Genomic DNA, 115,343 nt, shown 5'->3' with positions numbered 1-115,343 from the left:
GGCGAGCGTGGTGCACCTGTTCGCCGACCATGGCGTGCAACCGGCGCGACTGGCGATGGTCGGTTACGGCGAATTCCGCCCGCGCGAAAGCAACGATCAAGCCGCCGGCCGCAATCGCAACCGGCGGGTGATGGTCATCATCCTGGCCGATTCGGCGTCCGCCGCCGACCTGCCGGGCGTTGGCAACACCACTGCCAGCACCCGCACCGACACCGCGACACCGGCAGGCGGCGCACCCGTTGCCACCGGCGCGGTGCCTGCTGTCATCGAAGGAGTTCATTGATGCGTATCTGGGCCATTGCCAACCAGAAAGGTGGCGTCGGCAAGACCACCACCACGCTGTCGCTCGGCCGCGGCCTGGCCGCGCGCGGCCACAAGGTGCTACTGATCGACCTGGACCCGCACTCCTCGCTCACCCGCGCCTTCGGTGTACCGCTTGAGCCGGTGCCGCAGGGGGTGCAGGAGCTGTTCGCCACGCCACCGCATGAGATCGCCAGCCTGTCGCGGGCCAGCGATATCCCGGGCCTGGATTACCTGTGCGCGCAGGCGTCATTGGCCACCCTGGAGCGACGCAGCGCCAATCAGCCCGGCCTCGGCCTCGCCCTGCAGCAGGCGTTTGCGCGTCATGGCGACCGCCACGATTACATCCTGCTGGACTGCGCGCCCACGCTCGGCTTGCTGATGATCAATGCGCTGGCCGCTGCCGACCGCCTGATCATTCCCACCCAGGCCGAACCGCTGGCGTTGCATGGCCTCGAGGGTATGGTCCGCACCGGTGAAATGGTGGAACGTTCGCGCAAGCGCGCCCTGCCGATCTCGGTATTGCCCACCCTGTTCGACCGCCGCACCCGTGCCGGCAACGAAACCCTCAAACAGATGCAGGACCGGCACGGTGCCCGCGTCTGGGAGGACGCCATTCCGGTGGACACCCGCATCAGCCATGCCGCAGGACTCACCCAGCCAATGCAGGGTGATGACTATCCCGGTCGCGGTCACGCCGCCTATCGCCGCGCACTGGAGTGGATCCTTGGCGAGGATGGCCGCGCGCTGGAGCAGGAGGCCGCATGAGCACCGCTGGCGCCTTGGACGACTACCTCGACGAACTGTTGGCCGAAGCCATTCCCGCACCAGCGCAGGCCCCGGTCAGCGACGGCCCGTCAATCTCGCTGCCCGTACCCACCGCGCTCGTCGGCGTACCCGGCGACAGTGCTGAACTGGAGGCTGCTTTCGAGGAGGCGCTGGCGGCAATGCAGGCCAAAGCCGGAAGCTCAGTGGAACCCAGCTGGGATAACGTCCCGCCCGAGGTTCCGCAGACAACGGTTGATACCACGACAGAGCACACCCCCGAGCCCACCTGGGATGACTTGCCCGACGAAGTCATCTACGAAACCGGGCCGGCAGAGAGCGCCAAACTGGCGCACGTCGACAGCCCTGCGCTGCAGAGCGCCTTCGATGTGGCGGCGGGCGTGACGCCACCCGCACCCGCCCCGATGCCCTCCACCGCACGCGCGCCCATCGCCCGTGCGCAGCCCGCCCCTGCACGACCCAGCAGCTGGCAGGAACTGCAGGCCCAGGCCCATGCTGCCGCCGGCCCGCAACAGCGCCGAGCCAGCGAACGCGCCTCGCGCTGGCTGCGCCTGCGCTGCGGCCAACAGACCTATGCGCTGGAATTGCTGAAGGTGCAGGAAGTGGTGCTGCCGGTACCACTGCTGGCGCTGCGCGGCACCGATGCATCCATGCTCGGCATCATGAACCTGCGTGGCCAGGTGGTGCCGGTAATGGACCTGTGCCTGCATCTGGAGATGGCAGCCACAGCGGAAGACCCGCAGACCCGCATCGTGGTGCTTGAAGAAAACGGCGAAGTGCTGGGCCTGCGGGTATCGGCCGTCGAGGACGTCGCCAGCCTCACCGATTCCCAGATCGAGCCACCCGACACCGCCCGCATCTGCCAGATATCCAACGAACTGTTCCGCGGCATCGCCCGCGTCGGCAGCCAACCGATGATCCTGCTGGATGCGACGCGCCTGCTGCAGTGAGTTGGGGTGAGGATTGCAGAGCGAGGCAGGCGCACCACTCGCTGGCACCTCGCTTGGGCTCCAGGCCCCCTGCCTTGCGCATGGCACAGCGGAGGATCGAGGAGGAGCGGCTTGGACTCTGCCTCCAACCGCCGGCAAGGCGTCCTGGCCCAGCCCTCAGCCCATTGCTTCGCGATGGGACAGGCAAGCGCCAAACCGTGCGTCCGTTGGCACTCTGTCCCGCATTTCCCTATGTGCCCTAAAGATCCCCGGCGCAACGCCGCTAAACCTCCCAGTAACGTTTGTCCGGAGCGACGATGAGCACTGTGGCGCTGTTGCAGGATCTCGGTATCGAGACCACCAGCGAGTTGAAACAGCAATTGGCCCCGCACCTTGGCCAAGGCGGTGAACTGCGCGTGGACGCAAGCGAGGTTTCGCGGATACACACCGCGGCCATGCAGGTGCTCTGCGCCTTCGTGCTGGCCCGCCAACAGGCCGGCCATACCACCGTCTTCGACAACGCGACCGCAACCTTCCTTGACGCCGCGCGCTTGCTCGGCGTGCTCCGGACCCTGGGTCTGGAAGCAACCCCTGACACAACGAGATCTGTGGAGAACGCTGCATGAGCGCACGAATCCTGGTGGTAGACGACTCGGCGTCAATGCGCCAGATGGTGTCTTTCGCCCTCACCTCGGCCGGCTTTTCGGTTGAAGAAGCCGAAGACGGCGCCGTCGCCCTGGGCCGTGCCAAGGGCCAGCGCTTCAATGCGGTGGTGACCGACGTGAACATGCCCAACATGGACGGCATTTCGCTGATTCGCGAGCTGCGCCAGCTGCCGGACTACAAGTTCACGCCGATGCTGATGCTCACCACCGAATCGGCCGCCGACAAGAAGTCCGAAGGCAAGGCTGCCGGTGCCACCGGCTGGCTGGTCAAGCCGTTCAATCCCGAACAGCTGGTCGCTACCGTCCAGAAAGTCCTGGGCTGATCAGCCCTGCCTGCCTTACCAACGGATACCGCGCCAATGAGCATGGACCTGCAACGCTTCCACGCCACCTTCTTTGAAGAAAGCCGCGAAGGGCTGGATGCGATGGAAGCCGGCCTGCTCGCCCTGGAAGATGGCGCGCAGGATCCGGAGATCATCAACTCCGTCTTCCGCGCCGCGCACTCGATCAAGGGTGGCGCCGGCACGTTCGGCTTCGATGCGATCGCCGGCCTGACCCATGTGCTTGAAACGCTGCTGGACGAGCTGCGTTCCGGCAAGCGCGCCCTGGCCGGCAACGCCGTCGATGCGATGCTCGCCTCGGTGGACGTGCTGCGCGCGCTGCTGCGTGAGGCCGAGCACGGCCAGGCAGCGGATCCGGCGGCGGTCAAGGCCGTGACCGACCGCCTGCAGGCGGTGTTGTCCGGGCAAGCACCATCCCCTGCCAAGGTTGCTGCCGCCGTCAAGGAAGATGACACGCCGGACGCATGGCAGATCGGTTTCGCGCCCGCGCCGTCACTGTTCATGAGTGGCAATGACCCGCTGCGCATCATCCGCGAACTGGAAACGCTGGGTTCACTGCATGTCGAACCTCGCATGCAACGCCTGCCCGCCTTCGCGCAGCTCGATCCGCTGGAAGCCTATCTCGCCTGGGATCTTGGCCTGGTCGGCAAGGTGCCGCGCAGCCGCATCGAAGACACCTTTGCCTGGGTGGTGGACGATTGCGAGCTGGACATCCGTCCTGCCGCACCGCCGAGCCTGGCAATCGAAGCAGCGCAGCCCGAGCCGGTATCAGTGACGGCCACTGCCGGCGACGCCTCCAAGCCCGCAGCAGGCGGCGCCCCTGCGCACGAAGCCGAGTCCTCCATCCGCGTCAGCGTTGACAAGGTCGATGCCCTGATCAACCTGGTGGGCGAGCTGGTCATCACCCAAGCCATGCTCAAGCAGGTTTCCGGTGGCCTGGATCCGGCACATGCCGAGCAGCTGCTCGCCGGCCTCGATCTGCTGGAGCGCAATACCCGCGACCTGCAGGAAGCCGTCATCGGCGTGCGCATGTTGCCGGTGGATGCGGTGTTCCGCCGTTTCCCGCGTCTGGTCCGCGACCTTTCCAGTCGCCTCGGCAAACAGGTGCGCCTGCGCACCATCGGTGAAGGCACCGAGCTCGACAAGGGCCTGATCGAAAAGATCGCCGACCCACTCGTACATCTGGTCCGCAACTCGATCGATCACGGCCTGGAAATGCCGGACGTGCGGCGCGAGGCCGGCAAGGAAGAAACCGGCACCATCACCCTGGCAGCCTCACATCAGGGCGGTCATATCGTGATCGAGGTCAGCGACGACGGCCGCGGCCTGAACCGCGACAAGATCCTGGCCAAAGCCCTCGAACGTGGCCTCAACGTTCCTGACAATCCCACTGATTCACAGGTGTGGGACCTGATTTTCCAACCGGGCTTCTCCACTGCCGACGCGGTCACCGATCTGTCCGGCCGTGGTGTCGGCATGGACGTGGTCCGTCGCAACATCCAGGCACTCGGCGGCGAAGTCCAGCTGGAAAGCCGCACCGGCGCCGGCACCCGCGTGCTGATCCGCCTGCCCCTGACGCTGGCCATCCTCGACGGCATGACCGTTTCGGTCGCTGGCGAGACCTTGATCCTGCCGCTGGCGTACGTGCTCGAAGCACTGCAGCCACAGGCCGAAGATATCCGCACCATGGGCGGCGAAGGCCGCGTGCTGCGCGTGCGCGGCGAGTACCTGCCGATTCTTGCCCTGGGCCAGCACTACGGATACCGAGACAGCAGCCACGCCGATCCGCTGGTGGTGGTGGTCGAGAGCGATGGCCAGAAGATCGCGCTGGAAGTGGACGAACTGCTCGGCCAGCAGCAGGTGGTAGTCAAGAACATCGAGAACAACTATCGCCGCATCGGTGGTGTCTCCGGCGCCACCATCCTTGGCGACGGCCGCGTCGCGTTGATCGTCGACATCGGCGGTCTGGTACGTTCGCTACGTATGCCCCAGGCGGCTTGAGGCCGCCAAGCACCAGCTCCTCACGGAAATCTCCCGCGAAGCGGAAGTCCACCGCTCCCTTCCTCCGGTCTGCCGGGTGAAGGGAGGCGGTTTGCGGGCCGCCTCCTCCCAGGTGACGGGACAGCATGCGCGATATACGGCAGCGACGCGTCGGCTCGGCGCAGCGACAGGGTCTCGTCCACATGACCTCGTCCACGGCCCTGTGCTGAGAGCGAAACCGATCCATGGAAAGCCCACCGCCATCCGCTCGCGGGCGGACGTGCCCGACATGCGGTGGATCGTTCTGGGCTGAGCACGCGGCGTGCAGTTGGAGCAACACCGATCCAGCCCCGCCGCAGGCAAGGGAAACCGACCGCGGAAGCGTTGGTATTCCGTGCCACCGCGCACGCGTCGAATCGCCGCCTGAACGCCGTTCAGCAGCGCTCCTCTCAGTCGCTCAAGAACCCTCACTGGTCGCCGATACCTCAGCACGTCGTGGTTTCCGCACCACAAAGGCGCCCCCGCCGCCTTGCTCAATCAACCGATATTTCCGCAGGTGCACCGGGCCTGTGCGTAGCGCGAAATGCCAATGGAGGCGCCTGCAATGAAATGGTTCCAGAACCTGTCGATCACGCGGAAGCTGTTGGTGGCTTTCTGTTCCACCGGCCTGCTCACCCTGCTGCTGGGCCTGTTCTCGGTGTGGCGCCTGGGTGTGGCTGAGCGCCAGATCGAAGAGGTCAGCAGCAACTGGATGCCCTCAGTGCAGCATCTGGGCGAAATGCGCGCCCAGCTGGGTGAATTTCGTACTTTCGAACAGGCCCAGTTGAGTTACCAGGGCAACGCGACGCAGCTGGCCGACTATGACAAGCGCATGGCGGAAACCCGCGCCCTGATCGAAGCCGAAGAAAAAGCGTATGACAGCATCGAAACCGCAAGCACCAAGGAAGAGCAGCAGCTGTACGACAAGGTAAAGACGCTTCGCGCTGCCTACTTCGGTGCGCATGAGCGCATCTCCGCCGCCATCGCGCTGGACGATTTCGACACCGCGCGCACCATTTCCAGTGATGAATCGCGCATGTTGCGCCGCGATCTGTTCAACCAGCTCAAGCAGCTCTCGCAGTACAACCAGACGCAGTTGAGCAAGCAGACCGCTGAATCCAAACAGGCCCATACCCGCTCGTTGCTTACGGTGTTTGGTGTCCTGGCGCTGGCACTGGTGCTGGCAGCCCTGCTGGCATGGGTGATCATCCGCGCGATCATGGTGCCGCTGGAAGAAGCCGTCCGCGTGGCCGATGATGTTTCCGTCGGCAAGCTGGATCGCCGCATCGATGCCTCGCGCCGCGACGAAGTAGGCAAGCTGCTGTCGTCGATGCAGCGCATGCAGACGCAGTTGCAGGCGGTAATCGCCGCACAGGGCGAAATGGCCCGCCAGCACGACGCAGGCACCATCAGCTACCGCATGGACGAAAGTGCATTCCCCGGCGAGTACGGGCAGATGATCCACTCCACCAATGATCTGGTGGCATCGCAGGTAAACACCATCCTGCACATGCTGGACGTCCTGAAGCGCTACTCGATTGGCGACATGAGCATGGACATCGACCGCCTGCCCGGCGAGAGCGCGGTGATGACCGAGGCCGTGGACGGCATCAAGGCCAGCCTGTCCTCGATCAATACCGAAATCACGCGCCTGGCTGGCGCCGCTGCGGCGGGTGACTTCACCCAGCGGGGTGATCTGAACCGCTACCAGTACGATTTCCGCAACATGGTGAGCGGCTTGAATCACCTGATGGAAACCGCAGACGGCAACCTGGCCAAGGTGTCGCAGGTGCTGCAGGCGCTTGCACAGGGTGACCTCACGGTGCGCATGGACGGCCAGTTCAACGGCGTGTTCGCACAGATGCGCGATGACGCCAATGCCACCGTTGATCAGCTGGCCAGCATTGTCGGTCGCATCCAGAATGCGGCGTCCAGCATCAACCTGGCAGCCACCGAGATCGCTACCGGCAACAACGACCTGTCGCGCCGCACCGAGCAGCAGGCCGCCAATCTGGAAGAGACCGCCGCCTCGATGGAGGAGCTGACCTCCACCGTGCGCCAGAATGCCGAACACGCCCGCCAGGCCAACCAGCTCGCCATCGGCGCGCATGGCGTCGCCAGCCAGGGTGGCAACGTGGTGCAGCAGGTTGTCACCACCATGAGTGGCATCGAAGCCTCGTCCAAGAAGATTGCCGAGATCATCTCGGTCATTGACGGCATCGCCTTCCAGACCAACATCCTGGCGCTGAATGCTGCGGTGGAAGCAGCCCGTGCCGGTGAGCAGGGTCGCGGTTTCGCCGTGGTTGCCTCGGAAGTGCGCACGCTGGCGCAGCGCTCGGCCGGTGCCGCCAAGGAGATCAAGGGGCTGATTGAAGACTCCGTCGGCAAGGTCGGCGAAGGCTCGGCACTGGTGCATCAGGCAGGCACCACCATGGGCGAGATCGTCGCCTCGGTGCAGCGCGTCACCGACATCATGGCCGAGATCTCGGCCGCCTCGCAGGAGCAGTCGGCTGGTATCGAGCAGGTCAATCAGACCGTGGTGCAGATGGATGAAACCACCCAGCAGAACGCTGCGCTGGTGGAAGAAGCCACCGCTGCTGCCCGCGCGATGGAAGAACAGGCACTGCTGCTCAACGAAGCGGTCGCCGCGTTCCGCGTGACCACGACCTCACGCCCTGCCGCCGTGGCCGCCAACGCCAGGCCTGCAGCGGTTGTCGCCGCGCCGTCATCGGGCTATCGCCCGGCACGCATGGCCGCCGCGCCACGTCGCATGGAACCGATGGTCGCCAATGGCGAGGATTGGCAGGAGTTCTGATCGGCACGCTTGCTAAGCGGCTCAACGGCCTCGTCTGACAAAGACGAGGCCGTTTTCATTTCAGTCGGTGGACGGCAGCGACCAGCACCTGCCGCGGAGCAGCGTCAGTAAAAGTGATGCGACACACAGGCTCTTACGGCAGCCGATCACGTTGTCCGCCTGCTCCGATTGAATGCGTCAGCTACATGATCTTCATGTGATTGTTTGTGCTGAATTCTTCAGAATGTCCGCAGTAATTGCCCTACAGCCCGCAAAGCTGGGCGCCGATACCGGCTCTGACCACACCGCTTCAACGCGGTGATGTGCACGCCTCTCGGCGGCGCTTTCTAGAAGGACACGATCGCCCGCCACTCACAATTCAGTCGATCCGGAGAGCAAGAGATGGAGTTCTTTCGCAACCTCACGATCACCCGAAAGCTCGCAATCGCTTTCACCCTGACCACCGTCGCCACCCTGGCCATGGGTGGCTTCGCCGTCATGCGGCTCAAGCAGGCCAGCGTGCAGCTGGACGCGGTCAGCACGCGCTACATGCCCGCCGTGCAATACCTGGATCTCATTCGCGCCGACCTCGCTGAAATCCGCATCGCGGAGCTTTCGCAGCTCTCGCACCTGCAGGAGCCCGAGTTCGTTGCCGAGTACAACCAGCGCATCGCCGAACAACGCCAGAAGCTGGCCGAGCACAGCCGGAAGTACGAAGCGCTTCCGGCCAGCGACGCGCAGAAGGCCCTGTACGCGAAGATGCAGCAGACAGCGCAAGCCTACTTCGATGCCCACACGCTGATGTCCAAGGCCATCGCCAGCGGCGAGTTTGATGCGGCGCAGGCCATCTCCAACGATCAGTCGCGCATTGCGCGCCGCGACTTGTTCCAGAACGTGGAAGAACTCAGCGGCTATGTCGTCAACGCGTTGGATCGCGAGACCGCCGAAGCCAGCGCGACGCAGGCGAACAGCGTCAACGCGATCCTCGCTTTCATGCTGCTGCTGGGCGTGTCGTCGGCAGTCATGGGCGTGATCATCGTCCGTTCGATCGTGGGCCCGCTGCGTAGTGCGCTGCGCGCCGCCGATGACGTGGCCAGCGGCCGCCTGGACGGCGCCATCGACAGTACCCGCAAGGATGAAGTCGGCCAGCTGCTGGCCTCCATGCAGCGCATGCAGGACCAGCTCAAGGCGGTCATCGCCGCACAGGTGGAACTGGCGCGCGAACACGATGAAGGGCAGATCAGCTTCCGGATTGATGAAGCCCGTTTCCCCGGCGAATACGGGCGCATGGTACGCGAGGTCAATGCGGTCGTAGCCCAGCACATCGGCGTGAAGATGCGCGTGGTGGAAGTGATGCGCCACTACGCCCGCGGTGATCTGTCGGTGGACATGGACCGCCTGCCCGGCGAAAAAGCCGCCATCACCAACGCCATGGACAGCACCAAGGCCAGCCTGTCGGCGATCAACAACGAGATCAAGCGCCTGTCCGGTGCCGCTGCCGTCGGTGACTTCAGCCAGCGCGGCGATGCCGGCAACTTCGAGCACGATTTCCGCGACATGGTCGGTGGCCTCAACTCGCTGATGGAAACCACCGAAAGCAATCTCGGCCATCTGTCGCGGTTGCTGCAGGCCATCGCCCAGGGCGACCTGACCCAGCGCATGGAGGGTGACTTCCATGGCGTTTTCGCCCGCATGCGGGATGATGGCAACGCCAGCATGGACCAGCTGGCCGCCATCGTTTCACGCATCCAGGCCTCCAGCGGCAGCATCAGCCTGTCGGCCAGCGAGATCGCCACCGGCAACAGCGACCTTTCCCGTCGCACCGAACAACAGGCCGCCAATCTCGAGGAGACCGCCGCGTCGATGGAGGAACTCACCTCCACCGTGCGCCAGAATGCCGAGCACGCTCGCCAGGCCGACCAGCTCGCGCGCGGGGCGGCCGAAGTGGCCGCCAAGGGCGGCGACGTGGTCAGCCAGGTCGTCACCACCATGACCTCCATCGAGCAGTCCTCGCAACGCATCGCCGACATCATCAGCGTCATCGACGGCATCGCGTTCCAGACCAATATCCTCGCCCTCAACGCAGCCGTGGAAGCGGCACGCGCCGGCGACCAGGGACGGGGCTTTGCAGTGGTCGCCACGGAAGTGCGCACGCTGGCGCAGCGCTCGGCATCTGCGGCCAAGGAGATCAAATCGCTGATCGACGACTCGGTGGAAAAGGTGACCGAGGGCTCGCAGCAGGTACGCCGTGCCGGTACCACCATGGATGACATCGTCGCCTCGGTGCAGCGCGTGACCACGATCATGGCCGACATTTCCGCCGCCTCGCAGGAACAGACCGCCGGCATCGAACAGGTCAACCAGACCGTCATGCAGATGGACGAAAGCACCCAGCAGAACGCCGCGCTGGTGGAAGAAGCCACTGCCGCCGCGCGCTCCATGGAAGACCAGGCGCAGCAGCTCACGGATGCCGTTGCGCAGTTCCGCCTGTCGGATTCACTGAGCACCTCGCTGGCCCGCGCGGCGGCCAGTGTCCCCAGGCCCGCGCAACGTCCGCGCCCGGCCCTGCGCGCCATTCCCAGCGCGCCGCCGCGTGCACCGGTGGCAACCAGCAGCGACTGGCAGGAGTTCTAGAGGTCATTGCCGGCGGCAGGCGGGAAACTCTCCGGCCTGCCTGCTGCCGGCTTCTTGCTTCGGACATGCCCGCTCCGGGCGAACCGGAGCGGCAGCGCCGTGGGCATGGCCAACGTCTCCCATCGGTAGAGGCAATCACCGCCATTACTGCCCCCGATCCTCGATGATCGCGGACACTGGCATCCACCAAACCTTGCCGGCCGCAGACGCAGAGCCGGGGTCGTAATAGCGTGGCTAAAGATGTAAAAAGGGCGGCCGCTATCACAGTTTCCAGCGGACTCCTTTTCAGCCACTGGTCTTTCGGCCCATCGCAAGCGTGCCCATGTCCGTAAACGAACCATTCGAGCCGAGTCCCTCCAACGCCGCTGGCAAGCTATATGCCGACGACCGCTTCATGGTGCGGAACCGACATCAGATCCGGCATCTGCTGCAGTCCATGATCGACCAGCGCTCCATGATCAATGCGCATCCTGACGGACGCGACCAGTCCTTCCCCAGCGCCGTGCTGGAAGTGGACGAGCACGGCCTGCTGCTCGATGCCAGCCCGCTGCCGTCGCTCAACCGGACCGTTGAAAGCGCTGCCACCCTGCTGTGCTTCGGGCTGGTGGACAAGGTCACCGTCCGCTTCCAGCTGCAACAGCCACGGCGCGTGGAGCGCGACGGCCACATCGCCTTCCAGGTGCCGCTGCCGGAGGAGGTTTACCACCTGCAGCGCCGCGAGTTCTATCGCCTGGAAACGCCGGTCGGCGACTCGCCTTACTGCCTGCTGCCCGACCCCGATGGCGGCCAGCCCAGCCGTTGGCGGGTCCTGGACATCAGCGCCGGCGGACTCGCGCTGATGCTGCCCGCCCCGCAGAACCTGCTCAGCCTGCAAAGCCGTTACCACGGCTGCGAGCTTCAGATTCCCGAATCCCCGCCGATCATCACTACCATGGTGGCCTGCAACCTGCGCCAGCAGAAGCAAGCCAACGGCGTTGAAATGACCCGGGTCGGGTTGCGTTTTGATGGGCTGCCGCGTGGCGCCGACACGCTGATCCAGCGCTACATCTTCCGCATCGACCGCCTGCGCAAGGCACGTGCGAATGGCGACTGAAACACGCAGACGTGAGTGAACGAATGCGGCTGATACGTGTTGGCAGCAGCCCCAATTGAGCTGCGACACAGGCAATCATCCGCTTTCCACCCTGCACCCCTGCCCCGGCACTAAAGTCCCTGCCCCTGCCGCCGATACCGGTGCATCAGCCACCGGCCCACGCCAGGATCAGGAACCGCCATGAACGACACGCGCATCACTTCCGCCGAAGGCACCGGCGGCGAGTACCTCAGCTTTACGCTCGGCAACGAGCACTACGGCGTGGACATCCTCAAAGTGCAGGAAATCCGCGGCTACGACGCGGTTACCCGCGTCCCCGACGCGCCGGACTACATCAAGGGCGTGATCAACCTGCGCGGCACCATCGTGCCGGTGATCGACCTGCGCCTGAAGCTGCGCCTGGACGAAGCCCGCTACGACGCGTTCACCGTGATGATCGTGCTCAACGTCGAAGACCGCGTGGTTGGCATCGTCGTGGACAGCGTCTCGGATGTGATCCCGCTCAACGCCGACCAGATCCGCCCGACGCCCGAATTCGGCGCCGCCGTGGATACCCGTTTCATCTCCGGCATCGGCACCCAGGACGATCGCATGCTGATCCTGCTGGACATCGAAACCTTGCTCGACATCGCAGATCTGGGGCAATCCGCTGCCGTTGAAGAAGTTGCCGCCTGAGATTAGGTGACTTCAATCACATTTTTGTAGTTGTGACTTAAATCACTGGCACGGACTGCCGATAGCCAAGGTATGCCCGCCTCCCCGCGGGCCCTACATGCCCTCTCGGAGACTACAGATGTACAAGCACCTGCTTCCGCTGTTCTCGGCAGCCATCCTGGCTACCGCTGCTTTCAACGCTGGCGCCGATACGGCGGAAATGATCCCGCCGGAGAATGCCGCGCGCTTCGCCGGCAAGGACGGCATGGTCTGCGGCAAGGTCGAAAAAGCCCGTTACGCCGAAGGCTCCGAGGGGCAGCCGACCTTCCTGCACATGGGTGGCATGTTCCCGCGCCATACCTTCTCGGCCCGCATCGCCGGCGCCAACCGCAGCAAGTTCGCCTTCCCGCTGGAGTCACTGGAAGGCAAGACCGTCTGCGTCATCGGCAAGATCGAGCGTGATTCCTCGCGTGCCGAAATTGAAGTCAGCTCGCCGGCCGGCCTGAAGCTGGCAAACATCAAGTAATCCAGCCCGCCGTCGCGCCGGCGCTGCCGGCGTGACGCGCTGCGCCGCGCCCGCCACCCCGGGTTGCCGCCACCGGAGATCTAGCAAGATGCAGTGGATCAATTCGCTCAAACTGAAGCCGAAGCTGATGCTTACCTTCGGCGTCGTACTGTTTGTGATGCTGTTGCAGGGCGTCGTCGCCTATCGCGGGCTGTACTCACTCAACGATGTCACCACCGACCTTGCCAGCAATCGCATGCCCAGCCTGCGTGCTACCGGCGAGCTCAGTGGCATGGTCAGCGAGTATCGCAACACGTCCTACCAGAGCCTGGTACGCGCCAGTGACGACGTCAAAGCCGATGCCAAGACACGCTCGGCAGAGCTGCGCCAACATATCGCCGAGACCATTGCCAGCTACCCCAAGTTGATCGACAACCCCGAACAGAAAAAACTGTTCGAGACCTTTGTCCGTGACTGGGAAGCAACCCTGGCCTCCTACGATGCGGTCACCGAGATGCTGGAGCTGGATCTGCCGGATGACGCCATCGACACCTTCGTCGGCGAAACTCGCAACCTGCATCGCAAGGCCTACTCTGCACTGCAGGCACTGGCGGCCAACGACAATGCCCGTGCCCAGGCTTCGGCCAAGCAGGCGGCCGATACCTACTCGGCGTCGGCGGTACTGACCGTGATCGCCGTACTGGTAGGCGTCAGCGCCGGGCTGCTGCTTGTATGGCTGTTTGCGCGTTCGCTGGTCAACTCCATGCGTGGCGCCGTCAACGTGGCCAACGAGGTTGCCGGCGGCAAGCTCGACGGCCAGATCGATGTCACCCGCGCCGATGAAGTGGGCGACCTGCTCCGCGCCATGCAACGCATGCAGCGCGACCTGCGCGAGCGCATCGAGACCGAGCAGATCGTGGCCAGCGAGAACCTGCGCATCCGTACCGCGCTGGACTATTCATCCACCGGCGTCTACCTGACCAACTCGCAGCTTGAGATCGTCTACGCCAACCGCGCCCTGCTCGATACGCTCACCAGCTACCAGGACGACATCGCCGCCGGGCTCACTCACTACGACAGCAGCAAGCCGCTGGTCGGGCAGCCCGTCACCGCGCTGGAACATGGTGGCGAAGTGGATGTGAAAATCCTGGAAGTGCTGGACAAGACCGGTGTCGCCAAGCGTGAGATGCGTTACGGCGATGCAGAATTCGCGCAGACCATCTCGGTCATCCGCGACGATCAGGGCGTTGCCGTGGGTCATGTCGTGGAATGGCGTGATCGCACCACCGAGGCACAGGTGGAGAAGGAAGTGGCACGCGTCATCGACGCTGCAGCCGCCGGCGACCTGAGCGGCCGCATCGGCACCGACGACAAGGACGGCTTCTTCCTGCAGCTGGCCGCACAGCTCAACACCCTGCTCGACGCCAACGCCAGCAGCCTGGAACAGATCTCGGCGCTGCTGTCGGCACTGTCGCGCGGCGATCTCACCGTGCGCATGCATGGCGACTACCAGGGCGTTTTCGCCACCATGCGTGACGATGCCAACGCCACGGCGGATCAACTGACCGACATCGTCGGCCGCATCAAGCACTCCTCGACGGCGATCAACTCCGCTGCCACCGAGATCGCCAGCGGCAACAATGACCTGTCCCGTCGTACCGAGCAGCAGGCCGCCAACCTGGAAGAGACTGCCGCTTCGATGGAGGAGCTGACCTCCACCGTGCGCCAGAACGCCGAATCGGCACGCCAGGCCAATCAGCTGGCCATCGGCGCCGCTTCGGTAGCCTCGCAGGGCGGCGACGTCGTGCAGCAGGTCGTGTCCACCATGACCGGCATCGAGCACTCGTCCAAGAAGATCGCCGAGATCATTTCGGTGATCGATGGCATCGCGTTCCAGACCAACATCCTGGCACTGAACGCGGCAGTGGAAGCAGCCCGAGCCGGTGAACAGGGTCGCGGCTTTGCCGTGGTTGCCTCCGAGGTACGTACCCTGGCGCAGCGCTCGGCCGGTGCCGCCAAGGAGATCAAGGGCCTGATCGACGATTCGGTCAGCAAGGTCGCGGACGGTTCGGCGCTGGTGAAGAAGGCCGGCAGCACCATGGGCGAGATCGTCGCCTCCGTGCAGCGCGTCACCGACATCATGGCGGAGATCTCGGCCGCGTCGCAGGAACAGTCCGCCGGCATCGAACAGGTCAACCAGACCGTCGTGCAGATGGATGAAACCACCCAGCAGAACGCTGCATTGGTGGAAGAAGCCACCGCAGCGGCCCGTGCCATGGAAGAACAGGCCGGACAACTGGCGCATGCGGTCTCGGTGTTCCAGCTCGATGACACGGCATTCGAGGCTGCACCTGTCGCGTCATCCGTCGCAGCGTTGCGGACACCCGCGCCGCGCAAGGCGATGGAGCCACCTGCACCGGCGCCGCGCCGACGCAACCCTGGCAGGGTTGCGGTCGCCGAGCTGCCGGACGCGGATTGGCAGGAGTTCTGATTCACCCACAACCCCGGCTCCGGCCGGGGTTGTGCTTTCTACGGCCTCAACTTGGCTCCCGCACGGCCGATATAGCCGTAACCCTCCTCGTCCAGCGCTTCGACAGCGCAGCCCCCATGAACCTCTATCGTCTCTGGTCGAACTACATCAGCAACATCTCCGTCAGGCGCAAGCTCAACCTGCTTACCGCCCTGATCGCCATTGGCGTGATCGCCCTGTCGGTGATCGCCGCACGCATGCAGTACGTGGATCTGTACGAAACCCGCAAGGCCGCATTGCAGGAGCAGGTGGAACTGAGCTACGGCGTGCTGGACCGCTACGCCAGGCGCGTGGATGCCGGCGAGATTTCCCTCGAGGTCGCCCAGCAACATGCAATCGACAGCCTGCGGGGCATGCGATCAACCAACGATGTCAACTACTTCAACATCTACAACACAAACTATGTGGTGTTGATGCACCCGTTCCGCACCGACCTGGTCGGCAAGAACATGAAGGATTTCCGTGGTGACGATGGTGTGCGCCTGTACTACGACCAGGTAGAAGCTGCCCGCAAGGGCGGCGGCTACGTGGCCTATACCTGGGCCAAGCCCGGCCACGATGCGCCGGTCGGGAAAGTGGCCTATGCGGGCATGTACAAGCCTTGGAACTGGGTTATCTCCAGTGGCGTCTACATGGACGACGTGCAGGCGCAGGCCCTCAGGTTCACCGCCATCATGGCCGCCGCTGGCGGCGTTCTGGTGCTGCTGGTGTTCGGCCTGAGCTGGATCATCGGCAATCGCATCGTGCTGCCGCTGCGCAATGCCACCGCGGTGGCAAACGCCATTGCCCAGGGGCGCATGAACAACACCATCGACACCCCCAGTCGTGATGAAACCGGCCAGCTGCTGGCCAGCATGCAGCGCATGCAGGAACAGCTGCGCGCGGTGATCGCCGCACAGAACGAAATGGCGCGCCAGCATGACGCCGGCATCATCAGTTACCAGATCGACGCCTCTGCCTTCCCAGGTGACTACAGCGTGATGGTGGCCGAGACCAACACACTGGTCCGCAACCACATCGACGTCAAAATGCAGGTCATCGAGATCGCCAAGCGCTACGCCATTGGCGACCTGACCCCGGACATGCCGGTACTGCCTGGCGAGAAGCGCGTCATCACCGACACGATGGCTGCGATCAAACAGAACCTGGCGGCCATCAATGGTGAAATCAAGCGACTGGGCGCTGCGGCGGCTGCCGGTGACTTCAGCGAACGCGGCGATGAAGCACGCTTCGAGCATGATTTCCTGGAAATGGTACGCGCACTGAACACGATGATGCGCACCAGTGATGAGAACCTCGGGCAGATCTCCAGCTTGTTGCGCGCCCTGGCCGACGGCGACCTGACGGTCACCATGCGAGGCGAGTTCCAGGGTGTTTTCGCAACCATGCGTGACGCCGCCAACAGCACCATCACCCAGCTGTCGAGCATCGTCTCGCGCATCCAGCAATCGGCAGACAGCATCACCCTTGCCGCCGGCGAGATCGCCACCGGCAACAGCGATCTGTCGCGTCGCACGGAAATGCAGGCCGCCAACCTGGAAGAAACCGCCGCATCGATGGAAGAGCTGACCTCCACCGTGCGCCAGAACGCCGACTCCGCGCGCCAGGCCAACCAGCTCGCCATCGGCGCGGCCAGCGTGGCATCACGCGGCGGCACGGTGGTGGATGAAGTGGTCACCACCATGACCCAGATCGAGCAATCCTCGCGCCGCATCGCCGACATCATCTCGGTGATCGATGGCATCGCCTTCCAGACCAACATCCTGGCGCTGAACGCTGCCGTCGAGGCCGCGCGTGCGGGTGAGCAGGGCCGCGGTTTTGCCGTGGTTGCCTCGGAAGTACGCACCCTGGCGCAGCGCTCGGCCGGTGCCGCCAAGGAGATCAAGGGCCTGATCGAAGACTCGGTCGGCAAGGTCGCCGAGGGCTCGCAGCTGGTGCAGCAGGCCGGCACCACCATGGGCGAGATCGTGGCATCCGTGCAGCGCGTCACCGACATCATGGCCGAAATCTCCGCCGCCTCGCAGGAACAAAGCGCGGGCATCGAGCAGGTCAACCAGACCGTCATGCAGATGGATGAAACCACCCAGCAGAATGCCGCGCTGGTGGAGGAAGCCACCGCAGCCGCACGCTCGCTGGAAGAACAGGCCAATCAGCTTGACCAGGCCGTGGCCGTGTTCCGTCTGGAGCAGGGTCATGCAGGGGGCGGCGTCAGCATGCCCGCTCCCTTTGCGCTGGCCAGCTGAGCGGAGCACAGACCACCATGTCCAGCATCAGCCACGGCGAGCGTGACTTCGAGTTCAATGACCGCGACTTCAAACGCGTCTGCGAACTGATCCATGCTCGCGCCGGCATCGCCCTGGTGCCTGCCAAGCGCGACATGGTGTATGGCCGGCTGTCACGGCGGCTGCGCACCTTGGGACTGCGCAGCTTCAAGGATTACCTCGACCAGCTGGAGCAGCACGGCGGCGAGGAATGGCAGGCGTTCACCAACGCCCTGACCACCAACCTCACCTCGTTCTTCCGCGAGCCGCACCATTTCGACAAGCTGCATGAGGAGCTGCTGCTGCGCGCGCACAAGGCACCGCTGAAGTTGTGGTCCTGTGCCGCCTCCACCGGGGAAGAGCCCTACTCGCTGGCGATCACCGCCTGCGAGACGTTCGGCACGATGACACCGCCGGTACGCATTCTCGCCACCGACGTGGATACCCAGGTGCTGGCCACGGCCAGCCAGGGCGTCTATTCCACGGAGCGCATCAACGGTCTCGACCTTGAGCTGAAGCGCCGCTATTTCCAGCGCGGCACCGGCCCCAACGAAGGCAAATGCCGCGTGGTACCGGCGTTGCGATCACTCATCGAGTTCCGCCCGCTCAATCTGCTGGCAAACCGCTACGAGGTCAGCGGTCCGTTCGACGCCCTGTTCTGCCGCAACGTGATGATCTATTTTGACAAGCCCACCCAGCGCGGCATCCTGTCGCGGCTGGTCGAGCACATGGGCGATGACGGCCTGCTTTACACGGGCCACTCTGAAAACTACCTGCACGCTGCTGACCTGATCCAGCCCTGCGGCCGCACCTTGTACCGTCGCACCCGCCGGAGCGGCGCATGAAACCCACGCACAAATACCCCGATGATGTGATGCGCTATCACGACAGTCGTTTCCAGACGACTGCCGCCAAGCTGCTGCCCACGCAGTACCTGGTGGTGGATGACGACACCGCGTTGACCACGACCCTGGGCTCCTGCGTGGCAGCCTGCATCCGCGACCCGATCCTCGGCATTGGCGGCATGAATCACTTCCTTCTGCCGGAAGGCAACATCGGTGACGGCGCGCCCGCGCGCTACGGCAGCTACGCCATGGAGCTGCTGATCAATGACCTGCTCAAGCGCGGCGCCCACCGCAAGCGCCTGGAAGCCAAGGTGTTTGGCGGCGCCAACGTGCTCAAGGGATTTACCAGCAATCCGGTGGGCACCCGCAATGCCGAGTTCGTCCGCCACTACCTGCAGGCCGAACACATTCCGGTGATCGCAGAAGACCTGTGCGGCATCCATCCGCGCAAGGTCTGGTTCTTTCCGATCACCGGCCGCGTGGTGGTGCAACGTCTGCCGCACGCACACGATGCCGAAGTGGTGGCGGCCGAATCGGCGGTCCGCGCCAAACTGTCGCGTACCCCGGTCAGCGGTGGCGTGGAACTGTTCGAATGATGCTGCAGCCCCCTTGCCGTGTCCTGGTGGTCGACGATTCCGCGTTGGTGCGCCAGGTGCTTTCAGAGATCCTCGCCGCCGATCCCGGCATCGAAGTCGTCGGTACCGCGGCCGATCCGTTCCTGGCACGCGAGAAGATCAAACGCCTCAATCCTGACGTGCTTACGTTGGACGTGGAAATGCCGCGCATGGACGGCCTGGCATTCCTCGAGAACCTGATGCGCCTGCACCCGTTGCCGGTGGTGATGGTCTCTTCGCTCACCGAGCGCGGTGCCGACACCACCCTGCAGGCTCTGGCATTGGGCGCGGTGGATTTCGTGGCCAAGCCCAAGCTCGATGTCGCCCGTGGACTCGAGGTCTACGCCGAAGAGCTCCGGGCCAAGGTCAAGATGGCCGCACGTTCTCGCGTGCGAGCCTCCGCCTCACCGCTGCGGCGCCCCGCCCTGTCATCGAACACCCCGGCAAGCATCGGCTTCCGGACCACTGATCGGCTGATCGCCATCGGCGCTTCCGCCGGTGGTACCGAAGCCCTGCGGGTGGTGCTGGAAATGATGCCCGCCGATTCGCCGGCCATCGTGTTGACCCAGCACCTGCCGGCCAGCTTCAGCACCGCCTTTGCCGAGCGCCTGGACAAGCATTCGCCAATGTCCGTACGCGAGGCCACCGATGGCGAAGCCATACTTCCCGGACACGCCTACCTGCCATCCGGCGGCCGTCATCTGCGCATCATCCGCGATGGCGCACGTTGGCGCTGCCGCGTGGATGACACCGCACCGGTCAATCTGCATAAGCCGGCAGTCGATGTACTGTTCCGTTCCGTTGCCCAGAGCGCTGGCGCCAATGCCATCGGCGCCATCCTCACCGGCATGGGCGAGGACGGCGCACGTGGACTGCTCGACATGAAGCAGGCCGGTGCGACCACGCTCGCCCAGGACGAGGCCAGCAGCGTCGTCTGGGGCATGCCGGGCAGTGCCGTTCGCCTCGGCGCAGTCGACGAAGTACTACCTCTGGAAAGAATTGCAGAGCGCCTACTTGCGCTGGCGCGGGCCTGAGTGCCACCCCGCAGGCCATGCTCAGCGCACGCTCGATCCCAATGGATTGCGCCAAAACATCGAAGTTTCCGATCTCGCCAGCCAGCTCCTCACTTCGTTGATCACGCAGCTTCCTGGCACGAGTCCGAACAAGGCAAGTCATCGCGAAGATCGTATCCATTGGCGATGCTTCCAATGTACCGCTGGCCCTATTGCTGTTTCCGCATCGCAATCACCTTGATGCGGAAGCTTTGTCAGCCTCGACTTTGATGGCCTGTGACAGATCAACCACGACTTCGCCGACCACGACCATTCATGCAACGCTTCCAGCAGCTCCTCGAAATGCATCCACCTGGCTGATCAGCAATGCCAGTTCCTGTTCAACCCGCTCGATTGCAGCGATGATCCGCGCATGATCCATATGCTCGGCATCGCATAGTCTTTCCACCTCCATGCACGCGACCACAACGCCTTTTGCCTGTAGAACCTGCGCGCCGCCCTTTACGCGATGAACAAGCCGTGCCAATGCAGGTGGATCGACGCAGGTCCGTTGCACGCCCAACTGGGAAAGGTCATCCACGTAGTCTTGGCGCGCCTCCTCCAACAGCATCCTGCGTATGCTGAGATCGCCGCCATCAAGCTCGCGTAGAACAGATGCGATGCTGCCATCACCCTCGACGAGCGGTGCCGCGCCGTATCCCCTGGACATGCCTGCCAACGACATCAGCAATCGCGACAGCGCCTTCAAACCGACAGGTTTGAACAGGCAGTCGTCCATGCCGGCGTTCCTGCATTTCATCTTCTCTTCTGGCTGTGCGTTCGCGGTGAAGCCGATGATCGCGCACGGCATCATCGCACTGTCATCCTCCGCCTGACGAATGGCTCGGGCCATCTCGTAGCCGCTCATCACCGGCATGTTGCAGTCGGTGATGATCACATCAATCGCATTCTGCCTCCACAGCTGCAGTCCTTCTTCGCCATTCTCCGCGCTGTACACGGTCTGCCCAAAGAGCCTCAGCTGCTCGGTGAGCAGCACACGGTTTGCTTGTTGATCGTCCACCACCAGGATCCGCATGGCGGGATGCTCCTGCGCCACTTCCTCCTGATGAACCGAAGACGGCTCCCCCACGTCAGGAAGAACGTTGAAGGGGATCTCCAGCGTGACCCGGGTACCTTCTCCTTTCACGCTGCTAACCACGATGTTTCCGCCCATCAACTCACACAGCGACTTGCATATCGGCAAACCAAGCCCTGTTCCGCCACGTGAGATGCGACCATGATCTGCTTGCGCAAACGGCTCGAACAATCCTTGCAGATCGTCCTCAAGAATTCCGATGCCCGAGTCCTCGACAACAAGGCGTATCCGCATCCGACCATCGGAAAGCGGCCTGCCTTCAACATGGACCTTCACCCCGCCAGCGTCCGTGAACTTGATGGCGTTCCCCACGAGGTTTGACAACACCTGCTTCAAGCGCATTGGATCGACCAGAACATCATGGTCAGCGACCCCATCCATCTGCAGACTCAGCGTCAGCGACTTCTGCCGCGCCAATCCATCGAATACACGTACGACTGACTCGATGATGTCACGCAGATTTGCCCGTCGTGGACTCAAGCTTGAATGGCCCGACTCAATGCGCACGACATCCAGAATGTCACCGATCAGCTCGAGAAGGCCCCGTGCCGAGTCATAAGCGACCTCTATGGAAGACTTGTCGAATCGTCCCTTTGCAGCATGCATCATCGCCAGCTCAAGCATGCCGATCACTGCGCTCATCGGCGTACGAATCTCATGACTCATGGTCGCAAGGAAGGTTGTCTTCGCTCGACTGCTCTGATCCGCAGCATCCACCGCCGTTCGCAGATCCTCCATCAACTGGCGGCGATCGCTCACGTCGATCCAGCCGCAGATCACCCCCTTCATCTGCCTGTGCGCGTCGTAGTAGGGGTGAATCCAGTGGTAAACGCTGAGTATCCGCCCAGGAAGGTGCAGTGTCCGGTCGACTTCCAACGGCTTTCCGTTCCTGATCACCCACAGGTAATCGTTGTGAAACTGCAACGCCTCCTGGCGATCCAGCTTCACACCTTCCAGCGCGGTCTTCCCGATCACCGATTCGCGGCTGGCACCGAAGGCCACCAGGTAGTTACTGTTGCAGGTAACCATCCGTGCCTCGCAGTCCCTCACATAGATGGGGTGCGGCGTGCCATTGATCAACGACTCCATGAAATTCAGCTGCTCGCCCAACGCCTCCTCCGCCTGTTGTCGGCGTTTGTACTGCGTACGGATATGCAGGTTCCACGCGAGCGACACAAGGATGAGTAGAAAGGCAATACCGGCAACTTTGTAGATCAAACTGCGATAGTCAACCCACGCACTTTTGGCGACATCTGATTTCGGCCGCCATCGGTTCTGGAATATGTCGATTTCGTCAGGAGGTATCTGCAGCAGTGCCTTCTGCAGAATCGACGCCAGCTCGACATCACCCTTGCGGGAAGCAAACGCAAGTCCCGTTGGCGTGTCCTCCACGACATTGGCCACTTTCAATACACCCTCATGAAGCGTTGAGGTGTAGTACTGCGCGATAGGGAGGAGTGCCATCGTCGCGTCAGCTTCGCCATGGGCCACCATATCAAGGGACTCTGCCATGCCCTCCGATTCGATGAAGCGATACGCCCACGCAGGCTGCAATAGTTCGCGCAAGGCGTGCTTGGCGGGCAGCGCGATTCGCTTTCCACGCAGGGACAGCACGTCTTTGGGCTCACCCGGCTTGTCACGGGTAATGATGGCAAATGCCGTATGCACGAACGGACGCGAGAAGCCGAACTGATCCTCACGCATTGTCGTCGGGATCAGCAGCGTCAGATCCGCATCATGCTGATCCAATGCATCCAGCTGTCCTCCGACATGATCGGCTTTGGTCGGTTTGAACTCCAGACCAGTACGTACAGAAACTGCCCTCAGCACATCCGCACTGATACCGCTGAACCGTCCATCCGCATCGAAGTACGATAACGGCGCAGTATCGTTACTCACCGCAAAGCGAACCACAGGATTCTGATCAATCCAGCGTTGCTCCTGATCAGTGAGCACGACACGGTCGCTTGAAGCGACGCTCCCGCCCCCCGACCAGCGCTTCAGAATCTCGCCGGAATGATAGCCCCGCACCGAGGTCAGCGCCGAGTTCAGGATGGACTTCAACCTTTCCGCATCGGCGTGTACCGCAAACGCAAAGCCACCCGTTGGAACGTCGAGCACCTGGTAGATGCGCACATAGTTGAAATAGTTGAGATTGATCAGGTAGTTGCTGGATACGGCATCCCCCAGGTACAGGTCCGCCCTGCCGAATGCCAACGCCGACAGGGCTTGCTCACGCGATGCATACGTGTCGATCACCGCACCGGGAAAAAGCGCGTTCAGCGGCGCCTGCGGCAGATAATCTTCTGTCATCGCCACCCGCAACCCGGTCAATCGCTGCGGCATCATCCGGGTCTCGGTCTTGCGGACGTACAGAGCTGGCTCATCGCGAAGATAGCTTCGGGTCAGCTCGACGTTGTGACTACCAAGTTCATAGGTATTGGAACTTCCCACGACATCCACGCGCCCTTCCTCGAGCGCATCCAATGCGGCGGCACGGGAAGGGAACCTCACTATGCGCACATCCATGTTCAACATTCTGCTGACCGCACCCAACACGTCGGCGGTGACGCCTTCGTAGTGGGAGTCCCCGCTCAGTATCTCCACAGGCGAGAAGCTGGGTGGCGCGGCAGCCAGCCCACGATAAAGCTCGGCGCGATCGATCAATGCACTGGCATCGTGATTGGCAGCACGAATGCGGAACTCCAGGTCCAGCGCCTGCTGCTCAGCGGCCTTCCAGCCTGCGGAAGCACGCTCACGCGCAGCTTGCTGTGATGCCCGCGCCGAACCGCCGCGGAATGCACTTCACGAGACAGTCAAACCAGTCTGCCATGCAGGCTCGCGCCCGAACGAATCCTCGCCAGTTACCTTGCCCACCACCCAGTTGAGCTGAGGCAATGATGAAGACTTCATCACATCGGCCTGCAGATCGGCCGAAGAAGCCTGCGCCTGAGCCTGGCGCATCACGGGATGATTGACCGCCTCGGCCAGCAACCATTTCAACTCAGGCAGGCGAATGTCCCAGTACCGTGAGGTCGGCAGGGTTGGCAGCGGCCTGTCGCCAACCATGCGTCGCAGATTGATCTCGATATCACGCGCACGTGTGTCCGCGGTGCTGCGCGAGGCCTCTGCCTGCAACAGGCGCGCTCGCGCCTGGGTCAACTCACTGATGCGGCCGGTATCCACAGCGACGATACCCTCGAGCATCTTCACCAGATCGCTCATGCGATCCACATACTGTTGGCTGATATCGACAATGATGCGCTGCTTACCCAATTCAACCAGATTCGATGTGACATCGAATGCCGAAGATTCCAACTCCGCCTCGAAGCCCCAGTCGGCCGCACTGGCCAACTGCGAGCGTGCGTCAATCGTCTTCCGAATACGACCCCAGTCGAAGATCGGTGTCCTGACGTCCAGACTCAACGATGGCTCACCGCTGCTGCCGCGACTGTTCGAACCGAACTCCACCATCTGACTGCGCGCTCCTATATCAACCTGCGGATAGCGCTGCCCTCGAGCTTCAGCCACATCCGCTTCGGATGCCGAGCGCTCAGCCAAGGCCCGTGCTACGGAGGGGCTGCGCCCCGCAGCCGCTTCAACGACGCGCAGGAAGATGTCACGCAACTGACGATCGGTGGGCATTGATTGCCCCGAGGGTCCGATGATCTCCGCCGGAAGCGAGCGATCAATGGCCGCCCCTGACAAACCGGACATCTGCCTGATATGCGGAGCGGATGCATTGGTTGTCGCCCCCTGCGTGATCGGCAGCGGACGCACATCCGACACAATCTCCTTCACATCGCCCAGCTTCTCGAATTCAAGCACCGGAACAGCAGGCCGAGGCAACGGCAAGGGAGCGAGGCTATCGCGCACCGACTGGATCATCTGCGCGGATGAGGACTCTCGCGCCTGAATGAGCCGTTTGGCGAGTACCTCAGCGTCATCACGGGAAACCGCTTTCGGAACCACATTGGCAGATGCGAGCGGACTCACCCGCTCGAATTTGAGGATCTCGTCTTCGGCATGAGCGTCAACGCCAAGCGACACCAAGCATGCCAAGGCCAACACAGATGCAGATGGAAACGATCTGCGCGACGAAGCACCGAAACAGCGCATCTGATTTGAAATAGAAACTGACATATACGACCTCTGGACGCCCCTCGACACGGAACTGAAGGGGGATTTCATTTCGCGGCGCACGATTCACTGCACGGTTCGTCGTTCTGAAGCTGCAGAAATCAACCGTTCCCGATGCGCACCGCCGGGACAAGGAAAAGGTCGACCCACCGCCTCGATGTGCGTGCTTCCATCCACAACATGGACATCCGCGCGCACAGGCCTCCCCCGACTTGAGCCAGGGCAGACCAAGGAAATTCGCAAAAAAAAACAGGCGTGGGGAATACGCGTGACGAGTCATCTCCCCGCATCTTCAAGCAGAGGCGAAGACTAGGATCGCTGTTCCGAAAAGTACATGAGACATGTCCTAGACCGTCACGTAGGCAGCCTCCCATCGAAGCCCAGCCCATCCGAAGACCACTCCAACACTTCGCGCGGACAACTCCGAATCAGCCCACGCGTTTTTGAGACAGGTCTTATTCCCTGATCTGGACGCCGGCCCCAATATTCCTGTCTCTCAACATGATGGCTTCCGCATGCCTATCGCCATCCAAATCCGACTTTATGAAAGCGGTCCTCGCAGGAACCTGTCATGACCCCCGCCACTACCGAAAGCAGCGCAGACGAAACTGCGATGATCGCCGATGACAGCACCAGCATCGACGACACGCTGTTGCAAAGCGTGTCCTGGATATGCGATCACTACGACACGCATCGCAGTACCGACGCGCTGCTCGCCGGACTTCCACATGCCGGGCTGCTTACCCCAACGCTCGCGCTCTCCGCACTGCAGAATGCAGGGATGACCGGCGGACTGGTGAAGCGCAGCCTCCGCAACCTGCCTGCACAAGTAATGCCCATGATCCTGCTGCGGAATGGTCGTGGTGGCTGCATTCTTGTTGCCCGCACCGAAGTGCGTGACAGTGAGAACAAGCGTCAGTTGCGCTACTCTGTCATTCTTCCAGAGGTCTCGAAGGAAGCCGTTGATCTTTCACAGGACGAGATGGATGCACAGTACGCCGGCTACGCCATTCTGGTGAAGCCACGTGCCCAGACGGACAATCGTGCTGGCGAGATGCTCCCCGCACCCACCGGTCACTGGCTGCTCAGCACGCTCTGGCGCTACCGTCGTTACTACCGCAGCGCCGCCATCGCATCGGTTGTGGCCAACGTGCTTGCGCTTGCCAGCATCTTCTTCACCATGAACGTCTACGACCGCGTCGTACCCAACCAGGCGTTTGTCACCTTGTGGTCTCTGGGAATCGGCGTGATCGTGGCGATGGTGTTTGAGGCCATCATCCGCTTTGTACGCGCCCATCTACTGGACGTCGCCGGCAAGAAAGCTGACCTGGTGCTTGGCGCCATGCTGTTCCGGCAGGCGCTTTCCGTACAGATGGAGCACAAGCCCGCCTCATCCGGCAGCTTCGCCAACCAGCTGCGTGAGTTTGAATCGGTTCGCGACTTTGCGTCCTCCGCGACGTTGGCTGCGCTTGCCGATCTTCCGTTCGTGCTGCTGTTCGTCGCGGTCATCTTCTTCATCGGTGGTCCGCTCGGCTGGGTACCGCTACTGGTCCTGCCATTGATCCTGATCATCTCCATTTCCATCCAATGGCCTTTGGCCCGTGTCATGCAGGAGAACCTGCGTGAGTCTTCGTTGAAGCAGGGCGTCCTGGTGGAGTCCATCGAAGGCCTGGAGACATTGAAAGCCACCGGCGGCCAGGCACACATGCAACGCCGCTGGGAACACTTCAGTGCACTGCAGTCAGCCACCTCGATGAAATCAAAGCGACTGTCCAGTGCCGCCACAGGCACCGTCACCCTGCTCCAGCAGCTGCAGACCGTGGCACTGGTGATCACCGGGGTGTATCTCATCAGTGACGGCACCATGACGATGGGCGCGTTGATAGGCACGGTCATGCTGGCAGGTCGTGCCACTGCACCACTGGGGCAGGTCATCGGCCTGGCCGTACGCTTCCAGCAAGCCAAGGCCGCATTGAGCTCCTTGAATCGACTGATGGAACTGCCGGTGGATCGTGACGTGGAGCGCGACTACCTCCCCAATCCGACGCTTACCGGCCAGCTGACGTTGAAGGGGGTGGGCTTTGCCTATCCGGCCCCCCCCATGCAGCCCAACCCACCGGTGTTGACGGGCATCAACCTGACCATCAACCCCGGCGAACGCGTTGCGATTCTCGGCCGCATCGGCAGTGGAAAATCCACCCTGCTGCGTGTCATGTCGCGCCTATACGCGCCGGTTGACGGGCAGATGTTCAGCGACGGCCTGGATGTCAACCAGGTTGACCCTGCGGACTGGCGCAGAACCGTCGGTTTCGTCTCGCAGGATGCACGCTTGTTCTACGGCACGCTGCGCGAGAACGTGATGCTCGGCAAGCCGGAAGCAACCGCCGAGGAGTTCCTGCGGGTACTGCGACTGACCGGCCTGGATCATATTGCCGGTGCGCACCCCCGCGGCATCAATCTGCCGATAGGTGAAATGGGCGACGGTGTCTCCGGCGGACAGCGCCAGCTGATTTCCCTGGCGCGTACGCTGTTGAGCCGTCCAAAGCTGCTGCTGATGGACGAACCCACCAGCGCGATGGATTCCCAGACCGAAGCCATCTTCCTTGGGCACCTGAAGCGCGCAATGGATGGGCAGACACTGGTCGTGGTCACCCATCGCCCTTCGGTACTCAGCCTGGTGGATCGAATCATCGTGGTTGATGGCGGAAAGATCGTTGCCGATGGCCCCAAGGAGTCCGTTCTCGCGGCGCTTGCGGGCGGCAATGGCGCGCAAGAAAGCGCGAACGAAGAAAGCAGAAGGCCCGCTCGGCCCCCGGGCATGCGCCTGCAACGCACGAGCGTGACCGCCAAGGAGGCACGGTAATGTTCGGTTGGTTCAGGCGAAACCACGATGCCAGCGCCATCAACGCGAGCGATGCTGCGTTCATGAACGATGTACAGGAATCCCTGCTCGCACAAACCACTCCCGGTTCGCGCCTGGTGTTGTACATGATCGCGGCAGTGCTCTGCGCCGGGTTGATCTGGGCATCGATCGCGCGCGTCGAGGAGATCACGCAGGGCGAAGCCAAGATCATCTCCAAGAGCCGCGAGCAGGTCATCCAGAGCCTGGAGGGGGGAATTCTCGCCGAAATGAATGTTCGGGAAGGCGATGTGGTCGACGCAGGCCAGGTGTTGCTGAAGATCGACCCAACCCGCGCCAATGCCAGCTATCGCGAAGCGCTCAGCAAGGTCATTTCCCTCAAGGCCGCCATCTCCCGCCTGCGCGCTGAAGCCTATGGTGAGCCACTGCAATTTGACGAGCAGGTAAGCAGCGCTCCAGAAGAAGTAGAGAGCGAGACCCGGGCCTACAATGCCCGGCGGCGCGCCCTGATGGAAAGCGTTGCTGCGCTGGAACGCAGTTATGCCTTGTCCATGCGCGAGATCAACCTGGCCGAGCCGCTCGCCGCCAAGGGCCTGCTTTCCGATGTTGAACTGCTGCGCATGCGGCGCCAGGCCAACGACATCAAGTCGCAGGTGGTCGAACGGCAGAACCGCTACAGGGCCGATGCGAACTCAGAGCTGGCCAAGCTGGAGATGGAACTTTCCCAGACCAATGAAAACCTGGTCGGTCGTGCCGACGTGGTCGAGCGCACGACGATCAACGCGCCCGTCCGCGGTACGGTGAAGAACGTACGGGTCAATACCATCGGCGGGGTCATCCAGCCCGGTGAGCACATTCTGGAAATCGTGCCACTGGAAGACCAACTGCTGGTGGAAGGAAAGATCCGTCCGAAGGACGTCGCCTTTCTGCGTCCCGGCCTACCGGCAACGGTCAAGGTCACCGCCTATGACTACGCCATCTATGGTGGGTTGACCGGCAAGGTCGAACACATCAGTCCGGACACGCTGAAGGACGACCAGAAAGCCGCATCCGGCCGCCCGGATGACACCTACTATCGCGTGCTTGTGTTGACTGAGAGGAGTGCACTGCAGGCGGGAGGCAAGGAGCTGCCGATCATTCCAGGCATGGTTGCCTCGGTGGAAATCCGCACCGGTGAGAAGACCGTACTGGAGTACCTGCTCAAGCCGATATTCAAGGCCCGCGAAGCGTTTCGGGAGCGTTGATTGGTTCTGCCCCCCCACGGCACACCGGTTGCCGTTCGCGGAACAAAAAAGAACCCCGGCTTTGACCGGGGTTCTTCCTTCAGAACTTATCGCTCAGATCAGACTCAGGCATTGACCGAATCGGCCACGTCCTTGTAGTCGGCAATCTGGTCGAAGTTCATGTAGCGGTAGATCTCGCTGCCAGCGGCATCGAGCACGCCAACGTCGGCCATGTACTCTTCCTTGGTCGGGATGCGACCCAGACGCGAACAGATCGCGGCCAGTTCGGCCGAACCCAGGTACACGTTGGTGTTGCGGCCCAGACGGTTGGGGAAGTTACGGGTCGAGGTCGACATCGCGGTGGAGCCTTCGCGGATCTGCGCCTGGTTGCCCATGCACAGCGAGCAGCCCGGCATTTCCATGCGTGCGCCAGCAGCGCCGAAGGTGCCGTACACGCCTTCCTTGGTCAGCTCGGAGGCATCCATCTTGGTCGGCGGGGCCACCCACAGACGGGTCGGGATGTCGCGCTTGCCTTCCAGCAGCTTCGCAGCGGCACGGAAGTGACCGATGTTGGTCATGCACGAACCGATGAACACTTCGTCGATCTTGGCGCCGGCAACTTCAGACAGCGTCTTCACGTCGTCCGGGTCGTTCGGGCAGGCCACGATCGGCTCATGAATGTCGGCCAGGTCGATCTCGATGACGGCGGCGTATTCGGCGTCGGCATCGCCCTGCAGCAGTTCCGGGTTGGCCAGCCATGCTTCCATCTTCTCGATGCGGCGGGCCAGCGAACGGGCGTCCTGGTAGCCCTCTGCGATCATCCACTTCAGCAGCGTGATGTTGCTGGTGAGGTACTCGATGATCGGCTCCTTGTTCAGGTGCACCGAGCAACCGGCGGCCGAACGCTCGGCCGAGGCATCGGACAGTTCGAACGCCTGCTCGACCTTCAGGTCCGGCAGACCTTCGATTTCGAGGATGCGGCCGGAGAAGATGTTCTTCTTGCCCGCCTTGGCCACGGTCAGCAGACCGGACTTGATCGCGTACAGCGGAATCGCGTTGACCAGATCACGCAGGGTCACGCCCGGCTGCATCTTGCCCTTGAAGCGCACCAGCACCGACTCCGGCATGTCCAGCGGCATGACGCCGGTGGCAGCGGCGAAGGCGACCAGGCCCGAACCGGCCGGGAACGAAATGCCCACCGGGAAACGGGTGTGCGAGTCACCACCGGTGCCGACGGTGTCCGGCAGCAGCATGCGGTTGAGCCAGCTGTGGATCACGCCATCGCCCGGACGCAGCGACACGCCGCCACGGGTGGAGATGAACTCCGGCAGGGTGTGGTGGGTCTTCACGTCCACCGGCTTCGGGTAGGCAGCGGTGTGGCAGAACGACTGCATCACCAGGTCGGCCGAGAAGCCCAGGCAGGCCAGGTCCTTCAGCTCGTCACGGGTCATCGGGCCGGTGGTGTCCTGCGAACCCACCGAGGTCATCTTCGGTTCGCAGTAGGTGCCCGGGCGCATGCCCTTGCCTTCCGGCAAGCCACAGGCGCGGCCGACCATCTTCTGGGCCAGCGAGTAGCCCTTGCCGGTATCGGCCGGCTGCACCGGCAGACGGAACAGGTCGGTCACCGGCAGGCCCAGCGCTTCACGCGCCTTGGCGGTCAGGCCACGGCCGATGATCAGCGGAATACGGCCACCGGCACGCACTTCGTCGAACAGCACGTCGCTCTTGACCTGGAACTCGGCGATCACTTCACCGTTCTTCAGCGCCTTGCCGTCGTACGGACGCAGCTCGACGACATCGCCGTGCTCCATCTTCGACACGTCCAGTTCGATCGGGAGCGCGCCGGCGTCTTCCATGGTGTTGTAGAAGATCGGGGCGATCTTGGAACCCAGGCACACGCCGCCGAAGCGCTTGTTCGGGATGAAGGGGATGTCTTCACCGGTGAACCACAGCACCGAGTTGGTGGCGGACTTGCGGCTGGAGCCGGTACCGACCACGTCGCCGACGTAGGCGACCAGGTGGCCCTTGTCCTTCAGCGACAGGATTTCCTGGATCGGGCCGCGCTTGCCATCTTCTTCCGGCACGAACGGCGCGTCAGGACGCTTGTTCTTCAGCATCGCCAGCGCGTGCAGCGGAATGTCCGGGCGGGTGGTGGCATCCGGTGCCGGCGACAGGTCGTCGGTATTGGTTTCGCCCGGCACCTTGAACACGGTGATGGTCAGGCTCTGCGGCACTTCCGGCTTGCTGGTGAACCACTCGGCATCGGCCCAGCTCTGCAGCACGCCCTGTGCGTTGGCGTTGCCGGCCTTGGCCTTTTCCTGCACGTCGTGGAAGGCGTCGAACACCAGCAGGGTGTGCTTCAGGCCATTGGCGGCGATGGCGCCGACGTCTGCGTCGTCCAGCAACTGGATCAGCGGGGCGACGTTGTAACCGCCGAGCATGGTGCCCAGCAGTTCAGTGGCGCGCTCACGGCTGATCAGCGCGCTCTTCTCGCTGCCGAAGGCGATGGCGGCCAGGTACGAAGCCTTGACCTTGGCAGCGTCATCGACGCCAGCCGGCACGCGGTGGGTGATCAGGTCGAGCAGGAACTCGGCCTCACCGGCGGGCGGATTCTTCAGCAGCTCGATGACGTCGGCCGTCTGCTGTGCGGTCAGCGGCAACGGCGGGATGCCAAGCGCGGCGCGCTCAGCTACGTGGTGGCGGTAGGCTTCCAACATGACAACTCCCGGGTATTACGGTTTGAGAATGGATGGGCTCAGGCTTGCGGCACGATCAGCTTCAGGCCCTTGAAGTAGTCGCGATAAAACGTGTCGTTCCAGGTGATCAGGCCGTCGCACTGCAGCAGTGCGTGGGCGCCGACCATGAAATCGTCGATGCGGCGGGTTTCACCGCTGCGCTGCCGATGGCGGCGATGCATTTCGCCTGCACGCAGTGCGGATTTGGCCTCCAGTGGATTGAAATGGACGCCCATTTCTTCCAGTGCTTCCTGTACTTCGGCGCCGCCACGCAGCGAGGCGCAGACCTCGGCCAGGGTGGTGCCGCACACGACCACCCGTCCGCTGACCAGCGCCTGCCGCAGGCAGGCTTCCACCGCGTCGGCACGCGGGCCGTCGCTGAGCAGCTCGATCAGGACCGGGGAGTCGACGGCAATCATGCTTCGTCAACCTCGTCGCGGACGGTACGCACGGCCTGCTCGGCCGAGTCGAAGCCGTCCAGCGCGAATTTGCCGCGCGCACGGGAAATGGCGTCATCCACGCTCTTGCGCAGGATGATCCGGCTGCCGTCCAGCTCGACCTTCAACAACGTGCCCTTGGTCAGGCCCAGCGCGTCGCGTACAGCCTTGGGCAGGGTGATCTGCCCGCGTTCAGCTACGGTGGCTTCCATGACGACCTCCAGCAAAGTATGTACGAATTATACATACCTTCACCGGCATACCCCAACCCGCCGCTGACCACCGTGCGGGCCTTCCCGGCCCGCACGCCGTTACATGGGCGCAACAAGCCGTTGCCTAAAATGTCCGCTGCAGCCGTGCCCCGGCCACGAAGGCTTCGTCCATACTCGACAGGCATTCATGCAAGGGGCACTGGCCCCGGAAAGCCCGCGCGGCACCCCAGCCGCGGCAAGCCATCTGTATGTAAAGGAGCAAAGCCGTATGAGCGATTCGTTCTCCACCCGCAGCCAACTGGAGGTTGGCGGCCAGCAGTACACCTACTGCAGCCTTCCCAAGCTCGGCCAGAAATACGACATCTCCCACCTGCCCTACTCGATGAAGATCCTGCTGGAGAACCTGCTCCGGCATGAGGACGGTGGCCAGACCGTCGGCCCTGAGCACATCGAGGCCATCGCCCGGTGGAACCCCAAGGCCGAGCCCGACACCGAAATCGCCTTCATGCCGGCCCGCGTGGTGCTGCAGGATTTCACCGGCGTGCCGTGCGTGGTGGACCTTGCCGCGATGCGCGATGCGGTGACCAAACTCGGTGGCAAGGCCGAGCAGATCAACCCGCTGATCCCCTCCGAGCTGGTCATCGATCATTCGGTGCAGGTGGATGTGTTCGGCCGCGCCGACGCGCTGGACATCAACGGCAAGATCGAATTCGAGCGCAACCGCGAGCGTTACAGCTTCCTGCGCTGGGGCCAGAAAGCCTTCGAGAACTTCAAGGTGGTGCCGCCCAATACCGGCATCGTCCACCAGGTGAACCTGGAAAACCTCGCCCGCGTGGTGATGGAACGTGATGTCGATGGCACCCGCTGGGCGTTCCCGGACACCGTGTTCGGCACCGACTCGCACACCACCATGATCAACGGCATCGGCGTACTGGGCTGGGGCGTGGGCGGCATCGAGGCGGAAGCGGCGATGCTCGGCCAACCCTCGTCGATGCTGATTCCGCAGGTGGTCGGCTTCAAGCTCAGTGGCAAGATGCCCGAGGGCACCACCGCTACCGACCTGGTGCTGACCGTGACCCAGATGCTGCGCACGCTGGGCGTGGTGGGCAAGTTCGTCGAGTTCTACGGTGACGGCCTGCAGCACCTGCCATTGGCCGACCGCGCCACCATCGCCAACATGGCACCGGAGTACGGTGCCACCTGCGGCATCTTCCCGATCGACGCCGAATCGCTGACCTACCTGCGCCTGTCCGGGCGCAGCGAATCGCAGATCGCGCTGGTCGAGGCCTATGCCAAGGCGCAGGGCCTGTGGCACGAACCCGGCAGCTCGCAGGCGCAGTACAGCGCCACGCTGGAACTGGACATGGGCGACGTCAAACCGTCGCTTGCAGGCCCCAAGCGCCCGCAGGACCGTGTGCTGCTGGGCGACGTGCACAGCAACTTCGCCGAAGCGTTGAAGGGACTCACCGTCAATCGCGACGTCCGCAACGGCGACGTATCAGAGTTCATCAACGAAGGCGGCGGTGCGGCGGTAGGCAACGAGCAGCTCGCCAAGGGCCACGCGGACATCGTCATCGACAACCAGTCGATGCGCTTGAAGGACGGCTCGGTGGTGATCGCGGCGATCACCTCCTGTACCAACACCTCCAACCCGGCGGTGATGCTCGGTGCCGGTCTGCTCGCACGCAACGCCGCGCGCCTGGGGCTGAAGGCCAAGCCGTGGGTGAAGACTTCGCTCGGGCCGGGCTCGCGTGTGGTCACCGACTATCTGGAAAAGGCCGGCGTGATGACCGACCTGGAGAAGCTGGGCTTCTTCGTGGTCGGCTACGGCTGCACCACCTGCATCGGCAACTCCGGCCCACTGCCAGTCGAAGTCAGCGCCGGCATCGCAGCGGGTGACCTGGTCGTGGCATCGGTGTTGTCCGGCAACCGCAACTTTGAAGGCCGCGTCCACCCGGAAGTGAAGGCCAACTACCTGGCTTCTCCCCCGTTGGTGGTGGCCTACGCCATCGCTGGCACGGTCAACATCGACCTGACCCGCGACCCCATCGGCAAGAGCAGTGATGGCAAGGACGTATTCCTGCGCGATATCTGGCCGAGCAACAAGGAAATCGGCGACACCATCGCCGCCACCGTCGGTCCGGAGATGTTCAAGCAGAACTACGCCGATGTGTTCAAGGGCGACAGCCGCTGGGCGCAGATCGAATCACCGGAAGGCCAGGCTTACCTGTGGAACTCCGATTCGACCTACATCAAGAACCCGCCCTACTTCGACGGCATGACCATGCAGGTCGGCACCATCTCCGACGTGCACGGCGCGCGCGTGCTGGGTTTGTTCGGCGACTCCATCACCACCGACCACATCTCACCGGCCGGCAACATCAAGAAGGATTCGCCTGCCGGCCGTTTCCTGCAGGCGCGCGGCGTACAACCGGCCGACTTCAACAGCTACGGCAGCCGCCGCGGCAACGATGACGTGATGGTGCGCGGTACCTTTGCCAACATCCGCATCAAGAACCTGATGTTCGGCGGCGAAGAAGGCGGCAATACGCTGTATTACGCACCGGGCAGCCCAGTTGGCGAGAAGCTGGCCATCTACGATGCCGCGATGAAGTACAAGGCCGACGGCAGGCCGCTGGTGGTGATTGCCGGCAAGGAATACGGCACCGGCTCCTCGCGCGACTGGGCCGCCAAGGGCACCAACCTGCTGGGCGTCAAGGCGGTCATCGCCGAGAGCTTCGAACGCATCCACCGCTCCAACCTGGTCGGCATGGGCGTGCTGCCATTGCAGTTCCAGGATGGCCAGAACGCGCAAACGCTTGGGCTGGACGGCTCGGAAACCTTCGATGTCACCGGGCTGGACGACGGCAAGGCCAAGACCGCCACCGTCACCGCCACCCGGGCCGATGGCAGCAAACAGCAGTTCCAGGCCAAAGTGCTGCTGCTGACCCCGAAGGAAGTGGAGTACTTCCGCAACGGCGGCCTGCTGCAGTACGTGCTTCGCCAGCTGGCGGCGAAGAAGGCTGCTTGAGTTGCCGCGTCTAGTTTGAAGTGAAGCGAAGAACGCCCCAATCGGGGCGTTCTTTTTTACTCCCCCTCCTCTCCTTCGCCGCAGGCAAAGGGAGGGTTGGGAACGGGTAAAACTCCTAACCCTGGCCCCGCGCCAGCCATCGCATCGCCATTCGCTGCATGGATTCATCTTCCTGCCCGGCGATATCCGTCACCAGGCACCAGGCCAGATCCAGCGACTCCTCGCTGACCGCAAAGCGCTCGTCCGGCCCGGCAACCACCACGTAGCGCACGTCGTAATGCCAATGGCCCGGCACCTCGCGGCGCTCCGGAATCCAATGCCGGTCCAGATCGAATATGGCCCGCGAGGCCAAGGCCAGCCCCGGCAGGCCCGACTCCTCGTCAGCCTCGCGCAACGCCACCGCCGGCAGGTCATGGTCGCCATCGGCATGCCCGCCCGGCTGCAGCCAGCGCCCAAGCTTGCGGTGATGGGTCAGCAGCGCCCGCTGGCCATCGGCACTGACCAGCCAGGCACTCCCGGTGAAATGGCCCTCCAGCCGCTCGCGGGTGAACGGGTCCGGCCCCGCAGCCTCCAGCAACGCCAGAAATTCCTGCGCCACATCGCCATGCGCGGGAACAGCCCGTGCATACTCCAGCAGCGCCTGGCGCAGACTCTGATCCTGTTCAAGCATGACCGTCAGCACATCCCATTGATTCGAGGCAGCGGCCATTATCGCTGTCGATGCTGCACATGCGCTTGTCGAGTTTGACCACCTTTGGCAAGGTAGAGCTGTTGCCGACCGTTCAGTTTGTGACACCCTCCATCCTCCCCGTCGCCTCCATGCGCCCGGGTGCATTACACAAGATTCGGGAATTAGCGGAATGCTCAAAACACTGTTGAGGGTCAAACCAATCGAACCGACCGCGCATGTCGATGCCGGAGAGCCGATTGAAGGCAGCCTGCAAGGCGAAGCCACGCTCAAGCGCACCCTCACAGCCAAGCATCTGATCATGCTGGGCATTGGCGCGGTGATCGGCGCGGGCATCTTCGTCCTTACCGGACAGGCCGCGGCCAACCACGCCGGCCCGGCCGTGATGCTCTCTTTCGTGATCGCCGGCTTTGCCTGTGCCCTGGCGGGCCTGTGCTATGCCGAGTTCGCGGCGATGATGCCGGTCTCCGGCAGCGCCTATTCCTATTCCTACGCCACCCTGGGCGAAGGCATGGCGTGGTTCATCGGCTGGTGCCTGGTGCTGGAGTACCTGTTCGCCTCGGCATCGGTGGCGGTGGGCTGGTCGGCCTACCTGATCAGTTTCATCACCACCACGCTGCACGTCCCGTTCCCGGATGCACTCTCCGCCGCCCCGATCGCCTGGACCGGTGACGCCTTCGTCAACTCCGGCAAGCTGTTCAACCTGCCAGCCGTGTTGATCGTCGCCGCCATCACCGGCCTGCTGTATGTCGGTGTCACCCAGTCCACCTTCGTCAATGCGGTGATCGTGGCGATCAAGATCACCGTCATCTGCCTGTTCGTGGGTTTCGGCATTCATTACATCGACCCGGCCAACTGGCACCCCTTCATTCCCGAAAACACCGGCACCTTCGGCCAGTTCGGCTGGAGCGGTGTGTTCCGCGCGGCCACCATCGTCTTCTTCGCGTATATCGGCTTCGACGCGGTCTCCACCGCTGCCGGCGAAACCAAGGACCCGCAGAAGAACATGCCGATCGGCCTGCTCGGCTCGCTGGCCGTGTGTACGCTGGTGTACATCGTGGTCTGCGCGGTGCTGACCGGCATGCTGCCGTACAACCTGCTCGGCACCGACAAGCCGGTGGCCACCGCACTGGAGCCTTACGCCAACCTGGCCTGGCTGAAAACCGCGGTTGAGATCGGCGCCATCGCCGGCCTGTCCTCGGTGGTGCTGGTGATGATGATGGGGCAGTCGCGCATCGCCTACACCATCTCCCGCGATGGCCTGCTGCCCAAGGCCTTCGGCAAGGTACATCCGCGCTTCCGTACGCCCTACGTCAGCACCGTCGTGGTCGGCGTACTGGCTGCCGCGCTGGCCGGGCTGGTGCCGCTGAACGTCCTGGGTGAGCTGGTTTCGATGGGTACCCTGCTGGCGTTCGCCACGGTCTGCATCGGCGTGCTCGTGCTGCGTTACACCAAGCCCGACCTGCCGCGCCCGTTCAAGGTGCCGGTTGTGTGGCTGATCTGCCCGCTGGGTGCGGTGGCCTGTCTGGCGCTGTTCATGCAGGCGTTCGTGGTGCATTGGCACCTGTTCGTCGCCTGGACCGTGCTGGGCCTGTGCATCTACTTCGGCTATGGCATCCGCCACAGCAAGCTCAACAAGAGCGCCTGATTCCACTTCATTGCCGGCGCTTCCCGCGCCGGTTTTTTCTGCGTGTCCCCACCACGCACTGACGAGCGAATATTCGAACCATGTTCAAGCAACTGTGGGCCACCAAACATCCGCATGCCGCACATGAAGAAGCCAATGGCCTGAGCCTGCGCCGCACCCTCGGCCCGTGGGGCCTGACCGCGCTCGGTATCGGCGCGGTGATCGGCGGCGGCATCTTCGTCATCACCGGACAGGCCGCCGCCAACCATGCCGGCCCGGCCATCATGCTGTCCTTCGTGCTGGCGGCCATCTGCTGCGCCTTCTGCGCCATGGCCTACGCCGAATTCGCCTCGATGGTGCCGGTCGCCGGCAGCGCCTATACCTACACCTACGCCACCTTCGGCGAACTGTCGGCGTGGTTCATCGGCTGGATGCTGGTGCTGGAATACGGCGTCTCCGCCTCGGCCGTGGCGGTGAGCTGGACCGGTTACTTCCTCAGCTTCCTCAACCATTTCGATATCCACCTGCCGGCCGCTCTGGTCAGTGCCCCACTGGATGCCCAGCTCAAGCCCACCGGCGCCATCGCCAACATCCCGGCGGCGATCCTCGTGCTGCTGCTGACCTGGCTCTGCTATGTCGGCATCAGCAAGTCCTCGGCAATGAACATGGCCATGGTGATCCTCAAGACCGGCCTGATCCTGCTGGTCATCATCGCCGGCTGGAAGTACGTGGACCCGAGCAACTGGACCCCCTTCATCCCCGCCAACGAAGGCCCGGGCAAGTATGGCTTCGACGGCGTGCTGCGCGGCGCGGCGATGGTGTTCTTTGCCTACATCGGCTTTGAAGCGGTGTCCGTGGCGGCGCAAGAATCGCACCGTCCGCAGCGCGACCTGCCGATCGGCATGCTGCTGTCGCTGGTGATCTGCACCGTGCTGTACATCGCCATGGCGGCGGTGATGACCGGCCTGGTGCCTTACCAACTGCTGGGCACGGCCGAACCGGTGGTGACCGCCGTGGCCGCGCATCCGCAGCTGGATTGGCTGCGCGTCATCGTCGAAGTGGGCGCGCTGATCGGCCTGGCGTCGGTGGTGCTGGTGATGGTGATCGGCCAGCCACGCATTTTCATGATCATGGGCCGCGACGGCCTGCTGCCGCCGGTGTTCACCCGCATCCACCCGAAGTACCGCACCCCGCACATCAATACCGTGATCACCGGTATCGGTATCGCCCTGCTGGCGGCGCTGTTTCCGCTGGACATCCTGGGTGAGCTGACCTCGATGGGCACGTTGATCGCCTTTGCCGCGGTCTGCGCCGGCGTGCTGGTCCTGCGCCGCACCCAGCCGGACCTGCCGCGTCCGTTCCGCATCCCGATGGCGTGGCTGATCTGCAGCCTGGGCGTACTCAGCTGCATCGCGCTGCTCACCGCCATGACCCTGCACAACTGGATGCTGATGGGTGTATGGACGGCCACCGGCTTCATCATCTATTTCACCTACAGCATCCGCCACAGCAAGCTCAACGCAGCCAACAAGGCCAACAAGGGCTGAGCACCGCGTCGTGGATGGACAAGCAGAACCCGGGTGTCTGGCACCCGGGTTCTTTTTTTTGCGGCGGGACGCCGGCTGGCGGTAGAGCGGGATGGAACCGAGCCGAATCCCAGCACCACGGCGACCACTGGCCCCCACCAGGCCGGGATTTCATCCCCGCGTGCCGCCGGGCAGGAACCGGCATGCGTTCTTAGTAGAATGTGGACATGAACGCGCCTTCCGTCCCCTACGACAGCGAGCGGCTGAGCCAGCTGGCCCAGCTGCTGATCGACAACATCCGCGATCTGGCCCAATCGGGCTGGACACCTGCCACCAGCAGCAATTTCTCGCATCGGCTGGACGACCAGCATGCGGCCATCACCGTGTCCGGCAAGGACAAGGGCCGGCTGATCGAAAGCGACATCATGGTGGTCGACTTCGCCGGCAAGGCCGTCGGCCGCCCACTGCGCCCGTCCGCCGAAACCCTGCTGCACACCCAGCTGTACGCCCGCTTCCCGGACGTGGGCTGCGTGCTGCACACCCATTCACCGGTGCAGACCATCGCCTCACGCCTGTATGGCCAGCAGGGCCATATCCGTCTGGAAGGCTATGAACTGCTCAAGGCACTGCACGGCAATTCCACCCACGAAACCGCCGTCAACCTGAAGGTGTTCCCCAACACCCAGGACATGGATGTACTGGCCGCGCAGGTGGAAGCCGAGCTCGACAAGGGGCCGATGTGGGGCTACCTGATCGACGGCCATGGCCTGTACGCATGGGGTCGCGACATGGCAGAGGCGCGGCGCCACCTTGAAGCGTTCGAGTTTCTTCTCCATTGCGAGCTGGAACTGCTCAAACTGCGCGCCATATCCTGATTCCGAATCGGCGCGGGTCCTGTTCGGCCCGTGCCTGCTACGCTCCTTCCCCCTCACCCATGGAGTCCATCGCCATGAGCCGTCTGCGCATCTTCAATGACACCGCTCCGGACGCCCCGCTGCTCGACAGCCGCGACGGCGACGTCATCGCTGCCGAACTGAAAAAGATCGGCGTCACCTTCGAACGCTGGCAGGCCCAGCACCCGATCACCCCGGGCGCCAGCCAGGAAGAAGTCTTTTCCGCCTATCGCGAAGACATCGACCGCCTGGTGGCCGCGCATGGCTTCAAGAGCGTGGATGTGGCTTCCATTGCCCCGGACAACCCGAACCGCGCGGAGATCCGCAAGAAGTTCCTCGACGAGCATTACCACAAGGAAGACGAGGTACGTTTCTTCGTCGCCGGCTCGGGCCTGTTCACCCTGCACGTGGACGACAAGGTCTACGAAGTGGAATGCGTGAAGGACGACCTGATCTCGGTACCGGATGGCGTCACCCATTGGTTCGACATGGGCGAGGCGCCCAACTTTGCCGCGATCCGTTTCTTCACCGAGCCGGACGGCTGGGTCGGCCATTTCACCGGCACCGACATCGCGCTGCGCTTCCCGCGCTACGAACCCAGCGCCGCTTGACCCACAAGCCCCTCTCCCGCCTGCGGGAGAGGGGTTGGGGTGAGGGCAGCTCCAAGCCGTTGCACCCTACCCTCTGTATCTACCCGCGAGCACGTTGAAAGCATCGCGCAGGAATCCCCGCATGACCATCAAAGCCATCCTCACCGACATCGAGGGCACCACCTCCAGCATCTCCTTCGTCAAGGAAGTGCTGTTCCCGTATGCCCGCGCCGCCCTGCCCGCATTCGTCCGCGACCACGGCAACGATCCGCAGGTCCGCCAGTGGCTGGATGCGGTCGCCACCGAGATCGCCGCTGGCGCCTGCCAGGACGAAGTCATCGTCGAAACCCTGCAGGGCTGGATCGACCAGGACCGCAAGCACACCGCGCTCAAGGCGCTGCAGGGCATGATCTGGGATGCGGGTTATCGCAACGGTGACTACGCCGCGCACATGTATCCGGAAGTCGCCGGCGTACTGCGCGGCTGGCATGCCGCCGGGCTGCCGCTGTATGTGTACTCATCGGGCTCGGTGCCGGCGCAGAAGCTGTTCTTTGGCTTCAGCGAGGCTGGCGATCTCAATGGCCTGTTCTCCGGCAACTTCGACACCGAAGTGGGCGGGAAACGCGATGCCGCCAGCTACGCGCACATCGCGCAGGCCATCGACACCGCGCCGCAGGACATCCTGTTCCTGTCCGACATCGTCGAAGAACTGGATGCCGCCCGCGACGCCGGCCTGCAGACGGTGCTGCTGGATCGCATCAGCGACTACCCGCAGCCGCGTACCGGCGATGCCACGCATGGCCATGCCCGCGTGGAGAATTTCGAGCAGATCGCGTTCTGATCCGCACTTCAGACGCTACCCACAACGGTCCTGAAAAGGGCCGTTGTTGTTTCAGCAGCAGGATCACCTGCCGCGACGAAGGGCATCCGCATTGGCAGTTGTCCTCCCGCTCCCGCGGCCGATAGGCACTTCTGCCCCAGCCATCACCGCTGCCGCACCTGCACAGTGCTAGCGTTCCAACGCGGACCGTGATGCAGCGCCGGAAGGTTGCGGCGGAACTGCCGCTTGATCGAAGCAATCAACCCGTAACCCATCCTTGCCCGCTTCAGCGGAGACCCGCAATGAGCATCCCCTCCCAGATCGGTCATGCGCTGGCGGCCGAATTTTCGATACCCGATGTGGAGACGCTGACCGTCGTTGCATCCCGCCTTCTCACCGCCATCGTACTCGGCGGGCTGCTGGGGCTGGAGCGCGAAAGCAAAGGCCGCGCGGCCGGACTGAAGACCCACATCCTGGTGTCCGTGGGTTCGGCGTTGTTTGTATTGGCGCCCTTGCAGATGGGCATCAGTGGCGCCGATGTCACCCGCGTGATGCAGGGCATTGTCTCCGGCATCGGCTTTCTGGGTGCAGGCGCCATCCTCAAGCAGGACAAAAAGGAGCGGGTGCAGGGCCTGACCACCGCGGCGGGTATCTGGATGACCGCCGCCATCGGCATGGCGGCCGGCATGGGCATGCAGATGGTGGCATTGGCGACGACGGTTGCGGCACTGGCGGTCGTGGGCGCACTGCCGCGATTGATGCCCGACCGGAAGAACACAGCCACCGAGGAAACCATCGACAGCTGAGTTCAAACACCCGGCGTCAGCGCTTCATCGCAACGTCTCAACGACTGCCGGCGGCGCCACGCTTCAATACCAGCACGTCAATACTGGAAGGCACACCCAACCGCGCGGTGAAGCCATCCCACTGTCCGGCACCACTGCTGACGAAGAGCTTCATGTCCTTGACCCTGTATTCGCCACGCACGTAGCCATGGTTTGCCGGAGCCACCACCCAACGGTCGAAACCCAGCATGTGGCCACCATGCGTGTGACCGGAGATCTGCAGATTGAAGGCACCGGTCGCCGCCGCATCACGTGCCTGCTTGGGCTGGTGGGCCAGCAGGATATGCGCATCACTGCCCTTGGCCGCAGCGATGACTGCCGGCAGGTCCGGCGCCAACCCACCCCGCATGTACGAGCTGGGGCGCAGCGCAGCCAGATCGCCCACACCGGACACCGCCAGGGTGCGTCCGTTGATCGACAACCGCGCGGTCTGGTTTTCAAGTACGCCCAGGCCCATGCCACGGAAATGGGCCATCCACTGTTTGTAGCCGTGGTAGTACTCGTGATTGCCTGGTGCGACCCATACGCCATGCGGTGCGGCCAGCTTCGCAAGCGGTTCGACGAACGCGGCCGTATCGGTGACTTCGCCGTCCACCATGTCACCCGGCAGCACGATGATGTCCGGCTTGGCCGCCATCACCGCATCGACGATGCGCTGCGTGCGCCAGGTGCGCTTGACCGGACTGACATGCAGGTCGGCAAGTACTGCCACACGCACACCGTCCAGTTCCACAGGCAGCTGCGGCACGACCAGTTCACGTTCGCGCACCTGCGGCGGCTTCAGGCCGTTCCAGATCCCCAGCGTGGCCAGCACGACGATCAACACCGATGCCGATTGGTTCATGCGCTTGCCGTGCCACAGCGTCGCCCACAGCGACGTGCGAGGTGCGAAGCGTGACACCAGCCAACCCAGCGTACGCAGCACCAGGAATGCCAGCAGGATGATGAACATCGCCAGCACCCAGCCAAACACCAGCTGGATCCAGGCCTCGACCGCGTACTCGAATACATCCATCCGCCACAGCGTGGCGAAGCTCAGGCCGATCAGTGCGAGGGCAAGCGTGACGCCGATATGCCACCGACGCTGACGCTTGCTCAGGGAGGTAACAGGCCACCAGAGCCACAAGGCGAGCAGCGGCAGGATCAGCGATACGAGTAGGGTCATTGTCGGTAACAGCGATGGCTGGAGTGCAGGTGCTGACTGCCTTCAGGCCGCTGGGAGGGTCTCAGGGGATGTCGCGTACTTTGACATAGGCGTGTGGCCGGACAGATGCTGGCGGGTGAATCAATGCGTTCCTTTTTTTGGGGGATGGATTTGCCGCTTACTTCGGCAGCACTTGGAGATTTCGTAGTTCGCGGGCTGCGGCTCTGCCCTCACCCCAACCCCTCTCCCGCAGGCGGGAGAGGGGCTCGCCGCAATACAGGCGGACGCGGTTCGAGCAACTGCAGCTTTGAAGCCCCTCTCCCGCCGCGGGAGAGGGGTTGGGGTGAGGGCAAGCTCTTCGCTTTCACTCCATGAACCACAGACCCCAAAAACCAAAGAGGCACCGCTTTCGCGGTGCCTCTCCAAATCCACTTACCGCAGATTACTTGCCCTTGGCAGCAATCCAGCCGTCCACCTTCTCTTCCAGCACGTCCAGCGGCACCGAACCATCCTTCAGCACTTCGGCATGGAACTCGCGGATGTCGAACTTGTCACCCAGCTTTTCCTGCGCACGCTTGCGCAGCTCCTGGATCTTCAGTTCGCCGGTCTTGTAGGCCAACGCCTGGCCCGGCCAGGCGATGTAGCGCTCGGCTTCGGCAATGGCATCGGGCTCGCTCACGGACGAGTTGGCGAACATGTAGTCCAGCACCTGCTGGCGGGTCCAGTTCTTGGAATGCAGGCCGGTGTCCACCACCAGACGCACGGCACGCCACAGCTCGCCCTGCAGGCGGCCGAAGTAGCTGTACGGATCGGTGTAGACACCCAGGTCCTTGCCCAGGCTTTCGGCATACAGCCCCCAGCCTTCAATGAAAGCGGTCTCGCCGCCAAAGCGACGGAACGCCGGCACACCCTTCAGTTCCTGCTGCAATGCCAGCTGGAAGTGATGGCCCGGAATGGCCTCATGCAGGAACAGGTCTTCCGCATCCCAGGTCTTGCGGGTCGGCAGGTCGTAGGTGTTGACGTAGAAGATGCCCGGGCGGGTACCGTCTTCGCTCGGCTGCATGTACTCGCCACCGGCGGCCGACTTGGCCCGGAATGCCTCGATCGGGCGAATCTCGAACCCGGCCTTCGGGGTCAACGAGAACAGCTTCGGCACGCTGGCGTTGATCTTGGCTTCCAGCCCACGGTAATGCTCCAGCAGCTCCGGTTCGGACTTGAACTCGAACTGCTTGTCGGTCTGCATGAACTTGAAGAAGTCCTGCAACGAGCCCTTGAAGCCCACCTGTTCCATCACCGTGCGGATTTCGCCGTGGATGCGCTCCACTTCCTTCAGGCCGATTTCGTGGATCTGCTCCGGCGTCTGCGCGGTGGTGGTGCTTTCCTTGGCGTTGAAGGCGTACCACGCCTTGCCGTCGGGCAGCGAATCCAGACCCACCGTGTCACGGGTCGCCGGCAGATATTCGTTGGCGATGAAATCGCGCTGCTTCTTGATTGCAGGCAGCAGCTGCTCGGCAATCAAGCTGCGGTAAGCGGCGGTCAGACGGTCCTTGTCGGCCTGTGCGAAGTCTGCAGGCATCGACTTGATCGGACCCCAGAACTGGCTGTCCTCGGCCTTGGCGGCGAGGATCTCATCGAACTGCGGCACCACCTTTTCCATCAGCACACGCGGCTGCACCACACCGGCCTTCATGCCTTCGCGCATGTTGCTGATTTCAGTATCCAGCAGCACCGGAATACGGCCGGCACGTGCCAGCCAGTTGTCGTAGTCCTTCACCGTCTTGAACGGCTGTGCGACCTGGCCGGAGCCCAGCATCACCGCGTAGCTCACGGTCGAGCCCATCTGGTTGACCGGCATCATCCAGGTCGGGAACTTCTCACCTTCCAGTGACTGCTTCTGCTCTTCCACGAAGATGCGGTAGCTGAGCAGGTCCTGCCCGGTCAGTCCGGCATCGCCCAGCTTCTCCACCTTGCCCAGCCATTCGGTGGTGAAGTCATGGCTCTGCTTGCGGAAATCCGCCGAGCCGAAATCCGGCAGCTGATCGTTGTAGCGGTTGTCGCCCTGGAACGTGGCCTGCAGCGGATTCAGCTTGAGCACGCCTTCCCAATAGTCGGCATACATCTGGGTCAGTTGCGCGGCCTTGTCGGCCTGCGGGGCCTGGCTCGCGGCATCGGCACCTGCCGGCTGCGGGGACTGCGTACAAGCGCCCAGCACGGTGGCCAGGGACAGCGAAACGGCAAATGCCAGCGGGCGAAGCGTCATGGCGGCTTTCCATAGGGGAGAACAAGGCCGCCAGCGTTACCGCGCAACGGATTCACGGAAAGGGCCAAAGGTCATTACCCGCATCCGGGTTCGCCGTCAGGCCGGCAAACCGTCATAATTGCCCCATTCCGCAGTCATCCGTTCAGGAAAGCTGCAGCCCCCACTCCCGTCCCGCCCGACGCTCCCTGCGCCGTCGCATGACCCTTGCCGTTGCTGTACTCCATGACTAATTCACGCCGCCCACTGGGCTTCTGGTCCGCCACCGCCCTGGTGGTGGGCAGCATGATCGGCTCAGGCACCTTCCTGTTGCCGGCCACCCTTGCCCCCTACGGCGCCGCCACCCTCATCGGCTGGGGTATCACCCTGTGCGGCGCCCTGCTGCTGGCCATCACCTTCGCCCAGCTGGCCAAGCGCTGGCCGCAGACCGGTGGCCCTTATGTGTTCGCCCGCAATGCCTTTGGCGAACTTCCCGGCTTCATCGTGGCCTGGAGTTACTGGATATCGATGTGGTGCGCCATCGCCGCCATCGCCGTGGCCTTCGCCGGCAGCATCGGCGCCATCTTTCCCGCATTGACCGCCACGCCGGCAAGCGCGGCCGCCTGTGGACTGGTGGCGTTGTGGCTGTGTGCCGGTGTCAACCTCATTGGTGTACGCGAGGCCGGGCGACTGCAGTTGCTGACCACCGTGCTCAAGGTGGTACCACTGCTGCTGTTCGGGCTGGTGGCGCTGTGGTTCATCGATACCAGCCACTATGTGCCGTTCAACCCCAGCGGCGAGTCCCTGGGCAGCGTGGCCGCTGCCACCGTGGCGCTGACCCTGTGGGCCATGATCGGGCTGGAAGCGGCCACCGTGCCGGCTGAATCGGTGGACGACGCACCGCGCACCATCGCCCGCGCCACCGTCACCGGCACCGCGATCGCCGGCATCGCAACCGTACTGGCCTGCACCACCGTGCTGGGCCTGCTGCCGGCCGATGTGCTGGCCAACTCCGGCGCACCCATGGCCGACGCTGCCGCATCGCTTTGGGGTCCGACCGCAGGCAAATTGTTGGCGATGGTGATGGCCATTTCCTGCGTCGGCGCACTCAACGGTTGGACCCTGCTGTCGGCACAGCTGCCGATGGCCGCCGCACGCGATGGCGTATTGCCGCGCGCCTTTGCCCGCACCAACAAGCGCGGTGCACCTGCGTTCGGCGTCATCATCAGCTGCCTGCTGGCCACCGTACTGGTGATCTGCAACTACAACCGCTCGCTGGTGGATCTGTTCAAGTTCTCGGTGCTGCTTTCCACCGCCGCCACTCTGCTGCCGTATCTGGCCGGGGCGGCGGCATGGCTTTGGCGTGGCAGCGGCATGCCTTCGCGTGTTGCAGCAGCCGGCGCATTGGCTTTCAGCCTGTACGCCATCGGCGGCATTGGTACCGAAGCATTGCTCTGGGGTGTTGGCCTGATCATTGCCGGCCTGCCGATCTACTTCTGGTTGCGGCGCGCCTGAAAGGCTGACGTTCCCTCGCGACGCAGCGCATTGGATTCAGCCAACTGAATCCACGTATTCAGCGTATTGGCGTGAACGCGAGCGCCCGACAATCCCGCAGGTTGACCACGATGACTGAATGTCCGGCGTGCTATGCAGGCCGTCTATTCGGGAGAAACGTCATGCTCAACAAGAACACGATATGTCTCTGGTTCGACGGCACTGCACTGGAAGCTGCCACCTTCTATGCCGCCACGTTTCCGGACAGCAAAGTGTTGGCCGAACACCGCGCGCCAAGTGACTTCCCCTCAGGCAAACAAGGGGATCCGCTGACGGTGGAATTCACCGTAATGGGCATCCCCTGCCTGGGCTTGAATGGCGGGCCCGCGTTCAAGCACTCCGAGGCGTTTTCGTTCCAGGTAGCCACCGACGACCAGGCCGAAACCGATCGTCTATGGAACGCCATCGTCGGCAATGGCGGGCAGGAAAGTGCCTGCGGCTGGTGCAAGGACAAATGGGGGCTGTCATGGCAGATCACCCCGCGCGTGCTGACCGCAGCGTTCACCGACCCTGATCCGGCGGTAGCCAAGCGCGCCTTCGAAGCGATGATGGGCATGACCAAAATCGATGTCGCCGCGATAGAAGCCGCGGTACGCGGCTAAGCCCGCCCAGAAACAGCCTCTGTCGCGAAGTCCATGCATTGCACGCTTCGCGGCCAAGGCCGCTTCCAGACCGGGGGGCTGGTCAGCTTGCCACCTGCCCACCCAGTGACTCGGCGCGTTCATTGCCTTCCGTCACCAGCGGGCGTGCCGGAGCCGGCTTGCTGGGGAACGCATGCCGCACGATGCGCCACATCACCTGGCCAAACTGGCGCGGCAACGAGCCGGTGTTGTAGTGCTGGCCGTAACGCTCGCAGATCTGGCGCACTTCCACGGCCATGGCGGCGTAGCGGTTGGCGGGAATATCGGGATAGAAGTGATGTTCGATCTGATGACTCAGGTTGCCGGTCATCACATTCATCAGCTTGCCACCGGCGATATTCGACGAGCCACGCAGCTGACGCAGGTACCAATGCCCGCGGCTCTCGTTACGAATGCAATCCTTGGGAAAGGTTTCCGCATCGGCGGTGAAATGCCCGCAGAAGATCACCACGTACGTCCAGACATTGCGGATGACGTTGGCGGCCACATTGCCCAGCAGCACCGGCAGGAAGAACGGGCCGGCCAGCACGGGGAACAGCACGTAGTCCTTCAACACCTGCTTGAGTGCCTTGCGGCGCACAGGCTTGGCCTGCTTCCACAACTGCCGCAACGTGACCTTGCCACCGAGCAGGCGGCCTACGCGCAGATCCTGTATGGCGATACCCCACTCGAACAGCAGCGCGAAGATCACCGCCACGAACGGCTGCAGCAGATAGAACGGCTGCCAGCGCTGCTCGGGGAAGATGCGCAACAGGCCATAGCCGATGTCATCGTCCAACCCGCGCACGTTGGTGTAGGTGTGGTGGCGGAAATTGTGGGTCTTGCGCCAGTTCTCGGAAGTACCGGCAATATCCCATTCGTAGTTCTTTCCCTGCAGGCTCGGGTCACCCATCCAGTCGTACTGGCCATGGATGACGTTGTGCGCCAGCTCCATGTTCTCCAGGATCTTGGAGAGCGCCAGCAGCAGCACACCGGCAATCCATGCCGGCACCAGCACGCTGTGCACGAATGCGCCGAGGAACAACAACGCGCGACCGGCAACGCCGCACCAGCGCACGGCGGCGACCACCTTGCGGATGTAACGTGCGTCGCTGGCACCCAGCGTGGCCTGGTGACGTGCACGCACGGCGTCCAGTTCGTCGCCAAAGGTCTGCAGTTGTGCGGGCGACAGCGCCCGGTTGTGTACGGAAGACATCGATTACAGCTCCAGGGCGAGATCGGTACTGGCGCTGTTGACGCACAGCTTCAGCGGTGTGGAGGGTTCGTCTGCGTAATCACCGGTAAGCGTATGCCGGGTGATGCCCGAGACCTTGCCGCACACGCAGGTATTGCAGATGCCCATGCGGCAACCGCTGGCAGGTTGAACACCTTCGGCTTCCAGCGCCTGCAACAAAGCAGTGCCACGCGGCACGATCAGCGTACGACCGCTGCGCAGCAGTTGGACCTGCACATTGCCTTCCTCCTGCGCAGGCAGCTGCGGCAGGCTGAACGCCTCGCTTTGGAAGCTGGCCACCTGCCCCTGCAGGCGCTGACGTGCCGCTTCCACGAAGCCACCGGGACCACAGGCGAGCACGCGTGCGGTGTCCAACGCGGCAAGGCCGGTAAAGTCGTGTGCGTCGATCCGCGCATCCGGCGCCTGCGGATCGCGGGTCAGCAGCAGCTGCAAGCGGAAATTGGAATGCCGGCGGGCCAATGCATTCAACTCATCGACGAAGCACAGCTCTTCGCGACGACGCGCCCAGTACAGCAGCGTCACCGGTGCCGGCATCGCCTGCGCATCCAGCTGCCGCAGCAGCGCCCGCATCGGCGTGATTCCGCTACCGGCCGCCAGCAGCAACAGATGCTGCGGCACGTCCTTCGGCACAGTCATGTCGCCAAATGCCTGACCCAGCGCAAACACCTCGCCGGGGACGGCAGCTCGCGCCAGATGGGTGCTGACCTTGCCGCCGGCAATCGCCTTGACGGTGATCGCCAGGCGGCCGTTTGCAAGCAACGTGGGGCTGAAGCTGCGGGTCGCCAGGCGGCCATCCACTTCGACTCCCAGGTTGATGTGCTGGCCAGCCGCCAGCCCCCGGAAATGCCGATTGGGCTGAAGTTCCAGGGTGACTGCATCGGCGCTGGCGGCGCTGCGCGAGACCAGCCGCGCCAAGGGGCGCCGCAGCGTCCACAACGGATGCACCCGGGAAGACCAGAAATCGAAGAAGCCCTCGCTCAACCAGGGAATCGTTGGCGGGGTGGCATTGCGGTAGACGGCACTCATGGGGACGAACTATACGGGCGAGCATACGACTGTGTATACAGCTGTATATACGCAACACAGGCTATGATTCATCGACCTGACCACCCGAGCCGTGATGAGCACCCGCGACCAGCCCACTGCCGCACCAGACGACCTGCACCCCGCGCGCAAGGCCTCGATCTCGCGTGACGACCTGCTGGCCGCCGCGCTCGCCCTCATCGGCCCGCATCGCAGCGTTTCCACGCTGAGCCTGCGCGAAGTCGCGCGCGAAGCCGGCATCGCTCCCAATTCGTTCTATCGCCAGTTCCGCGACATGGATGAACTGACGGTGGCCCTGATTGATCTGTCCGGGCGCTCGTTGCGCACCATCATCGGCCAGGCACGGCTGCGCGCGGCCGACAGCAATCGCGGCGTGATCCGCTTGTCCGTTGAAACCTTCATGGAGCAGCTGCGCGCCGACGACCGGTTGATGCATGTGCTGCTACGTGAAGGCACCGCCGGTTCCGACGCCTTCAAGGAGGCAGTGGACCGCGAGCTGGTGTACTTCGAGGACGAGCTCAAGGTGGATCTGGTGCGGCTGGCCGCGCTCGACGGCGCCACCCTTTACGAGCCGGCGCTGGCAGCCAAGGCCATCACCCGCCTGATCTTCGCGATGGGCGGCATGGCGATGGATCTGCCGGAAGAGAAGGATCCGGAGCTGATTGAACAGATGTCGCAGATGATCCGCATGATCATCACTGGTTCACGCGCACTGGCACGGCATCCGCAGCGCACGGAGTAACGGTTGGCGCAGCGCCACCTGCCACTCCCCCATGAAAGCAGAGCAATCCCTGCCTTCGCGGGAATGACAGACGCAAGACCTCCAGGCGTGCGCGGATGCAACGCCCGGATACAAAAATTGAAATGCGCGGGCCGATGCACCGAGGTGGTCATCGCAGTCACGATTCACCGCGCCAGACACTGCCGATAACGTTCATCCACCCGATTGGCAAACCACTCGGTGGTCAATTCACGGGTGATCTTGGGGCTGTCCAGGCGAATCCCCGGAATCATCGCACGCGGCAGTGCATGCCCGGCCCGGGCCTCGGCAAGATCGAACACCCGGTGATGCAGCTCACTGTCGCTGAAGGCCAACGTATCGGCCTGTTCCAGCGCACGCCGAATCAGCCGCTCATCCATGCCCAGTTGCGGCCCAAGCGAACGCACGGCACGCTCGGTCTGGCCCGGCTTGTCCAGTGCAGCGTCTGGCACCAGCACATCGCCATCCAACTCCAGCGTGATACCGGTCGCCATTGCCACCGCACTCTGGAACGCCGCATTGCGGCTGGCATACCAGCCGGCGTTGTAGTCGGCGAAACGATGCACCTTGCGCGTATACGGCGTCTGGTAGCCCAACAGATGCATCGTGCCGAAATAGATACCACCACGACGACTGAATACTTCATCACGGATGCTGCTCTGCACCGGATACGGGTAGCCTTGCGCATGCGCTTGTGCGAAGGGAATTCCAACCTGCATCGCACCACCGGTCTGCACCGGATTCTTGCCGGCAAACAAGCGCCGCCCCATCGGCACGCGATCGATGATCTCCTCGTACAAACGACTCAGATCGCGCTCGGTGCGCACACGGGCAAGCTTGTCGCCGTAGCTGATGCCGTCCAACGCCCTGATCTTCAAGCCGGCGTCCACCATCAGGCCCGGGATGCGCACTGCCGATGCGCGCCGACGGATTTCCTGTCGCGCGATCTGCGGCAGATTGTCGACCGGCGGGTCGGCACGATAGCCCGATTCCTGCTCGATCACCGCCAGCACCGCGCAGATGTTCTCGGTATTGGGCTCGATCCGTTGCGCCGCCAATGCGGTCTGGATGTCCGCCGCCCAACCGTCGCGGTCCGGCGTCTTGGCCGGTATGCGCTGCTCGATTTCGGCATGCACATCCCGCGCGGGTCCGGCAGGCACCTGTGGCACCGTGTTACAGCCGGTCGTCACCAACAAGATCAACGCGAATGGCAAACCGCACAACTGCGGTGCGACACGCCTGGTCCGGCCAAGCCCTTTGCCACTGCACATGTAACTCACGCCCTACTCCTGAACCACCTGAGTGACCTGATTGCATTGAACGCCACTGCGGAGCAGTACGTCGTACGAATGTTGCTCCTTCGCATCGCGCTGCTCTACCTGTCGCTGACGGAGGGGGGAACACATCGTGCGAACAACGGTACCTGTAAATGCTGGCTGTCGACTAGATGCTGAGCGGATTGACGGGCATTCTCCATGCTTCCAGATCGACTGGCCTTCCCCCCTGCCCCAATCCATCTCCCGCAGCGAGACAGGGGCTCGCATGGCGAAGCCTGAAGCCCGGCCCGCACTCTCGCATCATCCGCCGCTTCCCCGCATCATGACTGCGAAGATTCTCCCGGGAGTGAAACTCATGTCCAAGTCATCCATCCCATCATCCAGCAAGGACGGCGCGCCCCCCGCCACCGATGCCGAGCTGCTGATCCGCGACGAGCTACCCGACGACGTCGAAGCAATCGACCGCATCACCCGTGCTGCGTTCGCCGATCAGCCCTACTCCAGCCATACCGAACAGTTCATCGTCGCCGCGCTGCGCGAGGCTGGCCAGCTGACGCTTTCGTTGGTCGCACTGAAGGGCGATGAGGTGATCGGCCATGTCGCGGCATCACCGGTAACACTCTCTTCCGGAGATACGGGTTGGCACGGGCTGGGGCCGATCTCGGTAGCGCCGGCGCATCAGCAGCACGGCGTTGGTTCGGCACTGATGCGAGCCGCAATCGCACGCCTGCAAGCCATGGGAAGTGCCGGCTGCGTACTGTTGGGCGAGCCGGCGTATTACGCCCGCTTCGGCTTCAGGGCCGATCCCGCACTGGTGCTGCCCGGGGTGCCCGCCGAGTACTTCCAGCTGCTGTCGTTCAGCGGTGAACCGCCGGTTGCGCAGGTGCATTACCACGACGCCTTCGAGGCCACCGCATGAGGCGCGCCCGCATAGGCCAGTCCGCAGGAAGCCTGCATTCACTGCTTTGCGCTAGGCTTGTTACCTTCCCCGTACCGGCCTGCCAGCAGTGAAGACCGTACATGCGACCCGCTACATCACACCGCTGCGCGAAGGCGGCTCGCTGCCTGCCGTCATCGAAGCCGATGACGACGGCATGTACGTGCTCAAGTTCCGCGGTGCCGGCCAGGGCCCCAAGGCGCTGATCGCCGAACTGGTGGTCGGCAAGCTGGCACAGGCGCTTGAACTCCCGATGCCGGACATGGCACTGGTCGAACTGGATCGCGAATTCGCACGCACTGAGCCCGACCCGGAAATCCAGGACCTGATCCGCGCCAGCGAAGGCACCAATCTGGGAAGCGACTACCTGCCCGGCGCCCTCAACTACGACCCCGCGGCAATGCAGCCGGATGCCGGACTGGCTTCGCGCATCGTCTGGTTCGATGCCTTCACCAGCAACGTCGACCGTACTGCGCGCAATCCCAATCTGATGGTTTGGCACCGCAAGCTGTATCTCATCGATCATGGCGCCGCGCTGTATTTCCACCACGATTGGGAAAACGCTGGCGAAGCCTGCGGCAAGCCGTTCAAGCTGATCCGCGACCATGTGCTGCTACCGTTCGCCAGCGCGATTGCGGACGCCGATACCGCACTGGCGCCAGTCCTGACCGATGCGGTAATCGACGCAGCCGTCGCCGACATCCCCGAAAGCTGGCTGCAGAACGAGCCCACCTTCACCGATGCCGATGCTTACCGCCACGCCTATTCCAACTATCTGAAGCGCCGCCTGCAACTGCGTGAAGCCTTCGTACAGGAGGCCATCCGTGCCCACGCTGCATACCTATGACTATGCGGTCATCCGCGTGGTGCCGCGGGTGGAGCGCGAGGAGTTCATCAACGTCGGGGTGATTGTTTCCTGCCCCGGTGCGAGCCAGCTGCAGGCAGCCATCGAGCTCGATACCGCTCGTCTGCAGGCGTTCGCGCCGCAGCTGGATATCGAATCACTGCAACCATGGCTGGATGCCATCGTCGCCATCTGCGAAGGCCGGCCAGACGCAGGCCCCATCGCACAGCTGCCACCGCGCGCACGCTTTCATTTTCTGACCGCCAAGCGCAGTTCGGTGGTGCAGATGTCGGTTACCCATGTAGGCCGCACGGCCAATCCTGCCAACATCGTCGAGCATCTGCTCGAACGCATGGTACGCACGCCGCGCTGATTGCAGCGCAATCAGCAATCCCGCCTGGAGTGGAGCCATGCTCCACTGAGGCTTCACCAGAGAATGCCCCTGCCGAGCTTGGCCCGGCGCTATCGGTTGTCTCGCACGCCGCCGCGCCCCAAAAGAAAACGCCGGCATCGCCGGCGTTTTCTCATTTCAACTGCAGTGACAATCAGGCTTCGGGCGCTGCCGGTGCCTGCTCAGCATCCTGCACAACTACTCCGGCCTCGTCATCCGTATCGTCGCCATCGTCCAGCGAGGCATCCAGGCGTTCAACCGCCTGCAGCTTTTCGCCCTTGGACAGACGGATCAGGGTGACACCCTGGGTGTTGCGGCCGACGCGCGAGATTTCCGAACCACGGGTACGCACCAGCGTGCCACCATCGGAGATCAACATCACTTCGTCATCGTTGCTCACCAGCACTGCGCTGACCAGCTTGCCGTTGCGCTCACTGGTCTGGATGCCGATCACACCCTGCGTGCCGCGACCCTTGCGCGGGTAGTCCGCCAACGGAGTGCGCTTGCCGTAGCCGTTCTCGGTCGCGGTGAGGATGTACTGAGCACCTGCATCATCGGCACCGATATCGGCGATTTCGCCGCCATCGATCACTGCTTCCTCGACGACATTGCCCTCGTCTTCGCTCTCGTCCTCAACACCACCAGCGCTTTCGGCCACGATCAGGCTGACAACTTCTTCACCCTTGACCATCTTGATGCCGCGCACACCGGTGGCGGTGCGGCCCATCGAACGGACCTTGTCCTCAGCGAAACGCACGGTCTTGCCGTTGGACGCGAACAGCAGCACATCGCGGTCGCCATCGGTAAGGCCGACGCCAACCAGCGCATCGCCCTCATCGAGGTTGATGGCGATCTTGCCGCGCGCCAGACGGAATGCAAACTCGCTCAGCGGCGTCTTCTTGACCGTACCGTTGCGGGTGGCGAAGAACACGAAGTGGCTGTCGTCGTACTCACGCACCGGCAACACGGCCTGCACGCGCTCGCCATTCTCCAGCGCGATCCAGTTGATGATCGGACGACCACGTGCATTGGAACCGGCTTCCGGCAACTGATGCACCGGCAACCAGAACACCTTGCCCGAGCTGGTGAAGGTCAACAGCGTGTCGTGCGTGTTGACCAGCCACAGCTGTTCAATCGAATCCTCGTCCTTGGTCGCCGCCGCGCTGCGGCCACGGCCACCACGACGCTGCGCACGGTAGGCACTGGCCGGCTGACGCTTGACATAACCGGCACGCGACAGCGTGACCACCACGTCTTCCGGTGCAATCAAATCGAGGATGTCGAGATCTTCTTCGCTGTGACGGATTTCGGTACGACGTGCATCACCGAACTCCGAACGCACGCTCTCCAGCTCTTCGCGGATGACCTGCAGCAGCACTTCCGGATTTTCCAGAATGCGGATCAGGCCGGCGATGACTTCCAGCAGTACCTTGTATTCCTCGGTCAGCCTGTCCTGCTCCAGCCCGGTGAGGCGGTGCAGGCGCATTTCCAGGATCTGCGTCGCCTGGACGTCGCTGAGCTGGTAATTGCCATTGACCAGACCAATGTTCTTGGGCAGATCTTCCGGACGCGATGCCTCCGCACCGGAAGCGGCCAGCAACGCACCTACCAGGCCCGGCTCCCACACCTTGGTGAGCATGCGCTCCTTGGCTTCGGCAGGGTTGGCCGACGTCTTGATCAACTCGATCATTTCGTCGATGTTGGCCAACGCAACGGTCAAGCCTTCCAGCACGTGCGCACGCGCACGCGCCTTGCGCAGTTCAAAGATGGTGCGACGGGTGACGACTTCACGGCGATGGCGGAGGAAGGCCTCCAGCATCTGCTTGAGGTTCATCAGCTTCGGGCGGCCATCAATCAGCGCCACCATGTTGATGCCGAACACCGACTCCATCTGGGTCTGCTGGTAGAGGTTGTTGAGCACAACCTCGGCCGACTCGCCGCGCTTGATTTCGATGTAGATGCGCATGCCGTCCTTGTCGGACTCATCGCGCAGCTCGCTGATGCCTTCGAGCTTCTTTTCCTTGACCAGCTCGGCGATCTTCTCGATCAACCGCGCCTTGTTCACCTGGTACGGAATCTCGGTGACGATGATCGATTCGCGGCCGTTGTCGGCCACTTCGATATCCGCCCGGGCACGGATGCGCACACGGCCACGGCCGGTGCGATAGCCGGCGATGATGCCGGCGGTGCCATTGATGATGCCGGCAGTGGGGAAATCCGGGCCCGGAATGAATTCCATCAGCGCATCCACTTCGATCGACGGATCGTCGATCAGCGCGATGCAGGCATTGATGGATTCAGTGAGGTTATGCGGCGGGATGTTCGTCGCCATGCCCACGGCGATACCGGCGGAACCGTTGACCAGCAGGTTCGGGAACCGGGTCGGCATGACCGTCGGCTCCATCTCCTTTTCGTCGTAGTTGGGCTGGAAATCGACGGTTTCCTTGTCCAGATCGGCCATCAGCTCATGCGCGAGCCGCGACATGCGCGCCTCGGTGTATCGCATTGCCGCGGCGGAGTCGCCATCGACCGAACCGAAGTTACCCTGCCCGTCCACCAGCATGTAGCGCAGCGAGAACGGCTGCGCCAGACGCACCAGCGTGTCGTACACCGACTGATCGCCATGCGGGTGGTACTTACCGATGACGTCACCGACGATACGCGCCGACTTGTAGTACGGCTTGTTGCTGTGCGCACCCAGCTCGCTCATTGCGAACAGGACACGGCGATGGACTGGCTTGAGGCCATCGCGAGCATCGGGGAGTGCGCGCCCCACGATCACGCTCATCGCGTAATCGAGGTAGCTCTTGCGCATCTCGTCTTCCAGGTTGACCTGGATGATTTCCTTGGCGTTTTCTGCCATTCGGGTTCCGTTGTCTGGTAGCGATCCAAGCCGGCGGAGGCTCGCCCACGGGCAGCCGCGCCGGAATCTCTGATCAACCGACGAATGCTATCACAAAACGCCGCTTTTCGCTGCCATTTAGCGGACTTTTACCGGAACAAATCAGGAACTTAGGGGATGACAGAAGGCGAGCTCAGACGCCCTCCACCCAAGCCGATCACAGCCGGGCAGCAACCCCGGCAGCACGATGGCCCGCCATCAGCAGGCACCACGATCACATCGCGATCCATCTCCAGCAAGGCCCAATCAAAATCGCGCCAAAGCGGAGTCCAGCGCCAGTGCGCTCACCCCATGAAGCCGCTGCCGGGCATGGCTCGGCATGACACCTCAGGCCGGGCCAAACGCTGCGGTCATCGCCGCCAGATCCGGCTTCAGGATCACCCCGCGCTCGGTGACGATGGCATCGATCAGCTCGCCCGGGGTGACGTCGAACACCGGATTCCAGGCGGCAATGCCCTCGGCCACGGTCCGCACGCCACCCACGCCGTACAGCTCGCCGGGGTCACGCTGTTCGATCTCGATCTCGTCGCCATGGGCAGTGCCCATGTCCACCGTGGAGGACGGCGCAACCACCATGAACTTGACGCCGTGATGGCGCGCGGCAATGGCCAGCTGATACGTACCGATCTTGTTGGCGGTGTCGCCATTGGCGCAGATACGGTCGGCCCCCACGATCACCCATTGCACCGCGCCGGTCTTCATCAGGTGCGACGCGGCGGAATCGGCGATCAAGGTCGCATCAATGCCGTCCTGCTGCAGCTCCCATACGGTCAGACGCGCGCCCTGCAGCCACGGGCGGGTTTCGCCAGCGAATACCCGGGCGATGTTGCCCTGCGCCTTGCCGGCGCGGATCACGCCCAGTGCGGTACCGAAGCCGGCAGTCGCCAGCGAGCCGGTGTTGCAGTGGGTCAGCACGCCGCTGCCGGAGGCGATCAGCCCGGCACCCAGCGCCCCCATGTGGCGGTTGGCCGCGAGGTCTTCATCCGCGATGGCCTGCGCTTCGCATGCCAGCACCTGCTTCCAGTCCGCACCTGCGGCGGCAAGCACGCGGCGCATGCGTGCGAGCGCCCAGGCCAGGTTCACGGCGGTCGGGCGCGAGGCATTCAGCCGGGCCAATGCAGGTTCAAGCACTTCCAGCGCGGTGGCGCCGTTGTCGGCCTGCACTTCGGCGGCGGCCAACACCACACCCCAGGCGGCAGCGATACCGATCGCTGGCGCGCCTCGCACGGTCAGTGCATGAATGGCTTCGGCAACAGCGTCGCTGTCCTGGCACAAGACATGCTCGACCACGAACGGGAGCTTGCGTTGATCCAGCAGTTCAAGGGCATCGCCGGTCCAGCGGATCGGGCGAACATGGTCGTAGCGGGCGAAATCGATGGGGGCGGTGTCGTTCATCCGGCCATTGTAATCGGCCCCGCAGAGCACGGCTCAATCGGCGGAGAATTCGCCACGACAGCCCTTGTCCACCCAGATGCCGTTACGGTCCCAACCCCAGGTTTCACCCTCGCGACATGCCGCGCTGGAGAGCTGTTCAACCAGTGTCACCCGCCGTTCGACACTCACTCCGCATTCGCGCCGCAGATTGCTCTTGGATTCGCAGACGACCTTGCGCGGGGTCTGCACGAAGCCCGAGCCGTCCTCGGCCCCCACTTCGAACACGCCCTGGCAGCCACGGCTTACCCAGATTTCGTTGCGGTCATATCCCCAGGTGCGCCCTTCCCGGCATGGCAGCACCGATTGCTGACGCAGCAAGCGCACCGGCGCGCCTCTCAGCACCACCGGGCAGGATTCCACCCGGCCACGCGACTCACAGCGCACCACGCGCCGGCTCTTGCGCGAACTTGCCTGGCGCCTGGCGAATTCGGCACGGCAGTTGTGACTGACCCATACCGCACCGCCCTCCACCCCCCAACTGGTCTCGCGGATGCAGTTCTGCTCGGACAGCTGGCGCACCAGCTCCACACCATTGCCCACGTCCATCTCACAGAACACACGCAGCATGTCCCTGGATTCACAGCGCACCACCTGCGTAGAGGCGGCCACAGGCTCACTCGCCTGCGCGCTGAAGAGCACAGGGACAACCAGCAACACAAGGGCGCTTACCGCCTTCATCCGAGATTTACACTCATGGCTTCATTGGACTCTGCTACCGCACACCCTGCACAAGCGGGCGTGATCAAAGCATCATCATCGTCGAACCGGCAACGCCCTTCCATGACATGAACGGGCTGATCGACACGGATATCTGCGACGAATTGCCGCATGAGGGTCCAATCAAGGCGGCTTTCAGGCATTTCCAAAATCGAAAGCGAGCACGTCCGCGATGCGCGGCGTGCCGGCCAGCGCCATCAACAGGCGGTCCACGCCCACCGCAACCCCGGCGCAGGCAGGCATGGCAGGCAACGCTGCCAGCAAGGGCTCATCCAATGGCGGCAATACCGTGCCGCGCGCTTCTCGCACGACCAGGTCGCGCTCGAAGCGCTGGCGTTGCTCATCGGCATCGTTCAGTTCGTGATAGCCGTTGGCCAGCTCGACCGCCCCCAGATAAAGCTCGAAGCGCTCGGCAACGGGCGGCTCGCCTGGGCGGATGCGGGCCAGTGCGGCCTGCGTGGCCGGCCAGTCATGGATCACGGTGATGCAATCGGATGCGAACCGCGACTGGATACGATGGGTCATCAGCAAGTCCAGCCAGTCATCCCGGTTCAAGCCATCGGCTTGAATGCTCACGTCGCCAAGGCCCGCCTGCAGTTGCGCCTCGTCGGCCAGAAATGGATCCAGCCCGACGCTTTCGATGAACAACTCACGGTAGGTGAGTACACGCAGCGACGCCTGTCGTCCCACCATCGCCAATGCCTGCCGCACCAAGGCAACGGTTTCGTCGATCAAACGATGATGGTCCCAACCCACGCGGTACCACTCAAGCATGGTGAACTCGGGATTGTGGCGGCCACCGGCTTCGCCGTTGCGGAACACGCGGCCCAGTTCGTAGCAATCGCCCACGCCGGCAGCGAGCAATCGCTTGAGCGGGTATTCCGGCGAGGTACGCAACCAGCGCAGCGGCGCGCCGGCATCGGCATGACCGGTGAAATGGGTCTGGAAGCTTTCGATGTTTGGCTCGGTGTTGCCGGCCGCCGACAGGATCGGCGTCTCCACCTCCAGCACCTGCCGCTGCGCGAAGAAATCACGGATCAGCGCATTCAAGCGGGCACGCTGGCGCAGCGCTTCGATCACGAATGCAATCCCCCGAGCTGGCCGTTCAATGACAACGTCAGAATATCGCGTGCGTCGTCACGGTAGCCCGCCGAAAGATACAGCCGCTTGGCCTTGGCATTGTGATGATTCACCTCCAGGCGGATGACCGATGCACCGTGCCCAGCTGCCCAGTCGCGCGCCAACGCGAGCGCTTGCCGGCCCCAGCCACGGCCGCGTGCGGCCGGCGCCAGATACAACTCGTCCAGCAGCACGAAGCGCCCGCCTTGCTCCACGCTGAAACACCAACCCAGGGTGACGTAACCCACTTCGGCCACGTCGTCGCTGGACAGCATCAGCACCGCGCCCAATGACGGACTGCCGAGCACCGCCTGCAGCCCCGGCTCGACCAGCTCCGGCTGGTACGCGATGCAATCCTCGACATAGAAATCCCGCACCATCGCAATCAGCTGTGCGAAATCTTCAGGCCCGGCGACACGGGCGGTGATGTCGTTGCTCATGCGCTCAGTCCGTTTTCGGCGAGGAAGCTCAGCAGGCGCGCTTCGTCCCATACTTCCACGCCCAGTTCATTGGCCTTGTCCAGCTTGGAACCGGCCTCGGTGCCGGCCACCACGAAGCTGGTCTTCTTCGACACGCTGCCGGACACCTTCGCACCCAGTGCTTCCAAGCGCGCCTTGGCCTCGTCGCGACTCATCTGCGCCAGCGTGCCGGTCAGCACCGCAGTCTTGCCGTCCAGTGGACCGGCGACCTGCTGCACCGCCTCCGGGGTTTTCTCCAGCAGCTCGTGCATTTTTTCCCCGGCATTGGAGAACAGCGCGGCATTGGCGTCCTTGTCCAACCACGCAACCAACGCATTGGCGGTTTCTGCCGGCAATCCGGCGGTGACGAAGTTGTGCGCGCTTTCATCGCGGATGGCATCCACCGACGGGAACGCCTCGGCCAACTGCCTGGCGCGTACCGGCGTGACCTTGGGAATTTCCATGTCCTGCAGCAGGTTGGCCAGGGTGAGCTCAGCGCGCAGCTTCGCGGTGGGCGGGTGACGGTCGGTGATCTGCACCCCGCGCGCCAGCAGTTCGTCGATCGCCTGTTGGTTGCCCGGCTGCGCCATGAAGTGACCAATGGAACGCGCCACCTCACCGCCGATATCCGGCACGCGCTTGAACAACGGCCACGGCAGGTAGCGGATCAACTCCAGATCACCGAACCACACCGCCAAGGCCTTGGCCGTGCTCTCACCGACATGTTCGATGCCGAGCGCGAACAGCAGCCGCTCCAGCATCGTGTTGCGGCTGTTGGCGATGGCGGCAATGAGATTGTCGGCCCACTTGGTGGCAATTTTTTTGGTGTTCCACTGGAACTGCGCCGGCACCGCCAGCACCTGCGCACGCCAACTGGCATCGTCGCTGGATAGCCTCAGAATCTGCTTGAGCGTGTCGCCGCTGCCTTCCGGAACAAGGTGCAGGCTGAGCTGCGAGGCCAATGCCTCGGGCGAATCCGCATCCAGCGCCAGCTTCAACAACAGCAGCTGGTCACGGTTCAACGCGTAGAGATCGGCCACGCCGCGCACGATGCCGGCATCGACCAGGGTTTCGATGTACTTGTCACCGAGGCCGTCGATGTCCATCGCCTTGCGTGAGGCGAAGTGAGCGATGGCCTCCTTACGCTGTGCCGGGCAGCTCAATTCACCCGAGCAGCGCCATGCGGCTTCGCCTTCCTCGCGCACGATTTCCGAACCACACACCGGGCACGCGCGCGGCATCTGCCACGGCATGGTGCCCTCGGGGCGTTTGTCGGCGATGACGCTGACGACTTCCGGAATCACGTCACCGGCGCGGCGCACGATCACTGTATCGCCCACCCGCACGTCCAGGCGCGCGATCTGATCGGCGTTGTGCAAAGTAGCGTTGGTGACCACCACACCGGCTACGTGCACTGGCTTGAGGCGTGCGACGGGGGTTGCAGCGCCGGTACGACCGATCTGGATCTCGATGGCCTCAACGGTCGTGGTCTGCTCCTGCGCCGGAAATTTATGGGCGATGGCCCAGCGCGGCGCCCGCGCGACAAACCCCATTTCCTGCTGGCCCTGGCGGTCGTCCAACTTGTACACAACGCCATCGATGTCGAATGCCAAGCCATCGCGGCGCTCGCCGATATCACGGTAGTACGCCAGCAGCCCGTCAGCGCCTTCCACCACCTTGCACAGGTCGCTGACCGGCAAACCCCATTGCGCCAACTGTGCCAGTGTGTCCGAGTGCGTTGCCGGCAATTCGCCGCCGGACACCTCACCCAGACCGTAGGCAAAGAAGCTCAACGGACGTTGCGCGCTGATTTTCGGATCAAGCTGCCGCAACGAGCCGGCCGCGCCATTGCGCGGATTGGCCAGCACCTTGCCACCATGCAGGCGCGCCTGTTCGTTATAGCGCTCGAAATCGGCACGCGGCATGTAAACCTCGCCACGCACTTCCAGCACGTCCGGCCAGCCCTGCCCTAGCAGCTGCTGCGGGATCACCTTGATCTGACGCAGGTTGGCCGATACATCCTCGCCGGTAGCACCGTCACCGCGCGTGGCGCCCTGCACGAAGCGGCCATGCTCATAGCGCAGATTGATCGCCAGGCCATCGAGCTTGGGCTCGGCCGAGAACAGCAACTGCTTGCGTCGCAGACGTTCATCGATGCGCCGCACGAAGTCGCGCACCTCCTCATCGCTGAAGGCATTGCCCAGCGACAACATCGGCACCGCATGGGTCACTTCAGGGAAGCGCGAGGAAGCCTTGCCACCCACTTGATGGCTGGGCGAATCCACACTGTCCAGCTCCGGGTGCGCCGCCTCCAGCGCCTCCAGCTCCCGCATCAGCCGGTCGTACTCGGCATCGGGAATGATCTGCTCGTCGAGCTCGTGATACGCGCGCGAAGCGTCGGCCAGTTGTGTCCGAAGCGCGGCGATACGCTGGGAGGCTTGGGTATTGGAATTCATGTGGCGATTTTACCCGCGTGCGCGTGCATGCGCCGGGATGTTCGCCTGGGGTTTTCGGGCACACCGAAGTGCTTACCCGCCAAGCCTTTCCCTGCCTTTGCCCAAGGCCGGGTGAAGTGCATGCCTTCGATCAGTTTGCCGGGATCCGCGTTCGCCCCCTCCCTCTGGCAAAGCCAGGGGGAGGATTGGGGAGGGCGCTTCTGCAGAGGAAACTCAGCCGAAGCAAGCCCCCAACCAACTCACCAGCGCGGCGACTTGGTCAGCGGCGGCGCCTGATGCTGGCGGTCATAAGCGCGCAGGTCATCACGGATATGGGCAATGCGCTGGCGACCCAGCGCGTTGCGGCTGTCGTCCAGCACCACGCCGTCCAGCAGCTCGCCCATGCGCTGAACGGTGGGCAGCATCTTTTCCCATGCGTCGAGCGCGGTCAGCGGCGCCGGCAAGGTCAGGAAGAATGCGATGGCCGGTGTTTCCATGTCACGGATGCTGGCCATGTCGAAACTGCCCGGCTTCATGATGCTGGCCATCGAGAAGATCGGGCCACGCTCGGGATGCCCTTCAACCAGCCGGTGGAACACATTCATGTAGCCGAACACCAAACCGGTTTTCTCGGCGGCGACGACGATGTCCTCACCGCGCAGCACTTCACCGGAACGTGCGGCCACATACAGCGACACGATCTTGTCGAAATCCTGGCTCGGGCGCTTGCCAAGCTCGCTGGTGCCGGCCGGATCGGGATCGGCCAGACCAAGCTCGGCCTGGCTGATGCCTTCACCGTCGGCCATGCTTGCCGTCGCCCCATCTGCCAGGCCTTCCTCGGCTGTGCCCAGCACCGGTTCGCGGCGCTCAACACGCTCACCGCCTTCTGTCGCGGGCGACTCCCTGCGCTTGCCCTGTGCAGGCTTGCGGGAACGCCCGAACAGGAAAATCGCCACGATCAGCAGCAGTCCGGCAAACAGAATGCCGATGCGCAACAGTGCCATGTCGGACATACGTTGGAGTCTCCGGAGGTTCGTTCAGGTGGATAAAGGATGGCACGTCACGCCGCGCCCGCCAATCTTGCGGCCTCTTCGAGGTCCACGCTGACCAAGCGACTGACACCCGGCTCACGCATGGTCACGCCTGACAGCTGATGCGCAGCTTCCATCGTGGCCTTGTTGTGGCTGACGAACAGGAACTGCACCTTCTCGCTCATTTCCTTGACCATGTTGGCCAAGCGGCCGACGTTGGCCTCATCCAACGGTGCGTCCACCTCGTCCAACAAGCAGAACGGCGCCGGGTTGAGCTGGAAGATGGCGAACACCAGCGCCACCGCGGTCATCGCCTTTTCACCGCCGGACAGCAGCGAGATGCTGGACACACGCTTGCCCGGCGGGCGCGCCATGATGGTCACGCCGGTGTCGAGCAGGTCTTCCCCGGTCAACTCCAGGTAGGCGTGGCCGCCACCGAACAGCCGCGGATACAGCGCCTGCACGCCGGCATTGACCCGGTCGAAGGTGTCCTTGAAGCGGCCACGCGTCTCACGGTCGATCTTGCGAATGGCGTCTTCCAGCGTTTCCAGCGCCGTGGTCAGGTCGGTGTTCTGTGCGTCCAGGTACTCGGAGCGCTGCGACGCCTCGCCGTACTCATGGATGGCCGCCAGGTTCACCGGCTCCAGACGGCGCATGCGCCCGTCGATCTGATGCACGCTCTGCTCCCAATCGGACAGACGTGCGTCCTCGGCCAGCGTGTTTATGACGTCCTGCAGGACGAAGCCGGCCTTCTCGACCGCACCGGAAAGCTGCTCGGCGCTGAGTACGAGGGCCTGCTGGTCCAGCTTGCGCTGGGAAATACGCTCACGCTGCGCCAGGGCCTGCTCATCGCGCTGATGTCGGGTCTGCTCGGCACTGCGCAGCTCGGCATCGATGCCTTCCAGCTGCGCACGCGCTTCGCCCAGCACACGCTCCACGCGGACGCGTTCGCCCAACGCATTCTGATGGTCCGACTCCAGCGTCAGTACGGGGGTGTCGCCTTCATCCAGCTGCGAGTGCAGCTCACCCAAGCGCGAATCCAGTTGCCCGCGCTGGTTGCTCATGCGCTCCAGCGCATGGCTGAGCGAGGTGATCTGGGTACGCTGCGACTCCAGCGTCAACGCCAGCGCATGCATGCTGTCGCGGACATTGCGCGCGGCATCGCGCGCCTGGTCACGCGCCTCGGTCAACTGCCTGCGTTCGCTTTCCAGCGCATGCCGTGCCGATTCGAGATCACCCATGCTGGACACGGCATCGTCCAACCGCACGCGCGCTTCACTGGCCTGCTCGCGGCTGGCGTCCAGCATTTCCAGCAGCTGTGCCAACTCGCTTTCGATACGCTCGATGCGGGTCCGCGAGGACTCCAAGCGGCCCTGTTGGCTCTGCAGCTGCCCGGCCAGCTCCGACGCAGCACGATGTGCCTGATACAACGCACGCTGCGCCTCTTCGCGGTGCTGCTCTGCCGCCAGCAACTGCTCGCGCAGGCTGGACAACCGCTGTTCCAGCTCACTCTCGCGTTCCTGCAGCGCTTCAATCTGTTCGCGCAGGGTGACGATTTCGCGCTCGCGCAACAATGCGCCTTGCTGTGCGGCACCGGAGCGCGACAGACGCACCCAACCTTCGCCCAGACGCTCGCCGTCGCGGGTGATGACCGAGTCGCCGTCCGGCAGTTGCGACTGCAGGGTGCGCGCCTGCGCCAGGTCATCGGCCGCGTGCAAACGCCCCAACAGGCGACGGATCGCAAGCGGGCCTTGGACCTTGGCGGCCAGCGAGGTCGGCGCGAAATCGGCCTTGCCGTCAGCGCCAGAAACCAGCGCGATGCGGCCCTCACCCAACTCGCCGAGTGCATCCACCAGCGTTTCCGGAGCATCGACCAGGACACCTTCGATCAGCTGCCCGAGCGCGCTTTCAACCGCGTTCTCCCAGCCTGCTTCAACGGTGATGCGCTCGCCGACGCGCACGGCCGAATCCAGCCCGCGCGCTTTCAACCACGCCACCGCCGCGCCCTGCTCCTGACCCAATGCGGCCTGCTGCAGCGCTTCCAATGACGACAAACGCCCGCGTGCCGACTGTGCCTGCTTGCGCACCTCCGCCAGCTCCGATTGGCTGGTGCGCTGTTGTTCCTGCAGCGTTGTTGCCGATTCCTTGCGCGCTTCAACCTGTTCGGTCAGCGAGTCGACGGTGGTTTTCTGCGTTTCGTGCTGCAGCTGCAGCTGCTCGAATGCTTCCGCCAGCGCCTCCATGTCCAACCCGGCACGCTCGGCCGCCAAGGTCTGTCGACGGCGGTCCGCTTCGAGCACCTGCTTGTCCAGGTAATCCACCCGGGTGCGCTCCACTTCACCCGAGCGCGTGGCTTCGGAGGTGTTGCGGTTGTGTGCTTCCCAGCGGTGCTGCCAATCGCCCAGCTTGGTCTCGGCTTCGCGCAGGGCGTCCTGACGCAGTTCGTTTTCTTCCTGCAACTGTTCCAGCCGGGGCTCGGCGCCTTCCACGGCTTCGCGCAGCACGATCAACTTGGCTTCATCGCCACTGATGTGCTGACCAAGTTCGGCCAATGCCTGGCGGGTTTCATCGCGCGCCTTGTTCAGGCGCTGCGCCATCTCGCGCTGGTGGTGGATCTGCTGCTCCAGGCGCGCCAGGGTGCTGCCCACCTGATAGACATCGGCCTGCGCGCGGTTCAAGGTCTCAGCGGCTTCTTCGCGGCGCACACGGCCGGTTTCGATGCGGCTTTCAGCTTCGCGCTGCTCGGCGATGAACTGCTGCAACTTGGTTTCTTCGCGTGACAACGCTTCACGCAGGCCACTCAGCCGACCATCCAGACCACGGTATTCCAGCGCCTTCCATTCCGCGTCCTTGATCCGGCGCTCTTCCTGCAGGGCTTGATACTGCTCAGCCTGCTTTGCCTGCCGCTTGAGGTGCTCCAGCTGCTTGCCGATTTCCTCGCGCAGGTCGTTGAGGCGATCCAGGTTCTCCCGGGTATGACGGATACGGGTTTCGGTTTCCTTGCGACGCTCTTTGTACTTGGAGATGCCGGCGGCTTCTTCCAGGTACACGCGCAGATCTTCCGGGCGCGCCTCGATGATCTGGCTGATCATGCCCTGCTCGATGATCGAGTAGCTGCGCGGGCCAAGCCCGGTGCCGAGGAACAGATCGGTGATGTCGCGGCGGCGGCACTTGGTGCCGTTCAAGTAATAGTTGCTGCTGCCGTCACGGCTGACCGTGCGCTTGACCGAGATTTCATTGAACGCGGCGTACTCGCCGGAAATCGCGTGGTCGGTGTTGTCGAAGATCAGCTCGACCGTGGCCTGCGACACCGGCTTGCGCCCCGCCGAGCCGGAGAAGATGACGTCGGTCAGCGAATCGCCCCGCAGGCGGCTGGCCGAGCTTTCGCCCATGACCCAGCGCACCGCATCGATGATGTTGGACTTGCCACAGCCGTTCGGGCCGACCACGCCGGTCATGTTGGTCGGCAGGTGCAGCGTCGTGGGATCGACGAAGGACTTGAAACCGGAAAGCTTGATCGTGGATAGACGCATGGACTCGGGCTATTGGCGGAGTCCGGCACTGGCCTGCCGGCCCCCGGGGGAAATTCCGGAAGTTCCTTTCCCGCCCCCAAGCTATTGATATCCGTAAAGATTCAAAACCTGAAGCACGGCACTGGGGAACGAGTATAGCGACACCCGCTGCCCCCGGCTGCATGGCCGGCAGCCCAAAAGAAACGGGCGCCTTGCGGCGCCCGTTTCAGTACCTCAACAACGGCAGGATCAGGCGTCGGCTTGGACGATGACCTTGACGGTGGCTTCCACGTCGGCGTGCAGCTTGACGATGACGTCGAACTCACCCACGTTGCGGAAAGCACCTTCGCCGAGGATGACTTCGCTCTTGTTCAGCTCCAGGCCGGCAGCGGTGAAGGCTTCGGCGATATCGCGCGGGCCAACCGAACCGTACAGCTTGCCTTCGGTCGAAGCGTGCGCACCGATGGTGACGCTGGCGCCTTCGAACTTGGCAGCGCGGGCTTCAGCACCGGCATGCAGGGCCGAGGCCTTGGCTTCGTACTCGGCACGCTTGGCTTCGAACTCGGCAACGTTGCTCTCGGTGGCCGGAACGGCCTTGCCCTGCGGCACGAGGAAGTTACGGCCGTAGCCCGGCTTCACGTCAACCAGGTCGCCCAGGCCGCCGAGGTTGGTCACTTTCTGCAGAAGAATCAGCTTCATTGGTATTGCTCCGTTATTCGTTAGCGGCACCGGTCGGCGCCGCAACGCTTGCTGTCCGAATAGGACGGGTTGACGACAGGAGTGAGTGAACAGAAGCGAGGAGTGAATGAAGGCAGATTGCCCTTCCACTCCTCACTTCCTGCAGCGCAGGCGCCGCCACTCAACGCTGCAATCAGACGTCGTGGTTGTCCGTGTACGGGATCAGGGCCAGGAAACGGGCGCGCTTGACGGCCGTTGCCAGCTGGCGCTGGTACTTGGACTTGGTGCCGGTGACGCGGCTCGGAACGATCTTGCCGTTCTCGGTCAGGTACTGGCGCAGGGTGTTGAGATCCTTGTAATCGATCTCTTTCACGCCTTCGGCGGTGAACTTGCAGAACTTACGGCGACGGAAGAACTTGGACATGGGTGTGCTCCTTATTCAGCAGAAGCGGCGTCGTCGCCGGCTTCGTCATTGGTGGAGGAAGTGGCACCCTCTTCGTCGTCGCGACGACGGCGTTCGCCACGCTCGGGCTTGTCACCCTTTTCGTCCTTGCTCTTCATGATCAGCGACTGCTCGGTGTCAGCCTCGTCACGCTTCATGACCAGGTTGCGCAGCACGGCGTCGTTGAAGCGGAAGCTTTCGGTCAGTTCGTTCAGAACCGACTGGTCGGCTTCAATGTTCAGCAGAACATAGTGGGCCTTGACCAGGTTCTGGATCGGGTAAGCCAGCTGACGGCGGCCCCAGTCTTCCAGACGGTGGATGGTGCCGTTGCCAGCTTCGACCAGCGCCTTGTAGCGCTCGATCATGGCGGGAACCTGTTCGCTCTGGTCCGGGTGGACCAGGAACACGACTTCGTAATGACGACTCATGTTTTCATACCTTTCGGATGTGGCCCCTGCGGGCCGGACAGCCCCCCGCTGTGAACGCGGTGGGGCAAGGATTCCAACGCCGGAAGCGAAGGAAGCCGCGCATTATCCAATGAGCCGGCCCCACAGGCAAGCTACCCCTCGCCAAGCTGAACACAGTGTCCGATGCCCGGCGCCCTATCCGGCGCGCATCTGCTGCGGCGCAACAGTACAATATGTAACCGTTTCCACGCCGCCCCAGGTTTCGACGTGAACAACCCCGTCTCCCTCGCCGCGAGCCTGAGCCCCGGCCAGCGCACCCTTATCCTGCTGGCACTGTCCCTCGGCGGCTTTGCCATCGGCACCAGCGAATTTGCCAGCATGGGCCTGATGCTGGAAATCAGCCGCGGGCTGGGCATCAGCGAAGCCCAGGTCGGGCACCTGATCAGCGCCTATGCCATTGGCGTCGTTGTCGGCGCCCCGGCATTGGCCTTTGCCGGCGCAAGTCTCAGCCGGCGCATCCTGCTGCTGTGCCTGATGGGCTTTTACGCTGCAGGCAACCTCGCCAGCGCACTCGCGCCGAATTACCACACGATGCTGCTGGCCCGCTTTGTCGCCGGCCTGCCGCATGGCGCCTACTTCGGCGTGGCCATGCTGGTGGCAGCCTCGATCAGCCCGCCGGAGCAGCGCGGCGCCGCAGTCTCCAAGGTGCTGCTGGGCCTGTCGATCGCCATCCTTGTCGGCAACCCGCTGACCACCTGGATGGGTCAGCAGTTCACCTGGCGCACCGCATTCGCACTCGTCAGCCTGCTCGCCCTGGCCACCGTAGTGATGGTGGCCAGCCACCTGCGTCCAGATCCCGCGGAAGTCCGCACTTCGCCGATGCGCGAGCTGCGTGCGTTCAACCAGACACAGGTATGGCTGGCACTGGCGATCGGTTCGATCGGGTTTGCCGGCATGTTTTGCGTATTCACCTACCTGGCGCCCACCCTGGTCAATGTGACCGGCGTGAACGAGCGCTGGATGCCGGTGGCCGTGGGCCTGTTCGGCGTCGGCGCGATCATCGGCAACATCGCCGGCGGCAAGCTGGTCGACCGACTGCAGTTCCGCGCCGCTGGCGTGCTGCTGGCGTGGTCGGTAGTGGTCCTGCTGCTGTTCCCGCTGGCCGCACATTCGGCCTGGGCGGTGGTGCCGGCGATCATTGCCGTGGGCACGATGGGCGCCCTGGCCGTGGCCCTGCAGACCCGCCTGATGGACGCCGCCGGCGAGGCACAGACGTTGGCGGCGGCCTCCAACCATGCGGCGTTCAACACCGCCAACGCGCTGGGCCCCTGGCTGGGCGGCATGGCGATCAATGCCGGTCTCGGCCATGCCAGCACCGGCTATGTCGGCGCGGCCACGGCGGCGACCGGGTTGCTGCTGTGGTTTGCAGCGGTTGCCCTGGAGCGCCGTAGTGCGGGGCGCGAGGCGGTCTGCAGCCAGTAATCGGCACGCTTGAGCCCTCTCCCATCCACGGCAGAGGGCTGGGGTGAGGCCAACTGCGCGCCCTTCGGCTCACGACTTGAAGCCCAAAGCTCTCCCCCCCCTTCGGGGCACCCCGCTCCGCGCCCCGGCCATGCACAACGTGCGTGGCGCTCAGTCATGTACTGACGCCGATGGCTAGCAAGCCACACACCTTCACCCGCAAGCAGAAGAAGGAAAAGGCTCGTGCTTTCGCGTTGCGCTGCGAGTTCCACCCAGGAATCAGCACCCACCCACCAAAACAAAAGGCCGACACCCCATGGGTGTCGGCCTCTGTTGCTGCATTGATACGCCGAAAAATCAGCGATGCATGTCTTCCGTGGTGAAGCTCTCGCCGCAACCACATTCAGCAGCGGCGTTCGGATTCTTGAACGTGAAGGTCTCGCTCAGTCCCTGCTTGCCGAAGTCGATCTCGGTGCCATCCACCAGCGGCAGGCTGTCGGCGTCCACGTAGATCCGCACGCCGTCCTGCTCGAACACGGTGTCGTTCTCACGCAGGTCCTTGGCCAGATCGGTGATATGCCCCCAACCGGAGCAGCCGGTGCGGGTCACGCCAAACCTCAGCCCCAGCGCACCGGGGGTGGACTCAACAAAGCGCTGCACCCGGGAATGGGCGACGGGGGTCAAATGAACAGCCATGATGGGGCGACTCCAGCAGAATTACAGGCCAATTATAGGTGGGGGCGACCACCCCGTACTGCAAGCGCTGATAAATGCCTCGCCTGCCCGGGCTTACAGCCGCTAAAATCTCGCATTCACAGATCGAGTCGATCAACAGAGGATTCATGTCATGACGGTGGTCAGCGTTGCACACGCCCTTGCCGGGAAGTTCCCGGAAGGCGGAGAAGTCACGGTTCGCGGGTGGGTGCGCACAGTGCGCGGCTCGGCAGGACTGGCCTTCGTCAACGTCAGCGATGGCTCGGGCTTTGCGCCGATCCAGGTCGTGGCCACCGAGGCGCTGGGCAATTTCGAGGACATCAAGCGGCTGACCCCCGGCTGCTCGGTGATCGCCACCGGCACGCTGGTCAAGTCGCAGGGCAAGGGTCAGAGCTTCGAGATCCAGGGCCAGAGCCTTGAGATCGTCGGCTGGGTCGAAGACCCGCTGACCTACCCGATCCAGCCCAAGCCGATGTCGCCGGAGTTCCTGCGTGAAGTCGCGCACCTGCGCCCGCGCACCAACCTGTTCGGCGCGGTCACCCGCATCCGCGATTGCCTGTCCAAGGCCGTGCACCGTTACTTCCACGAGAACGGCTTCTATTGGATCAGCACGCCCATCGTCACCACCTCCGACGCCGAAGGCGCCGGCCAGATGTTCCGCGTGTCCACTCTGGACATGAGCAACCTGCCGCGCACCGGCAACGGTGAGATCGACTTCAGCCGCGACTTCTTCGGCAAGGAAACCTTCCTGACCGTGTCCGGCCAGCTGAATGTCGAGGCCTACTGCCTGGCACTGAGCAAGGTGTACACGTTCGGCCCGACCTTCCGCGCCGAGAACAGCCACACCACCCGCCATCTGGCCGAATTCTGGATGGTGGAGCCGGAAATCGCCTTCGCCGACCTGGCCGAAGACGCACGCGTGGCCGAGGAGTTCCTCAAATACCTGTTCCGCGCGGTGCTCGATGAGCGCGCCGACGACATGGCCTTCATCGCCGAGCGTGTGCAGAAGGACGCCATCACCCGTCTGGAAGCGTTCGTCAACGCGCCGTTCGAGCGCATCGAGTACACCGATGCGATCACGCTGCTGCAGAAGTCCGGCAAGAAGTTCGACTACCCGGTCGAATGGGGCCTGGACCTGCAGACCGAACACGAGCGCTGGCTGACCGAGGAACACGTTGGCCGCCCGGTCGTGGTGACCAACTATCCCGAGCACTTCAAGGCGTTCTACATGCGCCTGAACGACGACGGCAAGACCGTCGCAGCGATGGACGTACTGGCCCCGGGCATCGGCGAGATCATCGGCGGCAGCCAGCGCGAAGAGCGCCTGGATGTGCTGGATGCACGCATGGCGCAGTTCGGCCTGGATCCGGAGCATTACCAGTGGTACCGCGATTTCCGTCGCTACGGCTCGGTACCGCATGCCGGTTTCGGCCTGGGCTTCGAGCGCCTGGTGGTTTACGTCTGCGGCCTGTCCAACATCCGCGACGCGATCCCCTACCCGCGCGCACCGGGTTCGGCGGAGTTCTAAGCAGCACACGTGAGGAGCGAGAGATGAGAAGTGAGCAGAACTCAGATCCCACGCCAGTGAGCGGCCTCGGCGGCCTCTCGCTTCTCTCTCCCCTTCACCCGTATCCGCACGCATGACGCTGTTCTTCGCGCTGTGCTTCGTGGGTATCGCCATCGCCGGTCTCAGTGCGTTCCTGATCTTCTGGCCGCTGACTCTGGTGCATATCCGCGACCAGCATCCGGCGCTGGCCGATGAATTCGGCGGCGGTGCCTTTCTCAAACCCGATTGCCTGCGCTGGCTGCTCAATCGCGGCTACGCCGGCATCAGCGACCGCTCGCTGTCCGGCCTTGCCACCCCGGCGCGCATCGCCTTGCTGGTGATGCTGGGCGGGTTGGCCATGGCCGGGTTGCTCGGCCTTTATTCCCAGGTATTGAAATGAACGACCACGACAACGCCACCGACCAGTGGTGGCTCGCACAACTCGGCGGCACCCTGATCTGGGCGCGCCTGCGCGTGCGCCCGGCCGGCACCGCCGAAGTACTGGACAGCGACGGCAATACGCTCAGCTACGACAGCGAAGACACCGCCCGTGCGCAGTTGTTCGACGCCGAATTCGTGTCCTTTGACGGGCTGGACGAAGAAGACGCGCTGGCACGCGGCTTCTCGCTGCATGAAGTGCAGCCGCCGGTTGGCGACGACGATGAAGCCCTGCGTGACCGCATGGTGCAGCTGCTCGGCGGCCGGGCCTGACCCCCACCGATGTTCAGTCCCCGTGCCTTCAGCGAAAACGACCTGCACTGGCTGGATCGCCTACTGGCCCGTGACCCGTTCGTAACGGTGCTGACCACCGGCAGCGACGGCCTGCCCGAAATCACCCGCATGCCGGTGCTTCACCGGCGTCAGGACCAGGACATCACGCTGTTGGGGCACTGGGCACGTGCCAACCCGCAGGCGCGACACAGCGGCGCTGCCAAGGTGCTGGTCGATGGCCCGCACGGCTATGTGTCGGCCAGTTGGTACCCGGACAAGGAAACGGCTGCGCGCGTGCCGACGTGGAACTACGCCACTGCCGAACTGCGCGGCCAGCTGCAGCCGTTTGACGACACCGACGCGCTGGCCGAACTGGTCGGCGCGGTGAGCGAGCATTTCGAGGCCAGCGTTGGCCAGGGCTGGCGCTTCGAGCCCGAGCGCGATGATCACCGTCGCCAGCTGCGCGGCATCGTTGGCTTCCGCTTCACGGTCGAACAGGTACAGATCACGCTGAAGCTCAGCCAGAATCACCCCGAGGCAAATCAGCTGTCGGTCATCAGCAACCTGGAACAACTGGCCTCGCCCGCTTCCGATGAGCTGGCGCAATGGATGCGCTGGCGCCGCGATGAAGTTGCGTCAAGCAACTGACACGCTCCCGTTTCCCGCGACAACGTGGCCATAAAGGCCGCGTCTTGCCCCCACCCGACGTCAGGGACACCGCACGATGAAAGACATCCACAAGCTGCTGCAGAACAACCGCGAATGGGCCGACCGGATTGAAAAAGAGGATCCCCACTTCTTCCATCAACTGGCCACGCAGCAGCATCCGGAGTACCTGTGGATCGGCTGCTCCGACTCGCGCGTGCCGGCCAACCAGATCATCGGCATGGCCCCGGGCGAGGTGTTCGTGCATCGCAACGTGGCCAACGTGGTGGTGCACACCGACCTCAACTGCCTGAGCGTGGTGCAGTACGCGGTGGACCAGTTGAAGGTGAAGCACATTCTGATCGTGGGCCACTACGGCTGCGGCGGCGTGCACGCCAGCCTGAACAACACCCGCGTCGGCCTGGCCGACAACTGGCTGCGTCATGTCGGGGATGTCGCGCAGAAGCATGCGGCCATCCTGGACGCGATCGAAGAGCCTGAACTCAAACACGCACGCCTGTGCGAACTGAACGTGATCGAGCAGGTGGTCAATGCCTGCCGCTCGACCATCGTCCAGGACGCCTGGGCACGCGGGCAGAAGCTGATGGTTCACGGCTGGGTGTACAGCCTGCGCGATGGTCGCGTGCGCGAAATGGGCATCGACGTCGACAGCCCGGATGCACTGCAACCGGCGTATGAAAAGGCCCTGTCGCATGTGCCGCGCAAGGGCAAGCGCGACTGAGGCGCAAGCAGCTGCCCGCTTGAGCCCCTCTCCCGCGCGCGGGAGAGGAGTTGGGCTGAGGGTAAGCTCTGAGAAGCTTTAAAAGCCCCCTCATCCGCCCTTTCAGGGCACCTTCTCCCGCAGGCGGGAGAAGGCACAAGAAAGCAGACATCGAGGCCACCATGCTCGCACTTCCCCTCAATCTCCAAGGCTGGATCGACGAGCACCGGCATCTTCTCAAGCCGCCAGTCGGCAACAAGATGATCGAGAACGGCGACTTCATCGTGATGGTCGTTGGCGGCCCGAACAACCGCAACGACTTCCACTGGGATGAGGGCCCGGAGTGGTTCTATCAGCTGGAAGGCGAGATGGTGCTGCGGGTGCAGGAAGATGGCGCGGTGCGCGACATCCCGATCCGCGCCGGGGAGATCTTCCTGCTGCCACCGCGCGTACCGCATTCGCCACAGCGCATGCCCGGCTCGGTCGGGCTGGTGGTGGAGCGCAAGCGTCTGGAACATGAGCTCGACGGACTGATGTGGTTCTGCCCGCAGTGCAACCACAAGCTCCATGAAGAGTTCTTTCCACTGAAGAACATCGAGACCGATCTGCCCAGAATCTTTGATCGTTTCCATTCCTCGCTGGAACACCGCACCTGCAGTCAATGCGGCACCGTGCATCCGCTGCCGAAGCCGGCCGCTAGCGAGGCCTGAGCGCAAGCGCCGGCATCGCGCGGGCGGGTACACTGCGGCTACATTTGCCACGCGTCCTGTACCGATGAACGACATACTGTCCACCGCCCATGCCGCCGCACTCGATGCCGCCGATCCCCTGCGACATCTGCGCGACCAGTTCCTGATCCCGCAACACCATGGCGCCGACCAGATCTACTTCGTCGGCAATTCGCTCGGCCTGCAGCCCAAGGGCGCGCGGGCGATGGTGCAGGAAGTGCTGGACCTTTGGGCAAGCATCGCGGTCGAGGGCCACTTCACCGGGCCCACCCACTGGATGAACTACCACCGCCTGGTCACCGATTCACTGGCCAGTGTGGTCGGCGCAAAGCCCGAAGAAGTCGTGGCGATGAACACGCTGAGCGTGAACCTGCACCTGATGATGGTCAGCTTCTACCGGCCAACGGCGCAGCGCCCCGCCATTCTGATGGAAGCCGGCGCGTTTCCCACCGACCGCCATGCGGTGGAAGCGCAGGTGCGCTTCCATGGGTTCAATCCGGAAACCGACCTGATCGAAGTGCAGCCCGACGAACCCAATGGCACCATTTCGATGGCCGCCATCGAACGTGCATTGAGCGAGCACGGGCAGCGCGTCGCCCTGGTGCTGTGGCCGGGCGTGCAGTACCGCACCGGGCAGGTGTTTGACCTGGATGCGATCACCCGCCTGGCACGCGCACAGGGCGCCAACGTGGGTTTCGATCTGGCCCATTCGGTCGGCAACGTACCGTTGTCGCTGCACGACGTCGCACCGGATTTCGCGGTGTGGTGCCACTACAAATATCTCAATGCCGGCCCCGGCGCGGTTGCAGGCTGCTTTGTCCATGAGCGCCATGCACGCGATACCACCCTGCCCCGCTTCGCCGGTTGGTGGGGCCATGAACAATCGACCCGCTTCAAGATGGCGCCGGAATTCGTGCCGGAGCTGGGCGCTGAAGGCTGGCAGCTGAGCAATCCGCCGGTACTCGGCCTGGCCCCGCTGCGCGCGTCGCTGGCGCTGTTCGACGAAGCAGGCGCCGATGCATTGCGCAGCAAGTCGCTGCAGCTCACCGGCTATCTGGAAACGATGGTGCGCGCGCGTCTGTCCGAGGTGCTGCAGATCATCACACCAAGCGAACCCGAACGCCGTGGCTGCCAGCTTTCATTGCGCGTCAATGGCGGCCGGCCGCAAGGGCGCTCGCTGTTCGAGTTCCTGCAGGCCAACGGCGTGCTCGGCGATTGGCGCGAGCCCGATGTGATCCGCATCTCGCCCACGCCGATGTACAACCGCTACCAGGACATTCACCGCTTCGTCGAAGAAGTGGAGAACTGGGCCCGCCGCAGCTGATCCAACGGAACCTCTTGAGTTGACCATTTCCTCCCCCCGCAGTCTCACCATCATCGGCGCCGGCCTGGCCGGCTCCCTCCTGGCCATTCTGTTGTCCCGCCAGGGCTGGCGGATCACGCTGTACGAGCGCCGCGGTGATCCGCGCATCGCCGACTACGAGTCGGGCCGCTCCATCAATCTGGCCCTGGCCGAACGCGGTCGCAATGCACTGCGTCAAGCCGGCGTCGAAGACGCGGTCATGGCCAAGGCGGTGATGATGCGCGGGCGCATGGTGCATCCGCGCAGCGGCGAGCCAGAGCTGCAACGCTATGGTCGCGACGACAGCGAAGTGATCTGGTCGGTGCATCGCAAGGACCTCAATACCACCTTGCTACAGCTCGCCGAAGAAGCCGGCGCGCGCTTCCACTTCCATCGTCGTCTGCACACGGTGGATTTCGATGCCGGCTACGCACGCTTCATCGACGACCGTGACGACCAGGCGCACGACATCCATTTCACGACGCCGCTGATCGGTGCCGATGGCGCTGGCTCGGCACTGCGTGCAGCGATGAATCGCAAATCACCGCTGGGCGAGCGCATCGAGTTCCTCGACCATTCGTACAAGGAACTGGAAATCCCTCCCGGCGCCGATGGCGGCTTCCTGATTGAAGGCAACGCGCTGCATATCTGGCCACGTGGCAAATACATGTGCATCGCCCTGCCCAACGATGAAGGTACATTCACCGTTACGTTGTTCCTGCCCAACCAGGGCGAGCCGAGCTTTGCCAACGTCCGCACTGGCGCCGAAGCCGAGGCCCTGTTCCAGCGCGAGTTCGCGGACGCGTTGCCGCTGATCCCCAACCTGCGCAGCGACTGGGAACAGCACCCGCCAGGCCTGCTCGGCACGCTGTACCTGGACCGCTGGCACCAGGGCAGCAAAGCGGTTCTGGTGGGTGATGCCGCGCATGCGATGGTGCCGTTCCACGGCCAGGGCATGAACTGTGCCTTCGAGGATTGCGTGGTGCTGGCCCGCACGCTCGCCGAGCATGAAGACACCGCACAGGCGTTTGCCGCGTTCGAACGCGAGCGCCAACCCAACGCGGCCGCCATCCAGCAGATGGCCCTGGACAACTACCTGGAAATGCGTGACCACGTCGCCGATCCGGCGTTCCTGCTGCAGCGCGAGCTAGAACACGCACTGCAGGAACGCTGGCCCACACGCTTCGTGCCGCATTACACGATGGTCACCTTCCTGCATACCTCGTACGCGCTGGCACTGGAACGCACCCGCATCCAGCAGCGCATCCTTGCCGATGCCACCGCCGGCCAGCAGACGCTGCAGCACATTGACTGGGCAGCGCTGGAAAAAATCGTGCATGAGCAGTTGCCGATCCTGGAAGGAGCGCACTGATGGCCGAGAGCTTCCTGTTCTACGACCTGGAAACCTTCGGCCAGGACCCACGCCGCACCCGCATCGCGCAGTTTGCCGCGATCCGTACCGACGAGCAGTTGCGGCAGATCGATGAGCCGGTGAGTTTCTACGTCAAACCCGCCGATGACCTGCTGCCCTCGCCCATCGCCACCTTGATCACCGGCATCACGCCGCAACACGCGCTGGCCGAAGGCGTCAGCGAAGCCGAAGCGTTTTCGCGCATCCAGGAACTGATGGCGCGCCCGCAGACCTGCACGCTGGGCTACAACACACTGCGCTTCGACGACGAATTCGTCCGCTACGGGCTGTTCCGCAATTTCCACGATCCCTACGAACGGGAATGGCGCGGCGGCAACTCACGCTGGGACCTGCTGGACATGCTGCGCCTGGTGCATGCACTGCGCCCGGATGGCATCAACTGGCCGCAGCGCGAAGACGGCGCCACGTCATTCAAACTGGAACACCTGGCCATCGCCAACGATGTCCGTCAGGGCGATGCACACGAAGCCCTGTCTGACGTGCACGCCACCATCGGCATGGCCCGGCGTTTCCGCGACACCCAGCCGCGCATGTGGGACTACGCCCTGCGCCTGCGCGACAAACGCTATGTGGGCACGCTGCTGGATGTGGTGGCGATGCAGCCGGTGCTGCATATCTCGATGCGCTACCCGGCCAGTCGCCTGTGCGCGGCACCGGTGCTGCCGCTGGCCCGCCACCCGCACATCAACAACCGGGTGATCGTGTTCGACCTGGAAGGCGACGTCGACACCCTGCTGGATCTGTCGGTGGAAGAGATCACCAGCCGGCTCTACACCCGTGCCGCCGATCTGCCCGAAGGCCAGCAGCGCGTGCCCTTGAAGGAAGTGCACCTGAACAAGGTGCCGGCGCTGGTGGCGTGGAATCATCTGCGTGAAGCAGATTTTGAACGCCTGGGCATCAACCCTGCCGACGTCGAAGCCAAGGCCGCGAAGCTACGCGCGATTGGCCCCCAACTGGCCGAGAAAGCGCGCCAGGTATTCGCACGCGAGCGCAGCATCGACGGGCCGATCGATGCCGACGCCTCGCTGTACGACGGCTTCCTGGCCGAAGGCGACAAGGGCCTGTTGAGCAAGGTCCGTACTGCGCCGCCGGAAGCACTGGCGGAGCTGGAACAGCGCTTCCGTGACCCGCGCCTGCCGGAGCTTCTGTTCCGCTACCGCGCCCGCAATCATCCCGACACGCTGGATGCCACGGCGCGCGAACGCTGGAACGCCTACCGGCGCGCACGGCTGTTGGAAACACCCAGCCTTGGCGAGCAGCTGTTGCCGGACTACGTCGCGCAGATAGCCTCCCTGCGTGAGGAACACCACGACAACCCCACTTCATTGGCCCTGCTCGATGCGTTGGACCAATGGGGTCATGACCTGCAGAAATCACTATGAGCCAGTATTTCAGCGACGCCAGCTTCAAGTTCCTGCGCGGCCTTGCCCGCCACAATGACAAGACCTGGTTTGCCGAGCACAAGCAGCAGTACGAAGACCATGTGCGGCAGCCGTTCCTGCGCCTGATCACCGACCTCCAGCCGGACTTGAGCCAAGTCAGCGAGCACTTCCAGGCCGACCCCCGCACGGTTGGAGGCTCGTTGTTCCGCATCTACCGCGACTCACGCTTCTCCAGCGACAAGACGCCGTACAAGACCTGGCAAGGTGCGCGGCTGTTCCATGAGCGTCGCAAGCAGGTTCCCGCGCCGTCGTATTACATCCACCTAGCACCGGGCGAGAGTTTTGTCGGCGCCGGCATCTGGCACCCCGAGCCGGACGTCCAACGGCGCCTGCGGCAGTTCATCTTCGACAACCCGGGCAGCTGGAAAGCCGCGGCACATGCGCCGGCCACCCGCCGCCGCTATGAGTTCGAGACCAGCGAAAAACTGGTGCGTTCGCCGCGTGGCTTCCCGGCTGATTTCGAGTTCATCGACGACCTCAAGCATCGCAACTGGGTGCTGTGGCGCTCGCTGGACGACGCCACCATGACCGGCCCACGCCTGCGCCAGACGCTGGCCAAGGACCTGGCCGCATTGGGCCCGTTCGTTGACTACCTGTGTGCCGCGCTGGACCTGGAGTTCTAAGGATCGGTGAGGCGGCTTGCCCCGTGCAGGTGCAGCCCCGGTCGCGAAACCGGCTTGGCGACAAGTTGCGGGAATCATCGCAACCAAATGATGCAGTGGCTTGGCGACCAAGGCTGCTCTTGCATGCGGCAGCCTGTCCAACTCCTGAAAGCTTCACACGCCCGCACACGGTTTGCGGCAACCTTGTGGCACCGCCGACCCCGAGGCTGCCGCCATGTCCTCCATCCATCACCAGATCTGGATCGACGCTCCGCTGACCACCGTCTACGACGCGCTTGCCGGTGCTGATGGACTGAGCCATTGGTGGGTGCCGCACCAGCAGACTGTCCGCGATGGCGACACGTTGATCAGCCACAACCCCGGCGGAGCCCATGGCACGGTGGTGATGAAGGTGCTGGAAACCGTGCCGGGTCAGCGGGTGCGCTGGGAGGTCATCAGCCACCATCCGGCACAGAGTCCGGCCTCGACCTGGGCTGGCACCGAGATCCGCTTCGACCTGTCCCGACGGGCCAGTCCCGGCGCGTGGCGCGGCCTGTCGCATGAGGGCGAACCGATGACTGTGCTGGAGTTCCAGCATCTGGGCTGGGAGCCGCAGAATGAGTACTACGGCTTCTGCAGCCAGGCCTGGGCCGAAACCCTGGTGCTGCTGCGCCGCTGGGCGGAAGCCCAGACCAATCACCGCCATTGACTGGACGGACGTACGCAATGAAGAAATGGATCATCGCCGTGGTTGTGCTCGTGGCGCTCGCCATCGGCGGCTATGTGGTCGCCGGGCCTTACCTCACCATCCGCGGCATCAGCAACGCCATCGAACAACGCGACACCGGCAAACTGCAGCGCTACGTGGATTTCCCCGCGCTGCGGGTCAACCTCAAGGCGCAGGTCAATGACTACGTGGTCCGCCAGGCCGGCAGCCAGATGCAGTCCAGTCTGTTCGGCGCGATCGTCGTCGGTGTGCTCGGCAACGTGACCGGTGCCGGTGTCGACACGCTGGTGACGCCCCTCGGCGTTGCTGCCCTGCTGCAGGGTGACAACGCGTGGAAGCGTGCGACCGGCGACACCGTCGGCGGCGACACCTGGGGCCCACCGTCGCCGGCAAAGCCCTTGGCCGACACACACGGGCGTTATGAATCGCTGTCGCGCTTCACCGCCACCACCCGCCTGCAGGATGGGCGCGAGCTGGTGTTCGTGCTCAGCCGCCAGGGCCTGCGCTGGCGGCTGACCAACATCATCCTGCCCACGGGGCAGGCGCCAGGCTGAGCCCGGCGCCTGCCTGCGTCAGGCAATGCGTCGCACGGGCGCTTCTTCCAGCAGGCTGTCCGCCAGGAACGCCTCCAACGAATCGTCCATCGCCTCCATCCACGGCGTGTGGTGTGGCGGCGCCAGCGTCCCGGTCAACACCGAGCGGTAGCTGCAATTGCGGTAGCCAAGAATGTCGTCCTTCTTGTCGTGCTTCCACTGCTTGAACAAGTCCGCCACGGCTTCCACGTCGAATGCGGGGTAATCGGTGACATCAAGCAGGTCACGCACATAGTCCGTCTGGAAATCGATGTCCTGCTCGGCCGATTGGGAGGCTTCCTCACGGGCCACCCAGGCTTCGCTGTCGGCACGCATAGTGCTGGCATCCGGCAATGCGATGCGCCCCAGGATCACGTCACGCGCATACCATGCCTGCGCGTCGAACATGTTGAACGTGTAGTACTGGTCCTGCATACCCAGGTACATCAGCTTGGGATTGTCGATCCAGAACACGCCCTTGTAGATGTCACCCGGATACAGGCGGTTGCGCGTACGCAGGCTCAGCTCATCGGGCAGGAACGGGAAGTGATGCTGATAGCCGGTGCACAGCACGATCGCATCCACCTCCTTGGATGTACCATCGGCAAAGTGCGCGGTGTTGCCGTCCACGCGTAGCAGCAGTGGTTTTTCGTCGAACGCTGCCGGCCAATCGTGACCCATCGGCGTGCTGCGATAGCTGAAAGTCACCGACTTGGCGCCGTACTTGTAACACTGGGTACCGATGTCTTCGGCCGAATAGCTGCTACCGACCAGCAGGATGTCCTTGCCGGTGAACTCGCAGGCATCGCGGAAGTCATGCGCATGCAGCACGCGGCCGGGGAAGCACTCCAAGCCTTCAAAGAACGGCGCATTGGGCGTGGAAAAATGCCCGGTCGCCACGATCACCCGGTCGAACTCTTCCGACACCAGCTCGTCTTTCTTCAGGTCGCGCACGTTGACGGTGAAGCGTCCGGTCTGCTCCGAATAGTCCACCCACTGCACCGCCATGTTGAAGCGGATCTGATCGCGCACACCGCTCTTCTCGATGCGGCCCATGATGTAGTCGCGCAACACCGCACGCGGCGGGTACGAGGCAATCGGGCGACCGAAATGCTCTTCAAAGCTGTAGTCGGCAAACTCCAGCGCTTCCTTCGGCCCGTTGGACCAGAGATAGCGATACATGCTGCCGTGAACCGGCTCCCCGTAGGCATCCAGCCCCGTACGCCATGTGTAGTTCCACATCCCACCGAGATCTGACTGCTTTTCGTAACAGACGATCTCCGGTACTTCAGCACCTGCTCGGCGGGCGGATTCAAATGCACGAAGTTGTGCCAGGCCGCTGGGGCCAGCACCAAGAATGGCGATACGCATGGTCATTGGGGTTGTTTCTCCTGTGTAACTGCTGCCGCGAATGAACGTGACAGCACGGCGCAAGGGCGCGTGGTGCGCAGCGCAGGAGAGACAATGCGTCCGGTCCCGCGCGGCGCGCGAAACACCCGGCAGCCGCCCGGGGGCAGCATTGGCGAGGAGTGGCAGACTGAAGAAGCTACCGGTCGAGGCGAAGCCCCGTCCCTACATCACCGGGTGGTTGCTGTGCGGGTGGGATGGATCTGCCGCAGTCGTGCAGATCAAGGGCGCGGCAGGATTGCCGCTGGGCGTGAATGAACCCGCGAAAGCGTTTTCATCCTAGCATGCGATCAGCAACAGGCTGTAACCGCGCGCCTCGTTGCAACGCTGAAACCGGTGCGATTCGCGAAGCTGACCAAGCGTCAACACCGGCGAAAGCCTGCATTTGCAGGCTTCTCCGTCGAACGCAAACGCGGGCTGGCAGCTGTCCCGCACTACGATGCAGCCTGCTCAGTCAGGATTGGCAACACCGTGCGGCACATGACCGGCGGCCACATGCTGACGCGCACTGTCGATGTTGTGCTGCGAATCATCAAAGAAGATATCGGCGCCGAATGCTTCCAGGAACGGCCCCTTGTGGCGCCCACCCAGGAACAAGGCTTCGTCCAGTCGCACGCCCCATTCGCGCAGCGTGCGGATCACCCGCTCATGTGCCGGCGCCGAACGCGCGGTGACCAGCGCCGTGCGGATCGGTGCCGCTTCGCCCGGCGGGAACGCAGCCTGCAGCGCATGCAGTGCCGACAGGAAATTGCGGAACGGACCACCACTCAGCGGCTCGTGCGCGCGCTCGCGCTCATGCCGACCAAACGCCTCCACACCCTGCTCGCGGGAAATGCGCTCGCTTTCATCGCCGAAGATCACCGCGTCACCATCGAAGGCAATACGCAGCTGTGAGGTCGGTCGTCCGGTATCCGTGGCGGCGGCGGTCGCGGCACTTACATCCGCCGCACTCTGCGGCAGGATCGTCGCAGCGGCGATACCGTGCACCAATGCTCGTCGCACCGACTCCGGATTGGCGGAGAGGAACAGGTCGGTGCCGAACGGCTTTACATACGGCCAGGTCGGCTCACCTGCGGTGAACGTCGCGCGGATGATGCCCAGGTCGTAGTGCTGGATGGAGTTGAAGATGCGCAGGCCGGTATCGGCCGAATTGCGCGACAACAGGATCACCTCCACCCGCGGTGTTTCGCCCGGCGCGCCATCGTTGAGCGCCAGCAGCTTGCGCACCACCGGGAAAGCGACGCCCGGCTTGAGCACATCGTCTTCGTGTTCGCGCTGATAGGCGGCGTAGGCTTCCAGCCCGTCGCGCTCGAACAGCGCGTGCCCTTCTTCCAGGTCGAACAATGCGCGCGAGGTCACCGCGACGGTGAGAAGCCGGGGAGTGTTGTCACCCATGAGCGATGAACCCAATGACTATCAAGGAACGGAGCCCAGTCTACCCGGATCCTGCAGCGGCCTCCGCCCTCTCGACGCGGCCCACCTAGGGCCGGCTTGACGGAAACTGCATGCTTGTCTGCACGCCAACCGTACTTGCAACCGCTGGCCGGGCTCACCGGAGACATTGCCGGCAACGCCTGGAGGAGCCAGGCTCCGCTCCATGAACGCCTCCGATGCACCAGCAGTCCGCCTTCAGACCATGAACTGTTCGCTGAGGATGCGTTCTTCGAGATTGTGCTCGGGATCGAACAGCAGGGTCACCTGGCGCTCGCGCGATTCGCGGATGGTCACTTCCACCACGTCACGGGTTTCGTGCGAATCGGCGGTGACGCTGACCGGGCGCTTGTACGGGTCGAGCACGCGGAAGCGCACTTCCGTTTCGGCCTTGAGAATCGCCCCTCGCCAGCGGCGTGGCCGATAAGGCGCCAGCGGCGTGAGGGCGATGGTGTTCGAGCCCAGCGGCAGGATCGGACCATGCGCGGAGTAGTTGTATGCGGTGCTGCCGGCCGGGGTTGAAACCAGCACCCCATCGCAGATCAGCTCTTCGACCCGGGGCTGGCCATTGAGATCAATGCCGATATGCGCCGCTTGCCGCGTCTGCCGCAACATCGAGACGTCGTTGTAGGCCAACGAGCCGGTGCTGGTACCCGATTCGGTCAGCGCGATCATCTCCAGCGGCCGCAGATGCGCCGGCTCGGCGAGTGCAAGACGCTCGATCAGATCTTCTTCGCGATGATGGTTCATCAGGAAGCCAACGGTACCCAGCTTCATGCCGAACACCGGTTTTCCCTTGCTGCCATGGCGGTGCAGGGTCTGCAGCATGAAACCGTCCCCGCCCAGCGGGCAGAGAACATCGGCCTCTTCCGGATCATGGTTGCCGTAACGGGCAATCAACAGCGCGCGTGCCTGCTGCGCGGCCTCGACGGTGCTTGCGAGAAAAGCGATTCGGGGGGACACGGGCGTCTTTGGGTTCGGCTCAGGGGGCGAGGATAACCCGCCACGGCGAAAGCAACAGCATTGCCCTCCGCCCAACCCCTCTCCCACGCGCGGGCTGGGATGAGCCGGCTGCGAACCACGGTTCGCTGCTCCTTGAACACCCTTGCGCTGACGCAAGGACGGGAGCGTGGAGCGGGATTGGGGTAAGTGCAGCTTTGTCACACCAGAAACAAAAAAGCCGGACCTGCAGTACGCAGGCCCGGCTTCTCAACCTCAAACCGCTTGCTTAGACGCCGTGCGCCGCCAGCTGGCCCAGACGCTGCACCGCGACCGACACGGTCGGGTAATCCAGCGTCTTCTGCTCTGCCAGTTCAGCCAGCATCGACAGGGTGAAACGCAGGCTGCTGTCGTCACGGTTCAGCCAGGCAGCGACCTTGGCTTCGGCGTTGGCCCCCTTCATGGTCAGCACCTGACCGGCCAGGTTGCGCTGGTGCGCCGCCAGTTCGTCACGCAGCACGCCACGGGCAACCGCGTGCCAACGGCCATTGACCTCCAGCGCGTCGATCTGTTCGAACAGCCACGGCATCTGCAGGGCTTCGCCCAGGCGGAAGTGGACCTTGGACACATCCACCGGCTTGAGCTTGCGGGTGCGCGCCAGTTCGATGATGTCGAACGCCGGCTCCAGGAACTGCAGCTCGGACAGCTGCTGCGACAGCGCCGCCGGCAGGCCCTTTTCCTTCCAGGCCTTGACGCTGGCCTCATAGGCCGGGCGCTGCGAATCGGACAGCACGCCCGAAGCGACGCGGATGTCGTTGAACGGACCCTGGTAACGCTCCACCGCGGCGGTGATGCCCGGCATCGCGCCCGGACGGCTCAACAGCCAACGCACGAACGAACGCTGCAGCTTCCAGATCACTTCCAGCGCGTCCACCTGCACCGCTTCCGGCAAGGTGCCGTCGAGGGCATCGATCTGCGTCCACAGCGCGCGGGCATCCAGCGTTTCACGGCTGATGGTGTAGGCCTTGGCGACTTCGGCCACGGTACGGCCGGTGTCTTCCTGCATGCGCATCAGGAAGGTGGCGCCCATGCGGTTGATGGTCTGGTTGGTCACTGCCGTGGCGATGATTTCGCGCTTCAGGCGGTGACGCTCCATCGCATCGGCGTACTTCTTCTGCAGCGGCAGCGGGAAGTAACGCAGCAGCTCCTTGGACAGGTACGGGTCTTCCGGGATGTCCGACTCCAGCAGCTGCTGGAACGCGACGATCTTGGAGTACGACAGCAGCACCGCCAGTTCCGGACGGGTCAGGCCCTGGCCGCGCAGCTTGCGTGCCGACAGCTCGGCGTCGGACGGCAGGAACTCGATCTGACGATCCAGCAGGCCCTGCTTTTCCAGCGTGCGGATGAAGTGCTGCTTGGAGCCCAGACGGGTCGCGCTCATGCGCTCCATCAGGCTCAGTGCCTGGTTCTGACGGTAGTTGTCCATCAGCACCAGACCACCCACCTCCTCGGTCATCGAGGCCAGCAGCTTGTTGCGCTGCTCGACGGTGAGCTTCTTGGCGCGCACCACGTCGTTGAGCAGGATCTTGATGTTGACTTCGTGATCGGAGGTATCCACACCGGCCGAGTTGTCGATGAAGTCGGTGTTGAGCAGCACACCCACCTGCGCGGCTTCGATGCGGCCCAGCTGGGTCATGCCCAGGTTGCCGCCCTCGCCCACGATCTTGCAGCGCAGCTCACCACCGTTGACACGCAGCGCGTTGTTGGCGCGGTCGCCTACATCGGCGTGGGTCTCGGTGGCGGCTTTGACGTAGGTACCGATGCCGCCATTCCACAGCAGGTCCACCGGCGCCTTCAGCGCGGCATTCATCAGGTCGGTCGGGGTCATTGCCTTGATGCTGGCGTCGATGCCCAGGGCTTCGCGCACCTGCGGGGTGATCTCGATCGACTTCAGCGAGCGGGCATAGATGCCGCCGCCCTTGCTGATCAGCTTGGCGTCGTAATCGGCCCAGCTCGAACGCGGCACCTTGAACATGCGTGCGCGTTCCTTGAACGAGCTCGCCGCCACCGGGTTCGGGTCAAGGAAGATGTGGCGGTGGTCGAACGCGCAGACCAGGCGGATGTGCTCGGACAGCAGCATGCCGTTGCCGAACACGTCGCCGGACATGTCGCCGACACCGACCACGGTGAAGTCCTGCTTCTGGCAATCCTGGCCCAGCGCACGGAAGTGGCGCTTGACCGATTCCCACGCACCGCGTGCGGTGATGCCCATGCCCTTGTGGTCGTAACCGACCGAACCACCCGAAGCGAACGCGTCATCCAGCCAGAAACCGTGTGCACGGGCAATGCCGTTGGCGGTGTCGGAGAACGTCGCGGTGCCCTTGTCGGCGGCCACCACCAGGTACGGATCATCCTGGTCATGACGCACCACGCCCACCGGCGCCACGATCTTGTTGTTGACGATGTTGTCGGTGATGTCGAGCAGGCCGTTGATGAAGCGCTTGTAACAGGCCACGCCTTCGGCGAACCACGCATCACGATCCACCGCCGGGTCCGGCAGCTGCTTGGCGAAGAAGCCACCCTTCGAGCCGACCGGCACGATCACGGTGTTCTTCACCATCTGCGCCTTGACCAGGCCCAGCACCTCGGTGCGGAAGTCTTCGCGACGGTCGGACCAGCGCAGGCCACCACGGGCCACCGGGCCGAAGCGCAGGTGGGTACCTTCCACGCGCGGGCCGCACACGAAGATCTCGCGGTACGGGCGCGGCTTGGGCAGGTCCGGCACCTTGGCGGCGTCGAACTTGAAGCTGATGTAGTCGGCCGGACCGCCATCAGCGCGCACGCCATCCTTGCGGACCATGTAGTAGCTGGTACGCAGGGTGGCTTCGATCACGCCGATGAAGCTGCGCAGGATGCGATCCTCGTCCAGGCTGGACACGCCGTCCAACAGCTTGACCAGCGCCTCATGGACCACCGCCATGCGGGCATCACGGGCGTTCTTGCGCGCCTTGACCACGCCGTCGAGCACCTTGAGGGTGGCCGCGTCGTCACCGATCAGCGCCTTGAACTGGGCCAGCTGTGCATCCATCGTCGCCTTGTCGGCGCTCGGGTTCGGATCGAAGCGGGCCTCGAACAGTTCCACGATCAAACGCGCCAGCAGCGGATAACGGTTGAAGGTGCCTTCCACATAAGCCTGCGAGAACGGCACGCCGATCTGCAGCAGGTACTTGCAGTAGCCACGCAGCATCGACACCTGGCGCCAGTCCAGCCCGGCGCCCAGCACCAGACGGTTGAAGCCGTCGTTCTCGGCGTCGCCGTGCCAGATATGGGCAAAGGCTTCGCTGAAGCCGGCGTTGGCGCTGGCCGGGTCGATCGCACCGATGGTGGATTCGACCTCGAAGTCCTGCACATACACCGGTGCGTCATCGACCATCAGGCGATACGGACGCTCGGCGACCACGCGCAGGCCCATGTTTTCCATCATCGGCAGCACGTCGGACAACGGAATGTCGTCCAGCTGGCGGTACAGCTTCAGGCGCAGGCCTTCGACACCGTCGCGGTTGGTGGACTGCAGGCTCAGGCGCAGGTCGTCCGGGCCGGTCAGCGCATCGAGCTGGGCCACGTCAGCCGCGGCGATCTCGGCGCTGGAGTCTTCGATGTAACCGGCCGGCAATGCCTTGCCGATACGCGAGGCAATACGCAGGCCTTCGCTTTCACCATGGCTGTTGACCAGCGCTTCGCGCAGATCGTCCTGCCAGTTGCGCAGTACGTTGGCCAAGCGCTTTTCCAGACCTTCGGTGTCCAGATCCAGGCTCTGGCCGGCCTTGGGACGCACGATCAGGTGCACCTGGGCCAGCGGCGAATCGCCCAGCACCACGCTGGAATCGACGTACTCGCCCTGCAACGCATCCTTGAGCATGCTTTCAACACGCAGGCGCACGTCGGTGTTGAAGCGTTCGCGCGGCAGGATCACCAGTGCGGAGATGAAGCGGCTGAACTTGTCGCGGCGCAGGAACAGGCGGCTGCGCACGCGCTCTTGCAGGCCCAGCACGCCCATGGCGGTGCGGAACAGTTCGTCCTCGCTGGACTGGAACAGCTCCTCGCGCGGCAGCGACTCCAGGATGTGGCGCAGTGCCTTGCCGCTGTGGCTGGACAGGCTCAGGCCCGAACGCTGCATCACGTTCTCATAGCGCTGGCGCACCAGCGGGATTTCCCACGGGCGGCGGTTGTAAGCGCTGGAGGTAAACAGGCCAAGGAAGCGCTGCTCACCGATGATCTTGCCCTTGGCGTCGAATTCCAGCACGCCGATGTAGTCCATGTAGCCGCTGCGGTGGATGCGCGAGCGGGCATTGGTCTTGGTCAGGATCAGCGCGTCGTGCAGGCTGCTGGTGGCGTTCAGGCCCTCTGCGGCCAGACCCTTGACCGGCCGCGCGACCATGGTGTCCTTGCCGCGCATCAGGCCCAGGCCGGTGCCGTTCTGGGCGACCAGCACTTCTTCCTTGCCCTTCTTCTCTACCTTGTATTCGCGGTAGCCGAAGAATGTGAAGTGATTGTCCGCCGCCCAGCGCAGGAATTCCTGTGCTTCCAGACGCGATGCCTGGCTGACCGGCAGCGCGCGCTTGCCCAGGTCATCGGCCAGCGCCAATGCCTTGTCGGTCATCGGCTGCCAGTCCTTGACGATGGCACGCACGTCGTCCAGTGCATCGCTGACGCGCTTGGCAACGACGTCAAGGTTGGCGGCGGGCTGGCGGTCGATCTCCAGCAGCATCACCGATTCCAACGTACCGTTGCCCACACCCGACAGCTTGCCGGCCTTGTCACGCGCAATGCTGATGACCGGATGGCCCAGCACATGCACGCCGATGCCCTGCTCGGCCAATGCCAGCGTCACCGTGTCCACCAGGAACGGCATGTCGTCGTTGACGATCTGCAGCACCGTGTGGCCCGACTCCCAACCATCGGCCTTCAAGGTCGGGTTGAAAACGCGCACGTTCGCCTTGCCCGCCTTGCGGGTACGTGCGAACTCCAGCATGCCTGCGGCCAGCACGGCCCAGTCGTCGGCGGAGTGCTGCTTGAACTCGTCCGCTTCCATGCGCTTGTAGAACGCCGTGGCGAATGCAACCGCCTGCGTCTGCGCCGCAGCTGCGGAATAACGCTTCCGCAAGGCTGCAAAAACCGGTTCGAGCGAGAGGCCGGCCTCCACGGTGTTCTGCTTTACGACAGCCGGTTTGGATTTGGTTTTTGCAGACTTGGGAGCGTTGTTTTGCGATTTCATGACAGAGCTTGGGTGCTGCTCGTTGGAGAAAACGCGATTGTATCCCTCGCAACAAAAAGTGCCTTGCTGCAGGGCCGCAATATCGCGGGTGCATGACGACGAAAAACCACGCTATTGCGCGGAAAGCGGCACAGATCGTCGCCACTGCATGTCTGCCACCTGAATCTCGGACGCTCACCGTTGCTCCGCTTCGATGCCGACGGCCTGCCCCCCGGCCTTCGGCCGCGCGTCGGAGTGCTGTCCTGCTACTGCATATGTGCTTGCTGGGAACGACTGGCAGCAGCGAAATCAAAATTACATTGCAGGAATTCTGTACTGGACGGTATAGTCCACCTCCTGTGCAAACCTCCCCTTTCCCCAGCCCCGCTCCCCTGGACGCGCGTGACGAGCGCGTGTTTGAAGCCGTGCGCGAATTGCTGGCGGTCCAGGGAATGCGCCTGAGCATGGATGCCGTGGCAACGTTGGCGGGTTGTTCCAAGCAGACGCTGTACAGCCGCTATGGCTGCAAGCGCGAACTGCTGCGTCAGGCCATGCGGCTGCATGTGAGCAACGCGACCTCCGGGCTCTCCAGCTGTGACCGCAAGCCCTTGCGACAGACGCTGATTGATTTCGCCATCGGTTACCTGGACCACCGCAACAAGCCCAAGGTGCTGCAGACCTCGCAGTTGCTCGGCGCCAGTGCCCACGAATTCCGCGACGAAGCGCGCTTCATGTACCACGGCAGTGCCGAGGCGCTGCGCGACCAGGTAGCTGAATGGATGCAGACCGAAATTGCGCGGGGACGCCTTACCCATGACGACCCGCATTTCATGGCCGAACTGCTACTAAGCATGATCGCGGGCCAGGACTTTGAACGACAGCGCTTTCACGCCCCCCACCGCGATGATGCTCAACAGCGTCAACGGTGGGCCGATTTCGCCATTGACGCTTTCCTGCGCGCTTTTGCCAACGCACCGGAAGCCGGCATGGCACCAGAAAATAAAAACAACCCCCGGAGTTTCTCCTGATGACCGCCCCGCTCCGTCTCCTCGCCCTTACCTGCGCAGCGACACTCACCCTGGTTGGCTGCAAGAAGCAGGAGGAACAAGCCGCTCCGCCTCCGCCAGACGTGGGCGTAATCGACGCCAAACCGCAGACGCTGCCGTTGCAGCGCGAGCTAGTCGGCCGTCTGTCGCCTTACCGTTCAGCCGACGTCCGTGCCCGCGTGGCCGGCGTGCTGCAGAAGCGTGTCTATGAAGAGGGCAGCAACGTCAAGGAAGGCCAGGTGTTGTTCCTGATCGACCCGGCACAGCTGCAGGCTGCCCTGAATCAGGCCGAAGGTGCCTTGGCCGCCGCCCGTGCGACGTATGCCAACGCCCGCGCCACTGCCACCCGTGCCCGCTCGCTGGCACCGCAGAAGTATGTGTCGCAGTCGGACCTGGACAACGCCGTTGCCGCCGAGCGCAGCGGTGCGGCCTCCGTCCAGCAGGCCGAGGCCGCAGTAGCCAATGCCCGCATCAACCTCGGCTACGCCCGTGTCACCTCGCCAATCACCGGCCTGGCCGGCAAGGCGCAGGTGACCGAAGGTGCTCTGGTCGGCCAGGGCGATGTCACCCTGCTGACCACGGTCGACCAGATCGATCCGCTGTACGTGAACTTCTCGATGACCGCCGATGAGATGAGCGCACTGCGCGCCGCCCAGGACAAGGGCGCGCTGGCACTGGCCGGCGACGGCAAGACCACGGTGCAGGTCAACCTGCCTGACGGCACCCCGTATGCCCACGAAGGCACGCTGGACTTCTCCGCCCCGACGGTTGACCCGGCCACCGGTGCGATATCGCTGCGCGCGCAGTTGCCCAACCCGGACCACCTGCTGCTGCCGGGCACTTTCGTCAGCTTCAATGCCAACCTGGGCCAGCGCCACAACGCCTTCCTGATACCGCAACAGGCCGTACAGCGCGATACGCAGGGCGGCTATGTGCTGGTGGTCGGCGCGGACGGCAACGTGGTCCGCAAGAACGTGGTGCTGGGCAATCAGCAGGGTTCCAACTGGCTGGTCTCCTCGGGCCTGGAAGGCGGCGACAAGGTCATCGTCTCGGGCATCCAGAAGGTCAAGGCCGGCGCCCCGGCCAAGCCCTCGCCGTGGCAGCCGCAGGCCGCCACCAAGCCTGGCGCCGCCGTGCCGGCGCCGGAAAAGAAGGAATAACGGAACTCCGTCATGCCTAAATTCTTTATTGATCACCCGGTATTTGCCTGGGTGGTGGCCATCCTGATCTCGCTTGGCGGCGTGATCTCGATCCTCAACCTGGGCGTGGAGTCCTACCCCAGCGTGGCGCCGCCACAGGTCACCGTCACCGCCAACTATCCGGGCGCCAGTGCCTCAACCGCCGAAAAATCGGTCACCCAGGTGATCGAACAGCAGCTGACCGGCATCGACAACCTGATGTATTTCAGCTCGTCGTCCTCGTCCAACGGTCGCGTCACCATCACCTTGACCTTCGACAGCGGCACCGACGCGGATATCGCGCAGGTGCAGGTGCAGAACAAGGTGTCGTTGGCGACCCCGCGCCTGCCTTCGGAAGTGACCCAGCAGGGCGTGGTGGTGGCCAAGGCCAACGCCGGCTTCCTGATGGCGATCGGCGTGCGCTCGGACGATGGCAGCGTTGACCGCGACGCCTTGAACGACATCGTCGGTGCCCGCGTGCTGGAGCAGATTTCCCGCGTACCGGGCGTCGGCAGCACCCAGCAGTTTGGTTCCGAATACGCCATGCGCGTGTGGTTGAACCCGGAAAGGCTGCAGGGTTACCACCTGTCGGCACGCGACGTGTACAACGCCATCGGCACCCAGAACCTGCAGTTCGCTGCCGGCTCGGTGGGCGGCGATCCGACCCCGGACGGCCAGGCCTTCACCGCCACGGTTGCCGCCGAAGGCCGCTTCAGTTCGCCGGAGGATTTCGAGAACGTCATCCTGCGCGCCAATGCCGACGGCAGCGTGGTCAAGCTGAAGGATGTGGCCCGCGTCGCCTTCGGTGCCACCAACTACGGCTTTGACACCAAGTACAACGGCAAGCCGGTGGCCGTGTTCGCCATCCAGCTGCTGCCCGGCGCCAACGCCCTGGACGTGTCCGAGGCAGTGCGCGCCAAGATGGACGAGCTGGCCCCCAGCTTCCCGCAGGGCGTGAGCTGGTTCACCCCGTACGACAGCACCACCTTCGTCACCATTTCGATCGAGGAAGTGATCCACACCCTGATCGAGGCGATCGTGCTGGTGTTCCTGGTGATGCTGATCTTCCTGCAGAACTTCCGCGCGACGATCATCCCCACCCTGGTCATCCCGGTGGCCCTGCTCGGCACCTTCATGGGCATGCTGGCGATCGGCTTCACCATCAACCAGCTGACGCTGTTTGCGATGGTGCTGGCGATCGGCATCGTGGTCGATGACGCCATCGTCGTCATCGAAAACGTCGAACGCATCATGAGCGAGGAAAAGCTCGACCCCAAGCCGGCCACGCAGAAGGCCATGGGCCAGATCACCGGCGCCGTGGTGGCCATCACCGTGGTGCTGGCGGCGGTGTTCATTCCCAGTGCAATGCAGCCCGGTGCCTCCGGTGAGATCTACAAGCAGTTCGCGCTGACCATCGCCATGGCGATGGGCTTCTCGGCCCTGCTCGCCCTGACCTTCACCCCGGCACTGTGCGCGGCCTTCCTCAAGCCGACCCACAACGACAAGCCGAACTGGATCTACCGTACCTTCAACAAGTACTACGGCAAGCTGGAAAAGAGCTACGTCGGCACGGTTGGCGGCGTGATCAAGCACAGCCCGCGCTGGCTGATGGTGTTCGCACTGTTGCTGGTGCTGTGTGGCTTCCTGTTCACCCGTCTGCCGGGCAGCTTCCTGCCCGAAGAGGACCAGGGCTACGCTCTGGCCATCGTGCAGCTGCCGCCGGGTGCCACCAAGAGCCGCACCAGTGCCGTGTTCGACCAGTTGCTGGGTACGCTGCAGAACGAAGAAGCCTTTGAAGGCCTGATGCAGATCACCGGCTTCAGCTTCATCGGTTCTGGCGAGAACGTGGGCATGGCCTTCGTCCGCCTGAAGGACTGGAGCGACCGCAAGGAAACCGCGCCTGAATTCATCCAGAAAATGAACCAGAAGGCGTATGGCATCAAGGACGCGCAGATCTTCTTCGTCAACCTGCCCACCGTGCAGGGCCTGGGCCAGTTCGGCGGTTTTGACATGTGGCTGCAGGACCGTGCAGGTGCCGGCCAGGATGCCTTGATGGACGCCCGCAACACCTTGCTGGGCGCTGCCTCGCAGGACAAGTCGCTGACGGCCGTGCGCCCCAACACGCTGGAAAACTCGCCGCAGCTGCAGCTGCATGTGGACCGCGTGCAGGCCCAGACCATGGGCGTGTCGGTCAATGATGTCTACTCCTCGATCCAGATGATGCTGGCGCCGGTGTACATCAACGACTTCTTCTACGCGGGCCGCATCAAGCGGGTGAACATGCAGGCCGACGCGGCCTACCGCACCGGCCCGGAATCGCTGCGCAGCTATTACGTCCCCAGCTCGCTGAGCAAGGACGCTGACGGCCAGGCATCGATGATCCCGCTGAGCACGGTGGTCAGGTCCGAATGGATCTACGCGCCGCCGGCACTGAGCCGCTACAACGGCTACTCGGCGGTCAACATTGTCGGTTCACCGGCACCGGGCAGCAGTTCGGGCCAGGCCATGACGACCATGGAGCGGCTGGTGCATGACGACCTCCCGACGGGCTTCGGTTTCGACTGGAGCGGCATGTCCTACCAGGAAATCCTGGCCGGCAACGCGGCGACATTGCTGATGGTGTTGTCGATCGTGGTGGTGTTCCTGTGCCTTGCCGCACTGTATGAAAGCTGGTCCATCCCGGTATCGGTACTGCTGGTGGTGCCGATCGGCATCCTCGGTGCGGTGGTGTTCTCGCTGATGCGCGGCCTGCCGAACGATCTGTACTTCAAGATCGGCATGGTGACGGTGATCGGCCTGGCGGCGAAGAACGCGATCCTGATCGTGGAGTTCGCGGTCGAGCAACGTGCACTGGGCAAGACCCTGCGCGAGGCCACGATCGAAGCGGCGCATCTGCGCTTCCGCCCGATCCTGATGACTTCGTTCGCCTTCATCCTCGGCGTGCTGCCGATGGCGATCTCGACCGGCGCCGGCGCCAACGCCCGTCACTCGCTGGGTACGGGCGTGATCGGCGGCATGCTGTTCGCCACGGTCATCGGCGTGTTGCTGATCCCGCTGTTCTTCGTCTGCGTGCGCCGCGTACTGGGCGACAAGCTGGACGAGCCGTCGAAGGAATACCTGGCACAGCACCAGGTGCGCTCGGCGCAGCAGGATCGTTGACCTGACAAGGACGGGCGCCCCCGCCCGTCCTTGTTGCTCCGCTGCAATGAAAAGCCCCGGCAATGCCGGGGCTTTTTTGTGCGCTTCCCAACAATCCGTCACAGCCGTGCAGGAGCGGCCTTGGTCGCAAAGCCCAAGCCCGTATCGCCCCCCTCATGCACTGTGGCGGGAATAAAAAAGATCCGGTGCCAGCTTCCCGGCATCGGATCCTTGGCATTCCCGTCGCTCTACTCAGCTCAACGCAACCCGGTCTCATTGCGCGCAATCACCATGCGCTGGATCTCCGAAGTACCTTCGTAGATCTCGGTGATCTTGGCATCGCGGAAGTACCGTTCCAGCGGCATCTCCTTGGAATAGCCCATGCCGCCGTGAATCTGCACCGCCTGGTGCGCGATCCACATCGCCGCTTCGGAAGCGGTCAACTTGGCCACCGCCGCTTCGGTCGAGAAACGCCTGCCTTGTGATTTCAGCCACGCCGCGCGCAGGGTCAGCAGCATCGCCGCGTCCAACTTGCACTTCATGTCGGCGACCTTGGCCTGGATCATCTGGAACGTACCGATCGGCGCACCGAACGACTTGCGTTCCTTCACGTAAGCCACCGACGCTTCATACGCGGCGCGGGCAATGCCCACCGCCTGCGACGCAATGCCGATACGGCCGGAATCCAGCAGGCTCATGGCGATCTTGAAACCCTCGCCTTCCTTGCCGATCACATCTTCGGCGCGCGCCACGTAATCCTGGAATTCGATCTCGCAGGTGGCCGAAGCACGCACGCCGAGCTTGGGCTCGGTCTTGCCACGGCCGTAGCCGGGCCTGTTGGCATCGATCATGAAAGCAGTGATGCCGCGCGAACCCTTGGTCGGGTCGGTCATCGCGAACAACACCACGTAGCGCGCTACCGGGCCGGAGGTGATCCAGCTTTTCTGGCCATTGATCACATACGAACCGTCATCCTGCTTCACCGCGCGGCAGCGCATTGCAGTGGCGTCGGAACCGGACTGCGACTCGGTCAGCGCAAAGGCGCCAATCTCGCTGCCTTCGGCAATCGCACGAACGTAAGTCTGCTTCTGCGCCTCACTGCCATAGGCCAGCACCGCATTGCAGAACAGCGAGTTGTTGACCGACATGATGGTTGCATGCGCCGCGTCAGCTGCCGAGACCTCGATGATCGCCAGCACACTGGAAATCGGGTCCATGCCGGAACCGCCGTACTGCTCCGGCACTTCAATGGCCATCAGGCCGTTTTCGCCCAGCAACTGGATGTTCTCCAACGGGTACTCGCCCGTGGCATCGAAGTGCTCGGCGCTGGTGGCGATCTTTTCCTTGGCAATACGGCGGGCGACGTCCTGCAGCATCAGCTGCTCGTCGGAAAAACTGAAATCCACAGCACCCCTCCCAGGGTTAATCAAGTTGCGATTGTAACCATCGCAGCCCGGTTCAGCCTATGACTTGCCTTGACCCGGCGTGGCGGCACGGGGACAATATCTCTATATCGCGATAGGTAGATATTTATGGATCTGGAAGACTGGTCAACCCGTCTGAAAGTGTTCGCCGATGCGACGCGGGTACGCCTGCTGACGCTGCTGGAACAGGAAGAACTCACCGTGGCCGAGCTTTCGGCCATCACCACGCTGGCGCAGCCACGCGTATCCACCCACCTGGCCCGACTGAAGGAAGCCGGCCTGGTGCGCGACCGCCGCGCAGGCGTCTCGGCCTATTACCGCTTCGACGAAGCCGCGCTGGACCCCGCGCAACGCGCATTGTGGCATGCACTGAGCTCCGGCAGCGACGATCCGCTGCTGCGCCAGGACGCCGAACGAGTGCCTTCGGTGCTGGCCATGCGTGCCGCCGACCAGAACTGGGCCGACAGCGTGGCCGGCGACATGGAACGCCACTATTCCCCCGGCCGTACCTGGGAAGCGCTGGCACGCAGCGCATTGCCGCTGCTGGAAACCGGCGACGTGCTCGACATTGCCTCCGGCGACGGTGTACTGGCCGAACTGCTGGCGCCGCATGCGCAACGCTATGTCTGCATCGACACCAGCGCCCGTGTCGTGGCTGCCGCCAGCGAGCGCCTGCGCAAGCTGCCCAACGTGGAAGTCCGCGAAGGCGACATGCACAAGCTGCCCTTCGACGACGGCAGCTTCGACCTGGTCGTGCTGATGCATGCGCTGACCTACGCCAGCCACCCGGCCAAGGCTGTTGCCGAGTGCGCACGCGTGGTGCGCCCCGGCGGCCGGCTGATGTTGTGCAGCTTGGCTCGTCACGAACACAAGGCGGCGGTGGAGGCTTACGGCCACGTCAACCTTGGCTTCACCGGCAAGGAACTGCGCAAGTTCGTGGAGAAGGCCGGGCTGGAAGTCTCCAGCCTGGAAACCGTGACCCGCGAGAAGCGCCCTCCCCATTTTGAAGTTATCTCGCTGATCGCCCATCGCCCCTGATTCAAGAGAACCGGCCCGCCTCATGCAAGCCCTGCCCTGGCTCCATCCCGAACGCGTCGCAAAGCTGCTCAGCGCGCTTGAACACCGCATCCTGATCATCGATGGCGCCATGGGCACCATGATCCAGCGTCATCGTCTGGAAGAAGGCGATTACCGTGGTGAGCGCTTCGCGGGCGGTTTCGACAGCCAGCATGTGCACGGCGCCGGCTGCGAGCACGACCTCAAGGGCAACAACGATCTGTTGCTGCTGAGCCGTCCGGAGGTGATTGCAGGCATCCATACCGCTTATCTCGAAGCTGGTGCGGACCTGCTGGAAACCAACACCTTCAACGCCACGTCGGTGAGCCAGGCCGATTACCACCTCGAACACCTGGTCTACGAACTCAACAAGGCCGGTGCGCAGGTGGCGCGCCAGTGCTGCGATGCGATCGAAGCCAAGACACCGGACAAGCCACGCTTCGTGATCGGCGTGCTCGGCCCGACCAGTCGCACTGCGTCGATCAGCCCGGACGTCAATGACCCTGGCTTCCGCAACACCAGCTTCGATGAACTGCGCGGCACCTATCGCGAAGCCATTGAAGGCCTGATCGACGGCGGCGCCGACACGCTGATGGTCGAGACCATCTTCGACACGCTCAATGCCAAGGCCGCACTGTTCGCCATCGAGGAAGTATTCGACGCGCGTGGCGGGCGCCTGCCGGTGATGATCTCCGGCACCATCACCGACGCCTCCGGCCGTACGCTGTCCGGGCAGACCGCCGAAGCCTTCTACGCCTCGGTCTCGCACAGCCAGCCGCTGTCGATCGGCTTCAACTGCGCGCTGGGCGCCACCGACATGCGTCCGCACGTGGAAACCCTGTCGCAGGTGTCCAGCGGCTACGTCAGCGCGCATCCCAACGCCGGCCTGCCCAACGCCTTCGGCGAGTACGACGAAACACCCGAGGAAATGGCCGCCACGCTCAAGGAGTTCGCCCAGTCCGGCCTGCTCAACCTGGTCGGTGGTTGCTGCGGCACCTCGCCGGACCATATCCGTGCCATCGCCGACGCGGTCGCCGGACTGCCGCCGCGCGCCCTGCCGCTGCCCACCGCCAACGCCGCCTGAAGGAGTACGTCATGAAGAAGATTCTGCTGGTGGGTGCCGGTGGCACCCTGGGCTCGGCCGTTGCCACACACCTTCGGCAGCAGCATGACGTGATCACCGCATCGCGCTCGGACCCGGCACATCCGGTGGACCTGGGCAGCGACGACAGCGTGACCGCGTTGTTGCAGTCCGTCGGCAAAGTGGATGCGATTGTTGCCACTACCGGCGCCGTGCATTTCGGGCCGCTGGGCGAGATGACGGCCGCGCAGTTCGACATCGGCCTGCAGGACAAACTGCTCGGCCAGGTGCGCCTGGCACTGCTGGGCCAGCATCATCTCAATGAGGGTGGCTCCATCACCTTGACCACCGGCATCCTCACCGAGCAACCCATCGCGCAGGGCGCCAATGCCACGGCGGTGAATGCCGCCATCGAAGGTTTTGTCCGCGCTGCCGCACTGGAGCTGCCGCGCGGCCTGCGCATCAATGCGGTAAGCCCCAGCGTGCTGCTGGAAGCCTGGGACAGTTATGCCGGTTTCTTCCCTGGCTTTGAAGCGGTGACTGCTGCACGCGCCGCGCTGGCTTACCAGCGCAGCATCGACGGCATCGCCAATGGTCAGGTGTTCAAGGTCTGGTGATGAGCAACGACTCGAATACCGAAATCCGCCACACCCGCTTGTCGGGCCTGGAACCGCTGGTCATCACGCCTGACCTGCTGTTCATCAACGTCGGCGAACGCACCAATGTCACCGGCAGCGCGCAGTTCCGCAAGCTGGTCAAGGAAGAACGCTACGAGGAAGCCGTGGATGTGGCCCGCCAGCAGGTGGCCAGTGGCGCGCAGATCCTCGACGTCAACATGGACGAGGGCCTGATCGATTCCGAGAAGGCGATGACCCGCTTCCTCAACCTGATCATGTCCGAGCCGGACATCGCCCGCATCCCGGTGATGGTCGACTCCTCCAAGTGGAGCGTGATCGAAGCCGGCCTGAAGTGCCTGCAGGGCAAGAGCGTGGTCAACTCGATCTCGTTGAAGGAAGGCGAAGCCGCGTTCCTGGAACACGCGCGTCTGGTGCGCCGCTACGGTGCCGCTGCGGTGGTGATGGCGTTCGATGAAGACGGCCAGGCCGATACCTGCGCGCGCAAGGTCGAGATATGTACCCGCGCCTACCGCATCCTCACCGAACAGGTCGGCTTCCCGCCGGAAGACATCATCTTCGACCCCAACATCTTCGCCGTCGCCACCGGCATCGAGGAGCATGACAACTACGCGGTGGACTTCATCGAAGCCACGCGCATCATCAAGCGCACGCTGCCGCACTGCCATGTGTCCGGCGGCGTGTCGAACGTATCGTTCTCGTTCCGTGGCAACGAGACCGTGCGTCAGGCGATCCACTCGGTGTTCCTGTACCACGCCATCCAGGCCGGCATGGACATGGGCATCGTCAATGCCGGCGCCATGCCCATCTACGACCAGCTCGACCCGGAATTGCGCGAAGCGGTGGAGGACGTGATCCTCAACCGCCGCCGCGATGGCACCGAGCGCCTGCTGGAACTGGCTGAGCGCTACAAGGGCAAGAAGGGCGAGAAGAAGGTCGAAGACCTGGCCTGGCGTCAGCGTCCGGTGCGCGAGCGTCTGGCGCATGCGCTGGTGCAGGGATTGGATGCCTGGGTGGAAGAAGACACCGAAGAAGCGCGCCAGCAATCCAATCGCCCGCTGGATGTGATTGAAGGCGCGCTGATGGATGGCATGAACGTGGTCGGCGATCTGTTCGGCGCCGGCAAGATGTTCCTGCCACAGGTGGTCAAATCCGCCCGCGTGATGAAGAAGGCCGTGGCCTACCTGCTGCCGTTCATCGAAGAAGAGAAGCTGCGTACCGGCGAGGTGGGAAAAAACAACGGCAAGATCATCATGGCCACGGTCAAGGGTGACGTGCACGACATCGGCAAGAACATCGTCGGCGTGGTCCTGGCCTGCAACAACTTCGAGGTGGTGGACCTGGGCGTGATGGTGTCCGCGCAGAAGATCCTGGACGCCGCGCGTGCGGAGAACGCAGACATCATCGGCCTGTCAGGGTTGATCACGCCGTCGCTGGAAGAAATGAGCCATGTCGCCAAGGAAATGCAGCGACAGGGCTTCGTCATGCCGCTGATGATTGGTGGTGCGACCACGTCACGCGCGCACACTGCATTGAAGATCGACCCGCACTACAGCGCACCGACGGTATGGGTGAAGGATGCCTCGCGTGCGGTGGGTGTCGCGCAATCACTGATTTCCCGTGATCTGCGCGAGGCCTTCGTCGCCGCCAATGACGCCGACTACGCCGATATCCGCGAGCGCCACAAGAACCGTGGCGATGCCAAGCGACTGGTATCGCTGGAGCACGCACGCGGCCAGCGCTTCACCTGCGACTGGAGCCAATACACGCCACCGGCGCCGGCGAAGCCGGGCCTGCATGTGTTTGACGACTACCCGCTGCAGGACCTGCTGCCGGTCATCGACTGGACGCCGTTCTTCCAGGCCTGGGAGTTGGCCGGGAAGTACCCGGCGATCCTGACCGACGAAATTGTCGGCTCGCAGGCCAGTGATCTGTTCAAGGATGCGCAGGCGATGCTGAAGCGGATCGTCGATGAGAAATGGCTGACGGCACGGGCGGTGTTTGGAATCTGGCCGGCGAACAGCCAAGGCGATGACGTCGTGGTGAACCTTGCAAGCGCAGCATCCACCTCCCTTCCCCCGTTCACGGGGGAAGGTGCCCGAAGGGCGGATGGGGGCGGCTCTGGCTCCACGGGCCTTAAGAGCGCCCTCACCCCAACCCCTCTCCCGCGCGCGGGAGAGGGGCTTGCTCAGCTTGATTCGCACCACACCCTCCACTTCCTCCGCCAACAAGTCGACAAACCCGCCGAGCGCCCGGACTTCTGCCTGGCCGACTTCATCGCACCGGAAGACAGTGGCAGGCAGGATTGGATCGGCGCGTTCGCGGTCACCGCTGGCATCGGCATCGAGCCGCATGTCGCGCGCTTCGAGGCCGATCACGACGACTACAACGCCATTCTTCTCAAGGCACTGGCCGACCGCCTGGCCGAGGCCATGGCCGAGCGCCTGCACCAGCGTGTGCGTACCGAGTTCTGGGGCTACGCGCGTGATGAGCAGCTCGACAACGAGGCATTGATCGCCGAAAAGTACAGCGGCATCCGCCCTGCCCCCGGCTACCCGGCCTGCCCGGAACACAGCGAGAAGGAAACCCTGTTCGCAATGCTGGGCGCGGAAGACATCGGCATGTCGCTGACCGAGAGCTTCGCCATGCTGCCGACTGCGGCAGTGTCCGGTTACTACTTCAGCCATCCGCAAAGCCAGTACTTCGTGGTCGGCCGGGTCTCGCGTGAGCAGGTGACCGACTATGCCAAGCGCAAGGGCGTGGAGCGCGCGCAGGTCGAGCGCTGGCTGGCCTCCAATCTGGATTACGATCCGGAGTGAGCCCCCGCTCGCTCCGCCCCCTTCCTTCGTATCGCGACCTGCCATGGAAAGCCGCAACGCCGAACTCATCCGCAAATACGCCGCCCCGGGCTGCATCGGCCTGTGCGGTACCTCGGACTGGATCGGCAAGGCCATCCGCAAGGCGCAGGCGCCATTGACCGACGACGGCCATCGCAGCCTGTGGTCGCATGCGTTCCTGTTCAACGAACAACGCCTGGATGGTCATTGGTGGGTGCTGGAATCGGACCTGGACCTGCGCAACCGCCAACTGCGTCTTGGCGCACAGGAGAACCGCGCCGACCGCTACTTCGACGATGAGGCCTTCCCCAACCTGGCCATTCTCGATTTCGGACTGGATGCCGAGCAGACCCGCAAGGTGCAGATCGCCGCGCTGGATCTGCTGGCCGGCTTGTCCAGCTACTCGCTGAGCGAACTGGTCGGCACCCTGTTCGCGATGCACAGCACCCGCCTGCGCCGCCGCGGCAACCTGCTGTCCAAGGAAGGTGCGCTGTACTGCTCGGCGATGGTGCAGCACTGCTACAGCGCGGCCGGTATCGAGTTGATGCCGGGCGTGCACGGCAAGAACGTCGCACCCCACGACCTGTACGATTCGGCCCTGCCGCACCAACACCATTCCATCGTCCGCGACCTCGGCATCTCCAGCCTGCGCCGGCTCAAGCACAGCACCGTCGAACTGCTGACCACTCCGGTCGAAGATTTTTTCTGATCCCATGAGCACCTCCAACCCGCAGCCAGCCGTCGTGCCCAGCGCACGGCTGTCCAGCTTCTATTTTTTCTATTACGCCGCACTGGGGGCGTTCACGCCGTACTGGAGCCTGTACCTGCAGTCGCGCGGCATGACCGTGACCGCCATCAGCGTGATGATGAGCCTGTGGTACGCCACCCGCGTTGTCGCACCCAGCACCTGGACATCGCTTGCGGCGGTATCGCCCAAGCCGATCCGCTGGCTGCGCATCGGCTGCGTGCTGACCATCATCAGCTTCGCCGGCTTCCTGGTACCGGCGCCGCAGTGGACGCTGTACGTGGTGATGATCGCGTTCTGCTTCTTCTACAACGCGGTGATGCCACAGTTCGAGTCCATCACCCTTACTCACCTGGGCAGCGACAGCCATCGCTACGGCATGATCCGCGTGTGGGGCTCGCTGGGCTTCATTCTGGTGGTGACGCTGTTCGGCTGGCTGATCGAGCACCATGGCGCCGGCACGCTGCCGTGGATGATGTTGCCACTGTTCGTGCTGCTGGCCGGTTCGGCGTTCTTCAACCGCTATGCGCGCAACATCGGCACGCATAGTCACCACACCGACGGCTTCTGGGCCATCGTGCGGCGGAAGCCGGTGATCGCATTCTTCATCGCCGCATTCCTTGAGCAGCTGTCGTTCGGCCCGTATTACACGTTCTTCTCGCTGTACATGGACCAGCACGGCTACAGCACCTCGTTGCTCGGCCTGATGTGGACGGTGGGCGTGATCTTCGAGGTCGCGGTGTTCTTCTTCATCGCCCGTTTCTTCCGCCGCTGGGATGCCAGCTGGCTGCTGATCATCTCCATGGCCAGTGCCGCGCTGCGCTGGTGGGTCACTGCGATGTGGCCGGAAAACCTGCCGGTGATGCTGGTCGCGCAGACCACCCACTGCCTCGGCTTTGCGGCCTTCTTCGCCTCCGCCATGCAACTGCTGGCACGCTACTTCCCCGGCAACCTCAACGGCCATGGCCAAGGCCTGTTCTATGGCTTTTCGTCCGGCCTGGGCGGTGTGCTGGGCGCATTGATCGCCGGCCAGCTGTGGCGGTTCGGCGACGGCAAGGTGGCCTTCATCGTTGGCGGCTTCTTTGCCCTGGCCGGTTCGTTGATCGCCTGGTATTGGCTGCCACCGTCACGACAGGCCCGCAGCCAATAAAAAAACGACAGGCCGCAAGGCCTGTCGTTTTTTCGTCCATCCGATTCAGTGGCGTTGCGCGCTCACCAGACCAGATCGTCCGGCACCTGGAACTGCGGATCGGCATACGGATCGTCGGCGACCGGCGCATTCGGGTCCACCTTCAAGGCGACGCTCGGGGCGAACAAAGCTTCTGCTTCGGCCAACACCGCAGCGGTGACCAGCAGGTAGCGGCCGTTCTGCTGCAGCACGCCCAACTCACCAGCGTTGAGCCCCTTGAGCTGCTCAGCGTTGACATAGATGCGCTTGATCTTGCCGCCGTACTCGAAGTGACGTGCGATGTCGGCATTGGGATCGTTCAACCCCTTGTCCTTGATCAGCTCGTCCACCTTGACGCGGGCTTCGCGACGCAGGCGTGCTTCTTCCTGCTTCAGTCGCTCCGCTTCCAGGCGCTCGTCCTTCTCGCGCTGGGCGCGGATGGCGTATGCCTTGGCCAGGTCGATGTCTTCCTGGGAGCGCGGCTTGCGCGGACCCTGGTTGGGTTGCGATGGCCGGCCTGGTTGCGGCTTGCCCTGCTGCGGGCGTCCGGCATGCGGCTTGCCCTGCCCCGGCTTTCCAGCTGGGCTGTGTTTGGCTGCAGCGGAACCTGGCTTGCCCTGCGGGCGGCCATCACGACGGGCGTCGGGCTTGCGCTCCGGCTTCGGCAAGGTTTTGAAACCCAGCCCGAGGAGCTGGTCACGGAGAGTGTCACTCATGGCGTGCAGTGCTTCTGTATCAGTAGTGCGGGGGTGGCGGTTCGGTGGTTGGATCAGCGGCGTACAACGCCGTGCGCACCTTACCCAGATCATCCAGCAGATGGCGCAGCACATTGCTGTTGCGCGCACCTTCCATGCGAGCTTCGGCCAAGGCCTCGCTCAGTTCAGCCAGCGCTTGTTCCTGGAAGGAAACGCGCATTTCCAACTCGACCAGGCGCGCTTCCAGCGCCTGTTCGCGTTGACTCGAAATTGATTCATGCATGCAGGGAACGCCCCCGGCCAATGCCGTAGTAAGCCAGACCAGCCGCCTCGATTTCCTGCGGCTCGTAGATGTTGCGGCCATCAAAGACGACCGCGTCGCCCAGGGCTTTGCGCAGTCGCTCAAAGTCCGGGCTGCGGAATTGTTTCCATTCGGTGACCACGACCAGCGCATCGGCGCCATCCAGCGCTTCATAAGCCGAATCGCAGAACACCAGATCCTCGCGCTCGCCGAAAATGCGGCGCGCCTCATTCATCGCTTCCGGGTCGTATACGCGCGCGATGGCGCCACCTTCCCAGAGCTGTTCCAGCAACCGACGGCTCGGTGCAGCACGCATGTCATCAGTGTTGGGCTTGAATGCCAGACCCCACACCGCGAACGTCTTGCCGCGCACACCTTCGTCCTCGCCCCGGTCGTAGTGGCGCTGGATCAGTGCGAACAGATGCCCCTTCTGCGCGTTGTTGACCGCCTCCACCGCATCCAGCAGATGCGGCTGATGGCCATACTGCGAAGCGGTGCGGGCCAGTGCCTGCACATCCTTGGGGAAGCAGGAACCGCCATAACCGGCGCCGGGATAGATGAAGTGCCAGCCAATACGCGGGTCCGAGCCGATACCCTGCCGCACCTGTTCGATATCAGCCCCCACGCGCTCGGCGATGTTGGCGATTTCGTTCATGAAGCTGATCTTGGTGGCCAGCATCGCGTTGGCCGCGTACTTGGTCAGCTCGGCCGAGCGCACGTCCATCTCCACCACGCGGTCGCGGTTGCGGTTGAACGGCGCATACAAACGGCGCAGCACCGCCACTGCCTCCGGATTCGACGCACCAATGACGATGCGATCCGGGCGCATGCAGTCCGCCACCGCATCGCCTTCCTTGAGAAATTCGGGATTGGAAACCACGTCAAAAGTGATTTCCTCGCCACGCGCTGCCAGCGCTTCGGCAATGGCAGCACGGACTTTGTCGGCGGTGCCCACCGGCACCGTCGACTTGTTGACCACCACCATCGGCTGCGTCAGATGACGGCCGATGGTGCGGGCCACCGCCAGCACGTATTGCAGGTCGGCACTGCCGTCTTCATCCGGCGGCGTACCGACGGCGATGAAAACCACCTGCCCATGCGCGATACCGGCTGCGGCATCGGTGGTGAAGGCCAGGCGCCCTGCGGCGTGGTTGGCCTTCACCATCGGCTCGAGCCCGGGCTCGTAGATCGGAATGATCCCGCGCCCAAGGCCATCGACCTTGGCCTGGTCGATATCCACGCAGACCACATCGTGACCGACTTCGGCCAGGCAGGTCCCGGTGACGAGTCCCACATAGCCTGTACCGAAAATCGCTACACGCATGACTGCGATTACTCCGTGGTGTTACGGCAGGACGCCCAACAGCTCAACATCAAAGGTGAGCGTGGCGTTCGGGCCGATCGGACCACCGGGGGTGCCGGAATCGCCATAGGCCAGTTCGCCCGGGATCCAGAAGCGGTACTTGGCGCCAACCGGCATCAGGCTCACGCCTTCGGTCCAGCCCTTGATCACCTGGTTCAGACCGAAATCGATCGGCTCGCCACGCTGGTAGCTGCTGTCGAACACGGTGCCGTCCAGCAACTTGCCTTCGTAGTTCACACGAACGCGGCTGGTGGCGGTCGGGCGCTCACCGGCGCCGGCACGCAGCACCTGGTACTGCAGGCCCGATGCGGTGGTCACCACGCCCGGCACGGTCTTGTTCTTGGCCAGGAACGCATTGCCCTGCTCGCGGTTTGCCTGCGCTGCCTGGCCCTGCTGGGCCTGCGACTCGGCCTGCTTGGTGGCACTGAATGCCTGCAGCACGGCCTGCGACTGCTCGCGGTTCATCAGCGGCGTGCCCTTGGCGAACACGGTGGTGATGGCCTGGAACACCGAATTCAGGTCGATTTCCTTCTGGATCGGAGCCAGCGACGGGCCCACGGCATAGCTGCCCAGCATCAGGCCGACTTTCTTGCGGTCAACCGCAGGCGGCTGGCTGCCCGGCGCCATGCCCGGCACCTGCTGGCCCGAGCGGGCCATCATCACGGTGCGCAGCGCCTGGTCGGTCTGCTGCGCTTCTTCCTGCGACATCAGCGGCTGGCCGCCGGCAAAAGCGTTCTCAACGGCGCGGCGCATTTCGGCCACATCCACTTCAGAAGCAATGGGCTCAAACGAACTGGCGACATCAACACCAATGGCGTAACCAATCTTTTCACGATCCGAGGTCAAAACAGACTTCTCCTTGCTTGCTGCCGGCGCGGCAGGTTGTTGCGAAAACACGACCCCTGGGGCCGCCATCGCCAGAATCAGAAGCGACGCTGCTGCGCCGCGCGTTCCCATCTTCATTCGCTGCATTCCTGGAAGTGAACAGACGCCGCCGTCGGCGCGAGGGGCGACATTGTCGCACGCGAGCCGCATATGTCGAGGCGATCAGCGCCCGGGAGCAGGTGTGGCCAACTCGCGTTCGATCGCTGCGCGCAGCGCCGGGTCATCCGGACGCACCCTGCTGGGGAACTGCGCCACCACCCGGCCATCGCGAGAGATCAGGTACTTGTGGAAATTCCATGCCGGTGCAACGCCGGTGGCGCTGGTCAGATCGCGATACAGCGGCGTGGTCTCCGGGCCGATCACATGCACCTTCTGGAACATCGGGAACTTGACCCCGTAGGTCAGCGTGCAGAACTCCTGAATCTGCGCCTCGCTGCCCGGCTCCTGTCCCTTGAAGTCGTTGGAGGGAAAGCCCAGCACCGCGAAACCGCGCCCGCCCAATTCCTGGTTCAGCGTTTCCAAGCCTTCGTATTGCGGTGTGAATCCGCATTTGGAGGCGGTGTTGACGATCAACAGCACCTTGCCACCGTAGGTTTGATTCAGGTTGACATCACCAGCACCGGCCAGCGGGCGGAACTCCCGGTCCAGCAGCGGGCCTGCGATGGCGCCCGCAGCCAGCCCGGCGCCCGCCACAAACACCATTCCAATCAATATCTTGCGAACATTCATTTCAATTCTCCAGACAGGCTTTCCGCTTGAACAGGGCATAGGCCATCAGTTGGGTAACTTGGGAGTTGCATGTGGGCGTGTCGGTGTTATAGTTGCATACAACACCAGCCACCCCACGCAGGGAGCCGAGATGAGCACACAGCATGGCAAGCACGTTCTCCAGGCAATGGTCGCCTCCGGCACCCTGCTTCTGCTCGGTTGCGCGGCATCACCGCAAGTCGGTGCTGCCAGTGAGCGGAATTATGCCGCCGAGGTGGCTGGTACTGAGCAGGATGCTACCGCCCAACCCAATGTGAAACGACCGGCACGACGGATGCGGACAAGTCTGTCCATGCCGTACTTCTCGTTCGCACAGTCGCTGAACCCGCGGAGCTGACCAATGAGCGATATCCAGTGGAGCGATGGCGCTCCCATCTACCGCCAGCTGAAGGATCGCGTGATTGCGATGATGCTGGACGGCATTCTCAAGCCGGGCGATGCCCTGCCCTCGGTCCGGCAGGTTGCCGCCGAATATCAACTCAACCCGATCACCGTCTCGCGTGCCTATCAAGAGCTGGCCGACGAGAATCTGGTCGAGAAGCGCCGTGGCCTTGGCATGTTCATGACCGAGGAGGCTGCGTTGAAACTGCGCGGCAACGAGCGCGAACGTTTTCTCAATGATGAGTGGCCCGGTGTGCTGGAGCGTATCCAGCGTCTGGGTTTGACCATGAAAGATCTGCTGCCACCGGGGACCACGCTATGAATGCCGCCGTCGAAGCCGTTATTTCCGCCAAGGGCCTGCGCAAGGTCTACCGGCAGAAACCAGCGCTGGACAACACCAACTTCACCATCGAGCCAGGCCGCATTGTCGGCTTGATCGGCCCCAACGGCGCCGGCAAGACCACGGCGCTCAAGGCCCTGCTTGGCCTGACCGCCTTTGAGGGCGACCTGCAGGTGCTGGGGATGGACCCGCGCAGCCAGCGCAACGCCCTGATGAATGACGTGTGCTTCATCGCCGACGTGGCGGTGTTGCCGCGCTGGATCCGGGTGAAGGAAGCCATCGACTTCGTAGCCGGCGTGCATCCGCGCTTCGACCGCGCCCGCTGCGAGCGCTTCCTGGCCAACACCAAGCTGCACCCCAAGCAGCGTGTGCGTGAAATGTCCAAGGGCATGGTGGTGCAGCTGCATCTGGCGCTGGTGATGGCCATCGACGCCAAGGTGCTGGTGCTGGACGAGCCCACCCTGGGCCTGGACATCCTCTACCGCAAGGAGTTCTACCAGCGCCTGCTGGAAGACTACTTCGACGAGCAGAAGACCATCATCGTCACCACCCACCAGGTGGAAGAGATCGAGCACATCCTCACCGACGTGCTGTTCATCCGCGATGGCAAGATCGTGCTTTCGGCCGACATGGAAACCATGTCCGAGCGTTTTACCGAAGTACTGGCCTCGGCCGAAACGCTGGAGGCAGCGCGCGCATTGAAGCCCATTGACGAGCGCAGCCTGCCGTTCGGAAAAACCGTGCTGCTGTATGACGGCGTCGAACGCAACCGCCTTGCCGCCCTGGGCGAAACCCGCAACCCCGGCCTGGCCGACATGTTCGTGGCCATCATGAAGGGAACCTACGCATGAACGCCGCCCACCCCATCTCCCCCCTCAACAAGTTCAAATGGCTGCTCAAGCGCGAGTACTGGGAAAACAAGGGCGGCTTTTTCTGGGCGCCACTGATTGCCAGCGCCATCTCGTTGACGCTGGCTCTGCTGGCCATCGTGGCAGGCCTGTTCGCGGTGCGCCGTGCCGCTGCCAGCGGCGATCTCCACGTCAATGGCGTCAACGTCAACGGTCTGGACGTAAAGATGTTGACCGCACAGATGTCACCCCACGACATGGTGCAGTGGGCCAACGGCATGGATTTCACCCTGGTGGTGAGCGCGGCATGGCCGTTCCTGGTACTGGGCTTCGTGGCCTTCTTCTATTGCCTCGGCGCGCTGTATGACGACCGTCGCGATCGCAGCGTGCTGTTCTGGAAGTCGATGCCGGTGTCCGACGCGCAGACCGTGCTGTCCAAGGTGGTCAGTGCCCTGATCGTGGCGCCGTTGTTCGCGGTCGTGATCGGCATCGTGGCGATGTTCACCTTCGCGGTGATCATCAGCCTGGTATTGCTGGCCCACGGCGGCAACCCGATGCAGTTGATCTGGGGCCCGGCCAGCCCGCTGACCATCGTCGCCGGCCTGGTGTGCTGGATTCCGGTCTATGCCTTGTGGGCACTGCCTACCGCCGGTTGGCTGCTGATGTGCTCGGCCTGGGCCAAGACCAAACCGTTCCTGTGGGCAGTAATGCTGCCACTGTTCGCCGGCATCATCGTCAGCTCACTCCAGTTCACCAAGATTGCCGCCATCGACAGCAGCTGGTTCTGGGCGAATGTGGTGGGCCGCCTGCTGCTGGGCTTCGTACCGGGCATCGAGATGGCCTACAAGGCCGACAGTCCGCGGGATGAGTCGCTGCAATCGGTGCTGAGCGGGCTGACCCCGGCCGACCAGTTCGCCTCGCTGGCCGATCCCCAGTTGTGGATTGGCGCCGTGGTCGGCGTAGTGTTCATCGCTGCCGCCATCTGGCTGCGCAAGCGCCGCGACGAAATCTGACTTCTCCCGTAATCGCAAGGACACGAGATGAATATCAAACCCCTTCTGCTCGCTTTGACCCTGCTCCCCGTCAGCGCGTTCGCCGCTGAAGAGCATTGCAAATTCAGCCAGCCCCGTGCGTTGGACCTGGACCTGACCGGCGCCAAGGCGGTGGTGTTCGAGGTGAACAGCCATGACCTGCGTCTGCAGGCCTCGCCCGGCGCCAAGGCCGCGGTTTCCGGCCGTGCCTGTGCATCCACGCAGGATCTGCTGACGCAGCTGGTGGTGACCCAGGAGAAGGTGGGTGACAAGCTCATCGTCAAGCTGGCACGCGAGAACCAGGGGCTGAACTTCAGTTTCGGCGGCAGCACCTACTCCTATCTGGACCTGTCCGGCACCTTGCCGGACGACATCCTGGTGCAGCTGAAAGTAGGCTCCGGCGATGCCTCGCTGACCGGCGCACGCACCATGAGCGCCGACGTGGGGTCCGGTGATGTGGTAGCCCGCGACATCCGCGGACTGGCCACGGCAGCAGTGGGTTCGGGTGATGTGGAGTTCCACAACATCGGCTCGCTCTACGTGCTGTCGGTAGGCTCAGGCGATGTCAAAGCCCGCGACGTGCGCGGCGATGCCCGCATCGGCACGGTGGGTTCCGGCGATGTGGAACTAAGCGGTGTGCAAGGCCCTGTCAGCGTGGCGAGCATCGGTTCGGGCGACGTCGACATCAGCGATGCACGCGGCGCGGTGACGCTGGGCGAAGTGGGCTCGGGCGACCTCACTGTCCGCAACGCCGCCAGCCTTACCGTTGAGCGCGTGGGCAGCGGCTCGGTCAATCATTCCGGCATCACCGGCGCGGTCAGCCTGCCCAAAAAACGTTGATTCTTCATTTCTTGTTGATCTGCAACGGAAGCTACCCATGAACAAGATCAAGACACCGCTCATCGCACTGATGCTGTGCCTGCCGCTGGTTGCACAGGCCGCACCCGAGCCGGAAAGCGTAAGCGCCGAAATCAAGCGCGAAATGGCCAGCAGTCGTGCAGAAGTGCGTGCTGAAATGGAAACCGCCCGTGCCGAACTGGATACGGAAAACCTCTCCCTGGGCAGCAGCTTCAACATCGGCAAGCGTTCGCAAGCCAAGCCATCGGAAAGCAACCTGCCCGACGCGCATATCACCCCCGTCGGGGATCTGGTCATTGCCGGCAAGACGGTTTCGACCACTGCACAGCAACGACGGTTGTTGCTGGACTATCGCGGTCAGGTACTGCGCGTGGCCAAGGCCGGTATCGACGGCGGTGAGCGGGCCGCCATGGCGGCGCTGCAGGCCACCGACGTTTCGTTGTTCAGTCTGATCGTCGGCGGCATGACCGGCAGCCTTGAACGCCGCGTCGAAACACTGGTCAAGCAGCACGTCGAGCCGATGGTGGCGCAGATCTGCCAGCAACTGCCTGAGGTGCTTGCATCGCAGCAGGCGCTGGCAGCGAGCGTCCCGCAATTCCAGCCATACGCCAACATGGACCAGGACGACATCGATAGCTGCGACAGCGAACTACGCCGCGATATCGCGCAGCACTGAGCCCACATCCGACCTGAAGGAGTCTTTGCAATGAACCTGCGTACGCCCCTGCTGACCGCCCTGCTCTGCCTGCCGTTGATGGCCTGTGGCGAACGCCCGCAAACCAACGGTGCCGGCACGGACACCACGCTCGGCCAGAAGGTGCGCGAGGCCACCGACGATGCCCGCAAGCAGTTGGCCGAAGGCAACCTCAGTGTTTCCAGCAGTGACGGCACCAAGGTGGAGATATCCCCCAAGGGCGACCTGCTGATCAACAACACACCGGTCACCCTGAATGACAGCCAGCGCGCGTTGGTGCTGCAGTACCGTCAGCAGATGCTGGCCGTGGCTGAGGCGGGCATCGACGTCGGCATACAGGGCGCCAACCTTGGCGTGCGCGCTGCCAGTGAAGCACTGAAGGGCATTTTCTCCGGCAATACCGACAAGATCGAAGAACGTGTCAATGCCGAGGCCGCCAAGATCGAAGCCAGTGCATCAAAAATCTGTGACCAGTTGCCGGCCCTGCTCGCCACACAGCAACAGTTGGCCGCGGTGATTCCGGAGTTCAAGCCGTACGCGAAGATGGACCAGAGCGATATCGATGATTGTCGCGACGGGCAAGTCACGCAACGCTGATGCCCTGACGCCGTAGCCGATCCGGCCACGGTCTCCACGGCGGGGGCGGTAGAATGCCGCCTCCGCCGTTGATGTCTGTACCGTCATGAAAAAACTGCTTCTGCTCGTTCTGGTCGTTTTCGCCGTGCTGGCTACCGGGTGCGACCGTGAGAAGTACGCTGCCCATCGCAGTGAGCGCAGCAAGCCCAAGACCGAAGTAGCAACGGATCGCGTCGCCATCCGCCGCGCGCCGTACCCGAACCTCGACATCCTGCCCAGCGGTCAGTTGCGGGTGGATGACATCGAGATTCCACTGAACGATGAGCAGCGCGCGCTGCTGCAGACCAGCTTCGTCAAACTACAGATCCTGCGCCAGAACACCTTGACCGAGGCAGCCAGTGCGCCGCCCAGTGGTGCGAAGGAGCGCAGTTTGCCAATCACGATTCCGGCAGGGCACGAGCCGTTCCCGGCGGACCTGGCGCAGCGTATTCCGGAGTTCAAGGAGTACAGCGAGGCGTTGGCCAATCCGCGGGCGCTTTACTGAAGATACGAGTAGCAATGCTTGCACTCCCTTCTCCCTCAAGAGGGAGAAGGTGCCCCTAAGGGGCGGATGAGGGGAGCTCCTTGCTCTACGCGCTGAAAGCTTCCCCCTCACCCAAACCCCCGCTCCGCGCCCCGG

At 63.6% G+C, this 115,343-nt stretch carries 92 protein-coding genes and 1 pseudogene (1 of these 93 running past the window's edge); 60 read left to right on the top strand and 33 right to left on the bottom strand.

Going from position 1 to position 115,343, the window contains the following annotated elements; genetic code table 11:
- From motD to ABB26_RS14535, 16 genes are all read left to right on the top strand, one after another.
- On the top strand, positions 1 to 283 hold the end of the coding sequence (gene motD / locus ABB26_RS14610) for a flagellar motor protein MotD (RefSeq protein ID WP_057635438.1). The gene continues 662 nt to the left of window position 1, outside the view; 283 of the gene's 945 nt are visible here — the last part of the coding sequence; its start codon lies off the left edge, out of view; it ends in the stop codon at positions 281 to 283.
- Positions 283 to 1,068 (top strand): ParA family protein, encoded by a 786-nt coding sequence (locus ABB26_RS14605; protein ID WP_057635435.1) that lies wholly within the window; start codon positions 283 to 285, stop codon positions 1,066 to 1,068. The genes motD and ABB26_RS14605 overlap by 1 nt, the downstream gene beginning before the upstream one ends.
- Positions 1,065 to 2,036, top strand: coding sequence for a chemotaxis protein CheW (locus ABB26_RS14600; RefSeq protein WP_057635434.1), 972 nt, complete (start codon positions 1,065 to 1,067; stop codon positions 2,034 to 2,036). Before ABB26_RS14605 ends, ABB26_RS14600 begins: the two co-directional genes overlap by 4 nt.
- Positions 2,037 to 2,332: 296 nt before the next feature.
- The gene (locus ABB26_RS14595) at positions 2,333 to 2,641 is read left to right on the top strand and encodes an STAS domain-containing protein (protein ID WP_057635432.1); all 309 of its coding nucleotides are present in this window, start codon (positions 2,333 to 2,335) and stop codon (positions 2,639 to 2,641) included.
- Entirely contained in the window at positions 2,638 to 3,003 is a 366-nt protein-coding gene (locus tag ABB26_RS14590) for a response regulator (protein ID WP_038688521.1), read from the top strand. Before ABB26_RS14595 ends, ABB26_RS14590 begins: the two co-directional genes overlap by 4 nt.
- A 36-nt stretch (positions 3,004 to 3,039) precedes the next feature.
- Positions 3,040 to 5,022, top strand: a complete 1,983-nt coding sequence (locus tag ABB26_RS14585; protein ID WP_057635430.1) for a chemotaxis protein CheA — start codon at positions 3,040 to 3,042, stop codon at positions 5,020 to 5,022.
- 583 nt (positions 5,023 to 5,605) lie between these two features.
- The gene (locus ABB26_RS14580; protein ID WP_057635427.1) at positions 5,606 to 7,855 is read left to right on the top strand and encodes a methyl-accepting chemotaxis protein; all 2,250 of its coding nucleotides are present in this window, start codon (positions 5,606 to 5,608) and stop codon (positions 7,853 to 7,855) included.
- 381 nt (positions 7,856 to 8,236) lie between these two features.
- Positions 8,237 to 10,468: a methyl-accepting chemotaxis protein gene (locus ABB26_RS14575; RefSeq protein WP_057635425.1), complete on the top strand. Its 2,232-nt coding sequence runs from the start codon at positions 8,237 to 8,239 to the stop codon at positions 10,466 to 10,468.
- Positions 10,469 to 10,790: 322 nt separating this feature from the next.
- Positions 10,791 to 11,561: a flagellar brake protein gene (locus tag ABB26_RS14570; RefSeq protein WP_057635423.1), complete on the top strand. Its 771-nt coding sequence runs from the start codon at positions 10,791 to 10,793 to the stop codon at positions 11,559 to 11,561.
- A gap of 180 nt (positions 11,562 to 11,741) precedes the next feature.
- Positions 11,742 to 12,236: a chemotaxis protein CheW gene (locus tag ABB26_RS14565; RefSeq protein ID WP_057635421.1), complete on the top strand. Its 495-nt coding sequence runs from the start codon at positions 11,742 to 11,744 to the stop codon at positions 12,234 to 12,236.
- A gap of 118 nt (positions 12,237 to 12,354) precedes the next feature.
- Positions 12,355 to 12,741, top strand: a complete 387-nt coding sequence (locus ABB26_RS14560) for a hypothetical protein (RefSeq protein ID WP_057635419.1) — start codon at positions 12,355 to 12,357, stop codon at positions 12,739 to 12,741.
- A gap of 88 nt (positions 12,742 to 12,829) precedes the next feature.
- A complete protein-coding gene (locus ABB26_RS14555; RefSeq protein ID WP_057635417.1) occupies positions 12,830 to 15,211 on the top strand; it encodes a methyl-accepting chemotaxis protein in 2,382 nt (793 codons plus the stop codon).
- Between the two features lie 116 nt (positions 15,212 to 15,327).
- A complete protein-coding gene (locus tag ABB26_RS14550) occupies positions 15,328 to 17,493 on the top strand; it encodes a methyl-accepting chemotaxis protein (RefSeq protein ID WP_057635415.1) in 2,166 nt (721 codons plus the stop codon).
- A 17-nt stretch (positions 17,494 to 17,510) separates the two neighbouring features.
- Positions 17,511 to 18,356, top strand: a complete 846-nt coding sequence (locus ABB26_RS14545) for a CheR family methyltransferase (protein WP_057635413.1) — start codon at positions 17,511 to 17,513, stop codon at positions 18,354 to 18,356.
- Positions 18,353 to 18,952: a chemoreceptor glutamine deamidase CheD gene (cheD, locus tag ABB26_RS14540; RefSeq protein ID WP_057635412.1), complete on the top strand. Its 600-nt coding sequence runs from the start codon at positions 18,353 to 18,355 to the stop codon at positions 18,950 to 18,952. Before ABB26_RS14545 ends, cheD begins: the two co-directional genes overlap by 4 nt.
- Entirely contained in the window at positions 18,949 to 20,004 is a 1,056-nt protein-coding gene (locus ABB26_RS14535; RefSeq protein ID WP_057635410.1) for a protein-glutamate methylesterase/protein-glutamine glutaminase, read from the top strand. Before cheD ends, ABB26_RS14535 begins: the two co-directional genes overlap by 4 nt.
- 292 nt (positions 20,005 to 20,296) lie before the next feature.
- Here the strand turns inward: ABB26_RS14535 and ABB26_RS14530 are convergent, their stop codons facing one another.
- Together ABB26_RS14530 and ABB26_RS14525 are read right to left on the bottom strand one after the other, a co-directional pair.
- Entirely contained in the window at positions 20,297 to 23,785 is a 3,489-nt protein-coding gene (locus ABB26_RS14530; RefSeq protein WP_057635408.1) for an ATP-binding protein, read from the bottom strand.
- A 138-nt stretch (positions 23,786 to 23,923) separates the two neighbouring features.
- Positions 23,924 to 25,168, bottom strand: coding sequence for a TolC family protein (locus tag ABB26_RS14525; protein WP_161809062.1), 1,245 nt, complete (start codon positions 25,166 to 25,168; stop codon positions 23,924 to 23,926).
- Between the two features lie 661 nt (positions 25,169 to 25,829).
- On the opposite strand from ABB26_RS14525, the gene ABB26_RS14520 reads away from it, so the two are divergent.
- Together ABB26_RS14520 and ABB26_RS14515 are read left to right on the top strand one after the other, a co-directional pair.
- Positions 25,830 to 28,121 (top strand): type I secretion system permease/ATPase, encoded by a 2,292-nt coding sequence (locus ABB26_RS14520; protein ID WP_057635404.1) that lies wholly within the window; start codon positions 25,830 to 25,832, stop codon positions 28,119 to 28,121.
- Positions 28,121 to 29,362 (top strand): HlyD family type I secretion periplasmic adaptor subunit, encoded by a 1,242-nt coding sequence (locus ABB26_RS14515; RefSeq protein ID WP_057635402.1) that lies wholly within the window; start codon positions 28,121 to 28,123, stop codon positions 29,360 to 29,362. Before ABB26_RS14520 ends, ABB26_RS14515 begins: the two co-directional genes overlap by 1 nt.
- A gap of 104 nt (positions 29,363 to 29,466) precedes the next feature.
- On the opposite strand, the gene acnB is transcribed toward ABB26_RS14515, so the two are convergent.
- The 3 genes from acnB to ABB26_RS14500 are packed head-to-tail and all read right to left on the bottom strand — an operon-like array spanning position 29,467 to position 32,725.
- Positions 29,467 to 32,058, bottom strand: coding sequence for a bifunctional aconitate hydratase 2/2-methylisocitrate dehydratase (acnB, locus tag ABB26_RS14510; protein WP_057635400.1), 2,592 nt, complete (start codon positions 32,056 to 32,058; stop codon positions 29,467 to 29,469).
- 38 nt (positions 32,059 to 32,096) lie between these two features.
- Positions 32,097 to 32,495: a type II toxin-antitoxin system VapC family toxin gene (locus ABB26_RS14505; protein ID WP_057635398.1), complete on the bottom strand. Its 399-nt coding sequence runs from the start codon at positions 32,493 to 32,495 to the stop codon at positions 32,097 to 32,099.
- A complete protein-coding gene (locus tag ABB26_RS14500; protein ID WP_057635395.1) occupies positions 32,492 to 32,725 on the bottom strand; it encodes an AbrB/MazE/SpoVT family DNA-binding domain-containing protein in 234 nt (77 codons plus the stop codon). The genes ABB26_RS14505 and ABB26_RS14500 overlap by 4 nt, the downstream gene beginning before the upstream one ends.
- Positions 32,726 to 32,993: 268 nt before the next feature.
- Here ABB26_RS14500 and acnA point away from each other — a divergent pair, with 268 nt between their 5' ends.
- On the top strand, positions 32,994 to 35,756 hold the full coding sequence (acnA, locus tag ABB26_RS14495) for an aconitate hydratase AcnA (protein ID WP_057635393.1): 2,763 nt from the start codon (positions 32,994 to 32,996) through the stop codon (positions 35,754 to 35,756).
- 115 nt (positions 35,757 to 35,871) lie between these two features.
- Here the strand turns inward: acnA and ABB26_RS14490 are convergent, their stop codons facing one another.
- Positions 35,872 to 36,426: an NUDIX hydrolase gene (locus ABB26_RS14490; protein WP_152982695.1), complete on the bottom strand. Its 555-nt coding sequence runs from the start codon at positions 36,424 to 36,426 to the stop codon at positions 35,872 to 35,874.
- Between the two features lie 190 nt (positions 36,427 to 36,616).
- Here ABB26_RS14490 and ABB26_RS14485 point away from each other — a divergent pair, with 190 nt between their 5' ends.
- From ABB26_RS14485 to ABB26_RS14460, 6 genes are all read left to right on the top strand, one after another.
- On the top strand, positions 36,617 to 38,092 hold the full coding sequence (locus tag ABB26_RS14485) for an amino acid permease (RefSeq protein WP_057635389.1): 1,476 nt from the start codon (positions 36,617 to 36,619) through the stop codon (positions 38,090 to 38,092).
- An 80-nt stretch (positions 38,093 to 38,172) separates the two neighbouring features.
- On the top strand, positions 38,173 to 39,618 hold the full coding sequence (locus ABB26_RS14480; RefSeq protein ID WP_057635387.1) for an amino acid permease: 1,446 nt from the start codon (positions 38,173 to 38,175) through the stop codon (positions 39,616 to 39,618).
- Positions 39,619 to 39,824: 206 nt separating this feature from the next.
- On the top strand, positions 39,825 to 40,472 hold the full coding sequence (locus ABB26_RS14475; protein WP_057635385.1) for a methylthioribulose 1-phosphate dehydratase: 648 nt from the start codon (positions 39,825 to 39,827) through the stop codon (positions 40,470 to 40,472).
- A 74-nt stretch (positions 40,473 to 40,546) separates the two neighbouring features.
- A complete protein-coding gene (locus ABB26_RS14470) occupies positions 40,547 to 41,101 on the top strand; it encodes a 1,2-dihydroxy-3-keto-5-methylthiopentene dioxygenase (RefSeq protein ID WP_057635493.1) in 555 nt (184 codons plus the stop codon).
- 121 nt (positions 41,102 to 41,222) lie between these two features.
- Positions 41,223 to 41,921, top strand: coding sequence for an acireductone synthase (mtnC, locus tag ABB26_RS14465; protein WP_057635384.1), 699 nt, complete (start codon positions 41,223 to 41,225; stop codon positions 41,919 to 41,921).
- Between the two features lie 281 nt (positions 41,922 to 42,202).
- On the top strand, positions 42,203 to 42,706 hold the full coding sequence (locus ABB26_RS14460; protein WP_083490857.1) for an MgtC/SapB family protein: 504 nt from the start codon (positions 42,203 to 42,205) through the stop codon (positions 42,704 to 42,706).
- A gap of 37 nt (positions 42,707 to 42,743) precedes the next feature.
- On the opposite strand, the gene ABB26_RS14455 is transcribed toward ABB26_RS14460, so the two are convergent.
- Positions 42,744 to 43,910 (bottom strand): metallophosphoesterase, encoded by a 1,167-nt coding sequence (locus ABB26_RS14455; RefSeq protein WP_057635382.1) that lies wholly within the window; start codon positions 43,908 to 43,910, stop codon positions 42,744 to 42,746.
- 421 nt (positions 43,911 to 44,331) lie between these two features.
- Positions 44,332 to 46,149: a DUF885 domain-containing protein gene (locus ABB26_RS14450; RefSeq protein WP_057635379.1), complete on the bottom strand. Its 1,818-nt coding sequence runs from the start codon at positions 46,147 to 46,149 to the stop codon at positions 44,332 to 44,334.
- Between the two features lie 222 nt (positions 46,150 to 46,371).
- Between ABB26_RS14450 and ABB26_RS14445 the strand changes: the two genes are divergently transcribed.
- Positions 46,372 to 47,640 (top strand): APC family permease, encoded by a 1,269-nt coding sequence (locus ABB26_RS14445; RefSeq protein WP_057635378.1) that lies wholly within the window; start codon positions 46,372 to 46,374, stop codon positions 47,638 to 47,640.
- 161 nt (positions 47,641 to 47,801) lie between these two features.
- On the top strand, positions 47,802 to 48,281 hold the full coding sequence (locus ABB26_RS14440) for a VOC family protein (protein WP_057635376.1): 480 nt from the start codon (positions 47,802 to 47,804) through the stop codon (positions 48,279 to 48,281).
- An 82-nt stretch (positions 48,282 to 48,363) separates the two neighbouring features.
- Here the strand turns inward: ABB26_RS14440 and ABB26_RS14435 are convergent, their stop codons facing one another.
- Together ABB26_RS14435 and ABB26_RS14430 are read right to left on the bottom strand one after the other, a co-directional pair.
- On the bottom strand, positions 48,364 to 49,515 hold the full coding sequence (locus ABB26_RS14435; protein WP_057635373.1) for a fatty acid desaturase family protein: 1,152 nt from the start codon (positions 49,513 to 49,515) through the stop codon (positions 48,364 to 48,366).
- A gap of 3 nt (positions 49,516 to 49,518) precedes the next feature.
- Positions 49,519 to 50,580: a ferredoxin reductase gene (locus ABB26_RS14430; RefSeq protein ID WP_057635371.1), complete on the bottom strand. Its 1,062-nt coding sequence runs from the start codon at positions 50,578 to 50,580 to the stop codon at positions 49,519 to 49,521.
- A 94-nt stretch (positions 50,581 to 50,674) separates the two neighbouring features.
- Between ABB26_RS14430 and fabR the strand changes: the two genes are divergently transcribed.
- On the top strand, positions 50,675 to 51,340 hold the full coding sequence (gene fabR / locus ABB26_RS14425) for an HTH-type transcriptional repressor FabR (protein ID WP_057635369.1): 666 nt from the start codon (positions 50,675 to 50,677) through the stop codon (positions 51,338 to 51,340).
- A gap of 164 nt (positions 51,341 to 51,504) precedes the next feature.
- Here the strand turns inward: fabR and ABB26_RS14420 are convergent, their stop codons facing one another.
- Positions 51,505 to 52,629, bottom strand: coding sequence for a DUF1615 domain-containing protein (locus ABB26_RS14420; protein ID WP_083490856.1), 1,125 nt, complete (start codon positions 52,627 to 52,629; stop codon positions 51,505 to 51,507).
- Between the two features lie 361 nt (positions 52,630 to 52,990).
- On the opposite strand from ABB26_RS14420, the gene ABB26_RS14415 reads away from it, so the two are divergent.
- From ABB26_RS14415 to ABB26_RS14405, 3 genes are all read left to right on the top strand, one after another.
- Complete coding sequence (locus ABB26_RS14415; RefSeq protein WP_083490855.1) at positions 52,991 to 53,554, top strand: GNAT family N-acetyltransferase; 564 nt, start codon at positions 52,991 to 52,993, stop codon at positions 53,552 to 53,554.
- Between the two features lie 88 nt (positions 53,555 to 53,642).
- Positions 53,643 to 54,419, top strand: coding sequence for a HipA family kinase (locus ABB26_RS14410; protein WP_057635367.1), 777 nt, complete (start codon positions 53,643 to 53,645; stop codon positions 54,417 to 54,419).
- Positions 54,397 to 54,789 carry a DUF3037 domain-containing protein gene (locus ABB26_RS14405; protein ID WP_057635365.1) on the top strand — a complete coding sequence of 131 codons (393 nt, stop codon included), beginning with the start codon at positions 54,397 to 54,399 and terminating at the stop codon, positions 54,787 to 54,789. The genes ABB26_RS14410 and ABB26_RS14405 overlap by 23 nt, the downstream gene beginning before the upstream one ends.
- A 172-nt stretch (positions 54,790 to 54,961) precedes the next feature.
- On the opposite strand, the gene gyrA is transcribed toward ABB26_RS14405, so the two are convergent.
- The 11 genes from gyrA to rpsF all read right to left on the bottom strand — a co-directional run bounded on the left by gyrA (position 54,962) and on the right by rpsF (position 69,963).
- The gene (gyrA, locus tag ABB26_RS14400) at positions 54,962 to 57,670 is read right to left on the bottom strand and encodes a DNA gyrase subunit A (RefSeq protein ID WP_057635364.1); all 2,709 of its coding nucleotides are present in this window, start codon (positions 57,668 to 57,670) and stop codon (positions 54,962 to 54,964) included.
- 366 nt (positions 57,671 to 58,036) lie between these two features.
- Entirely contained in the window at positions 58,037 to 59,104 is a 1,068-nt protein-coding gene (mtnA, locus tag ABB26_RS14395; RefSeq protein WP_057635362.1) for an S-methyl-5-thioribose-1-phosphate isomerase, read from the bottom strand.
- Positions 59,105 to 59,137: 33 nt separating this feature from the next.
- Positions 59,138 to 59,821: a DUF3011 domain-containing protein gene (locus ABB26_RS14390; RefSeq protein WP_057635360.1), complete on the bottom strand. Its 684-nt coding sequence runs from the start codon at positions 59,819 to 59,821 to the stop codon at positions 59,138 to 59,140.
- Positions 59,822 to 59,995: 174 nt separating this feature from the next.
- Entirely contained in the window at positions 59,996 to 60,949 is a 954-nt protein-coding gene (epmA, locus tag ABB26_RS14385) for an EF-P lysine aminoacylase EpmA (protein ID WP_245626233.1), read from the bottom strand.
- Complete coding sequence (locus ABB26_RS14380; RefSeq protein ID WP_057635356.1) at positions 60,937 to 61,419, bottom strand: GNAT family N-acetyltransferase; 483 nt, start codon at positions 61,417 to 61,419, stop codon at positions 60,937 to 60,939. Before ABB26_RS14380 ends, epmA begins: the two co-directional genes overlap by 13 nt.
- Complete coding sequence (gene ligA / locus ABB26_RS14375) at positions 61,416 to 63,893, bottom strand: NAD-dependent DNA ligase LigA (RefSeq protein WP_057635353.1); 2,478 nt, start codon at positions 63,891 to 63,893, stop codon at positions 61,416 to 61,418. Before ligA ends, ABB26_RS14380 begins: the two co-directional genes overlap by 4 nt.
- A gap of 239 nt (positions 63,894 to 64,132) precedes the next feature.
- Entirely contained in the window at positions 64,133 to 64,885 is a 753-nt protein-coding gene (zipA, locus tag ABB26_RS14370; RefSeq protein WP_057635352.1) for a cell division protein ZipA, read from the bottom strand.
- Positions 64,886 to 64,932: 47 nt separating this feature from the next.
- Positions 64,933 to 68,436, bottom strand: a complete 3,504-nt coding sequence (gene smc, locus ABB26_RS14365; protein WP_057635350.1) for a chromosome segregation protein SMC — start codon at positions 68,434 to 68,436, stop codon at positions 64,933 to 64,935.
- Positions 68,437 to 68,664: 228 nt separating this feature from the next.
- Positions 68,665 to 69,114 (bottom strand): 50S ribosomal protein L9, encoded by a 450-nt coding sequence (rplI, locus tag ABB26_RS14360; protein WP_057635348.1) that lies wholly within the window; start codon positions 69,112 to 69,114, stop codon positions 68,665 to 68,667.
- Positions 69,115 to 69,286: 172 nt separating this feature from the next.
- Positions 69,287 to 69,517 carry a 30S ribosomal protein S18 gene (rpsR, locus tag ABB26_RS14355; protein ID WP_002804494.1) on the bottom strand — a complete coding sequence of 77 codons (231 nt, stop codon included), beginning with the start codon at positions 69,515 to 69,517 and terminating at the stop codon, positions 69,287 to 69,289.
- Positions 69,518 to 69,528: 11 nt separating this feature from the next.
- The gene (gene rpsF, locus ABB26_RS14350; RefSeq protein WP_057635347.1) at positions 69,529 to 69,963 is read right to left on the bottom strand and encodes a 30S ribosomal protein S6; all 435 of its coding nucleotides are present in this window, start codon (positions 69,961 to 69,963) and stop codon (positions 69,529 to 69,531) included.
- A gap of 246 nt (positions 69,964 to 70,209) precedes the next feature.
- Here rpsF and ABB26_RS14345 point away from each other — a divergent pair, with 246 nt between their 5' ends.
- Positions 70,210 to 71,424 (top strand): MFS transporter, encoded by a 1,215-nt coding sequence (locus ABB26_RS14345; protein ID WP_057635345.1) that lies wholly within the window; start codon positions 70,210 to 70,212, stop codon positions 71,422 to 71,424.
- Between the two features lie 336 nt (positions 71,425 to 71,760).
- On the opposite strand, the gene ABB26_RS14340 is transcribed toward ABB26_RS14345, so the two are convergent.
- Positions 71,761 to 72,099, bottom strand: a complete 339-nt coding sequence (locus tag ABB26_RS14340) for a HesB/IscA family protein (protein WP_057635343.1) — start codon at positions 72,097 to 72,099, stop codon at positions 71,761 to 71,763.
- 151 nt (positions 72,100 to 72,250) lie between these two features.
- Here ABB26_RS14340 and asnS point away from each other — a divergent pair, with 151 nt between their 5' ends.
- From asnS to ABB26_RS14280, 12 genes are all read left to right on the top strand, one after another.
- Entirely contained in the window at positions 72,251 to 73,645 is a 1,395-nt protein-coding gene (asnS, locus tag ABB26_RS14335; protein WP_057635341.1) for an asparagine--tRNA ligase, read from the top strand.
- Between the two features lie 112 nt (positions 73,646 to 73,757).
- Positions 73,758 to 74,063 (top strand): hypothetical protein, encoded by a 306-nt coding sequence (locus ABB26_RS14330; protein WP_057635338.1) that lies wholly within the window; start codon positions 73,758 to 73,760, stop codon positions 74,061 to 74,063.
- Entirely contained in the window at positions 74,060 to 74,374 is a 315-nt protein-coding gene (locus ABB26_RS14325) for a hypothetical protein (RefSeq protein WP_057635336.1), read from the top strand. Before ABB26_RS14330 ends, ABB26_RS14325 begins: the two co-directional genes overlap by 4 nt.
- A gap of 9 nt (positions 74,375 to 74,383) precedes the next feature.
- Positions 74,384 to 75,022, top strand: coding sequence for an FMN-binding negative transcriptional regulator (locus ABB26_RS14320; protein WP_057635334.1), 639 nt, complete (start codon positions 74,384 to 74,386; stop codon positions 75,020 to 75,022).
- A gap of 76 nt (positions 75,023 to 75,098) precedes the next feature.
- Positions 75,099 to 75,761: a carbonate dehydratase gene (gene can, locus ABB26_RS14315; protein ID WP_057635333.1), complete on the top strand. Its 663-nt coding sequence runs from the start codon at positions 75,099 to 75,101 to the stop codon at positions 75,759 to 75,761.
- A 161-nt stretch (positions 75,762 to 75,922) separates the two neighbouring features.
- Positions 75,923 to 76,450 carry a 3-hydroxyanthranilate 3,4-dioxygenase gene (locus ABB26_RS14310; RefSeq protein WP_057635331.1) on the top strand — a complete coding sequence of 176 codons (528 nt, stop codon included), beginning with the start codon at positions 75,923 to 75,925 and terminating at the stop codon, positions 76,448 to 76,450.
- A gap of 64 nt (positions 76,451 to 76,514) precedes the next feature.
- Positions 76,515 to 77,792, top strand: a complete 1,278-nt coding sequence (gene kynU / locus ABB26_RS14305; RefSeq protein ID WP_057635329.1) for a kynureninase — start codon at positions 76,515 to 76,517, stop codon at positions 77,790 to 77,792.
- A 19-nt stretch (positions 77,793 to 77,811) separates the two neighbouring features.
- Complete coding sequence (locus ABB26_RS14300) at positions 77,812 to 79,182, top strand: FAD-dependent oxidoreductase (protein ID WP_057635327.1); 1,371 nt, start codon at positions 77,812 to 77,814, stop codon at positions 79,180 to 79,182.
- A complete protein-coding gene (gene sbcB / locus ABB26_RS14295; protein ID WP_057635325.1) occupies positions 79,182 to 80,624 on the top strand; it encodes an exodeoxyribonuclease I in 1,443 nt (480 codons plus the stop codon). The genes ABB26_RS14300 and sbcB overlap by 1 nt, the downstream gene beginning before the upstream one ends.
- Entirely contained in the window at positions 80,621 to 81,307 is a 687-nt protein-coding gene (locus ABB26_RS14290; RefSeq protein WP_057635323.1) for a DUF2461 domain-containing protein, read from the top strand. The genes sbcB and ABB26_RS14290 overlap by 4 nt, the downstream gene beginning before the upstream one ends.
- 214 nt (positions 81,308 to 81,521) lie before the next feature.
- Positions 81,522 to 81,995: an SRPBCC family protein gene (locus ABB26_RS14285; RefSeq protein WP_057635321.1), complete on the top strand. Its 474-nt coding sequence runs from the start codon at positions 81,522 to 81,524 to the stop codon at positions 81,993 to 81,995.
- A gap of 17 nt (positions 81,996 to 82,012) precedes the next feature.
- Entirely contained in the window at positions 82,013 to 82,567 is a 555-nt protein-coding gene (locus tag ABB26_RS14280; protein ID WP_057635319.1) for a DUF2939 domain-containing protein, read from the top strand.
- A gap of 18 nt (positions 82,568 to 82,585) precedes the next feature.
- On the opposite strand, the gene ABB26_RS14275 is transcribed toward ABB26_RS14280, so the two are convergent.
- The 4 genes from ABB26_RS14275 to ABB26_RS14260 all read right to left on the bottom strand — a co-directional run bounded on the left by ABB26_RS14275 (position 82,586) and on the right by ABB26_RS14260 (position 91,637).
- Complete coding sequence (locus tag ABB26_RS14275; protein ID WP_057635317.1) at positions 82,586 to 83,962, bottom strand: NAD(P)-binding domain-containing protein; 1,377 nt, start codon at positions 83,960 to 83,962, stop codon at positions 82,586 to 82,588.
- Positions 83,963 to 84,442: 480 nt separating this feature from the next.
- A complete protein-coding gene (locus ABB26_RS14270; RefSeq protein ID WP_057635315.1) occupies positions 84,443 to 85,387 on the bottom strand; it encodes a 5'-nucleotidase in 945 nt (314 codons plus the stop codon).
- 234 nt (positions 85,388 to 85,621) lie between these two features.
- The gene (locus tag ABB26_RS14265; RefSeq protein ID WP_057635314.1) at positions 85,622 to 86,386 is read right to left on the bottom strand and encodes an NAD kinase; all 765 of its coding nucleotides are present in this window, start codon (positions 86,384 to 86,386) and stop codon (positions 85,622 to 85,624) included.
- A gap of 265 nt (positions 86,387 to 86,651) precedes the next feature.
- Positions 86,652 to 91,637, bottom strand: coding sequence for an NAD-glutamate dehydrogenase (locus ABB26_RS14260; RefSeq protein WP_057635312.1), 4,986 nt, complete (start codon positions 91,635 to 91,637; stop codon positions 86,652 to 86,654).
- A 260-nt stretch (positions 91,638 to 91,897) separates the two neighbouring features.
- Here ABB26_RS14260 and ABB26_RS14255 point away from each other — a divergent pair, with 260 nt between their 5' ends.
- The 3 genes and pseudogenes from ABB26_RS14255 to ABB26_RS14245 all read left to right on the top strand — a co-directional run bounded on the left by ABB26_RS14255 (position 91,898) and on the right by ABB26_RS14245 (position 96,999).
- On the top strand, positions 91,898 to 92,644 hold the full coding sequence (locus tag ABB26_RS14255; RefSeq protein ID WP_425477265.1) for a TetR/AcrR family transcriptional regulator C-terminal domain-containing protein: 747 nt from the start codon (positions 91,898 to 91,900) through the stop codon (positions 92,642 to 92,644).
- Positions 92,644 to 93,807: pseudogene (locus ABB26_RS14250) on the top strand (efflux RND transporter periplasmic adaptor subunit); the annotation flags it as partial. The gene ABB26_RS14255 and the pseudogene ABB26_RS14250, both read left to right, overlap by 1 nt.
- A 27-nt stretch (positions 93,808 to 93,834) precedes the next feature.
- Positions 93,835 to 96,999, top strand: coding sequence for an efflux RND transporter permease subunit (locus ABB26_RS14245; RefSeq protein WP_057635309.1), 3,165 nt, complete (start codon positions 93,835 to 93,837; stop codon positions 96,997 to 96,999).
- Positions 97,000 to 97,235: 236 nt separating this feature from the next.
- Here the strand turns inward: ABB26_RS14245 and ABB26_RS14240 are convergent, their stop codons facing one another.
- A complete protein-coding gene (locus tag ABB26_RS14240) occupies positions 97,236 to 98,384 on the bottom strand; it encodes an acyl-CoA dehydrogenase family protein (protein ID WP_057635306.1) in 1,149 nt (382 codons plus the stop codon).
- A 126-nt stretch (positions 98,385 to 98,510) separates the two neighbouring features.
- On the opposite strand from ABB26_RS14240, the gene ABB26_RS14235 reads away from it, so the two are divergent.
- From ABB26_RS14235 to ABB26_RS14210, 6 genes are read left to right on the top strand one after another with little or no spacing between them, the layout of a single operon-like run.
- Positions 98,511 to 99,440, top strand: a complete 930-nt coding sequence (locus ABB26_RS14235) for an ArsR/SmtB family transcription factor (RefSeq protein ID WP_057635304.1) — start codon at positions 98,511 to 98,513, stop codon at positions 99,438 to 99,440.
- Positions 99,441 to 99,462: 22 nt separating this feature from the next.
- On the top strand, positions 99,463 to 100,542 hold the full coding sequence (locus ABB26_RS14230) for a homocysteine S-methyltransferase family protein (RefSeq protein WP_057635302.1): 1,080 nt from the start codon (positions 99,463 to 99,465) through the stop codon (positions 100,540 to 100,542).
- Between the two features lie 11 nt (positions 100,543 to 100,553).
- Entirely contained in the window at positions 100,554 to 101,156 is a 603-nt protein-coding gene (locus ABB26_RS14225; protein ID WP_057635300.1) for a short chain dehydrogenase, read from the top strand.
- On the top strand, positions 101,156 to 103,993 hold the full coding sequence (gene metH, locus ABB26_RS14220) for a methionine synthase (RefSeq protein ID WP_057635298.1): 2,838 nt from the start codon (positions 101,156 to 101,158) through the stop codon (positions 103,991 to 103,993). Before ABB26_RS14225 ends, metH begins: the two co-directional genes overlap by 1 nt.
- Before the next feature lie 43 nt (positions 103,994 to 104,036).
- A complete protein-coding gene (locus tag ABB26_RS14215) occupies positions 104,037 to 104,720 on the top strand; it encodes a hypothetical protein (protein ID WP_057635296.1) in 684 nt (227 codons plus the stop codon).
- 4 nt (positions 104,721 to 104,724) lie between these two features.
- A complete protein-coding gene (locus ABB26_RS14210) occupies positions 104,725 to 105,906 on the top strand; it encodes an MFS transporter (RefSeq protein ID WP_057635294.1) in 1,182 nt (393 codons plus the stop codon).
- Between the two features lie 62 nt (positions 105,907 to 105,968).
- Here ABB26_RS14210 and ABB26_RS14205 read toward each other — a convergent pair whose 3' ends face one another.
- The 5 genes from ABB26_RS14205 to ABB26_RS14185 form a co-directional block, all read right to left on the bottom strand.
- Positions 105,969 to 106,640 (bottom strand): DUF2058 domain-containing protein, encoded by a 672-nt coding sequence (locus ABB26_RS14205; RefSeq protein ID WP_057635292.1) that lies wholly within the window; start codon positions 106,638 to 106,640, stop codon positions 105,969 to 105,971.
- 19 nt (positions 106,641 to 106,659) lie between these two features.
- On the bottom strand, positions 106,660 to 106,902 hold the full coding sequence (locus ABB26_RS14200; protein WP_057635290.1) for a SlyX family protein: 243 nt from the start codon (positions 106,900 to 106,902) through the stop codon (positions 106,660 to 106,662).
- A complete protein-coding gene (locus ABB26_RS14195; protein ID WP_057635289.1) occupies positions 106,895 to 108,244 on the bottom strand; it encodes a UDP-glucose dehydrogenase family protein in 1,350 nt (449 codons plus the stop codon). The genes ABB26_RS14200 and ABB26_RS14195 overlap by 8 nt, the downstream gene beginning before the upstream one ends.
- 21 nt (positions 108,245 to 108,265) lie before the next feature.
- Positions 108,266 to 109,246 (bottom strand): FKBP-type peptidyl-prolyl cis-trans isomerase N-terminal domain-containing protein, encoded by a 981-nt coding sequence (locus tag ABB26_RS14190; RefSeq protein WP_057635287.1) that lies wholly within the window; start codon positions 109,244 to 109,246, stop codon positions 108,266 to 108,268.
- An 84-nt stretch (positions 109,247 to 109,330) separates the two neighbouring features.
- Positions 109,331 to 109,870, bottom strand: coding sequence for a glutathione peroxidase (locus ABB26_RS14185; RefSeq protein WP_245626231.1), 540 nt, complete (start codon positions 109,868 to 109,870; stop codon positions 109,331 to 109,333).
- Between the two features lie 406 nt (positions 109,871 to 110,276).
- Between ABB26_RS14185 and ABB26_RS14180 the strand changes: the two genes are divergently transcribed.
- The 7 genes from ABB26_RS14180 to ABB26_RS14150 all read left to right on the top strand — a co-directional run bounded on the left by ABB26_RS14180 (position 110,277) and on the right by ABB26_RS14150 (position 115,208).
- Entirely contained in the window at positions 110,277 to 110,639 is a 363-nt protein-coding gene (locus ABB26_RS14180) for a GntR family transcriptional regulator (protein WP_057635283.1), read from the top strand.
- Positions 110,636 to 111,508 (top strand): ABC transporter ATP-binding protein, encoded by an 873-nt coding sequence (locus tag ABB26_RS14175; RefSeq protein WP_057635280.1) that lies wholly within the window; start codon positions 110,636 to 110,638, stop codon positions 111,506 to 111,508. The genes ABB26_RS14180 and ABB26_RS14175 overlap by 4 nt, the downstream gene beginning before the upstream one ends.
- Complete coding sequence (locus ABB26_RS14170) at positions 111,505 to 112,518, top strand: hypothetical protein (protein ID WP_057635277.1); 1,014 nt, start codon at positions 111,505 to 111,507, stop codon at positions 112,516 to 112,518. Before ABB26_RS14175 ends, ABB26_RS14170 begins: the two co-directional genes overlap by 4 nt.
- 27 nt (positions 112,519 to 112,545) lie before the next feature.
- Positions 112,546 to 113,376, top strand: a complete 831-nt coding sequence (locus ABB26_RS14165) for a DUF4097 family beta strand repeat-containing protein (protein ID WP_057635275.1) — start codon at positions 112,546 to 112,548, stop codon at positions 113,374 to 113,376.
- 37 nt (positions 113,377 to 113,413) lie between these two features.
- Positions 113,414 to 114,070: a hypothetical protein gene (locus ABB26_RS14160; protein ID WP_057635273.1), complete on the top strand. Its 657-nt coding sequence runs from the start codon at positions 113,414 to 113,416 to the stop codon at positions 114,068 to 114,070.
- Between the two features lie 30 nt (positions 114,071 to 114,100).
- A complete protein-coding gene (locus ABB26_RS14155) occupies positions 114,101 to 114,685 on the top strand; it encodes a DUF2884 family protein (RefSeq protein ID WP_057635271.1) in 585 nt (194 codons plus the stop codon).
- A gap of 85 nt (positions 114,686 to 114,770) precedes the next feature.
- The gene (locus ABB26_RS14150) at positions 114,771 to 115,208 is read left to right on the top strand and encodes a hypothetical protein (protein WP_057635269.1); all 438 of its coding nucleotides are present in this window, start codon (positions 114,771 to 114,773) and stop codon (positions 115,206 to 115,208) included.
- The last annotated feature ends 135 nt before the right edge of the window (positions 115,209 to 115,343 follow it).

It is taken from the genome of Stenotrophomonas humi (assembly GCF_001431415.1).
Taxonomy (GTDB): Bacteria; Pseudomonadota; Gammaproteobacteria; order Xanthomonadales; family Xanthomonadaceae; genus Stenotrophomonas; species Stenotrophomonas humi.
Note: the sequence above shows the minus strand (reverse complement) of the source record. Positions and strands in the feature narration are given on the sequence as shown.

Bases quoted from the DNA above. Each gene is read 5' to 3' on its own strand.
- ABB26_RS14605 (WP_057635435.1), top strand. From the start codon at position 283: ATGCGTATCTGGGCCATTGCCAACCAGAAAGGTGGCGTCGGCAAGACC.
- ABB26_RS14600 (WP_057635434.1), top strand. From the start codon at position 1,065: ATGAGCACCGCTGGCGCCTTGGACGACTACCTCGACGAACTGTTGGCC.
- ABB26_RS14595 (WP_057635432.1), top strand. From the start codon at position 2,333: ATGAGCACTGTGGCGCTGTTGCAGGATCTCGGTATCGAGACCACCAGC.
- ABB26_RS14590 (WP_038688521.1), top strand. From the start codon at position 2,638: ATGAGCGCACGAATCCTGGTGGTAGACGACTCGGCGTCAATGCGCCAG.
- ABB26_RS14585 (WP_057635430.1), top strand. From the start codon at position 3,040: ATGAGCATGGACCTGCAACGCTTCCACGCCACCTTCTTTGAAGAAAGC.
- ABB26_RS14580 (WP_057635427.1), top strand. From the start codon at position 5,606: ATGAAATGGTTCCAGAACCTGTCGATCACGCGGAAGCTGTTGGTGGCT.
- ABB26_RS14575 (WP_057635425.1), top strand. From the start codon at position 8,237: ATGGAGTTCTTTCGCAACCTCACGATCACCCGAAAGCTCGCAATCGCT.
- ABB26_RS14570 (WP_057635423.1), top strand. From the start codon at position 10,791: ATGTCCGTAAACGAACCATTCGAGCCGAGTCCCTCCAACGCCGCTGGC.
- ABB26_RS14565 (WP_057635421.1), top strand. From the start codon at position 11,742: ATGAACGACACGCGCATCACTTCCGCCGAAGGCACCGGCGGCGAGTAC.
- ABB26_RS14560 (WP_057635419.1), top strand. From the start codon at position 12,355: ATGTACAAGCACCTGCTTCCGCTGTTCTCGGCAGCCATCCTGGCTACC.
- ABB26_RS14555 (WP_057635417.1), top strand. From the start codon at position 12,830: ATGCAGTGGATCAATTCGCTCAAACTGAAGCCGAAGCTGATGCTTACC.
- ABB26_RS14550 (WP_057635415.1), top strand. From the start codon at position 15,328: ATGAACCTCTATCGTCTCTGGTCGAACTACATCAGCAACATCTCCGTC.
- ABB26_RS14545 (WP_057635413.1), top strand. From the start codon at position 17,511: ATGTCCAGCATCAGCCACGGCGAGCGTGACTTCGAGTTCAATGACCGC.
- cheD (WP_057635412.1), top strand. From the start codon at position 18,353: ATGAAACCCACGCACAAATACCCCGATGATGTGATGCGCTATCACGAC.
- ABB26_RS14535 (WP_057635410.1), top strand. From the start codon at position 18,949: ATGATGCTGCAGCCCCCTTGCCGTGTCCTGGTGGTCGACGATTCCGCG.
- ABB26_RS14520 (WP_057635404.1), top strand. From the start codon at position 25,830: ATGACCCCCGCCACTACCGAAAGCAGCGCAGACGAAACTGCGATGATC.
- ABB26_RS14515 (WP_057635402.1), top strand. From the start codon at position 28,121: ATGTTCGGTTGGTTCAGGCGAAACCACGATGCCAGCGCCATCAACGCG.
- acnB (WP_057635400.1), bottom strand. From the start codon at position 32,058: ATGTTGGAAGCCTACCGCCACCACGTAGCTGAGCGCGCCGCGCTTGGC.
- ABB26_RS14505 (WP_057635398.1), bottom strand. From the start codon at position 32,495: ATGATTGCCGTCGACTCCCCGGTCCTGATCGAGCTGCTCAGCGACGGC.
- ABB26_RS14500 (WP_057635395.1), bottom strand. From the start codon at position 32,725: ATGGAAGCCACCGTAGCTGAACGCGGGCAGATCACCCTGCCCAAGGCT.
- acnA (WP_057635393.1), top strand. From the start codon at position 32,994: ATGAGCGATTCGTTCTCCACCCGCAGCCAACTGGAGGTTGGCGGCCAG.
- ABB26_RS14490 (WP_152982695.1), bottom strand. From the start codon at position 36,426: ATGCTTGAACAGGATCAGAGTCTGCGCCAGGCGCTGCTGGAGTATGCA.
- ABB26_RS14485 (WP_057635389.1), top strand. From the start codon at position 36,617: ATGCTCAAAACACTGTTGAGGGTCAAACCAATCGAACCGACCGCGCAT.
- ABB26_RS14480 (WP_057635387.1), top strand. From the start codon at position 38,173: ATGTTCAAGCAACTGTGGGCCACCAAACATCCGCATGCCGCACATGAA.
- ABB26_RS14475 (WP_057635385.1), top strand. From the start codon at position 39,825: ATGAACGCGCCTTCCGTCCCCTACGACAGCGAGCGGCTGAGCCAGCTG.
- ABB26_RS14470 (WP_057635493.1), top strand. From the start codon at position 40,547: ATGAGCCGTCTGCGCATCTTCAATGACACCGCTCCGGACGCCCCGCTG.
- mtnC (WP_057635384.1), top strand. From the start codon at position 41,223: ATGACCATCAAAGCCATCCTCACCGACATCGAGGGCACCACCTCCAGC.
- ABB26_RS14460 (WP_083490857.1), top strand. From the start codon at position 42,203: ATGAGCATCCCCTCCCAGATCGGTCATGCGCTGGCGGCCGAATTTTCG.
- ABB26_RS14455 (WP_057635382.1), bottom strand. From the start codon at position 43,910: ATGACCCTACTCGTATCGCTGATCCTGCCGCTGCTCGCCTTGTGGCTC.
- ABB26_RS14450 (WP_057635379.1), bottom strand. From the start codon at position 46,149: ATGACGCTTCGCCCGCTGGCATTTGCCGTTTCGCTGTCCCTGGCCACC.
- ABB26_RS14445 (WP_057635378.1), top strand. From the start codon at position 46,372: ATGACTAATTCACGCCGCCCACTGGGCTTCTGGTCCGCCACCGCCCTG.
- ABB26_RS14440 (WP_057635376.1), top strand. From the start codon at position 47,802: ATGCTCAACAAGAACACGATATGTCTCTGGTTCGACGGCACTGCACTG.
- ABB26_RS14435 (WP_057635373.1), bottom strand. From the start codon at position 49,515: ATGTCTTCCGTACACAACCGGGCGCTGTCGCCCGCACAACTGCAGACC.
- ABB26_RS14430 (WP_057635371.1), bottom strand. From the start codon at position 50,580: ATGAGTGCCGTCTACCGCAATGCCACCCCGCCAACGATTCCCTGGTTG.
- fabR (WP_057635369.1), top strand. From the start codon at position 50,675: ATGAGCACCCGCGACCAGCCCACTGCCGCACCAGACGACCTGCACCCC.
- ABB26_RS14420 (WP_083490856.1), bottom strand. From the start codon at position 52,629: ATGTGCAGTGGCAAAGGGCTTGGCCGGACCAGGCGTGTCGCACCGCAG.
- ABB26_RS14415 (WP_083490855.1), top strand. From the start codon at position 52,991: ATGTCCAAGTCATCCATCCCATCATCCAGCAAGGACGGCGCGCCCCCC.
- gyrA (WP_057635364.1), bottom strand. From the start codon at position 57,670: ATGGCAGAAAACGCCAAGGAAATCATCCAGGTCAACCTGGAAGACGAG.
- mtnA (WP_057635362.1), bottom strand. From the start codon at position 59,104: ATGAACGACACCGCCCCCATCGATTTCGCCCGCTACGACCATGTTCGC.
- ABB26_RS14390 (WP_057635360.1), bottom strand. From the start codon at position 59,821: ATGAAGGCGGTAAGCGCCCTTGTGTTGCTGGTTGTCCCTGTGCTCTTC.
- ABB26_RS14380 (WP_057635356.1), bottom strand. From the start codon at position 61,419: ATGAGCAACGACATCACCGCCCGTGTCGCCGGGCCTGAAGATTTCGCA.
- ligA (WP_057635353.1), bottom strand. From the start codon at position 63,893: ATGAATTCCAATACCCAAGCCTCCCAGCGTATCGCCGCGCTTCGGACA.
- zipA (WP_057635352.1), bottom strand. From the start codon at position 64,885: ATGTCCGACATGGCACTGTTGCGCATCGGCATTCTGTTTGCCGGACTG.
- smc (WP_057635350.1), bottom strand. From the start codon at position 68,436: ATGCGTCTATCCACGATCAAGCTTTCCGGTTTCAAGTCCTTCGTCGAT.
- rplI (WP_057635348.1), bottom strand. From the start codon at position 69,114: ATGAAGCTGATTCTTCTGCAGAAAGTGACCAACCTCGGCGGCCTGGGC.
- rpsR (WP_002804494.1), bottom strand. From the start codon at position 69,517: ATGTCCAAGTTCTTCCGTCGCCGTAAGTTCTGCAAGTTCACCGCCGAA.
- rpsF (WP_057635347.1), bottom strand. From the start codon at position 69,963: ATGAGTCGTCATTACGAAGTCGTGTTCCTGGTCCACCCGGACCAGAGC.
- ABB26_RS14340 (WP_057635343.1), bottom strand. From the start codon at position 72,099: ATGGCTGTTCATTTGACCCCCGTCGCCCATTCCCGGGTGCAGCGCTTT.
- asnS (WP_057635341.1), top strand. From the start codon at position 72,251: ATGACGGTGGTCAGCGTTGCACACGCCCTTGCCGGGAAGTTCCCGGAA.
- ABB26_RS14330 (WP_057635338.1), top strand. From the start codon at position 73,758: ATGACGCTGTTCTTCGCGCTGTGCTTCGTGGGTATCGCCATCGCCGGT.
- ABB26_RS14325 (WP_057635336.1), top strand. From the start codon at position 74,060: ATGAACGACCACGACAACGCCACCGACCAGTGGTGGCTCGCACAACTC.
- ABB26_RS14320 (WP_057635334.1), top strand. From the start codon at position 74,384: ATGTTCAGTCCCCGTGCCTTCAGCGAAAACGACCTGCACTGGCTGGAT.
- can (WP_057635333.1), top strand. From the start codon at position 75,099: ATGAAAGACATCCACAAGCTGCTGCAGAACAACCGCGAATGGGCCGAC.
- ABB26_RS14310 (WP_057635331.1), top strand. From the start codon at position 75,923: ATGCTCGCACTTCCCCTCAATCTCCAAGGCTGGATCGACGAGCACCGG.
- kynU (WP_057635329.1), top strand. From the start codon at position 76,515: ATGAACGACATACTGTCCACCGCCCATGCCGCCGCACTCGATGCCGCC.
- sbcB (WP_057635325.1), top strand. From the start codon at position 79,182: ATGGCCGAGAGCTTCCTGTTCTACGACCTGGAAACCTTCGGCCAGGAC.
- ABB26_RS14290 (WP_057635323.1), top strand. From the start codon at position 80,621: ATGAGCCAGTATTTCAGCGACGCCAGCTTCAAGTTCCTGCGCGGCCTT.
- ABB26_RS14285 (WP_057635321.1), top strand. From the start codon at position 81,522: ATGTCCTCCATCCATCACCAGATCTGGATCGACGCTCCGCTGACCACC.
- ABB26_RS14280 (WP_057635319.1), top strand. From the start codon at position 82,013: ATGAAGAAATGGATCATCGCCGTGGTTGTGCTCGTGGCGCTCGCCATC.
- ABB26_RS14275 (WP_057635317.1), bottom strand. From the start codon at position 83,962: ATGACCATGCGTATCGCCATTCTTGGTGCTGGCCCCAGCGGCCTGGCA.
- ABB26_RS14270 (WP_057635315.1), bottom strand. From the start codon at position 85,387: ATGGGTGACAACACTCCCCGGCTTCTCACCGTCGCGGTGACCTCGCGC.
- ABB26_RS14260 (WP_057635312.1), bottom strand. From the start codon at position 91,637: ATGAAATCGCAAAACAACGCTCCCAAGTCTGCAAAAACCAAATCCAAA.
- ABB26_RS14245 (WP_057635309.1), top strand. From the start codon at position 93,835: ATGCCTAAATTCTTTATTGATCACCCGGTATTTGCCTGGGTGGTGGCC.
- ABB26_RS14235 (WP_057635304.1), top strand. From the start codon at position 98,511: ATGGATCTGGAAGACTGGTCAACCCGTCTGAAAGTGTTCGCCGATGCG.
- ABB26_RS14230 (WP_057635302.1), top strand. From the start codon at position 99,463: ATGCAAGCCCTGCCCTGGCTCCATCCCGAACGCGTCGCAAAGCTGCTC.
- ABB26_RS14225 (WP_057635300.1), top strand. From the start codon at position 100,554: ATGAAGAAGATTCTGCTGGTGGGTGCCGGTGGCACCCTGGGCTCGGCC.
- metH (WP_057635298.1), top strand. From the start codon at position 101,156: ATGAGCAACGACTCGAATACCGAAATCCGCCACACCCGCTTGTCGGGC.
- ABB26_RS14215 (WP_057635296.1), top strand. From the start codon at position 104,037: ATGGAAAGCCGCAACGCCGAACTCATCCGCAAATACGCCGCCCCGGGC.
- ABB26_RS14210 (WP_057635294.1), top strand. From the start codon at position 104,725: ATGAGCACCTCCAACCCGCAGCCAGCCGTCGTGCCCAGCGCACGGCTG.
- ABB26_RS14205 (WP_057635292.1), bottom strand. From the start codon at position 106,640: ATGAGTGACACTCTCCGTGACCAGCTCCTCGGGCTGGGTTTCAAAACC.
- ABB26_RS14200 (WP_057635290.1), bottom strand. From the start codon at position 106,902: ATGCATGAATCAATTTCGAGTCAACGCGAACAGGCGCTGGAAGCGCGC.
- ABB26_RS14195 (WP_057635289.1), bottom strand. From the start codon at position 108,244: ATGCGTGTAGCGATTTTCGGTACAGGCTATGTGGGACTCGTCACCGGG.
- ABB26_RS14190 (WP_057635287.1), bottom strand. From the start codon at position 109,246: ATGAAGATGGGAACGCGCGGCGCAGCAGCGTCGCTTCTGATTCTGGCG.
- ABB26_RS14185 (WP_245626231.1), bottom strand. From the start codon at position 109,870: ATGGTGTTTGTGGCGGGCGCCGGGCTGGCTGCGGGCGCCATCGCAGGC.
- ABB26_RS14180 (WP_057635283.1), top strand. From the start codon at position 110,277: ATGAGCGATATCCAGTGGAGCGATGGCGCTCCCATCTACCGCCAGCTG.
- ABB26_RS14175 (WP_057635280.1), top strand. From the start codon at position 110,636: ATGAATGCCGCCGTCGAAGCCGTTATTTCCGCCAAGGGCCTGCGCAAG.
- ABB26_RS14170 (WP_057635277.1), top strand. From the start codon at position 111,505: ATGAACGCCGCCCACCCCATCTCCCCCCTCAACAAGTTCAAATGGCTG.
- ABB26_RS14165 (WP_057635275.1), top strand. From the start codon at position 112,546: ATGAATATCAAACCCCTTCTGCTCGCTTTGACCCTGCTCCCCGTCAGC.
- ABB26_RS14160 (WP_057635273.1), top strand. From the start codon at position 113,414: ATGAACAAGATCAAGACACCGCTCATCGCACTGATGCTGTGCCTGCCG.
- ABB26_RS14155 (WP_057635271.1), top strand. From the start codon at position 114,101: ATGAACCTGCGTACGCCCCTGCTGACCGCCCTGCTCTGCCTGCCGTTG.
- ABB26_RS14150 (WP_057635269.1), top strand. From the start codon at position 114,771: ATGAAAAAACTGCTTCTGCTCGTTCTGGTCGTTTTCGCCGTGCTGGCT.